A 115,343-nucleotide genomic window follows, 5' to 3' on the forward strand; every position below is an offset into this window, starting at 1 on the left:
AATATCGAAATGATGGCGGAAGCAAAGCAGTACAGCGTAAAGCCGTTCCCGGCCGTCGTGCTGAATGAGGAAGACGCCGCGGAGATTGCGCGGATCCAGAAGGAACTGGGAAGGTACGCGGAAAAGACTATGGCCTGCTTTGTGACCGGCGACATTCCGCTGGATGATGAAAACTGGAAGGCGTTCTGCGACCGCGTGCATGAACTGGGGCTGGATGACGCGAAAGCCATCTGGCAGAAGTATGTGACAAAGGGGAATGAATGAGCATGAGCCAGGCGGAAGAAATGATCCGGAAACTGGAATCGCCGGAGGCGGCGGAACAACTGCGGAAACTATACGGATCCGGTGAGGAGACGATCCGGTTCCAGCGGGAACGGTATGCCCGGCTGATCCGTTCCTATGAGGAACAGTTCGGCGCAAAGGACGGCATCCGGCTGATCAGTGCGCCCGGGCGGACCGAGATCGGCGGAAACCATACCGACCACAACCGCGGACGGGTCCTGGCCGCAGCCGTCAGCCTGGATACGCTGTGCGCCGTGACTCCCCAGGATGACCTGAAGGTGTGCTTCCGCAGCGAAGGATATCCGGCAATCGAGATGGACCTTACCGACCTGGCGGTCCATCCGGACGAGGCGGGAACCACTGCGGCCCTGATCCGCGGTGTTGCCGCCGGGATGAAAGAGGCTGGGTACCGTATCGGCGGATTTGACGCGGCGGTGACATCCACTGTGGCCGGCGGGAGCGGCCTGAGCAGCTCCGCCGCGCTGGAGGTGATGCTGACCGGCGTGCTGGACGCACTGTACAACCGGTTTGATATGCCGTACGCGCTGCGCGCGCGGATCAGCCAGAAGGCGGAGAACGCCTACTTCGGCAAGCCGAGCGGACTGCTGGACCAGATGGCCAGCGCAGCCGGCGGACTGGTGACAGTTGATTTCCGGGATACGGACAAGCCGGAAGCCCGGGCGCTCCAGTATGATTTCGCGAAGAAAGGGTATTCCCTGGTGGTGGTCGCGACCGGCGGTTCCCATGCGGACCTGACGGACTGCTATGCTGCGATTCCCGCGGAGATGAAGGCTGTGGCCGCATATTACGGCAAACCTTACCTGCGGGGGCTGACCGCGGAACAACTGATCGCCGACATGGACGGCCTGCGGAAGCAGGTATCCGACCGGGCGCTGATCCGGGCGTTCCACTTTATCGCGGAAGACGCCCGCGTTCCGGAACAGGTGAAGGCCCTTGAGGAAGACCGGATGGAAGATTTCCTGCGGCTGATTATCGACAGCGGCCGTTCCAGCTTTATGTACCTGCAGAATATCTACGCCCGCGAGACGGAACAGAGCCTGAGCCTGGCCCTGTGCATGGCGGAGCAGATGCTGCGCGGCCGCGGCGCGTGGCGGATCCACGGAGGCGGATTCGCGGGAACAACGCTGAACTTCGTGCCGGAGGACCTGCTCACATCCTTTAAGGCCGCCATGGACCGTACCTTCGGACGGGGCGCGGCAATCGCGCTGGGCATCCGGCCGGTGGGCGCGGCGGAACTGAAACTGTGATTACGAAGAGCGCGGCGGAAACCCGGGCACTGGGGGAGAAGCTCGCCGGACGGCTGCGGCCGGGCGACGTGCTGCTGCTGGAAGGCGACCTGGGCGCGGGGAAAAGTGAGCTGACCCGCGGAATCGCCAAAGGGCTTGGAGTTGCCGAAACGGTGACCAGCCCCAGCTTCACCATCCTGAATGTATATGAAAGCGGACGCTGCCCACTGTACCACTTTGACTGGTACCGGCTGGAAAGCTCCGAAGAACTGTATGAGCTGGGAATGGACGAATACCTGGGCGGCGACGGGATTGCCGTTGTGGAATGGCCTGGCCGGTGCCCGGACGCGGTGCCGGAAAGCGCGGTCCGGATCCGGATGACGGCAGCCGGCGAAAACGAACGACTGATTGAAAGCGACGAATGGAACCTGGAAGATGAAACTGCTTGTGATTGATACATCCGGACCGGTGTGCGGAACAGCGGTGATGGATGAAGAAAAGGTATACAGCGAGTTTACTGCCCAGAACCGGCATACCCACTCTGCAAGCCTGATGCCGATGATTGAGCGGGCGCTTGAAGCTGCGGGCATGACCCTGGGCGATATGGATGCGGTTGCCGCCGTAACCGGACCCGGCAGCTTTACCGGCGTGCGCATCGGCGTCGCCACGGCCAAGGGAATTGCACACGGGGCCGGGCTTCCGTGCATTGCAGTGGACGCGCTGGAAGCGCTGAGTGAAAGCGCGGGAGATTTTGACGGGATCGTATGCCCGATCCAGGACGCCCGGGCCGGACAGGTGTACGGCGCGGCGTTCCGGAACGGGGAACGGCTGATTCCCGACGCACCGATGAAACTGGAAGAATACCTGGATACCGTTTCCGGGCTGGGAAGCCGGTTCCTGTTTACCGGGGACGGAGCACCGGTATTCCGGGAACGGATCGCGGAGATCCTCGGGGAACGCGCGGCGTTTGCCCCGGCATACCGGGGATACCTTCGGCCGTCCGCTGCAGGAAGCATTGCGATCCGGCGCGGGGAGACCACCGATTACCTGCACCTGGAGGCGTCCTACCTGCGCCCGCCGAACGCGCAGAAGAACAAAAAGTTGCTGGAAGCGATGAGGAAGAACGAGGAAGCATGAGCGAGCACGGGAGCACGCCGGATATTGAAATCCGGCGGATGACCATCGATGACCTGGATGCCGTGACAGCGATTGAGGAAGCCACCTTCGCCATTCCGTGGAGCCGCGAAAGCTTCCGGCAGGAGCTGGAGCGGAACGTGGCGGCACGCTACCTGGTGGCGGTGAAGGACGGCCGGGTGGTCGGCTATGCCGGGGCGTGGATCATCCTGGATGAAAGCCATATCACAAATATCGCGATTGAAGAAGGCGAGCGCGGGCAGGGCATCGGGCGGAAACTGACAGAAGCGCTGATGCAGTACATTTCCAACCTCGGCGCCGCATACGCGACGCTGGAAGTGCGCGTGAGCAATGAACGGGCCCAGCGGCTGTACAAAAGCCTGGGGTTTGTGAGCGTGGGCAAGCGGAAGCGGTATTATGAGGATAACGGAGAGGATGCCTTCCTGATGGTATGCGAACACATGCCGGATGTGGAGGAAGATTTTGAGGAGGCGTAAGGAATGCGGAAATGGCTGATCCCGGGCGCGGCGGTCCTGCTGTGCGCGCTGGTCCTTGCGCTGTGCGGAGCCGCGTCCGCGGATGAGGCGGAAAACATTACCGGAAGCTGCACGGTGAAGCTGTGCAGCAAGAATTTCAAGGCCGCGAAGATTACAGACGGGCTGTACACCAGCTACTGGGAAAGCGACAAGACGACCCATCCGTGGATTACGGTGAGCTCAAAGGATCCGATTTACGGGCTGTACCTGTGCTTCCAGAAAATGCCGGAGCATTACCAGGTGCAGCGGGAAAAGAGCGGCGGGGAATGGGAAACCCTGTATGAAGGGGATACCCGGTTCCATCATATGTATTACCCGATTGACGGGTATAAGCACCTGCGCGTGTATGTGCCGGACAAAGGCAAAACCACGATGGGCTTCAACGAGATTTTTGCTTTCGGCGAGGGAGAGATTCCGGACTGGGTGCAGCAGTGGAAACCGGTGCCGGAAAAAACGGAAATGCTGTTCCTTGCGACGCACCCGGATGATGATATCCTTTTCCTGGGAAGCGTGATCGCCTGGTACGGCATTGAAAAGCAGCGGAATATCACTGTGGCGTACCTGACCAAATCCAACACAACCCGCCGGAGCGAGGCACTGAACGGGCTGTGGGAGCTGGGTATCCGGACTTATCCGGTATTCGGGGAATTCCGGGATGTGTATGCCAACCCCAACCGGATCTCCCAGGCGTACAAGGAGACCGGGGGAAAGGACAAGGTACAGGGCTGGGTGACGGAACTGTACCGGCGACTGAAGCCGGAGGTGGTTGTGACCCAGGACCTGGAAGGCGAATACGGCCATCCGCAGCACAAGATGGTGGCGGACGCGGCATGCACCGCGTTTGAACTGGCTGCAGACGCCGGAAAATACCCGGACAGCCTGGCACTTTACGGCACATGGGAAGTGAAAAAGCTGTATATCCACCTGTACGGCACCCCCCGGGAACAGGTTGAGTTTGACTGGACCGTGCCGCTGGACTCGCTGGGCGGAGAGACGCCAAACGAGCGGGCGGCGGACGCCTACGCCATGCATAAGACGCAGGTCGGCCAGGGACGGAAAAGCAACGGCGTGTTTACACCGTTCTCCGTGGAGGAATTCGGCGTGAAACGGTACCCGAACAATATATTCGGCCTGTACGCAACCCGTGTGGGACCGGATATCGGACATGACGACATGCTGGAAAACATTGAGGGAATTGAGGAATGAGCATGAAAAGAACTATAGCGGCGCTGCTGGCCCTGATGCTTCTGTTTTCCGCAGGAGCAGCCTTCGCGGCGGACGCGCCGGCAGAAGCAGCCGCGGCGCCGGAATGGGCGGACGTGAAGCTGAACAGCCGCGGCTTTATCGACGAGGGCGAATACGTTTTTGAAGACGATGAAAACGGGCACTGGATATACGTGAGCCCAAGCCTGCGGATTGAGATTGTCCGGACCCTGGAGACACCGGAGAAGAAAAAGAAATCCGACAAAATGCAGCAGTTCTACTGCTATACGGCGGATATCCGGTGCGACACGGAAAACGGGGAGCTTCCGAAGACCATCTGGAGCGATCCGGACAACCCCCGGGGCCGGAATACCGAAAAGTTTTCCAAAGATATCGCGGAAATCAACCGTGCCGTCTTCGCAACCAGCACGGATTATTACACCTACCGGGTGGACAAGAAGAAAAAAGACGGCGGGAATGTTGGAATCGTGATCCGGGACGGGGAAGTCCTGTATAACCACCCGGTCAAAAACCGCGAGAAGAGCATGCCGAATTATGAAACCCTGGCCATATTCGCCGACGGCCATGTGGAAAGCTGGCCGAATACGGAAAAGAAAGCCGATGAATATATCCGGGAAGGCGCCCTGCAGGTTTATACCTTCGGCCCCTGCCTGGTACGGGACGGGGAACTGACCGAATATATCCACAAGCATGCCAACCGGAGCCTGAATCCCCGGCACGCATTCGGAATGGTGGAGCCCGGGCATTATATTGACGTCATCTGCGAAGGCCGCCTGTGGACAAAGCAGAAAATCCTGGGTGAGGTCATCGAAAAACGTTCCACCGGGGTGATGATGGAGACCCTGGCGGAGATCATGCAGGCCAGGGGATGCAGGATCGCCGTGAACCTGGACGGCGGACAAACCGCTGTGATGACCTTTATGGGAAAACAGCTGAACTATGTGATCAAAAGCGACCCGTATGGACGGAAAACCTTTGAAATGCTGGGGTTCGGCACCTGGGGAAACGAAACCGCGGCTGCTGAAACAGAGTGAAAAACAATATAAATACAATTTAAATACAAGCCCGCCGGGATAAAGGCGGGCTTTTGTGCGTCTATTACTATGGGGACTGCAAAAACAAAAACGCAAAGATTTGCGTTTTTGAACCGAAACCGGTGAAAAACCACCGGCGGACGGAAAGAACCACAGGGAGACCTGCACGGGACCCGCATCCCCGGAACCATTGGAGGAGAGGGAACGCAGGCGGTCCATCGCGCAAGGTGGAAAAGGCGGCAGATCTGTGGTATAATAACCTGTTCGGAGCTGCCTGATTGGTACGGACAAATCCGAACGAAAAGAGATCGGGAGATACGAAATGAGACACATATACCGGAATATCATCCTGCTGATGACGGTGCTCTGCCTGCTGGCGGGCACGGCAGCCGCGGAGGAAGCCCCGGCCACACCGACGGACCTGGAACCGACCCCGCAGGGCCTCATCGAAGCAGAGATCCAGAAAGCTGACAAAACAGTCCGGCTGGAAAACGAGGCGCGGATCTTCGGGACGCTGAAGGCGGAAGAGGGCGGATACGTCTACCGGATTGCTGTGGAAGCCAAAAAAGGGAGCCGGATCTGCGTGCTGGCCGAAACCGACCGACAGGTGGAAGTACACGCTGCACCGGCGGACGGAAGCGCAGAGAAGAACCTGAAGGAAACCCGGACGGAAGGGGAACCGGCCGGATATATCTATGAAATCATTTCCTATGAAACGCGGACGGACGTTACCCTGATCCGCATCTGCGGAAAGAGCCCGGCTCCGTTTACCGTGCTGATCCAGACTGAAGCGGCGTGGCGGGCGGCCCAGCCGACAACCCCGCCGACCACTCCGCCGACCGATGCCCCGACAGAGGCACCGACGGACGCACCGGATGTGACGCCGACCCCCACACCGGACGTGACACCGACCCCCACGCCCACGCCGGAACCGACACCGACACCGGAGCCTGAACCGGAACACAAACCGGATCCGTCCACACCGACGCCGGAACCCGAACCGGAGCCGGAACCGGAACCCGAACCGATCCACTGGGGCGGCGGAGGCGGGGGCGGAAGCCGCCCGCAGCCGCACGCGAAAAATACCGCGAAACCGAAGGCGGATTATGACCTGGTGCTGCTGAACGGGCTGGACAAGGCCGGGGAAACCCGGATGAGCCGGCTGGCGCTGGGCGGCGAAGAGCTTGAACTGGAACTGCGCCAGACTGGCGCTGAAAATGAAGGATTTACCATCTCCGCATTCCGATGGGAACAGGCGGAAGGGGAAGAGAACGGCGCAGGCGCGCCGGACACCCTGGTGCTGGCTGCGGAAAACGCAGCGCAGAACACCTGGGAAATCAACGGAACCGTACTGCGCCGGATGAACAAGAGCGGAATTGCCCACCTGGCGCTGCAAAACGGGGAACGGCTGGTCGTCCTGTCCACCGAAGGGATCCTGGAAGGGTGGATGTATGACGAACTGAAAAGCCGGGGAACAGGGAGCCGTCGTTTTACGTTTACTATAGAGACCGGCGGTGACAATCCCGCTGTGTGGCAGCTGGCTGTTGACGAAAAGACGTACCTGCTGACGGAGGACACACAGGCGGACATCCACCTGACGGGCGTGTATGACGGACCGGCGGAAGCGCTGGACCGGCCGTTCGGATCGTGGGAGGACAATACAAAGGAAAGTGAGGATGGATCCAGATGAAGAAGGGGTTTGCTTTACTGCTGGTACTGGTCCTGTGCGCTGCCATCGGAGGCGCTGCGCTGGGAGAGGCTGAACTGTCCTACGACGGCGAGGTGGTTGCCGGGGAATCCATTCCCGTAACCGCACCCTACGGCGGCCTGATCAGTGTGATGATCCCGCGCGGGAACAGCTGGGTGAAGGCCGGCGACGAGATCTGCGAGATCGAGGGCAAGCTGAACTATGCCCCGATCGAAGGCACGGTGACAGGCCTGTATGCCGTGGAAGGCGACGGAGCGGAATCCATCGGGGAACGGTACGGCGCGGTGCTCTTTATTGAGCCCACGCACAAGTATGTGATCCAGGGATCCAGCGAAAAGGCCTACAACAAGAGCGAAAACTATTTCGTTCATCTGGGCGAGCGCGTGTACATGAGCTGCATCAAGGACGGCACCCACCAGGGAACCGGCGTGGTATCCGCACTGACCGAAAGCGGCTATACGGTTGAGGTAACCGGCGGCGAATTCTACCTGAACGAAAAGGTGGATATCTACCGCACCAGCGAAAAGACCAAGGACAGCTGCATCGGCCGCGGCACGGTGAACCGGGCCAAGCCGGTGGAGGTGAAGGGCACCGGCAGCATCCTGAAGCTGCTGGTGAAGAATGGCGATTTCGTGGAACGCGGGGAAGCACTGTTTGAGACCGTGGACGGCGTGCTGGACGGCCTGTACGCACCGGACCGGAAGGTGCTGAGCCCTGTGACCGGTGTGGTCGAATCCGTGGAGAAGCACAAAGGCGAGAATGCCGCCAAGGGGGACGCCCTGATCAAGGTGAGCCCGGCGGATTCATTCCAGGTGGAATTCTCCGTGCCGGAATCGGACCTGTTCAGCCTGACGGAGGGACAGCCGGTAAAACTGGAGCTTTACTGGGACAACGAGGACGGCGGCACCTATGATGGCAAAATCGCCGCGATTTCCTACAAGAACGAAACCGCGGCCGCATCCGCCACAACCACAACCTCCGACCGGAAGAGCTACAAGGTATGGGCTTCCTTTACACCGGATGAACGCATTCGGCTGGGAATGACCATGGTGGTCTATCCCGTAACGGCACCGGAAGAGGAGCCGGAAAATACGACCGAAGAGGAGTAACCGAACGATGAAAAAGATTTTTGCTTTGATCCTGGCGGCAATGATGCTGCTGATGAGCGTTCCGGCGATGGCCGGCACGGGCGACCAGACAATTGTGCATACGGATAACACCGCCTGGTACAGAAACGTATTTATTTCGAATGTGATGGCCGCAGCGGACAACCAGCTGTATGTGTTCATGCAGGACGGCAATAAAGAGATCCTGCGGGTATATTCCCTGGACAGCGGAGAACATGCAGACTATACCCTGCGGGATTACGATGCCGGGATGGATTCTTCCATGCTGGATTACTATGAGATCACGGATGAAGGCATCAGCTTCAAGGAGGATGCGGTCCGTGAATACAGCGAGGAGGAAAACTACAATACAGCGGCATGGTTCGCATGGAACGGCAGTATCTATGCCATCCAGTACAAATATGTATACGACCAGGAAAACGGGAACAGCAGTACCATCGAGGGCGGCTTCGTGAAGAAACTGAAGCTGGCAGACGGAAAAGCCGAACTGGAAGACACAACGGATATCCCGCGGCTGGACTGGACCGAAATGGTCATGGAATACGGCGAAGGATGGACGGACAGCAAACAGCTGGACGGCGCGACCGTATGCGGCAATACCCTGATCGGCCGGAGCTGGGACAATAACGGGAATTCCACGCTTGAATCGTTTGACCTGACCACCGGCTTCCACGGGACAATGGAGATGGATGAAAACGCGACTGTCTACGTCAGCAGCAGTTCCATCCTTGCCTGCGAAGAAGAATATGAAGAGAATTCCATTTCCTACAACATCCAGCTGGTGAATCCCGCGGACGGCAGCCAGGAAGAACTGCTTTCCTATACCCAGGAAGGCGACGGGAATTATATGTACAATATGATTTTCGACGCGGAAAAGAACACCCTGTACTACTACATGAACGGTGAAATCTGGTCGATGCCGGGAGTGCAGCCGGAAGCCGCCACAGCGGTATGCGACTGCCCGACCACCGGAAATATGTCCATTATTCCGGACGGGCGGATGCTGATCTGGGACAGCAGCAATATCCTCATCCGCAATATCGATCCGGCCTCCCGCGGCACCGAGACCCGGATGATCGTAAATGATTTCGCGTACGGCAACGGCCTGGAAGAAGCTGTATTTGACTTCGCCAACGTACACGGAGAAGTGACGGTTGTGGTGAAGCACGGCGGAGACCGGCAGATGATCCTGCAGGACATGATGAACCGCGAAAGCGAAACGGACATCTATACCATGGATTATGAATCAAGCGAGTTTTCCGCACTCCTGAACCGCGGATTCCTGACGGACATGAGCGGGAACGCAAAGATTGCGGCGGATAACGCGGCGCTCTATCCCTTTGTGCGGGAAGCTGTGGTGAAGGACGGACAGATTGTGGCTGTGCCGGTCGGTATCAACGGCCAGGTGATCAGCATCAACCGGAAAGTCTGGAAGGAAATCGGCGGAACCGAGGAAGAACTGCCGAAGACCTGGAGCCAGTTTATGGACTGGCTGGAAACACTGCCGGAAAAGGTGAAGGACCAGAACTGCCGGATCTTTGAATCCTATGTAAGCGACAACGAATTCAGATGGCAGGTGATGCGGCAGATCCTGAATGAGTATGAAGCCCGGCTTGAAAATGCCGGCGGGGAATTCGCGTTCAACACACCGGAACTGCGGGAACTGCTGGAACGGGTGCAGAAAGTGGATCCTGACCTGCTGGGCCTCAAGAGCCAGGCAGACCTGGAAGAGGGATATTACGAAGATTACGGCGACGGCGAATACAAGGAGCCGCTGCTGGAGATCTATGCCGAATCCACCATGCGGACCTGGGGCAACGCGACTCCGCTGATGCTGAGCTTTGATGAGAGCGAGCAGCCCATCCTTCCCATCAGCCTGACCGTGGCGTTTATCAATCCCTATTCCACGAAGGCAGACCTTGCGGCGGAATACCTGGGACTTGCCGCCCGGAAACAGTGGCAGGATTCCCTTTACAGCCTGTACAGCGACATGACGGAACCGGTGGTCTATCCCTACTACGAAGAAAACCATGCCCGGTCGTTGAAAAACCTGGAAGACGCGAAAACCCTCCTGAACGCAGCAAAGACTGAGCAGGAGATCCACGACTGGACCGAAACGGTTGAATCGTATGAGCAGATGCTGAAGGACGAAGAGGAAAACAAATGGGCTGTCAGCCCGGATAATATCGCCGATTACCAGGCACGGACGTCCTACCTGCGGGTTTCCGCCTACAGCTTCATCAGCGATATGCTGGCGGACAACAAGAGCGCGGAAGCCTTCTGGTCCAAGATGGACGGCTTCGTAAACGGGGACGTACCCGCCGCTGAGCTGCTGGACAGCATTGACAGCAAGGTACAGATGATGAGACTGGAAGGGAACTGATTCCTTTTGTACAAAAAATTCAGGCAGGCCCTGCCATTCCTGCTGCCGGGAATGGCAGGTCTCCTGCTGTTCTACGGGATCCCTTTTATCGGGGGAATCTGGTACAGTGTGACAGACGGCAGCGTTAAGAATGAATTTGTCGGACTGAACAACTTTATATCGGTGTGGCAGAACCCGATGTTCCAGCTGGGACTGAGGAACGCGCTGGAGCTTTCGCTGATCTGCGCGCCGCTGCTTTTCCTGCTGAGCTTCCTGCTGGCGGCGGGACTCCACCGGATGCGGCCGGCCGGGGCGTTTTTCCGCTCCAGCGTGCTGATGCCGTACCTGATGCCTTCTTCCGCCGTGCTGATTATCTGGCTGCTGTGGTTTGACTACGGCGGGCCGGTAAACCGGATCCTGACCGCGCTGGGCGGGCAGCGTATCGACTGGCTGCTGGGAGCGGAACTGCGGATCCCGGTTGTCCTGCTTTTCCTGTGGAAAAACCTGGGCTTCTGTGTGATTGTGTTCCTGTCGGCCCTGCAGTCCATCCCGGAATCCCTGTACGAATACGCAACGCTGGAAGGCGCGTCCTTCCGGAAACAGACATTTTCCATTACGCTGCCGCTGGTGGTTCCGTCCGCTTTCCTGGTGGCGATCCTGTCGTTTGTTTCCGCGTTCCGGATATTCAAGGAGATTTACTTTATCGGCGGGGCATATCCGAAGGACCCGCTGTATACGCTGCAGAACTACATGAGCAACATGTACAACAAACTGAATTACCAGAACGTGACCGCGGCGGCCTATATGTTCGCCCTGATTGTGTTCCTGCTGTTCGGCCTGCTGTTCCTGAGCCAGCGGACGGCGCTGAAACGGCTGAACGGGGAGGGCTGAGCATGAATCCGAACAAAGATATCCGCGTATGGCTTGCGCGTATATTCCTGACGGTGATGGCCATTGTGATGCTGCTGCCGATGGTGCAGACGTTCCTGTATTCCTTTTCCTCCATCCCGGAAATGAAAGCATATATGAAAACGCGGGGGAGCCGGGAAGAGACGGAGTGGATGGATCCGCACCTGTCGCCGAACATGATTTCCCTGGGACAGTATGAGCAGATCCTGATCAAGGACAACACGGTGCTGCAGTATTTCATCAACTCCGTGGTGTACGCGGCGGCAATCCTGGCCGGACAGGCGCTGGTGCTGCCGGCACTGGCCTACGGACTGAGCAAATTCCGCTTCCGCGGGCGGGAAGGAATTTTCTTCCTGATCGTGATGCTGATGCTGCTGCCGTTCCAGGTGACCATGGTGCCGAACGTGCTGACGCTGCGGTTTATGGGGCTGCTGAATACCCAGTGGGCCGTAATCCTGCCGATGTGGTTTGCACCGTTCTACGTATTCCTGCTGCGACAGTATATGATTACCCTGCCGGATGAGCTGCTGGAGGCTTCCTCCATGGACGGCGCCGGACCTTTCCGGAGCTTCCTGTGGATTGTGATTCCGGTATGCCAGCCGGTTATCGGCGCGGCTGCGGCGCTTTCCTTCGCGGAGAACTGGAACCTGGTGGAGCAGCCGCTGACTTACCTTTCCCGGAAGCCTGAGCTGATGCCGCTTTCCACGGTGTTCAACCAGCTGGCGGGCGAGAATACGGGATTTGAGTTTGCGGGAGCCGCACTGTATATCCTGCCGGCGATGCTGGTATACTTCTTCTTCCAGAAGGATATCCTGAGCGGGATCCAGCTGACCGAGATGAAGTAAACCATTCGGTAAGACATTCGGATGACTGCAGATACCTGTATGTCCATCAGAACGAAAGAGGAATGAGACGGAAATGAACCTGAAGAAATTTGCCCTGCGGGGAATGATCATCCTGGCCGTGGTGATCGCACTGTGCATCCTGTTTTCCGGGACTATCCGGACGCTGACCACGCCGAAGGTCCGCTTCGCGAAGGCGAAGATGGGCAAGCTGGAAACCGTGACCGAGCTGAAAGGCCAGGTGGCTTTCCCGGACAGCGAGAAGATCACCGTAAACGTGCCGGAAGGGCAGAGCCTGACCATCACGGCCCTGCTGGTGTCTCCCGGGGAGCATGTATACGCGGGCGCCCGGCTGGTGACGATGAAAGTGACCGGCGGGGAGAAAACGCTGGAAGAACTGCAGGCAACCTATGAGAAGGCGCGGAAAAACCTGGACGACTGGGAACGGAAGAACGGCAATATCCGCCTAAGCCGCAACGAAGAGCTGTGGATGGCGGCATACGAGAAGGCCTCCGCAGCGGAGCGGGCAGAACAGAATGCCCGGCTGGAGCTGCTGATCGCCCTGGAGCCGCTGGAAATCAAAGAAGTTCCGGAACAGCTGCCTGAAAACGCGGATGAATATATGCGCAGCTGCTTCGCAGCCTGGGAAGAAACAGAAAAGGTGCGCACTGAAGCCCGGAAGGAGCTGCAGGCCCTGGACCGGTATGCAATCGCCGACGACGTGTGGACGCTGCTGGAACAGAAAAAGGGATATGAAAAGGAACTTGCGGACAGCGAGAGCAAGATGATGGAAATCCAGATGCTGATGCGGAAGGTTTCCGTGATCACCGCGCCGCATGAAGGATACATCGCGACGGTTTCCGTGGAACGGAACGGCACGGTGAACAGCGGGACGGAGACAATCCTGACAATTACACCGGAAGGCAAAAGCCCCGTGATCCGGGCGGATACTTCCGAAATCAAGCAGAATATCCAGAAGGGCGCTTCGGTCCGGGTGGATACCGATTCCTGGGGCCGGCCGGAGACCCGGATCATCAATACCGGCATGGACGATACCGGCCACCCGTACGCGGACGCTGAGATTACCCAGGATATCATCTACGCGCTGGGCTCCGTTTCCACCATGATGCAGGACAAGATTACCCTGCGCCTGACAACCAAAGCCCAGCAGTCCACGTGCCTGATTCCGGCATCCGCGGTACGCGGCCAGGGAGAAGAGGGCCGGTATGTCTATTACGCGGAACAGGAAGAATCCGCTTTTGCCGGAAAAAAGATCACCGTCAGGAAAATGCCGGTGAAGGTGCTTTCGGAAAACGCATCGACCGTATCGATCGAGGATGATATCAGCTACTTCAAGATCATCTATATGGAAGACCGGCATATCAACGAAGGCGATACTGTAATGCAGTATGAGGAGTAAGAAGGAATGAAACGCGGCATACGAATCTCCCTGGTCCTGGTGATCGGGATGATCCTGGCGGCGGCCGGGGTAATCGGCCTGCTGCAGGGACCGGGCCTGGTTCAGTACACCTTCCTGCCCGGAGAGGAAACCGTTTCCACCCTGCTGGAAGAACTGGGAACCATGCAGGAGGCGCTGAAGGATTCCTTCCCCGTGATTACCCTGCACGCACAGAAAAGCGGACGGTCGCTGACATACGGCGAGGGCACAAGCCAGAATGATGTGGTTGTATACGCTGTGGGACCGAACTGGTATGAGGCCTATCCGATGCAGATGGCAGCCGGACGGCCGGTGACCGCACCGGATTCCCGGCAGAACGCAAAAGTAATTGTGCTGGACCGGGAAACCGCGTTCCTGTTTTTCGGGGAAGGCGATCCGATCGGGAAAACCGTGAGCCTGGACGGAACGGCCCTGGAAGTGATCGGCGTGGCAGAACACAGCCGCCGGATCGGCGAAACGGATATCCACGCGGCCTGGGTCCCGCTGGGAACGGTAAAAGGCAGCCTGATGGTGGTTTCCGCACCGCTTGCAAAAGCCAGCAGCCTGATGAAGGTTTTTGAATCAGCCGCTGCCGAGAATTTCGATAAAAACCAGGACAAGAACGGCACCCTGATCAGCACGGCCCGGGAAACCGTCGGCCAGACTATGATGCTGCGGATCATCGCGGTGATCTTCGCAGTCTGGCTGCTGAAAAAATGGACCAAAGTACTCAGCGGCACATGGCGCACAGCCATGGAGCGGATCCGCGGAAAATCAAAGCAGTGGTATCCGCTGCGGATGATTCCTTACGGAGCAGCGCAGATGCTGCTGCCGATCCTGCTGACGGCGGTGACCATCGGCGCGGCCTACCTGATCGCGGTATTTGCCGTAAACCCGGCATATGTTTACCCCGAATGGATTCCGGAATCCCTGGGCGATTTCTCGAAATGGACTGCCCGGTTCTGGAACCTGACCGGCGATGCGGCAAAGACCGTACAGATGCAGACGCCCGAGCTCGCGGAAGCGCGGTTCTGGGGCGGCCTTACGCAATGGGGGACTGTGCTGATGCTGGCAGGAGTGATCCTGACGATGCTGAAAAGCGCGAAAAAAGGAAAAAATCCTTGACACATAAGGGATGAAGTGATAAATTATTCCGGTAAGCCGCTCGGGAGAGGTCTGTTCAAATGCGCTTGCGCAACCTCGGATTCCCGGCGAGTATGTAATCAGGAGGTGCTGTCCCATGTATGCGATTATCGCGGCGGGCGGCCGGCAATACCGTGTATCCCAGGGTGATGTAATCTACATCGACAAAGTCAACCAGGAAGCTGATTCCGCGATCTCCTTCGACGTGCTGATGATCGGCAGCGACGGAGATGTGAAAGTCGGTAACCCCGTTCTGGCGGGCGCGAAGGTCGAAGGCAAGGTGCTGGGCCAGGTAAAGGGTGAGAAGATCACCGTTTACAAGTACAAGAGCAAGAAGGGTTCCAGCCGGAAGCTCGGCCATCGTCAGCCGTACACCAAGGTGGAAATCACCGCCATCAACGCGTAATGATTTCCGCGGTACTGTATCAGGGGAGAGACGGGCTTGACGCGTGCCGGATTACCGGGCACAGCGGACAGGCGGAAAGCGGGCGCGACATTGTATGCGCTGCCGTATCCATCCTCGGATGCACCTGCGTGAACGCGATGGAAACCGTATGCGGCATCATTCCGGAAATTACGGAAAACGATGACGGCGTACTGGCGTTCCAGCTGCCGGAGATGAATACGGCGGATAACGCGAAAGCGCAGATTCTGATGGGCGCCCTGAAACAGGGACTGTCCGATCTGGCGGATGCATATCCGCAGTATGTAAGGCTCAGTGTGAAGAACACAACCCAGAATTGAACGGAGGAAACGACCATGATGAAGCTTAATCTGCAGCAGTTCGCTCATAAAAAGGGAATGGGTTCCACCCGGAACGGCCGCGACAGCGAGTCCAAGCGCCTTGGACCGAAGCGTGCCGACGGGCAGATGGCCCTGGCGGGCAACATTCTGGTTCGCCAGCGCGGCACCCACATCCATCCCGGCCTGAACGTGGGCATCGGCAAGGACGATACCCTGTTCGCCAAGGCTACCGGGATTGTCCGGTTCGAGCGTCTGGGCAAAGACCGCAAGCAGGTCTCCGTATATCCGGTTGAGACCGCGGCCGAAGCGCAGTAACAGAGAACTGACTGACAACGGGCTGTTGCGCCGCAACAGCCCGTTTTATTTTCACAACGCAATTAACCCGAACGGGTTAAAAATACGGAAACAGGAGGAAGGTACCATGGAATCCAAGCGCGGAACATTCTATATTACCACACCGATTTATTATCCATCCGGGAACATGACCATCGGCCATACTTATACGACAGTGGCGGCCGATACGATGACGCGCTTCAAGAAGATGACAGGTTATGACACCTACTTCCTGACCGGTACCGACGAGCATGGCCAGAAGATTGAGAAGAAGGCCGCAGAAGCCGGTGTGACCCCGATCCAATACGTGGACAAGATCGTGGCGGAGACCCAGGACCTGTGGAAGCTGATGAACATCCAGTATGATGATTTCATCCGCACCACAGAGGAACGCCATATCAAGGTTGTGCAGAAGATTTTCCGGCAATTCTGGGAGCAGGGGGATATCTACAAGGCGGAGTACGAAGGCATGTACTGTACGCCCTGTGAAAGCTTCTGGACGCCCACCCAGCTGGTGGAAAAGGACGGCGTGAAGGTTTGCCCGGACTGCGGGCGTCCCTGCCAGCCGATGCAGGAAGAAAGCTATTTCTTCAAGATGAGCAAGTACCAGGACTGGCTGATCGACTATATCGAGACGCATCCGGACTTTATCCAGCCGGCGAAACGGGCCAACGAGATGCTGACCAACTTCCTGCGGCCGGGCCTTCAGGACCTGTGCGTGAGCCGGACGAGCGTGAAGTGGGGCGTACCGGTGGACTTCGACGAGAAGCACACCGTGTATGTATGGATCGACGCGCTGAGCAACTACATCACCGCGCTGGGTTACGGCACGGAGCATGATGAACTGTACAAAAAGTACTGGCCGGCGGACGTGCACCTGGTCGGCAAGGAAATCGTACGTTTCCACACGATCTACTGGCCGATCATGCTGCATGCGCTGGGACTACCCCTGCCGAAGCAGGTGTTCGGCCACGGCTGGCTGCTGTTCGGCGCGGACCGGATGAGCAAATCCAAGGGCAATGTGGTCTATCCCGGCCCCATCGTGGCCCGCTACGGCGTGGATCCCCTGCGCTACTACCTGATGAGGGAAATGCCCTTCGGCGCGGACGGAAACTACACCAATGAATCCTTCCTGACCCGTATGAACGCGGACCTGGCCAACGACCTGGGCAACCTGGTGAGCCGGACTGTGGCGATGATCGAGAAGTACTTCGGCGGAGAAGTGCCGGCTGAGACGGCCGCGGTGGACCCGGAAACCGACCTGCCGCTGAAAGAGCACTGCGCCGCGCTGCCCGCCCTGGTGGAGGAGCAGATGGACAAGCTGCAGTTCTCCCAGGCGCTGGCGGAAATCTGGAAGGTCATCGGCGAGTGCAACAAGTATATTGATGTGACACAGCCCTGGGTGCTGGGCAAGGATCCGGAGAAGAAGGACCGCCTGGCCAATGTGATGCGGAACCTTGCGGAGTGCGTGCGGTTTGCCGCCGTGCTGATCGGGCCGTTCATGCCCTCAACGCCGGAACGCATCTTCGAGCAGCTGGGTGTGGAAAACCCGGAACTGAAGACGTGGGATTCCCTGAATGCATTCGGCGGCATTACGGCCGGCACGAAGGTCCACAAGGGTGAAGCGCTGTTCCCCCGCATTGACGTGAACAAGGAACTGGAAGCGCTCGCAGGACCGGCACCGGAAGAAAAGAAAGAAGAAAAACCTGCCGAAAAGCCGGAGAAGAAGGAAAAGAAGGAAGCCAAGCATGATGAGCCGGAATACCCGGCTGAGATTGCGATCGACGATTTCTTCAAGTGCAAAATCCAGGTGGCGCGCGTGCTGGCCTGTGAGAAGGTGGAAAAGAGCAGCAAGCTGCTGAAGTTCCGCCTGGGCCTGGGCAAGGACGGGGAACGCACCGTGGTGAGCGGCATCCAGAAGTGGTATGATCCCGAAACGCTGGTGGGCACCCAGGTGGCGGTGATTACCAACCTGAAGCCCGCAAAGCTGGCCGGCATCGAGAGCCAGGGCATGATCCTGAGCGCGCTGGATGACAACGGCAGCCTGCGGCTGGTGACCGTCGGCGAAGGCGTCGAGGATGGCGCACTGATCGGATGATGGAATGGTTTGACAGCCACTGCCATGTGGACGAAGAACAATTTGACGAAGACCGGGAAGCCGTGCTTGCGCGTATGCGGGAGCACGGCATTACCCGTTACGCGGTAATCGGCAGCGACATGGCCACCTCCCGCCGGGCAATTGAGTTTGCCCGGACGCATGAGGGGGCTGTGGCTGTGGGCGGCATCCACCCGCATGAGGCGAAGTTCTTCCGGGAGGAAGACACCGAAGAAATCCGGACATGGTACCGGGAAGGAAAGATCCGCGCGATCGGCGAAATCGGGCTGGATTACTACTATGACCACAGCCCGCGGGATGTGCAGCGCGAGGTCTGCATCCGCCAGATGGAACTGGCCTGGGAAATCGGCGCGCCGGTGGCGTACCATATCCGGGACGCGCATGGCGAAATGATCGAGATTATGCGCGGGATGAAGGACCGCCTGACCGGCGGTATCATCCACTGCTTTTCCGGCAGCGCGGAAACCGCGAAGGAATACCTGCGGCTGGGATATTACATCTCCTTTGCCGGGCCGCTGACCTTCAAAAAGGCGCCGAAGCTGACGGAAGCCGCGAAGATTGTTCCGAAGGACCGGCTGCTGATTGAGACGGACAGCCCGTACATGGCGCCGGAACCCGTATGCGGCCGGCGGAATGAACCGACGAACGTCCGTTACGTCGGCCTGAAGCTCGCGGAGCTGCGCGGGGAGGACCCGGAAGAAACCGCCGCCTATACAACGGAAAACGCCATGAAGGTATACGGAATCAGATAACAGGAAAACCGCTGCGAATGCAGCGGTTTTCATTTTCAGGCTGGGTTTCAGCCCTTTTTCTTTTCACAGGAGGCGGCAGCCGGACACCCGCCGCAGCCGCAGGAGCAGCCGTTCCGGCGGCTTTTCCGCGCGGAACGGAAAGCCAGCAGGGCTGCGGCGGCAACCACCGCGAGAATTGCGATATCCCAGAATCCCATGACGGCACCTCCTTACGACAGGCCGAACAGGCGGCCGATGAGCTGCACCAGCGCCGCGAGAATCCAGGCCAGGCCGCACTGCCAGACGACCACAATGAGCGCCCATTTACGACCCATTTCCCGGCGAATGGAGGCAACGGCCGCCACACAGGGCGTGTAAAGCAGGCTGAAAACCAGCATGGATACTGCGGTGAGCGTGCTGATCATGGCGGTGATACCCTCCGGAGAATCGAACAGCATCTGCATGACGGATACAACACTTTCCTTGGCCATAAAGCCACTGATCAGCGATGTGACGATGCGCCAATCGCCAAGGCCCGCCGGACTCATCAGCGGGGCAATCAGGCCCGCGATTGCGGCCAGAATGCTGTCGTGTGAGTCTTCGACAATATTGAGGCGGAAATCAAAGGTCTGCAGGAACCAGATTACCAGCGTAGCGATCAGGATTACAGTGAACGCGCGGTGCAGGAAGTCGCGGGATTTTTCCCAAAGCAGCTGGAGCACATTGCGCGGGCTGGGAAGGCGGTAATTCGGGAGTTCCATGACGAAGGGTACAGCCTCGCCCTTAAACAGTGTGTTCTTGAACAAAAACGCCACAAGGATTCCGACGATAATCCCGAGCAGGTATAAGCCGGTAATAATCAGCCAGGAGGCCTTCGGGAAGAACGCGGTGACAAAGAAACCGTAGATTGGCAGTTTGGCGGTACAGGACATGAACGGCGTGAGCAGGATGGTCATGCGGCGGTCCCGGTCGCTGGGCAGGGTGCGGGTGGACATGACAGCCGGGACAGTACAGCCGAAACCGATCAGCATCGGTACAATACTGCGGCCGGAGAGGCCGATTTTCCGCAGCAGCTTGTCCATGAAGAATGCGACGCGGGCTACGTACCCACTGTCCTCCAGGATGGACAGGAAGAAGAACAGTGTGACGATGATCGGCAGGAAGCTGACCACGGTTCCGACACTCTCGAATATTCCGTGGAGCACCAGGTTCTGGATGGTATCATTTACACCGGCAGCCTGCATCGCGGTTTCTGTGAGGCCGGCCAGGGCATCGATTCCGGACTGCAGGAGATCCTGCAGGAAGGGACCGATGAGGAAGAATGTCAGGAAGAAAATGAGCGCCATGATGGCCACGAAGGCGGGAATGGCGGTGAATCGGCCGGTGAGGAAACTGTCAATCTTCCGGCTGCGGATATGCTCCCTGCTTTCCTTCGGCTTGATGACACAGGATTCGCAGACCCTGCGGATATAGGCAAAGCGCATATCGGCGATGGCGGCGCTGTGATCGAGCCCGCGCTCGGACTCCATCTGCAGCACAATATGCTCCAGCATTTCACGCTCATTGCCGTCCAGCTCCAGGGATTCAGTCACAGCGGGATCTCCCTCGAGCAGCTTGGAGGCGGCGAAGCGAAGCGGCAGGCCGGCCCGATTCGCATGGTCCTCGATCAGATGCTCCACCGCATGCAGCGCCCGGTGAACGGCACCGCCGTTGTCATCGGAGGAACAGAAATCCTGTTCCACCGGCTTTTCCTGGTATTTTGCGATATGGACCGCATGGCGGACCAGTTCGTCCACGCCGGAATTCTTTGCGGCAGAGATCGGAACGACCGGGACACCGAGCATGGCTTCCATCGTATTGATATCGACGGTGCCGCCGTTGCCGGTGAGCTCGTCCATCATATTGAGGGCGACCACCATGGGCACGTTCATCTCGAGTAGCTGCATCGTGAGGTACAGGTTGCGCTCCATGTTCGTGGCATCCACGATGTTGATGATTGCCTTTGGCTTCTGCTGCAGGACAAAATTCCTGGAGACCAGTTCCTCGGCGGAATACGGGGACATGGAGTAGATGCCCGGCAGGTCGGTGATCCGGGTGTTTTCCTGGCCGCGCATCATGCCGTCCTTCCGGTCGACGGTAACGCCGGGGAAATTGCCGACATGCTGGCTGGAACCGGTCAGCTGGTTGAACAGCGTGGTTTTGCCGCTGTTCTGGTTACCGACCAGCGCAAATGTGAGCATGGTTCCTTCCGGCAGGGGATCGCCGCTGCCCTTGGGGTGGAATTTTCCCTCTTCACCAAGGCCCGGATGATCCGTTTTTTTTCGCTCCGGTTCCGTAACACGGGATTCCTCCCTTTTCTCCAGCAGGGTGACCGAAATCTTTTCCGCGTCCGCCAGGCGAAGCGTCAGTTCGTATTCATGAATCCGCAGCTCCAGCGGATCGCCCATGGGAGCAAACTGCACCAGGGTAACATCTGTACCGGGGATAACGCCCATATCCAGGAAATGCTGGCGCAGCGCGCCCTCTCCGCCGACAATATCAATCCGGGCGGACTGGCCGGGTTTCAGTTCGTTCAGGTTCATCAGTGTGCCAGCTCCTTACTCCGTGCAATGTCAATATCCGACAAGTATGATACCACAAACCTGCCCGGATGCAATGGAAAAAAACGTTAAAAAATGATACACTGTCGGTAACATAGTTTGATCAAACAAAGTGCGCAGAACCGGAACGGAAAGGAGGGAGAAACATGCGGCGCGGAAATCCGCTGTTTACGCGTGAGGAACGGGAAGTATATGCCCTGATTTCCCGGAACGACGGGCTGAAGGCCCGGGAGATCGCACGGGAGACCGGGATGGAGAAGACGGATATCAGCCGCCTGCTGTTCTCTTCCGCCCTGATGCGGGAAATGTGCTACCAGGACCGGGAATACCGCTGGCATGCCCTGATCCGCCAGGCACCGGTACATGAAGGCCTGTACGAGTTTTCCGGATGGTACGGAACGGTGAAGGAATTTATGGAAGCCCCGGAGGAAGAGTGGCTGGCCGGGCTGGAGGAAGGCTGCCGGCGGATCGGGCGCAACCTGAACGATACCCGCGGCCTGATCCATTCCTTCCGGGACTGCGGGGAGACGATGCGGAATCTCTTCCGGGACCTGCGGGAAATGACAGACGGCGGATTTGAGGACTGGGAAATTGTGTTTGAATTCCGCCTGAACCGGGCCCGGATGATCCGGATCTATGCCGACGTACTGGTGATTACCCGGGAACGGGTGTTCTCCCTGGAATTCAAGATGAAGAGCAGCATCGACCCGGATGAAGTGGCCCAGGCGGCCAAATACAGCCCTTACCTGGAGGTCGTTTTCGGGGACGGGTATGACATTATTCCGGCGCTGGTACTGACCGGCGCGGCCGACCTGTTTACGTTTACCCCGGTCGGCGGAACGGACGCGGAGATTCCGGTATGCTCCGGCGATATGCTATTCAACGTCCTGAATGAATATATCGGATTCCTGGAATAGGAAAGGAACACAATGATCCGAAAACCGGGGAAACTGAATGACCGGATTCATCATGGCAGATACGGACAAATCAACCGCCTTATTTATGGGCGGCTGCTCAAAAAAATCTTTCCACAACCGGCAAGATATGATATACTGACAGGTGGAAATATACTCCCCGTACGACCGGAACGAAAAGGAGCGTACAGCGTATGAGCATGAGGAAAATCGGCATACTGACGAGCGGCGGCGACAGCCCCGGAATGAATGCCGCGGTTATGTCTGTGGCGCGCAGCGCCGCCCTGTACGGCATTCCCCTGATTGGAATCAAGCGGGGATACAACGGCCTGCTGCGGAAGCGGCTGGATATCCGGGAGGACCTGCAGGAACTTCACCTCGAGACAGTCCTGGATATTGCGGACGAACCCGGTACCTTCCTGCGGACGGCCCGGTGCGATGAATTCCGGGATCCCAAGTACCAGGAGATTGCGGTTCAGACCCTGCGGGCCATGGAAATCGACGGCCTGGTGGTTGTCGGCGGCGACGGAAGCTTCCGGGGCGCGAAAGCCCTGTGCGATCTCGGCGTTCCGACGATCGGGATTCCCGGTACAATCGACAATGACCTGGGATACACCGAAATGACGCTGGGCTACGATACCGCCGTGAACGTCTGCGTGGACGCGATCCGCAAGATCCGGGCCACTTCCCGCAGCCACGACCGGCCGGCAGTGGTGGAAGTGATGGGCCGCCACTGCGGCGATATTGCCCTGACGGCAGCGGTTTCCACCGGCAGTGAGATCGTGGTTGTTCCGGAAGTGCCGTGGAAGGTGGAAGAGGTGGCGCGGCAGCTGCGGCGCCAGCTGGAAAAAGGCAACACCCGGGCCACAATCATTATGGCGGAAGGCTGCTACGAAGCCATGGCGCCGTTTGACCTGTACGGATATCTGACCACCCACGGAAAGCCCTGCTATGAGGGCGAACCCATGAGCGCCGTGCGTTTTGCCTCCGTAATGAAGCGGATGTGCGGCATGGTGGAAGCCCGTGCAACGGTGATCGGCTACGTACAGCGCGGTGCGGAACCCACCGCCCGCGACAGTTCCTTTGCCTTTGAAGCCGGCAACCTGGCAGTCCGCCTCCTGCGGGACGGCATCAGCAACCAGGTGATCGGCATGCAGAAGGGCAGCGTCATGTACATGCCCATTGACGAAGCCCTGCGGCATAAGAAGAGATTCAACAGGCCGCTGTATGACCTGGTGAACTCCCTGTAAGCGAAAGATCAGCATATAACACATCCGCCGGCCCAAAGCCGGCGGATGATTCTTTATGAAATGCTCACACAAAACGGCCGGACCGGCAGATTCCCTGCGGGTCCTTCTTCAGGAAATCCGGCGTCGTTATTCGGCAGACTGTGTTGCGGCCTTTGCCGCGGCGGTTTCCCGTTTGGTGACGCGGCGCTTGTGGATGGAATCGAAGATGGAATCAAAGATCAGGAGAAAAAGCAGGCCAAAAGCCAGGATCTGCAGGATGTTGACGATCAGATCCAGGATCGCGTTCATATTGGAAAAGAGCCCCTCAAACATGGATATTCCTCCCATTCCGGATAGTTGTCATTATCTTTATTATTTCGCTGCAGAAGCGAGTTTTCCTGCCGGCTGGGTGACATGCCGGAAAAAGAAACGGGAGACGGGGATTCTCCCGCCTCCCTGCCGGCTCAGACCGGCATCAGCAGAGTGGACATTGCTTTCTTCTGCGATTCCTCCGGCAGTTTCAGCCTGCCGCTGTCCAGAAGGTTCCGGAGACAGCTGTGAATAAAACGCCCGTCCGAATACATGATATACTGCGCTTCGAATTCACTGGCTTTCCGCATATGCGGAGGGAAGCTGTCCACCATGGCTTTGATATACGGATCCCGCAGCTGGCGGAATTTGTCGGCATTCTTTTCCCGGATGCGGCGGCCGACAGCCAGAAGGTCATCCCGGAGCTGTTCGTTTTCCAGGATTACAATCTGCCATTCGGCACGGCCTTTATCCGTGATCCGGACCAGTCCCCGTTCTGCCAGCCAGGCGTATTCGTCCACGGAGAGTTTCTCCTTCTGTTCCCGGGCATACAGGGCGAGGATTTTTGAAGCGTCATCCTGGATGCTCATCGCCCGGTCCTGCAGGTTTTCGGACCATTCACTGCCGACCTGCCAGAGCATATGCTTTCCATTTCCGTTCCAGCAGGGACCGAACCACTGATTCATGGTGTCATAGTCTTCGGGCATTTCTCCCTTGATATACGCATGGAAAATATTGATTCCTCCGTCTTTCCGGACGGTTGCCGCTTCCTCAAAGGAAACGCTCTTTTCCATCATGGAGTCTCCTGAACAGGCAGCGATCCATGGAATCAGTGCCCAAAGCAGGAAGTTCCGGTCGTTTTTCCAGGCGCAAGTGAGGGCGGGTGAGTCCATCAGTCCGCCGGATACCAGTTCATCATACAGCGCACCCGCGAAAAGATCCGCGGCAGCGTTGTACATATCGGTTTCCATCCGCTGGAGTTTGATATCCGGCACACTGATCAGCATATCGGCCAGGTATTTCCCGTTCCGTTCCTTCAGGAAACCATATTCCGCCAGGTAGGCAGCCTCGCCGGACACATAGACCGGGGAAACGCCCATTTCATCGGCGATCTCATTGACCGTTTTCCAGGAGTCCCGCACACAGAAGCAGATATTCTGGACCAGCGGGCTGCGGAACATATCAAAGATATCCTTTTCACCAACGCTTCCGTTAATTCCGTATCCGGCAAATTCCACCGGATTGTATTTCAGATCTCCGGGTTCTCTCATTTTCTCCATTCCTTTCTTCAGCTCTTTCTTCGCTTCGAACAGATGCCATTTTACGGTACCGACAGGGATGCCGAAATCCCGGGCAATCTGTTCCTGTTTCCTGTGATCAATATAATAGGCGATTACGATTTTCCGCTGCATTTCGGACAGGTAGGCGATCTCCTTCTTCAGGCGGTCAACCGTTTCCCGGTTATCCTCCGATTCCTCCGCTGAGAAGGCGGGGACGTCCCCGATCTCCTCCATCGGGATGCCGACCCGGCTGCGGGATGCATCCCGGTAGTAGTTGCAGAGTGTGTTATGCGCCACAGTCCAGACGTAACGGTCCATGTCCTCCACATCGTTACGCAGCAGCAGGGTGCGGTATAACCGGAGGAGAATCTCCTGGGAAAGGTCTTCCGCATCTTCTGCAGTACGGCAGCGTTTGAGCGCAAAGCCGAGCACAGGTTTCAGGTACGGTTCCAGGACTGTTTCCATATCCCTGTTTCCCATGGGAGTCCTCCTTTCCGGCATCCGCCGTTTTTTGAAAGCTTTCACCTATACAGACACAGCGCGAAGAAAAAGGTTGGGAATTGGAAAAAATTTTTTTTACCGGCTGCCGGAAGTCAGCTGCCGCTCAATCGCGTCAATACGCTGGCTCAGGGTCGGATGGGAGTACTCCAGCTTTACCAGCAGGGGCGAGGGGGCCAGGTCCGCAAAATTCCGGCGGGCCAGCTTTTTCAGCCCGCTGATGAGATGCTCTCCGTATCCTTCCTTTACAGCTTGGGCATCCGCCCGGTATTCCGCCTTCCGGGAGACATAATTCATAAGCAGCCCGAAGAGCGGGGCAACCAGCGCAAACTCCACGCTCATAATCAGGATCAGCGCAAAACCATAATTGATATCCGCAAAGCCAAAGGCCCGGAAGATTTCCGGAGTCCGCAGGGTCAGCCAGGCCAGAACGGCCAGGACCAGCATCTGGACGAAACTGAGGACCTGACGCTTCATGGTATCTTTGTGAAGCCCGTGGCCGAGCTCATGGGCAAAGACCGCACAGATCTCATCCGGTGTCATGGATTCCACGAGCGTATCATACAGTACGATGGTTTTCATTTTACCGAAGCCTGCGAAGTAGGCGTTGGTTTTGGTGGTCCGGCGGGAAGCATCCATGACTTTGATATCCCGGACGGTAAAGCCATGCTTTTCCAGCAGGGCAACCAGCTTATCCCGCAGCTCGCCATCCTCCAGGGGCGTGAATTTGTTGAAGATCCGGCTGAAAACCGGATACAGGAAGGCAATGCCGAGCATCAGCAGGGTCATCAGCACGGCAAAGGCCAGGATCAGCCAGTCCCCGAGCCAATGATGGACGCCCATCAGGAGGGCGGCAATGCCGGTGTTGATGAGCAGGTTGATGACAAAATCCTTGATCTGGTCCGCCCAGAAGGTTTTGGGTGTCGCCTTGTTGAAGCCGTATTTTTCCTCAATGACCATGGTGCTGTGCCAGGAAAAGGGAATCATCACCAGGGAAGCAAGAGAGGAAAGCAGCATGACAGCGAACAGCTGCAGGAATTTATCCCCCTGCGGGAAAAGCCCGGCAAATGCGGCATATACGTTGAATGCCAGCAGAACCATTTCCACAATAAAGGATGCTGTGGATGAAATGATGCCCAGACGGGACTTTTCCGCGTGATAGGCCCGCCATTTCCGGTAGGTTTCCGGATCATACACATCCGCGACATTCACCGGAACAGGATTCCGGGCTGACCGCATATGGATGACAGCCAGCGTTATCTGATAAAGATAAATCACAGTAAAAACAATGAGTGCCAATGCTTTGAAGTCCATGATCTTTCCTCCCAAATTTATTGCGGTGCTGTAAACAGTATATTCCGACAATGGCCGGATTAACAGGGTGAAACCTGAAAAATACATATTTGTATTTTTTCCTTGCGACGGATTGAAATAAACCGTTGACATGGAAAGGGGATTATGGTAGAATCCCATTTGTTTGAAGCAGAGGCTTACCCGTCTCTCACCTTGCGCGGCACAGGCCGCCGGGTAACAGGAATTCCCCGAACGGGGATTGATTTGCTGGCAGAGCGACGGGTTGTTACCCGCCGCTTTTACTATTACAGGAGGTGCATGGACATCGCAACCGAACTGATGATCAATGAGGAAATCCGCGACAGAGAGGTTCGCCTGATCGACGAGAACGGCGAGCAGCTCGGAGTCATGCCCACGCAGCAGGCGCTGCAGCTGGCGGAGGAGAGAGGCTATGACCTGGCCAAGATCCAGCCGTCCGCGGTACCGCCGGTATGCAAGCTGCTGGATTATGACAAGTACCGCTATGAGCAATCCAAGCGGGAACGGGAGAACCGCAAGAATCAGCGCGTTGTCGACATCAAGGAAGTGCAGTTGTCTGCCACCATCGAAGAAAACGATGTGAACACCAAGGCAAAGATGGCATTCCGCTTCCTCGAGAACGGCGACAAGGTTAAGGTTTCCATCCGCTTCCGCGGCCGCCAGATCACGCACAGCGAAATCGGCATGAAGGTTATGCTGGACTTTGCTGAGCGCTGCAAGGACGTCAGTATGGTGGAACGCCGCCCGCTGCTGGATGGCCGCAACATGATCATGATCCTGGCTCCCAAAGCCGTGAAGGCATCTTTCGCCGAAAGAAAGGCGAAGAGGGAGAATGCAGCCTCGAAAGAGACGCAGGAATAACCGCACTGGAAGGAGGACATCAACATGCCTAAACAGAAATCCCACCGCGGAGCTGCCAAGCGCTTCTCATTTACCAAGTCCGGTATTGTCAAGCATAAGCAGATGAACGCCAATCATCAGGTTCACCTGAAGACCACCAAACGTACCCGTCACCTGCGGAATACCGGCATTGTGGACAATGCCGCAGAAGCCCGCACGATTCATAAGCTGCTGCCTTATAAGTAAGCCCAAAACCGGCAAGGAGGAGAAAAAGCATGGCACGCATTAAGAGGGCCGTCAGCGCCCATAAGAGCCGCCGTAAGGTCATGAAGCTGGCGAAGGGTTACTGGGGAGCAAAATCCAAGCAGTACCGCGCCGCGAAAGAACAGGTTGCCCGCAGCCTGCGTTACGCATTCGTCGGACGGAAACTCCGCAAGCGTGAGTTCCGCCGTCTGTGGATCACCCGTATCAACGCTGCTGCCCGGCTGAACGGAATGAGCTATTCCACGTTCATCGCCGGACTGAAGAAGCAGAACATCGAAGTCAACCGCAAGATGCTGGCTGACCTGGCCGTCAACGACGCCGCCGGTTTCGCCAAGCTGGTTGAGATCGCGAAGCAGTAAAGAGCGATACGGCATAAAAGACCGGAAGAGCAGGGATGTTTCCCTCGAAGCCGGTCTTTTCTTTTGCCTTTTTTGCGGGGGAAACGGAAAACCTTCTGCCCCTGCAGCCCCGGATATGGTATAATATGCGGCGGAGAATAAAACAGGAGGACAGGAGAACATGAGACGCTGGATATCCCTGCTGCTGGTACTGCTGATGATGGGCGGGCTGGTGACCGCCGCTGCCGAGGAGACGAAAGACATGAAAAACTTTGTATTTGAGGATGAAATCCCCGCGGAACTGACCCGTGCGCCCAAACAGAAAGGCGGCACCGTGACCAAGTTTGCCTATCCTTCAAAGGATTATACCAACGATCAGGCGGAAATAACAAAGTTTGCGGCCCTGTACCTGCCGCCGGACTATTCGGAGGACAACCGGTATGACCTGCTGGTGCTGTGCCACGGAATCGGCGGGACGGAACTGGAATGGGGATTCATGAATGCTTACAGCATCGGCCGGAATGTACTGGACAACCTGATCCTGAAGGGGATCATTCCCCCGATGATCGTCGTGATGCCGAACGGCCGGTCCACCGCCAAAGCCTACAACACCAGCTTTGACAATATGGGAAGTTTCTACGTATTCGGCCAGGAACTGCGGAACGACCTCCTGCCCTATGTGGACGTCCATTACGCGACTTACGGACATGATACCCAGGATGACCTGACCGCATCCCGCAATCACCGCGCGATGGCCGGCCTGAGCATGGGCGGTATGCAGACGATCAACATCGGGCTGTGTGAATGCCTGGACCTGTTTTCCATGTTCGGCGCGTTTTCCGCTGCACCCACCAGCAATCCGGCGGCTACGGTGGCACAGAAGCTGAAGGATTTCCCGGATTACCCGGTCCGCTACTTCTACAGCGTATGCGGCACGGAAGACGGTACCGCGTACGGCGCTGCGTCCGCTGCGGCCAAGGAACTGCCGAAGCATACCGACCGCCTGACAGAAGAAAACTGGCACTGGCAGGAACGTTCCGGCGGACACGACTTCGCCATCTGGAACCTGGGACTGTACAACTTCGCCCGGGTGATGGGAGAACTGCACGAATAAAAAAACCGGTCTGAAGCGGGAACTATTTCCCCGGATGAAACGTCATACTGACAGAGGGGTGAAAAACACCCCCGGAAGGAGGAAATAACCCATGCGTAAACTGACTGCTTTGATTCTGGCCCTGATGGTGCTGGCGGCAAGCGCCGCGGCCCTGGCGGATACGGAGATTACAGTTTCCGGAGAAGGAAACATCCTGGTGTCGGCAGATACCGCTGTGGTGAACATCGGCGTGAATATCCGCGACAAGAACGCGCTGAAAGCGCAGCAGCACGCGAATGAAGTGATTGCCGCGGTGCGGAAAACCCTGACGGAGAACGGGATTGCCGCAGAGGACATCAACACCGGATATGTGGAGCTGTTTACCATCTATGATTATGACTACAGCTCCGGTTCAGACGCGGTGAGCATGTACACGGCAAATTCCATGCTGGCAATCCAGCTGAAGGACATGACCCAGGTGGGCAAGGTGATTGACCTGGCATTCGGCGCAGGCGCGAATTCACTGAATGGCGTTTCTTTCTCCGCTTCCGATACGGACGCGGCCCGGAAGGAAGCACTGAAGGCAGCCGTGGAGCAGGCCCGTGTTAAGGCGGAAGTGCTGGCGGAAGCGGCCGGCCTGAAGATTACCGGGATCGAAGCCATCAACGAAGGCGGGACCTACAGCTTTGACAGCGGCCTGAACAATTTCCGCTCCAAGGGGATGGCGGATGAAGCCGCTGTGGCAGAGACTGTGGTGCAGGCCGCGAAGATCCAGGTCAACTCCACGGTGAACATCACCTTCAAGGCGGAATAAGAACCCAATGGCCATACAAAACAGGAAGCCAAACGGCTTCCTGTTTTTTGCGGCAGTCTGCGATAACCGCGGGATTTCCAGCTTCAGGGAGGAATCAGCCTTCCTGCTCCTTCAGCTCGGAGATGATCTTCATTCCGGCGGAAACACCCAGGCGGGATGCTCCCGCATCCAGCATGGCTTTTGCTTCCGCCCAGCTGCGGATGCCGCCGGATGCCTTGACGCATACATCCGGTCCGCAGTTGGCGTGCATCAGTTCCACATGGGCGGCGGTGGCACCGCCGGTGCCGAAACCCGTGCTCGTTTTGATGAAGTCCGGCTTTACGCGGGAGGCGATCTTTGCCGCCTCGGCGATTTCCTCATCGGCGAGGTAGCAGGTTTCGAAAATCACCTTGACCGCGGTACCGGTTTTCCGGGCAACGGCAGTGAGAGCGGCCATCTCTTCCTCAATATAGGCGTAGTCATGCTCCTTCAGCTTTCCGACATTCAGGACATAGTCAAATTCCTGGCAGCCGTCCGCCACGGCATTCTCCGCTTCGTTCACCTTTTCCGCAATGGTGGTCTGCCCCAGGGGGAAGGAGATCACCGTACAGGTCAGCACCCCGGTGCCGGCCAGCTGTTCCCGGCAAAATTTCACAAACACGGGATTGACACAGACGGACTTGAAGCCGTTGGCAGCGGCTTCCGCGCACAGCTTCCGGATATCTTCCGTAGACGCGAACGCTTTCAGATTGGTATGATCCACCATACCGGCGACCTGCGTGGCAGTATATTTCATAAATCATTCCTCCAGATATGAGATTGTATTCGGGATTCCGGGTCCCTTTATAAAATTATACAGTCAACTGGAGATGAAATGCAAGAGATTTCAGACTGTATCCGGGATGCAGCTGAAAGAAAAACGCTTGACATGGAGCCAGCTTTAACCGTTATACTTGATGCAGGTCCGAAAGGACCGGAAAAACGGACGTCCGGAAGGACAGGGGAGAATCATAATGGATTTCCTGAATGCTTACACATTCGGCTTCTGCGAAAAACGCGGGTTTACAGAACGGGAAGGCTGGAAGGATTCGCTGGAGAAGATGGCCCGGTCCACCGGCTGCAATGCGGTGATCCTGCCCGTTGTTGCCTGGCAGGACCACACCTATTCCACCCGGATTGATACGGATACCCCGGACGTGATTTCCGAAGAGGATGTACGGCGTGTATGCGAACACGCACGCGCCCTGGGCCTGAAAATCATCATCAAGGCCATGGTCAACTGCCGGGACGGATACTGGCGGGCATATATCCATTTCTTTGACCATGAAGTGGAGGGAGAAGCCCGCTGGAGCGACTGGTTCCGGCCATGGACCAAGTTTGTCTGCAAGGCAGCGGATATGGCGCGGGAAAACAATGCCGATATGTTCTGCGCCGGATGTGAGATGGTCGGCACCAACCACCGGGAGGCGGAATGGCGGCAGCTGCTGGCAGAAGTGCGGAAGCACTACAGCGGCCCGGTGACGTACAACTGCGACAAATACCAGGAGGATCCAATCACCTGGTGGGACGCGGTCGACGTCATCTCTTCCTCCGGGTATTATCCGATCGACCGGCTGGACGACAACATGGAGCGGATCCGGAAAGTAGCAGAAAAGTTCGGCAAGCCGTTCATGTTTATGGAGTGCGGATGCCCCGCGCGCAACGGAAGCGAATACCGGCCGAACGACTGGGCATTTGGCGGGGAGACTGATCCGGAAGCCCAGAACAAATGGTACCGGGCGTTCACCGAAGCGCTGAGACGGCATCCGTTTGTCCGCGGCACCGGCTGGTGGGACTGGCCGGGAAGCCGGCTATATCCGGAAGAGGCCGGGAAGAACCATAACGGATACTGTACCTGGGGAAAACCGGCCAATGAAATCCTCAGGGCATTTTCGAAAGTTTGCCGGTAAGGCATAGATGATACAACAAGGGGAAAACAAGGAAGTCCATCCAATGCGCGAAAGCGCATTTTTTCTGTAACGTTTTCTGTTCCAATGCAACTAACTGTGCGAAAGGAGGTGATGAGGGTGCCGGATTCCGAAACAGTATACCTGCAATACAGGGATATGGTATACGGATATCTGTTCAGGCAGTGCCAGAGCCATGACCTTGCGGAAGAGCTCACGCAGGAGACATTTTACCAGGCGCTGAAAAAGTGGAACGCGTTCCGGGGACAAAGCGACATCGGTACATGGCTGTGCTCGATTGCCCGGAACCAGTATTACCAGGTACTCCGGAAGAAAAAGGAGCTGCCTGCGGAGAATCCGGATCGGGAATCCGCACCGGACTTTGCGGAGATGGTGATCAACCGCGGTATCGCAATCGACGCATATAAAGCCCTTCATCACCTGCCGGAGCCCTACCGGGAAGTGTTTTCCCTGCGCACCTTCAGCGATCTCAATTACCGGGAAATATCCGAGGTTTTCGGCAAAACGGAAAGCTGGGCGCGGGTGACCTGCTACAGGGCAAAGCAGATGCTGCAGGAAGAACTGAAAGGAGCGGAAACGCATGAATAAAGACTGTGCGATGGCCCGGGACCTGATGCCGCTGGTGATTGACAACGTAGCCAGCGATGAGAGCCGGGAATTTGTGGAGAACCATATGGCCGGGTGCGATGAATGCTGTGCGGTATATGAAGAGATGAAAAAGGACATTCCCGCAAAAACGGAACAGGAAAAGGGAAGCGAGCAGGAAGTCTTTTCCAGGGCAGCCGGCAAGCTGAAACGAAAAAAAAGACTGCGCATTCTGCGGAACGTCCTGCTGGGGGTGCTGATCGGGTGTATCGCACTTTTTGGCAGCCTGGTGGCTTTTGACAGGATTACCCAGGCCAGGGAACCGATTTATTACGGATTCTACAGCGTCTATCTGTCAGAACTGAAGAGCGGGGACATCGTTTTTACCATGGATTACCACGGAAGCTTCGATGAACTGGGAGCTATGGTGAAATCCGCGGTTGAGAAGGATGAAACAACCGGCGAAGAAAAGAATGTGCTGTATGTGTACTTGGAGAAATACCGGCTGAACCGGAAGACAGAATATGCCAGGCAGAACGGCGGCTTCATGAGAATCTCCGCCAAAGAGCTGCAGGAATGCGATGAAATCCGCCAGGGTGTGCCATCTGAGTACAGGACAATCTGGACAAAGAACGTGAAAATTGACCAAGCTTCCGAACAGATGGAAGAGTATTACTACTGGGAGAATATCGACCGCCAGTTATGGGATCGTGCGTATGAAACACCGGACGGAAAAGGCTTTTTCGCGAGTCACGAAATGCATATATGCGAAGACCTGATAACAGCAAAGCAATTTGCGGTTGAGAGCACTGTTCCGGAATGGCAGCCCAGGACCGAACCATTATTCCATGGGGGTGAAATTGACCAGAGAACAATCAACTGGCTGCTGTCGGAACTGCAGGATTACGGTATTGACATCGGAGATCCAACACCATACGGGATCCCCCAACCCTATGATGAACCGCACAGCGCAGAATAACTCAACTGCGTGAAAAGGAAAGGGCACCGGCAGATCAGCCGGTGCCCGGATTTATATCAGGAAGTATGCTGCCCGTTTACGAAAGATTCCTTTTGCAGTCCATCCAGAGCAAGGTGCTCAGCACGATTTCCCCGATGACGATGAAAGCGGCCACAGCAATGCTGCCCAGAAGGAAATACAGCACAAGCGCGCCGACTGTTTCCACAATGGAGATGACCAGGTAAGCCTTGCTGTCATACGCCCAGCTGAAAGGCAGGAGATGCGCGCCGAAGACCATGGCATAAACCATCACCATATATTCCGGAGCCCGGCTGAAAGCCCACATGACAATAAGAATGTACAGGAACTGGTTCAGAGTGTTGAGGAGCGCCAGTTTGTTGACCGGGTTGGGGGTCTTCCGGAAAATATCCGCCCCGACGACCTTTGAGAACAGGATGGCCAGCGGCATCAGCAGGACGCAGCAGACAAACGTGCACATATTCTTTACGGAAAGATCCAGATCCAGGGACTGTACGACCAGGATCAGCCCCCAAATCACCACCGATGCCAGGACGAACGGAAGGCCCTTTTTCATAGCCTTCTGGGCATCCTTTTTCAGTACATTCAGGCCGGCGATTGCTTCCTTCAGGTTTGTGCTTTCCATTTATGTTTCCTCCATGGACAATTTTATATATTTTATCAATCAAACGAAATTTATTCAATACAGATTTGCCATTTACGGTTTTCATGGTTGCTGGCTGCGATATGGATAAAAAAGCGGCATCCGGGGATGCCGCGAGGAAAAGGGGGAAAAAAAACAGAGAAGGCAGGGGTACCGGTTCAGGCCTGGCCGCGCATATGGTCAAAGCATACGAGCACGGAACGCATATCCTCCGGCAGGATGGACACGCATTTCTCCTTCAGGGCAGCCGGAACGCCGTAGAATGCTTCCGCAATGCTGCCGGCAATGCAGGTGAGGGTATCGCAGTCCCCACCGAGGGAAACGGCGGTACGGATGACATCCTCAAAGCTGTTCCCCTCCAGGAAAGCTGTGATGGCTTCCGGAACGGTTTTCTGGCAGCTTTCCACATGACGGTACGTCGGACGGATTTCATCGCAGGTGCGGGAAAGATCGTAACCAAACTCCCGGGTGATATACTGACGGATATCCTCCTTTGTACTGCCATGACGTGCCAGCCAGATGGCTGCGGCGACCGATTCCGCACCCTTGATTCCTTCCGGATGGTTATGGGTGACTTCCGCAGTGAGGCGGGCCATCGCACGGGTTTCCGGCAGGGAATCAAACAGCCAGCCGGCCGGGGAAACGCGCATGGCGGATCCGTTGCCGAAACTGCCGTAGGGCTCCGGGTTTTCCGCAGTCAGCCACCAGCGGAACATTCCGCCGTATCCGGCATCGGGGTAAGCGGCGCCCCATTCCCGCATGGAATCCACCAGCGCCCGGCGGATTTCCTCCGGCTTCTTTCCGCGGGTATTCATCAGCGCTTCCGCCACGGCGATGGTCATCACAGAATCATCCGTATATGCGGGCCGGCTGCTGAACAGCGGAAAGTTTTTGGATTTGTTTCCCCGGTCGAACTCATACGGTTCCCCGATGATGTCTCCCAGAATCGCTCCGTACATACCAAAGCACCTCCTGTTACCGGCTGACTGCCGTTTGTTGTTCTTCTGCCTCTGCTTCGGGCAATTCTAGGAAACAGAGGACGCCGTTATCCAGCACATAGAGGATGGTGCCTTCGGCCGTATCGCCGATTTTGTCATACAGGCGGCCGGCGCTCCAGCTTTTCCCCAGGACAGTGCGCGGGCTGTTGGACACATAACCGACCTGGCCAAGCCCTTCCATCATGACTTTGATGGCTTCCTGATCGTGCTCATTATCAGGTTCTTTCTCCAGACGGACCGGCATATCCTTTTCCATAAATTCCTGCCCGAACCGGAACTGCGTGCCGGTGATGGTGAAGTAGATCTTCATGTTTTCCCCTCCTTGTTCAGTCAGCTGATTTACGCGGCGCGGACTTCCCAGAAACCGCCCAGGATCTCCCTGGAAAGATCGTATTTTGCCCAGGCGAGGATCGCGGCGTCACTGGGACCGGGAGTAACGGCATTCCGGATCATCCGCCGGCACGCGAGGCTTCCCGCTGTGACATACCTGGGAGTGAATCCGCCGAAAGCGGCTTCCCGGATGGCTTTCATGATTCCCCTGGTCCTCTGTACAGATTTCATATTTTCTTCCTCCGTTCTGTTCCTGTTTCTGTTCCCTGCATACTTATGCTACCAAATTCGATGTTGCATTTTTTGAACATCACAGTTATGATTATTCCAGAAAAAAAAGGGGGATAAACGCACATGCCGACGGAAAGCGGAAAGAAGATTATTATCCTGTATATCCTGCAGATCCTGCGCCGGTATACGGATGCTGACCACACCATGACGCAGCAGCAGATTGCGGAAAAGCTTCGGGACGAATACGGGCTGGAAGTCAATCGCGCCACGGTGAAACGCAATATCGCGGACCTGATTGACGCCGGGTATGATATCCAGTACACAGAGGTCGTGCGGACCCATACAGACCGTAAGACCGGGGAAAAGGAAGAAAACACCGTATATACCAACCTGTACTTTGAGCATGAGTTTACCGAACCGGAGCTTCATATGCTGATTGACGGCCTGCTGTTTTCCCGCTCGGTGCCGTATAAGCAGCGGAAGCAGCTGATTGACAAGCTCGGAAAGCTCTCCAGCGCTTATTTCAACCAGCGGATGAACCATGTGCACTGCATGTCAGCGGATTCCCCGCAGAACCCGGAGCTGTTCCATACCATCGATATCCTGGATGAGGCAATTACAGCCGGGAAACAGGTTGAGATTACCTATAACTACTATGGAACGGACATGAAACTGCATCCCGGAATGAACGCAGACGGCACCGTGAAACGCCAGACGCTGAATCCCTACCAGATGGTGGCCAGTGAGGGGCGGTATTACCTGATCTGCAACAATGACCATCACGATACGGTTTCCAACTACCGCATTGACCGGATTACGGATATTGCCCTGCTGGAGACTCCGGTGAAACCGAAAAGCCAGGTTGAAGGGCTGGAAGACGGGCTGAATCTCCAGGACTATGTGTACCAGAACCTGAACATGTTTTCCGGAAAGGCGGAAAAGGTGGAATTTGTGACTGCGAAAGGTGCGGTCAGCCTGATCATTGACTTTTTCGGACGGCATGTTTCATTCCATGAGCAGGAAGACGGAAAAGTATCCTGCCGCCTGCTGGTGAGCACGGAGGCCATGAAACACTGGGCGGTGGAACACGCGAATATTGTACGGGTTGTATCGCCGGCCAGCCTGGTTGAGGATATCCGGACCGAGCTGAGGAAAGCGGCTGCCCTGTATGAAATGAACGGAAATGACGAATGATCATGTACCCCGGACAGAAGGAGGAAAGATTATGAATCCCGCAATGAACAAACGAAACGAACTGCTGGCCCAGACCGTGATCAGAGGACTGAAATCCCGCAATATGAGCGGGTATTACGCACCGTCTCGCGAGGAAGCACTGCGGATTGCGCTGGAACTGATCCCGGAAGGTTCGTCCGTAACAATGGGAGGCGCGATGAGCGCGCATGAGGTCGGACTGGTGGACGCGCTGAAGAACGGGAATTATCATTTTATTGACCGGGACGCATATGAAGACAAGCGGGCGGCAATGCTGGCCGCATACGACGCGGACGTATTCCTGAGCAGCGCGAATGCCATTACTTCCGACGGAGTGATGGTGAATATTGACGGAAATTCAAACCGGGTATCCGCGATTGCGCAGGGACCGAAAAAGGTGGTTTTCATTGTCGGGATGAACAAGGTGTGTGCTGATATTGACGGGGCGATCAAACGCGCCCGCAATGTAGCCGCACCGATCAATGCCCAACGGTTCGCCCTGAGCACACCGTGCTCCAAAACCGGCGCCTGCATGAACTGCAAGTCGCCGGATACGATCTGCTGCCAGATCCTGATCACGCGCTATTCCCGCCATACGGACCGGATTCATGTGATCCTGGTAAATGACAGCCTTGGTTTCTGACACTGGAGGATCCCTGTTTCAAAACGAACGGGTATATGGTATATTGATTCCGGAAAGAAAAAAAGAATATGAGGTGATACGGTGCAGATCTATGAGGAAGATGGAAAGCTGGTTATCCAGCCTTCCGGTTCAATCCGGTCGGACAATGCGGCAGAGCTGGAAACAGAGATCCGGAAAGCCGCGGCGGAGCACCCCAGGCTGCCGCTGGTGATTGACGCGCGGGGGATTACCTACATCTCCAGCTCCGGGCTTCGCGTGCTGCTGGCCCTGCAGAAGGAACTGCCGAAGGCACCGGTGATCCGCAATGTCACACCGGAGGTATATGATATTTTTGAAGTAACCGGATTCAATACCCTGATGGATATCCGGAAAAAGATGCGGGAAATCTCCGTGGACAACTGCCGGGAGATCGGCCGGGGCGCCATCGGAACGGTATACCGGTATGACGGGGATACCATTGTGAAGGTGTACAAAGGCGGGGAAGAGATGATTCCCGTGATCCGTGCGGAACGGGAACGGGCACGCAAAGCCTTCCTGCTGGGCATTCCCACCGCGATCCCGTTTGATACGGTGAAGGCGGGAGACTGCTATGGGGCCATGTTTGAGATGGTCAACGCCGAGAACCTGAACAAGCAGGTAATCCGGGATCCGGAACAGATTCCGGGCATCATTCACCGGTATGTGGAACTGCTGAAATCCATTCACGCACTGGAAGCAGCCCCCGGGGATCTGCCGGATGCCCGCAGGGTTTTTGTGACGGTTGCAGAACGGATGGCCGGGGATATCGGGAAAAGAAACGCCGGAAGGGTGATCAAAATGCTGGAAGCGATGCCGGAAAACCGGCACATCCTGCACGGAGACGCCCACCTAATGAACGTGATGGATTCCAACGGAACCCTGATGATGATCGATATGGATACGCTGAGCACCGGAGATCCGGTGTTTGAGTTCGGAGCGCTCTATACGAGCTATATTTCATTCTCGGAGGATGATCCGGGCAATACGCTGAAATTCCACGGCCTTTCCGAAGAAACCTGTACCCGGATTTTCTCGGAAACCCTGCGGGAATACCTCGGCAATCCGGATGAAGAAGCAATCAAAAAAGCAAGGCAAAAGATTGCCCTGCTCGGCTGCCTGCGGTTTATTGATGTGCTGGACAAGGAATTCCCGGATGATGCCCTTCGGAAGCTGCGGTACCGCCATACTGCAGAACATATCGCGGAGCTGCTCCCACAGATTGATTCCCTGACACTGTAAGCGGTTTTACCACTTGTTACGGACCTTCTCGGCAAAGCCGGTAAGGTCCTTTATTACGACCTTTTGCCCGTCATCGAGGACGGCTGTTCCGGAAAAGCGGCCGAAGACCTGGTGCTGGTCTGAACAGATCAGCTTCAGGTCTATTTTTGCGCTGCGGTCCATCAGGGGGATGAAGTCCATTTCAAACCGGCCGTCATCGCTGCTGAACTTCCACGGGGACATGAAATCGTCTTTTCCGTCCGCGGATGGGATTTCAAATTTCACCTGGGAAAGCTTATGCGCTTTTCCGTTGTAAAACAGCATGTTTTCGCTGGCGGCGGAGGTGTCGCCGAAACCATAACCGATGTTGAACCCAAACGGCACACCGCCGGCAATGCCTGAGGCAGATCCCCAGTACCAGGTATTGTCATACGTCCAGACTCCGCGGCCCCAGTCCAGGACGCCGAAATCCTCCGAAGGATCAAACTGATATACACTGTCTCCGAATTTTACCGTACCATCCGCCCGCATGCAGTTGATCTTCTGGTTGTAATAGAAAGCCGTGGGCTTTTTCGGGAAGGGCGTCGCGATGACCATGGTTTCTTCCGGCGCATCTGTCAGCGTGACATCAAACGAGATTCCGGTTTCCCCGGAAAAACGGTCCATCTGTCCGTAAAGATGCCGCGATTTCCCGTCATTGTCAAAGTGGATTTCATACCCTTTTCCGCAGACCCGGATATTGCCGGATGCGGAGGAGAAGGGGAGATCCCGTTTCGCGATAAACGGCAGGGACATCCGGGACGTCGTGACCTGACTGTTCTTTTCAAAATCAAGCATGGAGATGCTGTCCATCGTCATGTATCCGTTATCGGCGACGGTAAGCGCCAGGGCAAAACGATCTGTACAGATGCAGTAATAATCCCATTCCTTCAGCCGGAACCTGGAAGCCCTGACACGTGAACGGTCATACTGACGGATCTGAGAGAGCGCGTATCCTTTTTCGATCAGGTGTCCGCTTTCGTCAAGGAGCGGGCCGGGTACAGTGATGCGGTGCTGCATAATGATGCCTCCCGGATATTGATGATGTGTCTGTATCTGGAATTATTATACCTGCGCGGCAGAAGGCGGGCAAGAGGAAGAATAAATTAATGGCCGGGAGAAGCCTTCTCCCGGCCACGCCAAAAAGGAAACGGATATGTCTCCCGATTGGGTCTGAATTACACCAGCTGACGGCGTGCACGTTCCTTTTCCGCAGCCGCGTCGTCGGCAGGATACCACATCGGTTCCACCAGGTGAACACTGCAGGCTTCCCCCTGGGCGAAAGTGACGCGGTGGGGCGTCTGTACCTTCAGCAGCTGGTCTCCGACAGGCACGAGGTATTCGGTCCGATCTGTCAGGAAAATACGTTTTTCCACATGGGTCTGGTAGCCGTCCTGATCGGGGCCGGAAAGCGCGATTTCATTCGGACGAGTTGCAACGACCATTTCTTCAGCAGCATCATCCGGTACGGAAAGGTTGAGCGCCTGGTCCATATGGCCTTTCGGATAGGCTTTGCCATCTTGAATAACCACATTGATAAAGGTACTCTCGCCGAGGAAGTTGTGGACAAAACGATTGCAGGGCTTGTTGTACAGGTTTTCAGGAGTGTCGATCTGCATGATCCTGCCCATATCACAAACCATCATCCGGTCGGAGATTGCCATCGCTTCAGACTGGTCATGGGTCACGAAGATGATGGTGAAATTGAACTTGCGCTGCAGCGCCTTGATCTCAAAGCGCATGGTTTCACGCAGCTTCGGGTCGAGGTTGGACAACGGTTCGTCCAGAAGCATGACCTTGGGATTGGTAACGATGGCACGGGCCAGCGCAATACGCTGCTGCTGACCGCCTGAAAGATCACTCGGCCATGCCTTTTCCAGACCGGTCAGGCTGGTATGGTGGAGGGCTTCATTCACCCGGCGCTCAATATCCGTTTTGTTTACCTTCTGAATGCGCAGGGGGAATGCTACGTTTTCAAAAACGTTCATATGCGGCCAGACCGCGAATGCCTGGAAAACCATGCCCAGGCCGCGCTCTTCGGGCGGCACATACAGATTCTTTTTGCGGGAGGACACTAGCCTGCCGCAGAGTTCGATTTCACCCTCCGTCAGGTCCTCAAATCCGGCAATCATCCGCAGGGTAGTGGATTTTCCACAACCGGAAGGCCCCAGGAAGGAAAAGCATTCTCCCTCGTGCACCCGCAGGTTGAAATCATCCACAGCCACGATATCACCCAGTGTTTTGGTGGTGAACCGCTTGGTAACATGATCCAGAACAATCTGATCTCCCACAGGTTACACCCCCTTCCGGTCCTTTGTGATCTTGGTGACAATGGTGTTGAGGATAATGATGATACCGATGGCGACGGTTGCCAGCGCAGCGGCCTGCGGAATCATGCCCGCATCACGCAGGGAGTAAATCTGGACACCCAGCGTACGGGTATACGGCCCATACAGCAGGATGGATGTCGTTACCTCGCGCATGGCCGGCAGGAAGATGAGGAAGAAGCCGCTGACCATGGCTGGCCGTATCAGGGGCAATGTAATATCCTTGAGGCTTTCGGTATGGCTGGCGCCGCATACGCGGGCAGCTTCCTCCAATGAGGAATGAACCTGCAGCAGAGCGGCGGAGGATGTCTTCATACTGAAGCTCAGATACCGGGCCATATAAGCCACCAGGATAATCCATATGGTGTTGTACAGGTTGATCCCCACAATACGCCCGCTCCATGCCAGGATCACACCGATGGACAGCACCGTGCCGGGAATGGCGTAGGGAAGCATGGAAATAACCTCGAGTGCGCCTTTGCCCTTTGGCCGGATTTTCTGGACCACATAAGCGACCAGCGTACCCAGGAACATACACACAATACCCGCGGTGATTGAGACAAAGAGCGAGTTCCGGATCGCGGCGATGGTACCGTTGGCGGTAAATACCTTTTCATACTGGGCAAAGGTGAAGTTTTTGAATTCGATCGGCAGGCCGTAAGCTTTCAGGAAGGAGACCAGCACGATCATGACCAGGGGCACGATTACAATCAGCACCAGCGTCAGGATTGCCAGCAGGAAAAGCGGGATTTTTGCGCCGCGAAGCTTGATCAGGGTCGGGCGCATGGATTTGCCCTTGATGATATCGTAATTTCCCGCGGACAGTATTTTGTTCTGCAGCACCAGTGCCAGCGCGACGACTACGACCAGCATGACGGAAAGCGCAGCACCCTGGCGGATACCGTCGAATGATCCGCCGGAATTGTAAATAACCGCGTAGATCCGGGTCGGCAGGGTGTATATGCCCTTGGCGTAGCCCAGGATGGACGGTACGCCGAAGTGAGCCAGGGAGGTAGTGAGGATCAGCAGTGCGCCTGCAGAGATAGCGGGTTTGACCAGCGGAAGGGTGATCTTCCAGATCACCTGGCGCTGTTTTGCACCGGCGATACGGGCGGATTCCTCCAGCGTGGGATCCATGCGCTCCAGCGCGGAAACCACCTGCATGAAAACAAAGGGGAAGTAATAGCTGACCTCCACGAATACGATGCCCCAGACTGAATTGATGTTGATGGGCATCTGGGTCAGGCCGAAGAGATCCCGGAGCATCTTGTTGATGTAGCCGGAACGGCCATTGAACATCATATCCCATGCCATGGCACCGAGGAAGGGCGGGAACATGTAAGGGATGTTGAACAGCGCCCGCATCAGGCCTTTTGCGGGAATATCGCTCCGGCCCAGCAGCCAGGCATAGAATACGCCCATGATGGTGCCGAATATGGTGGCAAACAGCGCAATCTTGAGGGTGTTCCACATTGCCTCCAGGTTTTTGCCGTCAGTCACCTGTTCGACAAACATCTGGGTTTCCAGCTTGCCTTCATTGAAGAAAGCATTGAAGATGATCATCACGATGGGTATGACCACAATGATGAGCAGCAGTACAAAGCAGACAACGGTCATCACTTTGTCCATATTCAGCCGTTTCCGTCCGTCCACGGCTGCGAGCTCTGCACTGACACCACCCAAGCGCTTCATGCGGATGCACCTTCTTTCTTTGCGGGATAACAGCGGCTGTTCAGGAACCGGATGCCAACAGTTTCCCCTTCATCAGCCGTACCGAGGGTACGGGCATCCAGCATGGACTGCTGAACACGGATCTGCCTGCTGCCCAGGGAGAGGAAGTAGTTATATTCACTGCCCAGGAAAACCCTGGAATCCACCCTGGCCTGCAAGGGAGATTCGGGATCGAATACGATGTCATTGGGACGCACACCGATCTCGTAACCGCCGTTTGCCGCTTCCTCCGGAACTGCATCCGGAAAGGGGATCTTTTCACCGACATTCAGGCACATGGTGTTTCCGACTTTTTCCAGGGGGATAAAGTTGGAAACGCCAATGAATTCGAAAGTAAAACGGTTGGCGGGATGGAGGATGATTTCCTCATCCGTGCCATACTGGCAGAGGGTGCCGTCCTGCTGCATAATGGCCATTTTGTCACACAGCTGCAAGGCAGACTGCTGATCATGGGTGATATACAGGATGGTTGCATTGAGCCGTTTCTGGATCATCCGGATTTCCAGCAGCATTTCTTCCCGCAGTTTGGCATCCAGGTTTGTGATCGGTTCATCCATTACCAGCAGATCGCTGTCGATCACCAGCGCCCGGGCAATGGCCACACGCTGCTGCTGTCCGCCGGAAAGCTGGTTGGGCAGATGCCTGGCGTATTCCGTCATGTGTACCTGCTCGAGAGCGCGCATAGCCCGTTCACGGATCTCTTCCTTGGGCCGGCGCTGCTTTTTCAGGGGATAGCATACGTTTTCCAGTACGGTCATATGCGGCCATACGGCGTAATCCTGGAATACAATGCCGATATTCCGCTTTTCAGCCGGGACGTTGATGCGCTTTTTCGCGTCAAACAGCACCCGGTCGCCTACAGTGATGGAACCTGTTTCCGGTTTGATCAGCCCCAGCAGGGCACGCACCAGCGTCGTTTTGCCGCAGCCGGACGGGCCGACCAGGCAGACGATTTTCCCACTTTCCACTTCCAGCGAGAAGTTTTCCAGCACTGTATTTGTTCCGTAGCGGAAGGTGATATTGTCAAATCTAACGTTTGCCATCTATCGTTCTCCTTACGCGCTTCGTTTCCGCTTTTTCCCCTCCGTGAAAGGCCGGATAGAAAAAGCGGGCATGCCCGCCAAAGTCCTGCGCGCATGCCCAGGGAAACGGAGAATTACTTGTTGAAAATCTTGTTGAAGTTATCCAGGTAGTTCTGGAGGTTGGCGCCCAGGTCATTATAATCCACGACCATGTTGACGGCTGCAATCGCAGAGGTGTCCACCTGCATCTCAACGTCGTCCCGGACAGAAACCAGGTTGTTCTCCACCAGGACTTCCTGGCCTTCTTTGGAAAGGATGAAGTCCATCAGGATCTTGCCGTTTTCTTCATTGGCGCAGCCTTTGATCATGGCGATCGGGCTGGTCATGGTGATCACGTCATCCGTGGTGTAATGGAACTGGATGGGGGAGCCTTCCGCAATCAGGTTGGCAGATACATAGTCCAGGCAGATACCAACCATATAGGAAGAGTCCGCAACACGATTGTGGGTGGCGGTGGTGCCGCTTTCCAGCTCCACACCGTTGGCCTTCAGCGCTTCAAAATAAGCTTCGCCATACTTTTCGGACTGCATCATGGCGGCCATCCAGTACTTGGTGGTGGATGCCTGGGACGGGTCTGTCATAATGATCTGATTGTTCCACTTGGGATCCAGCAGGTCATTCCAGGTCTTGGGGGCATCCGCTTCATCGACGAGTCCGATGTTCCAGGCGATACCCATGGTGACCAGACGGCCGGCGGTGTAGTAACCTTCGACATCCATATATTCCTTGGCAATATGATCCGTTTCGGGGGAGACATAGGGCAGCAGCCAGCCGTTGGCTTTGAAAGCTTCATAGTCGGACGGGTCGCCCAGCCATACCAGGTCGCACGCGATCTGGCCGTCACCTTCAGCTTCAGTGGTCATCTTGGTGACCAGTTTACCGCCGCCGGCATAATAATACTCCATATCAATGTCCGGATATTTGGCTTCAAATGCTTTTTCAATAGCCTGGAGCTGCGCTTCCTGCATAGAGGAGTACAGCATGACCTTTCCGGCCGCAAAAGCGGAAGAAACAGAAAGAACCATCATCACAGCGAGGAGCAATGCAAGCAATTTTTTCATTGGGAAATGCCTCCTTTTCAATTGTAACGATCTATCCAGATCCATATTTCAATTATGCGAATTCAGAGGGTATTTGTCAATAGAGGAAAGGAAAAAGGTATCCGGGACATGTGAACAGCCAGCTATTGTCATAGAAAAACGGATCAGCTATCCGGCAGAAAAAAACCATCCCCCGGGTATATGGGGATGGCAAAGGAAGAGGTTTTCTTACGCGAAGCGTTTGGTGACCGTCATATCCACATTATCGCCACGGATGCCGATCCGGATGGTTTCCGCGAGACGCTTCAGCGTGGACTGTTCATACTTGTCCCATTCGGGATCCAGGCATTCGATCACATGATTCGGAAGATCGCTGAGCAGGTCATCCGGCAGCGCTTCGTCGCTGTGATCCACATCCGCGGCCATGGCGTACTCGAAAGAATCGCGGATTGCCCCGAGGAAGCTCTTTGCGGCTTCGTTTTTGCCGGAGGTTGCCGCAGCAAGAAGCAGGGCGCGCTTTTCCTTGTCCATGACTGTTTTGGTGGACATATGCAGATCAAAGGCGCGGCCTTCGGTTTCAATCCAGAAGGATGCCTGCATCTCCCCGGTAATTCCCCGGGCCATGCTGAGCATTTCCTCTGCACACAGCTGCAGCTGCAGGGATTCCTTATGGGTCAGGCCTTCATAATCGGCAACTTTGCGGGCTTCTTCAAGGGATTTGTCAAAACCATTGCCCTGATTGTCAATGATAATCACATTGGATTTCATGGCATTAACTCCTTCCTCACAAATTGTTTATTCAATCGTCAGGATATCGGCGAAACCAGTGACATCGAACACTTCCTGAACGATTTCATTCACGCCGGTCACCTTCATGCCGCCTTTGCAGGACATGACCTTATGGGCAGAAAGCAGGACGCGCAGACCGGCTGAAGAGATGTAATCCAGTTTGCTGAAATCGAGAACAAGGCTTTCCGCACCGGGCATATCCTTATTCAGCTCCGCTTCCAGCTCGGGGGCGGTCATGGTATCCAGACGGCCTTCCAGGGCGATTTCCAGCGTAGTTCCGTTCATGGTTTTGGTAATGGTCATAGTCCGGGCCTCCTTGATGAAATTTTTGATTTTTCCTGTGTTTTCGTGATTATAGCACATATTTGGGGCGAAATAAAGCGGTTTTGGGCAAAAAATGCATGGGAAACCTTTTTTATGTATGACTTGAAAAGTACATGATGATTTGTTAATGTTATTGTATATCCAACAGGAAACGGAGAAGAGCATATGGCCGGAGGAAATATCCAGTTTCAGCAGTTTCTTGCAGATGAAGTCCAGAAGGTCGAGGGCATCTATGTGCCGATTCATGCCGGAATCATCCGTCGGCTGCTGGTTCGGAAGACAACACTGAAACGACTGCATCCGAACCCGGACGACGAATTCTGCTTCCCGAAGATTGGACCGAACTATGAAATTGTTTCCAATTATGAAAGAGAATACCGCCGCATCCGGAAAAACAAAAACGATGCGAGGTTTGTATCCCCGGCAGCAAAAGAACCGCTGACCGTGGAGCGAATCCGTCCGGACGGCTACATGATCATGAATGGCCACCATCGGTGGGCAGCCGCTTACCGTACAGGCCTGAAGCAGATTCCGGTGAAAATCGTGAACCTGACCCAGGAAAATGATATCCGGAAGATGCTCGCCGCAGCCAGCCATGACAAGCGTGTGACACTGGATCTGGATGAGGTTGTTTTCCAGAAAGAAAAAAACGGACCGGCAGAGAAACCGCTGCCGTTCCCATTCCGCAATATATACAGGGAAAGACTCCGGCTGGGGATTCCGGCCCTGTTCAGGTATCTGGGGGTACATGGATATGATGTGTGGGTGTTTTCCGCCAACTACTATTCCATGGATTATATCCGCAACCTGTTCAGGATGTATCATGCCCATGTGGCGGGTATTGTAACCGGTACTGCACGGAAAGCCCCGAAGGGAAGCCATACGAAGGAACAGCTTGAAAACCGGATGAAGGAGAAGTATCCGATGACACTCCATATTGACAATGCAGCGATCACGCGGGTGGACAGCCGGACAAAGACTTTTGCAGAATTTCCGCTGAGCGGGAACGATGATACATGGTCGAAGGAGATCATGGACGTAATCGGAGGAATGGAGACACAAAAGTAAGCGGCAGCGGATCGGCCCGGATGAAAAACACACGGAATTCAGCGTGTGTTTTTTTTCATGCGGCGTAAAAAACCGGACCTTCGCATCGTCATAAATGATGAAACCATAAAAAACGGAGGTGCGGACATGAAAACCGTAAAGAGAGCAATTGCCCTGGTTATGATTATGTTTCTTGCTGCCGGAAACGCCATGGCAGCGAATGATGAAAACGAATGGGACCTGGCGTTTGCAGTGCTGGAAAGAGAAACGGGACTGGGTCGGGAGCAGGTTAAGACCGGCCAGATCTTTTATGAAGACGGAATGTGGTCTTTCAGCGTCGTTATGAAAGATCACCCGGAGGATGAGGATGGACTTCTGGTTTTTGAAACAGACGATCAATGGAATCTCATCAGTATGGAAGGACCGGAGAAAATTAACCTGGACCGACAGCTGGAGATTGAGCTGAAGGAATGCTTCCACCGGGATGACTGTGCCTGGCGCATGGCGGAGGTATGCGCCAAGTGGAAGGAAAAGCTGGAGGGAGTCAGCCAGGAACAGAGAAACACAATCTGGCCGAGATACCTGGCGGTTATCGACCGGGGAATCATTGTACCGCCGGAAGGTGCGCTGGATTACAATACCGCATTGGTTACAGCCAGGGACGCCGCATCGGAACGGATGGGGTGGAAAGGTATTGACATGGAGACACTGTTTGTTCCGGGGCTCAGTGCCTGCTATGTGCTGGATGGGACACCGGTATGGTTTATTTACCTGGAAGATCATTCCTACTTTGAGGAGGAATACTCCACTGACCGTGCAATGAAGAAATACCAGGAACGCCTGAAAGAAGCTTTTGCCGGGGTTGGCCAGATTCCGCCCTGCAAGATCGGGATTGTGATTGACGCCTTTACAGGAGAACTGAAGGAAAAGCCGATGCTGGATTATATTCCGGTGGAGTTCCATTACCTGGATTTCCTGATCCGGACGGATGAAGCGGTTGCAAGCATTGCCGGAGAATAATTCCAGTTCTGCTTCTACATAAAATGCTCCTCACATCGCCGGAGAAAGCTCTGTTCTCCGGCTCTGTTTTTTGCAGAACAAAAAAAGGTCTGTTTATCTGAGTTCAAATGTTCGTAAGAATATAGTATAATCATCCGGTAAAAAGTATTGCCATCTGACGTTTCGGAGCACAGAAACCAAACAAAACAAAGGAGACGAAGAAGATGAAGAAAATCCTGGGTATCCTGCTGGCTGTGGTGATGATCTTTCTGGCGGCCTTTGCGGCAGCGGATGAGGTTCCGCAGCCGGAAGGCGGAAAGAAATTTGAGACAGACTGGGCGGTTGAAGGCGGCATCGCAGAAATATTCTACGAAGAGGAAGGCTACCGCGTATATATGAAAATTGAACGGGCAGCGGAAGCGGCCGGTTCTGAATATGAGTATGCCTGCTATTACCATGAAGATACGGATTCCCTGGTTTCCCTTTCATCCCTTCGCTCGGATTATACGATCAATCCGGATACAGGAGAAGAGATTTATGGTGACACCTATGCATATGAGGGAATCGACGAAGAAGGGAAGGAAACGGAATTCGTCATTGACGGGGACGGTTTCCTGATCTGGAAGGACGGCTATGATGATGCCGGCGCAGGCCTGAAATTTGTGAACATCGGACCGTTCGAGGGTGTCTGGCGGAATGAGGAAAAAGAAACGGAAGCCGAATTCATGTTCAACGGCGGCGAAGAAGGTGTTTTCGACTATACCGTCTATATTCAACGCGGTAAGGAAAACGCAGATACATATACGCTGTACCTGATGACCGGCAGTTTTGACGCGGCATCCGGAAAACTGACAGCGAGCGGAACCGGTACCGTGTTTACAAAAAACGCAGCCGGTGAATATGACACTGCTGACAGTGATGAATCCATCGAGGCTGTTTTCTCCATGACGGAAAACGGCACGATTCTGTACGAGTCGGAAGGGATCGAGCTGAAGTTTGACCTGCTGGGCAACTGGGGATAATCCCATCCCAGGGATTGTACCGATTTCCGGAAGCATGATATAATGCTGTATACCCGGAGCATGAGGGGGAACCTTCCGGCTCCGGGTTGTTTTTACATTGTGGAGGAAGACGGCAATGATCAGGACACTGCTGTGGGATGTGGACGGCACTCTCCTTGATTTTAAAGCAGCGGAACGCGCGGCTGTCCGGTGCCTTTTCAGCGAGTTTTCACTTGGCGAATGCACGGATGAAATGATCCGGCGTTATTCCGAGATCAACGAGGGATTCTGGCAAAGGCTGGAACGGAACGAGATTACCAAGCAGCAGGTCCTGATCGGACGGTATGAGCAGTTTTTCGGGGAAATCGGCGTGCCGGTATCGCTGGCGGAGGAGTTCAACCGGCTGTACCAGATACGGCTGGGCGATACAATTGTTTTTCGGGATGACAGCTTCATCATTGTGAAAAGCCTGCGAGGGCGGGTGCGGCAGTATGTGGTATCCAACGGGACAATTACTGCGCAGACCCGGAAGCTGGAAGCTTCCGGGCTTGGGAAAATAATGGACGGGATATTTCTTTCAGAAGCACTGGGAGTGGAAAAACCGAACAAAGCATTCTTTGATGCGGTTATGGACCGAATCCGCCCGGAAACCCCGGACGAGGTGATGATTGTCGGAGATTCCCTGACCAGCGATATCCGGGGCGGAAACAATGCTGGGATCAAAACCTGCTGGTATAATCCGGAACGGAAAACAGCGCCGGACGGGTACCGAATTGATTATATGATTGCAGACCTGCATGAGATTATTCCAATTCTGAAATAAAAAGAAGCTCCGGTATTATACGGAGCTTCTCTAGCATGTTCTGTGTCAGACGGTTGCCAGGCCGGCTTCCTTCGGGGCGGGCTCTGCTTCCACTGCGTTCAGCCGGTCAAAATAGACCTGATGCGTCTGGTTCAACACGGATTTATATTCAGCGCTGCCGTTTTCATCCAGAGTTTCCAGGAAAAGGTGTTCCCGGGAAGCCAGTTCCGGATGAATCCGGACCAGCGTGGCCATGCCGGTGTTGGAGCAGGTGCCGGCGACACGCTTGTATTCCGCCATCAGGTTGGAAAATACCGCGTCCGCCAGGAGGGAACACTGCCCCGCACTCATCCGGCTGAAATGATTCTGCGTCATCTGGTTGATCAGATCATTGACGACGTGGACCTTCGGCTCGATCATGGACGCGGTTTTTTCATCCTTATCTGAGAAAGCCTTCTCCGCATTGTCCAGGATATCCTGAATGAGATCCTGCAGGACGGCAATTTCTTTTTTGCATGTTTCTGAAAACCCGGAGAAATTGGCGTTGAGGCGGGATGCGATATCTGAGATATTGACTGCCTGGTCTCCGAGCCGCTCAAATTCCGTGGAAACTTTGTAATACTGGTTCAGGATCGAGATATGGTTCTCACTCTGCAGGTGCGGGAGCAGTTCCACGAGGTAACGGCTCAGGTTATCGGTGAGCCGGTCGACCTGCAGTTCATCGGTGTCGATTTCCATCTGACGGGCTTCTGTGTAATCATCCAGCTGCACCTGAGCGCGGGAAAGGTTCTCCCGGGAAAGCCGGAACATGGTAATCAGCACATCATAGCAGCTGCGGAACGCAAGGGCGGGAGTGGCGAAGAAGACGGGATTAAGCGCTTTCAGCAGCTCGTCATGCGGATCCTCATCTTCCTTCTTCTTTCTGAGAATGCGGTCGCTCAGGCGTTCCAGCACCTGCAGCGTGGGCAGGAGACAGATGGCGCATACCAGGTTGAAAACTGTGTTGGTATTGGCAATCATACCGGAATTGACGGTGGCATTCCACAGTCCATCCAGAAGGCCCAGATGATGGATTACGGTGATCACAATCAGCACCATGGCGGATTTGCCCAGGTTATACATAATGTTGATGATGCCGACGCGGCGGGCTTCCCGGTTGGCACCGATATAAATAACAATCGCAGTGGTGACACAGTCGCCCAGATAGATACCGACGATCACTGAATAGATGGCTTTGAAGGTCAGGAAACCGCTGGAAGAGAAAGCCTGCAGAATACCCACAGCAGCGGATGAACTCTGAAGCGTGAAGGCAACGGCTGCACCGGTGAGGTATCCCAGGAAAGGATTGTCTCCGAGGCCGGAAAACAGCTGCTCCACGATACCGGACTTTTGCAGGGCATTGACCGCACTGGTCATGTTCAGCAAACCGGAGAAAAGGATTCCGAACCCGATGGCAATGTTGCCGATGGAACGGGAATTCTTGAGAACTCCGGTCATGATCAGGATGATGCCGATAATCAGCGCAAGGGGCGCCAGGGTTGAGGGTTGGAAAAATCGGAGGATGGAAGTATCTCCGGAAGCATTGAGATCCAGTAATCGGATGATCTGGCCGGTGACTGTTGTACCGACGTTTGCACCGACAATAATGCCCAGGGACTGACGAACAGACAGAATTCCCGCACCAACCAGGCCGGCTGTAATGACAATTGTCGCAGTGGAGGACTGAATCAGGGCGGTGACCGCAATGCCCAGGACAAACGCTTTGAACGCGTTGTCGGTTACTTTTTCCATGACGGTTTTCAGCGTTCCGGAAGAGTTCTCCTTCAGGGAATCGCCCATCAGGCGCATGCCGTACAGAAACATAGCCAAACCACCGAGAAGAGACAAAATATCAAAAAAACTCATAGAACCTCCGCAGTTCCAGGATCAAAATAACCAAAATCCACCAATTAACAATTATACCATGGCTTTGATGTCCGGAAAAGGGCCGGGAAGAAAAAACAGGCTGTTTTCGTTGATTCAGTGTACGGGGATGCGGACTGTGGGAAATACAAAGAATTCCTTGATTCCATCCTGCAAACCATGTATGATATATGCAGAGAACCGTACTATCAGAATGCAATATATAAAAGCACCGAATCAATGACGAAGGAGGATCACCATGCAGCGAAGACTCCGCAAGACAATCTGTACTGTCCTGCCGCTTCTGCTGGTGCTGTGCATCACCGGGGCGGCAGCTGAAACCTGGCTGTGTCCGCACTGCGGCTTTGCGGACAATATCGGCATTTTCTGCTCCATGTGCGGAAAGCCCCATTACGGGAGTACGGAAACCACTGCGCTTCCGACTGCAGCACCGGTTTATACCGATCCGACCCTGGAACAGATTCCCGGGCAGGATGACTGCGTGAAAATCCGCCTTACCGGGATTGATGCTACCAGCTGGATTTCCGACAAGTGGCTGCCTGAATTTGCCATAGACAATGATGAGACCACCTGCTGGCAGTTCTCCGCCAAAAAGGGCGGGCTGGACGGGAAGACGAAGCTGACCCTTTATACCGGCTATGTCCAGGCGGTCGACCAGATCTGGATCAAAAACGGATTCTGGGGATGGACGGATGCCGGAACGGATGAGTACTACATCAATGCCCGACTGAAGAAAATTCGGGTTGATTTCCTCTATAACGGGGAAACAAAATACCGGGATATGCTGGAATTCACCCTGCGGGACGAGGTGTTTACAGACTGGCAGAAGCTTTCCACCGGACATCGGGAGAACGTCGTTGCGGTCAGGATATCCGCAATGACCTCCTACAAAGGCAGCCGGTTCCCGAATGACGTATGCCTGTCGGAGATCATGCTGGTGAAAAACGCGCCGGCATACAGTGCCATGCCGGCCGCAGCAACGCCTGTACCTACGATATACAAAAGCAAACCGGATGTAACCGGCGTGCGGCTTAAGGATAAGCTGGCCACGCGATCCGGTCCCGGACAGAAGTATGACGAACCCGGTACATTCCTCCCGGACACCTGGCAGAACGTGACGGTCCGCGTACTCGGAAAGGAATATGTCGGAACCACCTGGTGGGTCCTGGTGGACTTTGACAATGCCGGCAAGGGAAGGTACCGCGTCTGGACCGGGCTGAAGCGTGTGGCTGTGGACCTGGACCAGGTGAAGGAATACTATCCCACCGGGCAGGGTACCGTCAACGCAACATCGGATACCTATCGCGGCCCTGGAACCAACTATGCCAAGGCGAAGGTGACCATCAACGGATGGAAGGATGTCGTTGCCTACGGGCATGAGAACGGATATGTGGAGGTTGAGTTCGAACAGGGAAACAAATGGTACCGCCTGTGGGTGCCGGAAAGCCAGACCTCCATTGATTGGGGAAATGACAATTCCGGAAACGGGTAAAAAACAAAGAAAGGAAACAAACGGAATGAATAGCGCGATTGTGAAAACCCGGGCCGTTCTGGCGGTCATCCTGGCCGCAATACTTTGTATCACAGCTGTCCCTGCTGCGGCAGAGGAAGACATGATCTGTTTTGAAGAGAAAGGGATTTATGTGAAAATACCTGACAGCGTGATGTATGTAACCGGGGAATCCCCGGATACAGCCCCGCTGTTTTCCATACTTGGCAGCAGTGGAATGACGCGACAGCAGTTTCTGCAGTATATGCAGGAAAACCAGATGTATATTTACGGATTAATGCTGACAGACTACAGAAGCGAATTTTCCCTTGTGATTGATGACCTTGCAAGTCCTGTCAACCTGAATGATTCACCCGATGTGCTCATGAATGTATACCTGACCCAGGCCAAAAAACAGCTGGAAAGCCTCGGCGCCAAAGTGGTTGATTACAGTGTTTATAACGGAGAACTGTACAAGGGCTTCCGGTTCCTTTATACGTTTGAGAATGAAGATACTGTCCAGCATGTGATCCAGTATTCCATCATTGATGGACTACGAACGGTCAACATCCGTGTTTACGGCTTTGACGGGGAATTTTCCGAAGAAAATGAGAGCATTATCCGGCAGGTATATGACACAATTATGATTACCCGGCCGGAAAGCGATACGTAATTCAAGGGCAAACCGGAAAACAAATAACCAACCGGATCAAACGGCAAGCAAACAAGAAAGGAATGATCAGTCCATGAAGAAAATGACCCGAATCATCTCCGCACTGCTCGCACTCCTGCTGGTGGTTTCCATTCCCACCGCCGGAGCAGAGACATTTACCGCCGAGAAACTGAAAAATTATGAAAAATTTGAAGACGTTGCGATTTACGCGAAAATTCCCGACAGCATTATGTATGTGACGATGTATTCCGATAAAGACGCTCCGCTGTACAGCTTACTGTCCCAGGTCGGATTTACATATGATTCATTCCGGGAATTTATGAGCAGCAATAAGATTATTGCTTACGGCCTGTTCCTGACTGATTACGAGACTGAATTCCAGATTGCGGCAGACCGGATCAACATGGAGCTGGATCTTGCAAAAGCAACAGAAGCAGAGCTGCAAGTTTTCCTTGCCATGGCGGAAGACGGTCTGAAGGGCATGAATGCCATGATTGAGGAAAGCGGCATATATAAGGGAGAAAATTATACAGGCTTCTGGTTCCATTACCAGATTGAGGCAAACGGTTCAATGCAGGGTGTGGTCCAGTATTCCATCCTCCACAGCGACCGTGCAGTCAACATCCGCGGTTACAATCTGAACGGTGAGTATCCTGAAGAGATTGAAGAGATCATCAAGGGAGTATTTGACAGCGTTATTGTAAACTGAACCGCGGTATACAGGCCGGAACAAGACTGAAAAAAACAAACCGCCGGGAGAAGTATCCCGGCGGTTTGTGACATATCCGGCTGTTACGCATCTGCAATTCTTTTAAACAAACGTGCATTCCAGAACTCCATATCCAGTTCTTCCAGGTAAAAGTGGAGGATTGCACGCCAGTTTTTGGTGGCGGTGCTCAGCACCATGTAATCCGCAGTGTCCCGGACTGCTTTTTCGGCAAAGGAAAACAACGCTTTGCCGATCCCCTCCGACCTATGGTGCGGAACCACATACAGTTCCTCCACCTCAAAGCAACGGGTTCCTTCCGGCATGACGGCCTTCATGTTTTTGGATTCAAAAGGCGCCCCGAACAGGTATCCGATGACTTCTCCGTTTTCTCCTTCCGCCAGGAAGATCCGGTTGCCCTCAATATCATTCCGCTCATTGGCACGATAGCCGAATGTGCTCATTTCCGCTTCCCATTCCACCGACATGGCAATGAGCGTTTCCAGCACCCGGTCTGTCAGTTCTGTTTCATAAATCCTCATTCTCCAGGCATTCCTTTCTCCGCAAAATCATCAGCATTCACAACCCGGAAACCGGCATCAACCGCCAGGGCGGCGAATATCCCGTTTCCGGGAATCAGCTTTCCGCTGAAAGTTCCATCGTATATCATTCCCACACCGCAGGAGGGACTCCTCGGCTGCAGCACGATGAGATCCACGTTCTCAAGCCTTGCAGCATCCAGCGCTGCCGCAGCTCCCCGGCGGAATTCCGCGTCCACAGACAGTCCTTCCCGGTTTGTGACGATCCCGTCCACAATCTCCGCCGGAACCCGCGGAACCGGCAGTCCGCCCAGCACTTCCGGACAAACAGGGATGACCTCATGGCCGGCCAGCATGGAAAGCAGTTTTTTGCTGCGGTTATTCCCGCCGCTGTACTTGCAGTTTTCACCCAGCAGGCAGGCACTGACCATTACTTTCATTTGCAGGACTCCCTATCCATTTTCATGAGGACGGCAAAGACATCCGCCACATCTTCCCGGATGACCAGCTCAGCCTGTGTATCAGCAGGCATTGGATCCAGGTTGATTACCACCAGATGCTTTCCCCGGAAATCCGAGACAAAGGACGCGGCCGGTTCCACAGACAGGGAAGTACCGCCAACAATCAGCGTATCCGCATTGGTGATTTCACGGCGGGCGCCAATCACCACATATTTTTCCAGCGGTTCCCCATAAAGGACTACATTGGGTTTGATCACCCCGCCGCAGTCACAACGGGGAATTCCCTCTGAATGAAAAACAACCTCCATCGGGAAGGAGGCGCCGCATTCCAGGCAGGTGTTTTCCTTCACAGATCCATGCAGTTCATATACCCGAATATTTCCGGCATCCTTATGCAGCCCGTCAATATTCTGGGTGACGATTCCCCGCAGGACATCCCGCTTTTCCAGCTCTGCCAGGTAATGATGCGCGGCATTCGGACGTGCGGACGGGAACAGCATATTCTTCCGGTAGAAATCAAAAAACAGTTCCGGATGCAGGTAAAAGAATGTACTGCTCAGCACCGTTTCCGGACTGAATCCTTCGAATGCCTGTGAATACAGTCCGCCTGCGGAGCGGAAATCCGGAATGCCGCTGGCGGTGGATATACCGGCCCCGCCAAAGAAAACAATCCGCTTCGATCCGGCAATGATTTCGCGCAGGCGCCGGATTTCTTCCTTTCCCATAAACGTTCCTCATCCATTCTGCAGATATCCGGAAACTATTATAGAAAACCCCGGCAGTTTTTTCAACCGCCGGGAAACCGGTTATCCTGAAGCATAATCTACGATTTTATTCCGGGTTATTTTCTGTAGGGACTATCGAACTCTGACTCTGTCTTTCGCACAGCCTCTTCCAGCGTCATTCCGGTGAAATTCTGCGCACCGAGGTAACGCCCGGATTTTTTGTCATCCACAAACACACCGACCACAATACCGGGGATTGCACTTTCCGGGGCGTTCGGAGCCTGCGGACCGCCCAGGTCCGTGCGGCACCAGCCCGGATCAGTCAGATTGATCAGCACATCGGTGCCTTCCACTTTTGATCCGAGGTCAATAGTAATCTTGTCCAGCGCCGCTTTGCTGGCGGAATACCCGGCTTGGCACACATCCAGTGCGATACCGCTGGTGGTATTCAGGATCCGTCCGGTACCCCGGGCGATCATCTTTGGCAGGAAGTGATAGCAGATCATGGCAGGGGAGATCGTGTTTACCCGGAAGCTGATTTCATAGACGCTGACCGGTGTGGTACAGTAATCCGTACGATAGGCAACCTGGAGGCCGGCGTTGTTGAGCACGATATCCACATCGATCCCCATGGCATCAATTTCCGCGAGCATCCTTTCCACCGAACACAGGTCGTTGAGGTCCGCTGCCACCGCCGCGGCTTCAACTCCCAGCGCCCGAACCTCCGAAAGCACCTTTTCCGTATGCGCCAGGTCCCGGCTGTGCAGGATCAGGTTGCATCCATGCGAAGCCATAAACTGAGCGGCCAGGTATCCGATGCCCCGGGCTGCCCCGGTAATCAGGGCCCATTTTCCCTTAACCTGATACATTTTGTTTCCTCCTGATCATGACCGGGGAACCCCGGCGTGTTCATGTTCTGACGTCATGGTAATCCTTCAAGCTCACTCGAAGTCAAGAGGCTTTTTCGCTCCCGGAGATTTTCCTTCCCTGGTGCAGAAGCAATGGAGTTTCCGTGACAACAGGGTCTGGCTATGATAAAATCAGATAATGATTATCACACGGAGGAAGACATATGAGTTCCTGTGAATGGGGATTTGCATTTGAAGCCATGAAGAAATATCACGATACGGAATGGGGCATCCCTGTCCATGATGACCGCGTGATGTTTGAGCACCTGATGATGGAAGCCATGCAGTGCGGCCTCAGCTGGTCCCTGATGATCAAAAAGCGGGAAATCTTCCGTCAGTGCTTTGCCGGCTTTGATTATGACAAAATCGCGGAATTCACGGAAACAGATATCGACCGCATCATGAACACCGGGGGAATGATCCGGTCCCGGCGGAAAATAGAGGCAGTGATCAACAATGCCCGGTGTTTCCGGAAGATGCGGGAGGAATTCGGTTCCTTCTGCAAATGGATCTGGTCATATTCCGGAAACAAAACCATTCTGTACACCGGACATGGGGATGGAAAGATTCCGGTCAGCAACGGCCTTTCCGACACAATCGCAAAGGAACTGAAAAAACGCGGTTTCAAATATCTCGGCACGGTGACGGTTTATTCCCATCTCCAGGCCTGCGGAATCATCAACGACCACGGGAGCGACTGTCCTTGCTATGCCCGAATCAATGCCGCAAATCCCACGGTTTGCAAGCGCCCGGACAACGAAAAACCCTAACAGCAGACCGACCAAAGCATGTTGGGTTTTACACAGAAGGCTTTGCTTTGATCGAATTCTGCAAAGATACAGACGGAGGAGACACGAAATGTATATTCTCAGTGAAAAGCTGCAGGAGCGGATTCGGGAAATATCCCGGGAAGCTGCCCGGCAATCCGGCGGCGCTATCGACTTTGAGGAATACGTGGCGGTTCCGCATTACGGGCAGATCGTCCTGCGGTATATGCTGAACCTCGAATCATTTACCCTGGAAGACCTGGACCGGTATGAAAACCTGCTGAATGAAACTTCCGGCGGGGATTTCCTGTGCGACTTTATGGGAAGTGTGTACCAAAAAGCAGGCATTGATTATTCCGGGATCTGGAAGCGCCTGGCTGAAATGAATGACCGCTTTGCCAACGAAGAGATCATTCCCTCCATTCATGCGGACGGAATCCGGGAAGATGCTGTATTCCTGCTGAAGACAGCCGGCCTGAACCCAGAGTCCCCGGTATGGGAAATCCAGTCGGAAGGAGACGAATTTACCCTGATCCTGCTGGGTAAAGAAAACCGGCAGATCCGTTCTGTTACCGAACCCGTTCGTTTAACGGTGGAAGAAACGGACAGCCGGGTTTGCTCCGGACTGATGAAAGGTACATTCCACTGCCGTCGGAACCATATTTCCCTGGCCAGGATCCTGGGCGCGGTATAACGGGAAATAAGAATTAGCAAGAATCTGCGAATCCAGCTGTGCTTTATGGGATGCGAGGTGAAGAAGATGGAATGGACCCGGGAACGTATCCATGGAACGGTTGAGCAGCAGCGGGAGTATTTCCGATCCGGCAAAACCCTGCCGGTTTCCCAGCGGATTGAGATGTTGAAAAAACTGCGGAATGCTGTGGAAGAGCACAGGACGGAACTGGAAGATGCCCTGCGGGAGGATCTCGGCCGGCACAGTACGGAAGCCTTTTTCTGTGATATCGGTTCCACGATCATGGAAATCAACGAGATCATCCGCGGACTGAAAAAATGGGCAAAACCCGAAAGGCATTTCAGCGGTTTGCACTGCTTTCCGAGCCTGGTTACACGGGTATACAAGATGCCTTACGGCGTGACGCTGATCATCAGCCCGTTCAATTTCCCGATCCTGCTTTCGCTGGGTGTCCTGGCAGCCAGTATTTCCGGCGGAAATACCGCTGTGCTCAAGGTTTCCTCCAAATCGAAGGCATGCTCCGGGGCACTTCAGAGGCTGATCGCCGATACCTTCCCGGAAGAATATGTGACGGTTGTCGACGGCGGACATGAAATTGCAGACCTGTGCCTGGAAGAACGATTTGACAAAATCTTCTACACAGGATCTCCCCGGGTTGCTGTCCATGTGCTGGAGATGGCGGCAAAGCACCTGACCCCGGTGGCGCTGGAACTGGGCGGGGAGACCGGCAACTGGTGCGTGATCCGGAAGGATGCGGACCTGAAGGACGCCGCCCGGAAAATCGCCTTTTTCAAAATGCTGAACAGCGGTCAGATCTGCATCAATATCAACCAGGTGGCTGTGGCGGAAGAGGTGGCAGATGCGTTTATCCGTGAGCTGAAAGCCGCTTTTGCCGGACAGATTGGAGAAGATGCAGTAAAGAATCCGGAATACCCAAAGCTGATTTCAGAAAAAGCTTATAAAACATGCGCCATAGAGGCGGAACAGTACCAGGACCGGATTGTGTTTGGCGGATACGGAAACCTTGAAACCAGGAGGTATGCCCCGACAATTATCTATCCTGTGCGGGCCGATGAGCCCATTGTCCGGCATGAGCTTTTCAATCCGCTTCTTCCGGTTGTGCCATTCCCGGACGCGGAGGCGGATGAACTGATGAAACTGATTGCAGAGCGGGAACACGGGCTGGCCTTATACCTGTTCACCCGGGACAAAAAATGGGCACAGCGCGTCATGTCCTCCCAGCAGTATGGCGGTGGCTGCATCAACGAAGTATGCCTCCATATGATGGTTCGCGGGGTTCCGTTCAACGGGACCGGCCACTCCGGTATGGGAGCTTATCACGGGAAATGGGGTTTCCGGGAATTTACCCACCCATCGACTGCGCTGACCGGTTCCACCCGCCTCAATCTTCCACTGCGGGAACACCCTTATACGAAGCATGGAAGCATAAAGCGCCGCATGCTGCAAGCATTTGAGAAATGAAAAATGCAGGGCACCCCGGGGAGGTGCCCTGCACAGAATTACCGTTACAGCTTACCGGAAGAAGACTGAATGATCTGCGGCTGATATTCATCGGCCGGCGTTTCGGCAGCATCTTCCCGGGCATTCATTTCCAGGTCCCGGACCGTATCTTCCAGTTTTTCACCCGGGTTTCCGGAAGATGCCTTTCTCCGGTTCCACCAGCGGCGGAACGCATAGTAAATGGACATGCCGATCGCGACACCGGCGATGATTCCCATCGTATACGGTACGTAATTGGGTTTCGCTTCCTGAACCACAATGACGGGTTCGGGTTCTGCCACTGTTTCCACCGTCTCGACTGTATCGACAGCCTGGACCCGATCGGATACCAGCGGGGCCGTCATCAGGTCTTCTTCTGTAAAACCAAGGTCGGTGATGGGATGACCGCTGAAAAGACCGGTGGCGGGGTCATAATTGTAAATCCTGTTATTATCGCTGTAATGGACAATGTAGGCATGGGAAATATATCCTTTTTGGTTGTGATCAATGATCAGATCCGCATTGAGGTTCTCATTGAAGATCCGGACCAGTACTGACTGCACATCAAACTGTCCGTTGATATAGTTTACGGTTTTCGAAACGCCGCCGTCACCCATGGCGTTATATGCCTGGGCATGAGTCTGCTCCGTGAAGGAAACATACTGGTTTTCCTTTGTGGAGTAAACCAGAGTCCAGTCTGCTTCCTCACTGAAATTGGATGTGTTGACGTATATGAATTCCCCCTGGGTCAAACTTCCGTCCGCAATGCCTTTTCCCACGTCTTCCAGGGAAGGATCTTCGATTATATCGGGGTAATAGGCGCCCACCGTTGTCGTACCTTTTCTGGCGCTGTAATCCAGTGCAACGGCATCGTCATTTCCACGCCGGTATTCAACGTGCATTTCGGTGGCGCCGGTTTCATCAAACGGATAGTTGGTTACGATGCGCGGAACACCCATATCCAGGTCCACCCGGACATCAAAATCCCGGGCCTGGGGAATGCCGTCCACACTGGAGAAATCACCATCTGCCAGGGCAGCGCATACCGGCATCAGGCAAAGCATTCCTGCGGCGGTTAACAGGATCAAGGATAAACGAAGAACACCCGTACCCAGGAAACGCACACCCTTTTTCATCATCTTTCCTCCAATTCCGGATGAAAATATGTTCATTCCATCCAAAGCGATCATACCTTATACTTCACAAGGAATAAAGCACAACAGGTGCAAGATAGCCATGGATATTTTTCATGAACATACAAAGTCCGTGCCGGACGTATTATAACATATAACAGTATAAATAGAATACATTTTTATATGATCCTGCAGAAACAGGGAAGAAAAAGGAAACTGCTGCCGTTATATTGGCAGAACATCAAAAGGAGGTAAAAAAGATGTTCAGGAAACCCAATGGAAGAAAGCCTTTTATTCGCCTGCTGCTGTGGATGATGGCGGCGGTTATGCTGATAATCGGGGCTGCGTTTGCTGCCGGAACCGTTCCGGAAAACGGTGAAAAACTGTTTGCACGGTTTGAAGGAATGGAATGGACATTCAGCAGCGGTGCAGGCGGCTGGTCCACTGACCTGCAGATTCAGCCGGACGGCACATTTACCGGCGTGTTCCACGACAGCGAGATGGGGGAAACAGCGGACGAATATCCGGACGGTACCGTCTATTACTGCGAATTCAGCGGGAAGTTTTCCGCGGCAGCCCAGGAAGACGGAAGCACCTGGAAACTGCATGTGGACGAGCTGAAACAAAAGGATGAAACGGACAAGGAAACCATCGAGGATGGGATCCGCTTTGTGGCCACTTCCTCCTACGGGATTGAGCTGGGGGATGAGCTGATGCTGTATCAGCCGGGGACCGCGCTGGAAGCCCTTACCGAGTCGATGCGTTTCTGGGCCCACACCTTTGGGACAGAGGCACAGAATACAACTGTGCTGCAGAAATGGTTTATGTACAGCGAAAAGCTGGATGCCGGGTTTGTCGGTGACCTGACAGACCCCGCTGTATCCATTGCGAGCCCATGGGAAACCATCTCTGCGGATCAGCTGAAAGCACTTACCGCCCTGCCGCTGAGCCTGCCGGAAGGGGCGGAACAGGAAGCCTGCCGGTGGTACCGGATGGATGAAATTGCAGAGATGCAGTTTACCTGGAAGGACGGGGATTTCTGCTTCCGTGCCCAGAACGCGGCACCGCAGGAGGATTCTGTGAAGGATATTTCCGGCCTGTATTTCACCTGGGAATATGAGGAACCTGTTGAAATCAACGGGAACAAGGGGTTTATCGGCCTGGTGCAGAGCGGAACCGGAGATATGGTGGAACGCTGCATCTGGTATGACGATGCCCGGCAGACGGCTTATTCCCTTTCTGTGACTGCTCCGGACGTAGACGGACTGGACCTGACCGCTGTTGCCGAGAACATTGTGACCGATGTTCGTTAAGGTGATTGAGCCGATATTGAATCCAACAGAAAAAGCACTTCGGATGAAGTGCTTTTTCTATATGGTACAGCAGCCATTATTCTGCTTTTACACGGTTCAGGATCAGGAGCGCGCCAACCAGCAGAACTGCACAGGCTCCCAGCGCAATCCACGGGGTATTTGTAAAACCGGCAATCAGGTATCCGACTGCGCACACGACCGCCACAAGTGTGGCATACGGAAGCTGTGTTTCCACATGCCGGATATGTTCGCAGGATGCCCCGGTGGAAGCCAGGATTGTTGTATCAGAGATGGGAGAGCAGTGATCGCCGTACACTGAGCCGGCCAGGGTGGCCCCCAGGGCAGGAACCAGCAGCGAACCGGCGCCGTCTGCCGCACAGATCATGGTGACAATTGGGATCAGCATTCCGAAAGTTCCCCAGGAGGTGCCCATGGAAAAACTCATGGCGGCGGCGATGACAAAAACCAGGAAGGGCAGGAAGCCCAAAGGCAGGTTGGCTGTGCTGACAAAACCGGAGATGAATTCACCGGTCCCGATCATCTGACGGCAGACACCGCCCAGGCTCCAGGAAAGAATCAGGATGAGCATCGGGGGAATGATGCTGGATATACCGCTGACGATGTTGTTCATGAATTCCTTTGGCGTCATAATCCGGCGGGGAATGTACAGGACAAAGGCAGTAACCAGCCCGGCAAACGCCCCCATCGCCAGACCGGCGGTGGGATTTTCACCGATTGCTTCGGAAAAGCTGACGCCCCGGAAGAAGCCTCCGACATACGCCATTCCCAGGATGGCGCATATGATCAGCACCAGGATCGGGAGCACCAGGTCGATCACACGGCCTTTGGGTTTCACTTCTTCTGCTCCAGCATCGGATTCTGTTCTGCTGCCTGCTTCCGGGACCGCTGCGCCGGCAGCGGTTTCTGCCTTTTTCATGGGACCGAAATCGCGTCCGGTCCAGCAGATGAACAGGACCATCAGGATGGTCAGAAGCGCATACAGGTTATACGGAATGGTGGAAAGGAAAACGCTGAAACCGTCCGTACGGCTGACCTCGCTGGCTACCGCTACAGCCCAGCTGGATACCGGCGCAATGATGCAGACCGGCGCGGCAGTCGCATCGATAATATATGCCAGCTTCTCCCGTGAAATCTTCAGTCTGTCCGTGATGGGACGCATCACTGTACCCACCGTAAGGCAGTTGAACCCGTCATCAATGAAGATCAGCACACCGAGCAGGGAAGTGGAGAAGGACGCGGAACGCCTGGTGCGGAGCCGTTTCCCGGCCCACCGGCCGTAAGCTTCACTTCCGCCCGACTTTGCAACCAGGACCACCACCGCCCACAGCAATGCCAGGAAGACAATCATATAGGCATTATCAGCAATTTTGGATGACATCATGTCGAATGTCGTATGAACGGCAGAGATTACGGTTCCCCCGCCGGCAAAGCTGTAGATGAGCATACCGGAAAAAAGCCCGATGAACAGGGAAAAGTAGACCTCTTTGGTCAGCAGTGCCAGCGTGATAGCAATCAACGGCGGCAGCAGGGATACCCAACCTGTCTGGATCATCGTAAACTCCATATAATCCCTTCCGTTTCTTTTTCCATTATTCAAATCATTTGATCAAACATAACCATATTATTCGCCGGGAACTGTCCCGATTCCTGTCCGAAAAGAAAAACCGCTTTTTCAGCCGGTGTTTACTGTACAGCCAATATTTAAAAAGACCTGAGAGTGTGATATGATGATGACCGTACCGGAAAGTGAACAGGAGTGGTTCCATGTATTACCTGATCAAAGAGTCACTGACCCCATGCCTCGCCGGAGAAATGGAAAATGCCGCGGGAGAAACCCAGTATGTGGCAGTGCTGACCACTGGGGAATGGCAGCAGCGCCAGGAATGTTTCGATATGCTCATTGATATGGGTATGGAGATGAACCCGCCGCATGAGACCAAGGCGGTGGTAAACCAGGACTCCCTCACAGGCTCTTTTTCCATACCGGACCGCTCAGATATCAGCGGAACACGTCATTCCTTCTCTTTTGCCCTGGATGAAAAAGGCATTGTGCTGGTGGATGACAGCGGATATGCAGAAAAGCTGGTACAGGCAATTGCCTGCACGAAAAAGTGGCGCCTGCCCAGTCTTGAAAGATTCCTGTACGACCTTCTGGAAATGATGATCGGCCAGGATCTCGCCCTGCTGGAAAAAACGGAAAACCGGCTGAACCAGCTGGAAGAGGATATCCTGAAAGGCGAAATCGAGAGCTATCCCGCAGAGATGAATGATATCCGGGGAAGCCTGCTGGATCTTCGGATTCATTATGAGCAGCTGATTGACCTTGGACAGGAACTGGAAGAAAACGAAAACGGTTTTTTCCGGGATGAAAATCTTCGCTATTTTCATATGTTTACAGAACGGGTGATCCGCCTGCAGGATACGGTGACCGGACAGCGGGAATATGTGACCCAGCTGCGGGACCTGATCCAGTCTCACCTGGACGTGAAGCAGAACCGGATTATGACCGTTCTCACGGTGATCACCTCCATCTTCCTTCCCCTGACCCTCATTGCAGGGTGGTACGGGATGAATTTCCGCTATATGCCCGAACTGGAATGGCGGTTCAGCTATCCGGCCGTCATTGCCATATCAATCCTGATTGTCATCCTCTGCCTGTTCTGGTTTAAAAAGAAAAAGTGGATGTAACACTCAGAGGCAGAGCGGGAAGAAGAAAACGACGGCAAAAGCGGAAATGAATGGAAACTGCTGAATAATAGAATAACGCAGCATAGAAAAACCAGCCTGCGGGAAGCCGGCTGGTTTTTATCCCGTTATATAACCGGATATCAGATGAGATGAAAATGACGCAGGGCTTTTTCAATCCCGTCTTCCTCCGGACGGGAGGTCACATAAGCGCACAGATCCCTGACGTCCTGCGGGGAATTCCCCATGGCAATACTGTTCGGAACATGGGTAAGCATCGCCAGGTCATTGCGGCTGTCCCCGAATGCAAAGCAATCCGTATTCGGAATTCCCAGGTAATCGCAGAGATAATCCATGCCGGTGGCCTTGGTGATACCAGACGGAATGATTTCCCAAATGTCATTTTCCCGGTCTATTGCCGTATACGGAAGACCGATTGACCCGGTACGGCTGACCAATTCATCAATCGCAGCCTTTTCCGTGTGGCAGAGCATTTTCACCGCGCGAAATTCCGGATCAGATTCTGAGATTTCCCGGTATATCCCATGGTTCCTTGCCCAGGCGGTGAGGCTGCTGAGGAAGGGTGTTTCCGGTGCGACGGGATCGAAATACATGGCCGTATCACACTCATATACCGTGGGGACCGCCATGGAACGAAAAACGGAGAGGAGGCGCAGGGAATCGGAAAGATCATATTCCATGGAGGTAAGGGTCCGGCCATGCCAGATGACCCGGGTGCCACAGCCCATAATGAACCCGTCAATCGGCAGGCCGTCCAGTCTGTGGTCCATGTTGCAGAGGGTCCGGCCGGTGTTGATGACCAGCAGGTGGCCGTTGCGGCTGGCTGCTTCCAGGGCGGGAGGAACAGAAGCGGGCAGACGGTGGGAGTTGTCGATCAGGGTACCGTCAATATCAAAAAACAACAGCATGTTCGGGGTATGACTCCTTATTGACTGCACAATCAGAAGATGGATTTGAAGACTTTATCCATCAGGAGGTTAAAGACGCTTGCCGGAAGGGAAAGGACGAGTTTCAGCGCTTCGGACATAATGGTCCAGTACATTCCGCTGAAGAGGCGGCTGAATTCCTCATCCGACATGTCTCCGACCTGATGAACGACCTGCCGGTCCGCAGGATCGCGGATGTCCTGTCCGGGGCCTTTTTCCATCGCAATGGTGATCAGGTCCTGCTCCAGACCGGTCAGACGCACCCGGGTGATACTGGAAGTGATATCCGGCGAAAGGGCACTGCGGTCAATATCAATCAGCAGGCCGGTGACACGGCTGAAATCCGGATCTTCCACGAGCGCGGAAATATCCGGAATCCGGATATCCATCCGGACTGCCTTTCCGTCCGCGCCTTCCCAGATGGTCAGGACGGTTTCGCCGTGAAGGGAAGCAAAAAGATCCCGGAAGAAATCTGCGGAGATGCGCTGGCGGCCGATCCGCAGGCTGCCGCTCTGCAGATAGCTTCCGATGACCGGAACCGCGAGTGCACGGGAGAGCAGGGTATCCAACAGGGCGTTCATATCCGCTTCGCTGAGGAGATAGGCGGTTTTCCGGACTGCGCCGGGACATTCCGGACTGCCGGGCGGAAGGACGGTTTCCTCCGAGGAGGTGGCTAATGCCCTCAGCGAATCCACATAGGGCTGCAGGTCGATAACGGTATCCGAGCCGGATTCATCCATATTCAGGACAACGTTATCGATGAGCCCGGCCAGTGCATTTGCGGCCGAACGGACAATCTCAAGGTTTTCATTTTTCAGGATTCCGGAATTTCCCAGATACTGGACCAGACTGAGCAGGACACTGCCCAGCTGATCCCGGCGGAAAGCCAGGGTGTTATTGCGCAGAAGGGAACAGGCAAACGCGCATTCACCGGCAGAGTCCCGGACACGGACGGAAAGGATATCTTTTCCTTTTGTAAGGAAAACCGCGCTGCCGAGCAGCGTGTTTCCATCCTTCTGTGAAGTAAGGTCCAGCTGTACGGCGTTCAGAACATCCAGCACAACCTGAAGGCCATCACCGGAGAGGGCTCCCCCGGGAGTAACTTTATAGCGCCAGCAGACCGGTGAATCCGCAAAAGCCGCGGAAACGGGGAGCAGGGCCAGCACCAGGAGCAGGCAGAGCAGTTTACGCATTATCAGGCCATCCTTCTTCACATTCCGGAGTACAGGGAATGAGACAACAGGGATATCATAGCGGCTTTGGCCGGAATCGTCAAATCAATGAAGGAACGGAGGTGTGCAGCAGAAGGAATGTGGTATAATGGGAACAGTGAAAAAAAGTCAACAGGAGATGCGACATGAAAGGAAAGAAATGGATAGCTGTGCTGCTGGTTCTGGCTTCAATGCTGGCTATGAACGCTGCGCCTGCGGACGAATGGGCAGAGCAGCTGGCCGGGATGATGGATCCGTACGACAGCGCGCCGATTACGGTAGACTGGAAGGACCTGAACGTGTCCAGGGATACGAAGCTGCCCGTGTACAGCGCCCCGTTTGATGATGCCTGGCGCGGGGCAAAGGGCAAGGCTTCCGTGAGCGTGAACGAAAAATTCACATTGCTGGGCACCCTGCAGGACGGGGCCTGGGGGCTTGCTGACTACAAAGTGGATGACAAGAGCCGCCGAATTGGCTGGATCCGGATGCCGGAAGGCGCCGTACGGCCTTCCGAATACGGAGACATGTACTTCAACCGGATGCTCCTGAAGGTGACGAAGACCGTGACACTGACAGATGATCCGCAGAACGGGAGCCGGAAGATCCGGAGCGTGAAGGCCGGGGAACAGGTTATCGGGATGTTCCTGTACCAGAACAAAAAACGGGTGTATGTCGAAACCCAGCATGAAGGTAAAACCGTGTGGGGATTTATTCCGGCTGATGCGGTGCAGAATATCTCAGGTGCCTTGCTGAATATCGAGGGGGACACCTGCACTGTGGCTGAGGGTGTAACCGCAATCGGTGAGATGTATGATTATGCCAGCAACGGAGTTGCCGATGAGAACGGATATGAAGGATACCGGACTGTTATGTATATACAGCCGCGGGAAATCCAGCTGAGGTCGCTGGATCTGTATTCCCCGGACACCCGAAACATAAAATACCTGAAACTGCCGGAAAGCCTTCGGAGGATCGGAATGGAGGGAATCTGCTTCGGATCCCTGGAGGAAATCCGTTTTGGAGGGAATATCCGGGAAGCTGCTGAAGCATTCTACAGCCTGCGTATTCACCGGATTATCCTGAATAAGGATTATACCGGGAATATTCCCGGCGGTGAGTACCTGCGGGTGGAAAACTGGTCTGTGGAGGAAGGCAATCCTCTGTACAGGGATATTGACGGAGTACTGTTTTCCGCGGACGGGAAGACACTGCTGAAGTATCCCTGCGGCCGGAAGAATGAACATTATGACGTGCCGGCCGGCACGGAAGAAATAGCTGCACGTGCTTTTACTGACAATGGGATGGAGATCTGCCTGAAATCCATTTCTCTGCCGATCGGGCTGAAAAAGATCGGGGAATACGCTTTTGCCGACTGCGGAAACCTGCTGAGCATGACGGTACCGCTGACGGTAAAGGAGCTGGCTCCCAATGCATTTGCCCACTGTGTCAGCCTGGAGCGGCTGAGCCTGCCGAACGGGCTTTCAGCCCAACTGGATGACTGGGTAAAGCATGAGGATTTTACAGACGCATTTCATGGAGACAACTGGGCTACCTATCCGAAACCGAAGGAAAAGGAAGAGTGGGAGCTGGAATTCGGTGAAACGTTCCGCAGCTATCAGGTCCGACTGGATAACGAGGATGGCAGAGGAAATGTGACGGTTTACGCGGCTTCCACCGGCAATGAAACGAAGGATCAGGAGCGGGTCGGCGGACCGGCGGAGTATGTGTATGAGATCAAGGACGGCCGGGGAACACTGGGCGAAGACCGCTGGTTTGACCTGAAAAACTTCCGGAACGACGCGGGTGATATATTCTTCAGTATCGTGGAAGCGGTACCGAAGGATCCGGCAAAATGGACTGACAACGGAAAAAGGAATATCACCTATTATATGATCTGGAACCGGAAGGCTGTATTCTCCCTGATGGAAAATGGCACATACCTGGAAGATATCAGCCTGGATATGGATGAGGTCAACCTCTTCCGGGAGAAAAAAGGGGATGGGCATAAGTATGGCATCATCGTGCCGGAAGAAGATTCCGCAGCGCTGATGGACGCGCCGGGCGGAATGAAGATCAACCACCTGTATATTGAAACCCAGGCCAAGGTTCTGGAGGAAAACGGAAACTGGATGAAGGTTGAAACCGCGTACGGAACCGGATGGGTGATCCGGGACGAACTGAAGATTGTGGAGGAAGAGCCGTAAATACGGCCTGGAGAAAGCAGAAAAGAGGACTCAGAAAATGAAGAAAATGAAAAAGCTGATTTGCGTGATCACTGCATTGGCACTGCTGATTCCGGCAGCGGCGACGGCACAGGGATCCTGGGGACAGATCAACCAGAGCCTGGAACGGGGAGAAAACTGGAAGCGTATCGTACAGAACCCTGAGGAGTTCCAGCTGGGCGAACCGAAGCCGATGGAAGGCCAGGAAGGCCTGTATATCGGAGACTGGGGAACCTATCCGTCCATGGACGGCAGCACGGTCTGCGTGCCGCTGGCGATGGAAGTGGCCCGGCAGTGGCTGGACCTGGCGGAGGAGGACCTGAATGGGTTTGTGAACTTTTCCACGACACCGAACGCCTACGACCGGCTGACGGAAGGAAAGGCCAATCCCACCGTGACGATTGCTTCCAGGGGGATCATGATGGATGACACGCACCCGATTGACATCGTGATCGGCACCGGTCCGAACGCCGATGAACGCAAAGCAGCCGATGATGCAGGCAAGGAACTGGTGATGGTTCCGGTGTGCTATGACGCATTTGTATTCCTGGTCAACAGTGAAAATCCGGTGGATGAACTAACTGCAGACCAGATCCGGCAGATCTATTCCGGTACGATCCGGCTGTGGGATGAAGTGGGCGGCGAGGAGGCACTTCCGATCGCCGCATACCAGCGGCCTCACGGATCCGGAAGCCAGACTGCCATGGAAGAGCTGGTGATGCAGGGATGGAACCTGACCGCGGCAGAAGTCAGTTTGATATCTGACGGGATGTCGGATCTGATTGCCCAGGTCGGCAGTTATGACAATGCCCGGGAGGCGATCGGATACAGCTATCTGTATTATGTCAACGGCCTGTACAAAAGCGGCGACGTAAAGGTGCTGACAGTAGACGGAGCTGCTCCGACGGACGAGAACCTGCAGAACGGCACCTATCCGTTCACCGTGTATTATTACGCGGTATATGAGAAGGGAAACGAAAACGCGGAGAAGTTCGTGAACTGGATGATCAGCGATGACGGCCAGGCCTGTATCCGGCAGGCCGGATATGTGCCGCTGAGATAATAAGACAGAAACATACGGGCCCCGGGATCAAACCCGGGGCCCGTTTATCATGCAGAAAAATCAGCCGTTGGAGATGCAGGAGAAATACTGGATGAGGAAATCAGCAGTCTCGTTCAGCACAAAGAGAACAGTTTCCTCGCTGCCGTCCTTGGCAATGCCCTCATACTGGACATAAGACCTGCCGTCATACCGGACGCGCCATGCCAGGTTGAAGGAGGCAAAATTCTTCTCCATGCCGGGGTTGGCATAAGCCAGGAAATCAAGCAGCTTCTGCGTGGTCTTTTCATCCGCGGTGACCGGTTTTTCGTCAAACCATTCGATCTGGGAACCATCAACATACATGCTCAGCCAAGGAGCCGCGGTATCCTGAAGCTCAAGAAGGGTGCCGTCCTCTGCAAAAGTGCAGGTACAAAGCCCATCATTGTACTGGATTACTTTTTCTCCATCATAACCGGCTTTGTCCCAGAGGGAGATTTCCCAGGCTTCAATATCTTCCGGGAAATCCCGGTCATCGTGGGCCGGAACCACAGAGCCTTCCGGAATGGACAGGACATTGGCGGGCTGGGTGAAATCGACATAGTTTTCACGCAGTTTTACCCCGTAATCAGATGCCTTGAAGCGGTTGACAACGGTTTTGTCAATATCGGAAATCCTGAAATCAAATGAGAACTCCAGCAGGCGGATTCCATCGTGGGCGGTATTCAGGTTTACCGCGACATTACCGGAAACAGAAGAAAGGAAGGTTCCGGGGCCACGCTTTACGGCAATATCCGCACTTTTCAGGGAATAGGAACGGGTGGCATTCAGAATTGCCTGGGTCGTTGTATAATAATACTCCATATTGCCCATATAGCGGGGATTCTGCTGATCATAATCCATGCTGAAATAACGGTCCGCCGCGTAACGGGCAGCCAGGTTCAGGACTGTATCCACGATTGCAGGCTTGTTTTCATCAAGCACGATCCGGACACCGGTGATATTATCACTTTCCTTTTCAACGGTAACGGCATCTTTGCCGAGAACCAGGTCTGCGTAATCCGCCAGGCTGCGTACGATATCCGCAACAACATTCAGGCTGACAGACGGACGAAGGATGGAATTCTGGCTGCCACCGGTTCCCGTAATGTAGGTGCCGGGATAGATGACTTCGATGACATGACGTTTCTCTTCATCCGCAAGGATGGTCCAGCCGGAAGCTTTCTTTTCGCCGTCGGGCAGGGGACTGAGAAGATCCAGTTTCCAGGAGGAGCGGTAACCGCACTGCTTATAGACCGTATCCACCGATTTGAACCATTCGCCGTCCAGGGAAAATTCCGCAGTGCCGGAGACGGTTACGTTATCCATATCCAGCAGGACTTCCGCAAGATTATCAACAACCAGGCGAAGGGCGGATTCTTCTGCCATGGCGGTTGTCAGCGCTGCAAAAACAAGCAGCAGGGAGAGAAGAAGAACAAAAAGCTTTTTCATGATGATTCCGGACTGTGAGTCCGGCTCCTTTCCAAGAATCCGGGAGTATATGCGATGGGGGACGCATATGCTCCCAAGGCTGGATCCGGGTATCATCCAATACCCGATCAATCAATAAAACGAACAGAGACAGTGATTCCTTCCCGGAAAACGAGCAAAAAGCGGGCAGGGATCCTGCCGGGGAAGATCCACCCGGACAGAAACAAAAAACAGAGCCGATGACGGCTCTGCCAAGTCTGGGTGAGAGGATTCGAACCTCCGGCCTCTTGAACCCCATTCAAGCACGCTACCAAACTGCGCCACACCCAGGCACCGCGGGTGAATCCCCGCAACAGATGATATTTTATCAGATTCACACGTGAGTGTCAATGGTTTTTTGCGCCCGATTCCACAGTTATTCCGCAGAAGAAGACGGTGAAAGGACGGCAAGCTGTTCCTCCAGGACATTGATTTCCTCCCGGAGGGAATCAATGTCTTTCTGCCGTTTTTCAGCAGAAGCGATATCGTCCTCCGCATCGGCAATCTGATTGGTGAGGGATTTCAGTTCGGTTTTCAGGACCTGTTTGTCAGCATCGATCTGCTTCCAGTGGTCCGTCACTTCATTGAACTGTTTTGTCAGGGATCGCAATTCCACAGAATCCCGATGATACCGGATCAGGAAGGAAGCGGACAGGATGATCGCAAAAAGAAGGGCAGCGATCAGGACAATGGCCGGAACAGGATGCTTTTTCGGCGTATGGGTCATTTTGATCCCTCCTCTTCTGCGGTTTCCTCCGGAAGCAGAGCGGCGAGCAGTTTCAGGAGCTCCTCTTTCCGTGCTTTCAGTTCCTTTCGTTCAGCCACCTGGGCGTCCCGGGCGGCCTGCACTTCCTCATGCTGCGGTGTAATCGCTTCCAGCTGTTCCTTTGCAGCCTGGATATCCTGCACCGCCCGGTCATATTCGGCCTGCTGCTTGCGTTCACGGCCCTGGGCTGTTTCCAGGCTGAGCTGCGCCTCTGAAAGCCTGAAAGCCATGGAGGAAGATGCAGGGACCTGCCAGATGAAGATCAGCGTGCAGACGCCCATCAGGGCAGCAAAAATGCAGAGAAACCAACGGGACTGTTTCATCATTCATCACCCTTTCAGATTGGTGCGGAAGAATTCAAGCACCTGGTGCCACCAGGGGAAGAAAACATCGTTGACGGACCGGAATATCTCATGGCGGGAATCCCTGACAAAGATCTGTTTCCCATGCGGCACACGGTCAATAAAGGATTTCTGCGGTTCCGGCATGACACTGAAATCCTTGTCCGCTGAGGACAGGAGGACCGGACAGGTGATCTTTTCCGGAGCGCCGGGCGCCAGAATCCTGTCTGTAACACCGAGGGATTCCAGCGTCCAGTTGTACGTCGGAACACTGTTCCGGAATTCCTCCCGGGAGGTTTTGATTTCATCGTACCAGGCAAAGCGGGCAGGATCTGTGGCACAGGAGGTGCTGAAATCCTCCGGGCCGGACCAGGGCTTCATAAAGAACGGATGGTGTTTGCCGCGCCCGGCAAGCTTTGCGGCCCGGCAAATGGCCCTTGCGACCGGAACCGGAATCCCGCCGGTGTTCGGGGCGATCATCGGGGCGCAGAGGAGTGCCGCGCGGAAAACGTCCGGGTATTTTTCCAGGAAAAGCGCAGCGACGGCCCCGCCCATCGAATGGGCAAAAATCATATGGGGCTCCGGCAGCGGAGCCAGAAGCCTGTCCACGACCATTTTCAGGTCTGAAACGTAGTCGTCAAAATGCTCCACATGGGTGACAGAAGAATCGGAAATTCCGGAAGTGCGGCCGGACCGGCCGTGTCCCCGCTGATCGTAGGCAGCAACCGAAAAACCGCTGCGCAGCAGGGAATAAATCAATTCCGAATACTTGTATGCATTTTCCGTGAAACCGTGAAGAACCAATACCGTACCAGCCGGATGATCCGCATTGTATGTGACGCAGTAAAGGGGTGTGCCGTCCGGGGCGGTGAGGGAGACCTGGTTTTCCCGATCCCGGAGGAAAGGCAGGACGACGGACGACATGGTGTCGGCGTAATCCGGGGACATGACGAGATAATCGGGGCTGATGCGTTCCATAGTGATGCTCCCTTAATATGCCTTGGTCTTAAAAGTTCTGCTGATGCCGTAAGGGTTGTGCATGGTCTGGGGTGTGTTGACCGGGATTGAGATCGAGCGGTTCCGCGTGACATTCAGCACCAGGCCGACACCGCCCATGTTGGTCATCATATTGGATCCGCCATAGGACAGGAAGGGAAGCGGAATACCGGTAATCGGCATCAACCCCAGGGTCATGGCGATGTTTTCCAGCACATGGAAGAGAAGCATGCCCATTACACCGATAATGATGAGACGCCCGAACTTGTCGCGCGTATACCAGGCCAGGTACAGCATACGCAGCAGGATCAGGACATATGCGACCAGGACGGCGATGCACCCGGCAAATCCCCAGGTTTCGCCGATCGTCGCGTAGATAAAGTCTGTCCAGTCAGCCGGTACATAGTTCAGCTGGGAAATTGCCCCCTGGACGAACATACCATTGCCGGTGATTCCTCCCGATCCGATGGTCATCTTGGACATGGTCTGCTGATAAGCATCGGATGATGAGTACTGTTCCGGATCGATCCAGCTGAGGATCCGGGCCAGGCGGTAATTGTCCTCTCCGGAACTGGTCAGCATCATGAGTCCGGCAAGCGCGAGGATACCGAGAACAGCGATACCGGCCAGGATGCCGAGTGTTTTCAGAGAGACGTTCGCAAAATACAGCATTACAGCGAACATGAAGATAATCACCAGAAGGGAGCCCGTTTCGCCTTCCATCAGGATGACGATGCTGGGCAGACCGACCAGCGCAAAGATGCGGATAAATGACCGGCTGTCGGAAAGCGGCCGGTCCTGGCGGGCCAGGTACTTCGCCAGCAGGAGGATCAGCGCCAGCTTGGTAAACTCAGCCGGCTGGATGGTGTAGCCCCAGATAATGTCCAGCCAGGCTTTCACGCCCTGGGCCCGGTTGAAGACCGTGGTGAAGGCGAGCAGGAAAAACGCAATCCAGTAGAACAATTCTGCCCGCCGGCGGAGCAGATCATGGGGAAAAACCGTGATAACACCGACTACCAGCGGGGCCAGCATCAGGAACAGGCACTGCTTCATTGCAGAGTCTGAATTTACCACATGGTTCAGGAAAGAAGTATCGGGATCGGAATCCGGAGAGAATGTCGCCACACATACCGCGACCACGCCGAAGACGGCCATGCCGAATACAAGGGCAAGCAGGATGCCGTCCACATGGGCCCTTGTCCGGCGGGAATCATCAATGGCTGCCAAGCGGAAGTACCTCCTTCAGATCGGATGGGAACAGGCGGCGGAAGAGGGAGGGCTTCTTCGAACCGTAAGTCGGAAAAGGCGGTTCCTCCCCGCAGAGACGGGCTGAAATGCGCATGACCGCACGGCGCGCCTCGCAGTCATAATCACAGAAGAGCGCATGCCGCAGCATCGCACGGTAAACGGCCGGATCCTCCGGAATCTCACCGAGCAGTTCCAGATCGAGCGTATCGGCAACGGTACGGGCGGAATACATTTCCCCTTTCCGGATGAGATCGTTATCCAGCCGGTTGACGATCAGGCGGGGACGGGCTGAATGCTTTGCCTCCATGATCTGTGCGGCCCGCTCCGCGTCGCGGATTGAGATGTCATCGGGCGTAGTCACAAGGATCGCCTGGTCCACACCGGCATTCAGCACATTGCGGAATCCGCGTTCAATACCCGCCGGGCAGTCAACCAGCACGAAATCGCTGGATCGAAGCAGTTCCTTCAGGATTTTGCGGAGACGTTCCGGTTCCAGAGAACGCACACGGGCGAACTGGGAGGCCGGAAGCAGGCTGAGACCCGGAATGGACGGATGGGCAAGGAGCGCCTGGTCGAGCCGGCAGTCCTTTGAAGCCACATCCACCAGGTCATAAACCACCTGGTTTTCCAGGGAAAGAAGCGCATCCTGTGAGCGAAGGCCGATATCCGTATCAATAATCACGACAGAATGGCCCCGACGGGCAAGGCACGCACCGAGATTGGCCGTGACGGTGGATTTGCCGGCACCGCCCTTACCGGACGCGACACAGATGGAAACGGACATGACAGAACCTCCTGCAGAGTCAATCAGAAACCGGGAGAACAATCAGGGCGCGAGGGAGTTGCCAAGGGGGAGTACAATCTCCGTATTGCGCAGTTCCTTTTGCTTCATATACCACTCAATAAAATCGCGGGGAGCCTGGGAAGCGTATCCGCCGGAAGCACCGCTCGGGATAAAGCAGACCACGGCAATTTCCGGATTTTCAAGCGGGGCAAAGCAGACAAACCAGGCGTTATCCTCCACGTCGATACGGGTAACCTGGGCGGTTCCGGTTTTTGCGGCGATCTGATCCTTGTAGGGCCAGTTCCTGAAATATTTCGCCGCGGTACCGGTATCGTCCGTAACGCCCTTCATCCCCTTGTGAATATAGGGCATCAGTTCCTCTCCCTTTTCCAGCGTCCACTGCAGGGAGGGTTCGCGTTCGGCAAGGATTTCGCCGGTGGGGGAAGTAATCGAGTCGATCAGCGAAACGTTGTAGACTTTTCCCTTGTTGGCCACAGCAGTGACATAGCGGGCAACGGAAATGGGCGTCAGCACGGTAACGGACTGTCCGATACCGGTCAGGATTGTCTGGCCGCCGCCCCACTTGATATCGTTGAGAAGACGGTAGGTATCGCCGATGACCACCTGCTGGTAGACCATTTCCCGGGACATATTCAGCTCTTCCATCAGGATGATACGGATGTCGTTGAGCCATCCCTCACCCTTTTCACCCTGGTTTTTCTGTTCAGCCATATCCATCAGCCGTTTGGCGCAGACGGAAAGGCGCTCGTCTTCATACTGGATGTGGCGGGCGCTGCCCTGGTTGGCCAGGTGCGTTTTCAGCTGGTTGAAAACGATGATGGGAAGGGAAGTATCCTGGTTGGCTTCGTTTACCGGCTTGCTGGGATCATAAAGGGAACGCTGGCAGCCAACCACAGGACGTACCTCACCGGGAAGGTCGATGCCGGTTGTGGACGTGAGGCCGAAAAGCGTGGAATAGTAATAAAGCCTTTCTTCCCCCAGACGATCCGCCACGGTGTAGAAGAAATAGTTGCAGGAATTCTCAATTCCTTCCTTGATGGTCTGGTCCTGATGCAGGTATCGCTGGTTTTTGGAAATCCAGCATTTCGGGGCGGTCTTCTCATCCTTGTTGTATGCGGTGTAATACCCTTCGTCAGAGATCCGCTCAGTAGGGGACAGCTCTCCGGATGCCAGGCCGCCAAAACCGGTTACCATTTTGAAAATCGACCCCGGAGTGGCCCGGGAATGGATCGCGTAATTCAGCAGGACATTTCGCTTGTCGCCCAGGATTACGGCGGCATCGGTGCCGCCCTTGACCAGGGCGTTGAGGTCATAGGTGGGATAATTGGCCATTGCCAGCACGCGGCATTCCATATCCAGAACAATCAGGCAGCCGTGCTGCGCCAGCTCCAGCGGGAACTGGTCCCATTTCCGGGCATGGATTTCCGCCTTATATTTTTCCAGCCATTTGCCCTCGTGGATTTTGTCCTCCTCGAGGGAACGGACCGTGGCCACGTTATCCCGGATGACCCGTTCCGCTACTTCCTGGTAGGCGGCGTTCAGCGTCAGCCGGACGTTGTTGCCGTCAGTTGCCGGCTCCCCGGGATCCACCACGCGGGTGATCCGGGACATCTGATCGCGTTCCACCACCTTATATCCCTTGCGCAGGGAAGAATTCGGCGTAAGGTAATCCTCCATGGAATACTCAATGCCGTCACGGCCGACGATGTCATTGTAGGCATATCCCTTGGCGGCAAGCTGGAGATATGTTTCCCGGCTCGGAATCGCACCGGTATATCCGATAATCTGGGAAGCCAGGGTATGGCGGGGATAAATCCGCTTGGTGCCGTTTTCAATGCTCATGCCCACCAGCATACTCGACCGGGTTTCGATTTCTGTCACGGTATCAATGGATACATCCTTCGCGATGACAATGGGCATGGAGTTGAAAATATTCATCTGCATTTCGGAATAGATCGCCATGATCTGGAGCATGCGGTATTCAGAGATCTTGGTCCGGTCGATCTGGTAGCGGGCGCTGAGCAGGTCAATGCACTGCTCCGCTGTCTTGTAGCGGGAAGAAGTGGCATAGTTGTTGGAACGCCACTGCCGCTCGCGCGTATCCAGGACAGAGTCCGAAACACCGCTTCCGAAATTGAATTCCCATTCACCCTGCTGGCTCCGGCGGATCACGTAACTGACACACATGGTTCCGCCGTTTTTTTCGATGATATCAATGGTATCATTGATGGATTTGGTATACAGCGCATAGAGCGCCTTGGTATTGGCGGAAGCATCCTTCTGGAATGTAACGTTGTAAACCAGCTGGTCCTCCGCCAGGATTACCGAGTCGGAAGAAATGATCGACCCGCGTTTGCCGCGCAGGTAAACCGTTTTGGTTTTGGTGCTTTCCGCTTTTTCCTTATGAATATCCGCCTGGTCGAGCTGGAGCCTGACCAGACCGGACGTCAGCCAGATGAAAATGAGAAACAACACAACCAGGAACGCGGCATAACGCCAGAATTCCGCGGTTTTTTTCTTCTTCTTTTCGTCCTGCAGCAAAGTATCAGCTCCTTTCTGCCGGTTTCCCGGAGCAATCAGAGATTCTGTCCAATCGGATGGATCATGCACGTTTGAAGACAACAGGCGCTGTTTTCATCACAGGTGCGTTCAGCCTGCGGCCGAAGATCAGGCGCCGCACCGGAAAGGCCAGCAGCAATGTCAGCACACCGGTCAGCAGCACATCCAGAAAGCCCCGGAAGATGTGGGCGCCGGTCAGGCTGATACCGGAGATGTAGACATACGTCAGGTTAACCGTTTCATATACGAAGGTGTTGAGCATCGCGCAGAGCACGGTGCGCAGCCAGGCGGGAAGTTCAGTCCGGGTCCGGTTGATAGCCCGGTCATATTCCAGGGACTTCAGCGGCTTGTCCGCAAAGGGAAAGGAGCAGAAGAGCGTGGAAACGGTATAAATTCCAAGGTTGAGGTAACTGACAGACGGAACCATGATCTGCATCAGCAGGCCGTAAAGGGCACCGACCCAGAAGACCCTCAGCTTCCCATAGGCCACCGTCACGATTCCGATCACCACAAAGAGCAGGTTCGGGGATACACCGCCGATTTTGACATGCGGCATCACACAAACCTGGAAAAGATAACCAAAGACCGTCAGGAAGGCAAGGACCAGATAGCGGCGGAGAAACCCGGACTGATACCGGGCGGCGGATGCGGTTGTCATTTATTCATCCTCCTCCCAGTCCATCATATCCGGATCCGGCGTATAGTACGGTGTGGGTGTCGGCGCAGGGGTCGGCGACGGTGTGGGCGTCGGTTCTTCGTTCCGGCGTTTGCCGATGTGATAGGGAATCTGTGAAACATACGGCGTTGCCTTTGGGGTGGGAGTCGGCTCAGGCGTCGGCGTCAGTGTCGGTGTGGGAGTCGGTTCCTCGGTGGGTGTGGCTGTCGGCACCCAGTATTCCGGAATTTCGGTCGGCGCCGGGGTGTCCGTCGGTTCCGGGGAGGGAGTGTCAAAGAGGGAGGCGGCCACCACGGGGACCTCCGGCGGTACATAGGACGGTTCCAGGGTGTACAGTTCCCAGTCGGGACGGGAGGCGGCCTGGCTGATTACCGGATTCCGGGACGGCACGAAACGAAGGACAATCACATATTCCAGATGGGGGAAATCCACATTGGGCCTTACCAGTATATATTCCTTGTTTTCGATCGAACCGCGGGAGCTTTCGGCAATCTCCCCGACCGGGATGCCTTCCTGGAAATCCATTCCGACACCGGAAGTCAGCACCGGATCCAGCAGACGGGGAAGGCTGCTTTCCGGAATATAGTAGACGCGGCACATCGGCGGGCCGGAGACGTCGTCCAGCCCGAGCGTTCCGCGCAGGGTTCCCTGATCATCATTGATTGACTGGATGACCACACCGATGGAAGCAGTGGAATCGATGATGGTACGGACGACGGATTCATGCTCCTGGACGGTTTCGGTATAGCCGACCAGGGAATAGTCGTAGGTAACGGGCATATATGGTTTAATCCCGTCTGCCGATCCCTTGTTGATCGTAAAGGTTGAATAATAGGTAGGGGATGATTTGTCCGTTATCCGGGCGATGAGCGGCCGGAGCAGGGGATTGGCATCCGCTTCTTCCTTCAGGTCGGCGTACATCCGGGATTTGACCTGAAGTTCCTCAGTCAGCATTGTTTCATAGGTGAGTACTTCATTTTCCGCTGTGACGCGGTCCAGTTCAGCCTGCAGGTTTTCACGAAGTTTCCATTCGCGGAAAAAGCCGCCGAATGAATCAGCAATCCCGGCGAAAACCGACTGGACAGGCGAGATGAGCCGGCTGACCAGGGAGTCTTCACTGCCGAAGAGGGGCGCACCTGATGTGCGCTGGAAAATGAATGCACCGAGGCCCAGAATCAGGATTACTGCGGCTGTTGCAAGCGCGGCGGTACGAAGACGCCGATGCTTCCGGCGGGAACGCCGCTCTGCTGTCTCCACAGGCTGGAGATTTTCATCCAGCATGATCCCGGAAGAGAAAACCCGGGAGGAAGCGGTTTCTTTTTCATCCTTTTCTTTTGCTTCGGATGATTCAGGCGGCTCTTTTGCTGAACGGCCGCGGAGCTTGCGGATCGCTTCATCGGGCGTATCGGAAGAAACTGAATCTGCCGGACCGGAATCTTCCGGATCGTTATAAATATAATCATCCACAACAATGGGGCGGATTTCTTTCGGCGTTTTACCACGCTTCTTCATAATCTTCATCGGCGTCACCTCCTTCCGGACCGGCTTCATCAGACGGCTCGTCATCGGTGATTTCCACAAACGTCACATCATCCATGCCATCTGCATTTCCAGTATCTCCGCCGCTGGTTTCCGCTTCGGGATTATCCGAATAATCGTTGTAATCCATCATCTCGATGTCATCAGATCCAAAGTCATATGACAGGTCATATTCGTCCGTCGGTTCATTTTCGGAACCGGATTCATCATCGGAAGTTTCCCCGCTGTCTTCCGGAGCGGAGACATCTTCCGGTACAAGCGGATTGCTTATGCTTTCAGCTGTTTTATAGCGAAGCACGACCACATGGTCCAGTGCAGCAAAATCCACATTGGGTTTTACGACAATATAATCCCGGTTGTCCTTTGATCCGCGTGTGCTTTCGGTAATAACACCGATCGGGATTCCATCCAGGAAATCCATGCCGACACCGGAGGTGACGACCTGGTCCCCGGGACGGGGAAGCTCACTTTTCTCCACCAGATGGACACGGCACATGGGAGCTCCGTCAATACCGACCGTACCGTTGAGCGTGCCCTGGTCCCGGCTGTTGGACTGGATGACAACCCCAATGGAAACGTTGGAATCGATCACTGTGCGGACGACGGAACGGTACCGATCCACGCTGTCGATATACCCCACAAGGGATAATCCATATGTAACGGGCATTTCCCGAAGGATTCCGTCCGCAGAGCCCTTATCAATTGTGAATGTGGAGAAGTAATTTGTGTCCGACCTGCCGGTGATTTTGCAGGTAATCGGGCGCAGGTTTTCAATATTCCGGACTTCGTCCGAAAGCACCGTATACTGCCCCAGTTCACCTTTCAGCTCATCAGAGAGCATTTTCTTATAGGTCAGCTGCTCATTCAGCGCAATGGCATCCGCGTATTTGTCCGCCAGTTCGTCCCCGGTCTGCCAGCTGCGTATATAACCAACTGCCGTATCGGTTACGCGGGAAAAGAAGGACTGGACAGGCGAAACCAGCCGGCTGATCAGAATCTCCGGTTTATCCAGAAACGGTATATTTTCATCGATCCGGTGGAAAATGTAGGCGGCAATAAACAGAATCAGCACAACGGTGACAACTGTAAGCGCAAAAGCCCGCAGCCCGCGGTGCTCCTTCCGGGGACGGTGTCCCCGGGTATCAACCGGCTGGCGTTTCTTTCCATCCAGAATTACACCGGAGGAAGACACCCACGGCTGGGCAGAGGCATCCTTCCGCCCCAGGTATTCTTCGGCCGCAGATTCAGCAGAATCCGTAATGCCGGCAGAAACGGAGGACGCATCATTCCGGCTGTCCTGCAGTTTCCGGACGGCTTCGTCCGGCGTATCGGAAGAAACGTAATCCACGGGAACGTTTTCTTCCGGATCATTATAGATAAAATCATCCACCACGATCGGGCGGCTGTCTTTCTTTTCTTTGCCGCGTCTCTTCAGTTCCGGCACGGGGATCACCTCCTTCCTGACAAGGATCGGCAGGATTCAGCAGCTTTTCCCGCAGATCAGCGGGTGCCGCCCTTTCCGCCCGGGGAAACCAGCTGGATATTTTCAGTAAGATATCCGATTCCCAGAATGCAGCAGTCTCCCGGGTCGCGCGCAAGCAGGACGGGAATTCCCAGGCTTTCGGAGATAAAACGGTCCAGCGCAAACAGGCGGGAAGCATCACCGGTAAGATGAATGCCGCCCCGCATGATATCGGCGGCAAGTTCCGGCGGCGTGCGCTCCAGTACCCAGCGGATGGCTTTGATAATGGCGCCGCAGGGCCCCTTGACCGCATTATATGCCTGATCAGATGTAAAATTGACGGTTCCGGCGGAAGTGCTCAGCTGGTTGATTCCGCGGACGAGGACGGTACGCGGCTCCTCAAGCGGAAGCGCTGTGGCCAGGTCCTTTTTAATATTTTCCGCGGTCTGACGGCTGACCAGGAGACTGCATTCCTTCCGGAGATAATCCACAATCGCTTCATCCATTTTGTTGCCCCCGACCTGGATGCTCTGGGAAACGACCAGGCCGCCGAGAGAAATGACAGCAACATCCGTGGTGCCGGCACCGATATCCACCACCAGGTTTCCAATCGGATCATACACCGGGAGACCGGTGCCGATCGCTGCCGCAAAAGGCTTTTCAATCAGGAAAACATGCCGGGATCCCGCAGCAAAACGAACCGCTTCCGAGAGCGCTTTCCGGTTGACATCATCCAGATTGCAGGGAACGGAAACGATCACCCGGGGTTTGCCGACATAGGAAACACCGATCGCCTTCCGAACAAAGTAACGGAGCATCAGTTCAGCTACGTCAAAATCCGCCACCTGCCCGTTGCGGATCGGCCAGACAGGACTCAGCCGGTCCGGTGAACGGCCAAGCAGGAAAGCAGCTTCATCACCGACCGCACGGACTGTATGCCGGCTTTCCCGGTCAAGCACGACCAGGGATGGCTCGGAAATGACGATTCCGCGGCCGCGAACGTACAGATGAACCTGATCTGTACCCAGATCAATACCAATGTCAGGAGCCCAGAACGGCATAGACGAAAATCTCCTTAATCATCAAATCATACAGGATTCAGCAAAAACCGGGAAAACCCGCACGGATCAGCAGGGACCGAACCAGGTAAAGCGGAAGGCCGATCACGGATGAATAACTGCCTTCCATATGGCTGATCCAGAGTGAAGCACGGCCCTGGATTGCATAAGCGCCGGCTTTGTCAAGCGGTTCACCGGAAGCAACATAGGCTTCTATTTCCGGTTCGGGAATAACGTCAAAGGTGACGGAGGAAGTATCCCCGTCCGTATAGATGACACCGGCCGGATTTACCACGGTTACCCCTGTATGCACCCGATGGGTGTTTCCGGAAAGGCGGCGAAGCATCGCAGATGCCTCTTCCGGGCCGGCAGGTTTGCCGAGGGTTACGCCATCCAGCTCCACCAGGGTATCGGCGGCGAGGATATACCGGCCGGCAATCTTGCCGCTGACAGCCAGGGCTTTACGGGCCGAGAGGATCCGAACCGCGGATGCTGCCGGTTCGGCACATTGCTCATCCACACGGGCAGTGCATATTTCAAACGGAATTCCGGCGAGCGAGAGCAGCTCGCTGCGGCGCGGAGACGCAGAAGCCAGGATTACTGTTTCCACAATCGAAACCTCCTGAAGGAAACAAAATAACCCATTAATAATAACATAAAACAGAATGAAAAGAAAGTTTTAATGAGAGGTCCCGATGCCGCGGATAATCCAGGACACGGCAGCCAGAGAGGAATAGAACCCGTTATTTTTCTCTTTCCGGCATTTTCAATCAATGCCTGTATATATATAATGGTTATGTACCGGAAGACGGCTGATGCAAAGAAAGAACAAAAAGGGGATGCATGGAAATCATGAAGAGAATAAAGAGGACCATCATACTGGCGCTTTGCCTGGTTCTGTGCGGGACTGTAATTCCGGCTTTGGGGGAGAATGCAGGAGAAAAAAGCCGGATCAGTTCACCGGAAGAAGCGGAGTTCTTTGTCCGGACCCTCCTGGGCGAAACACCGGATTTGCTGGACGGACAGTATCTTTTGAGTGAAATGATGGATCAGGCTGTTGCCGGAAGCGGCGGGTTCAGCGGAATTGCGAAACAGCTAGCCGGACTGGGGGAATTAAACGAAATCAGTCCGGCATATGCCGAAAAAACAGCCGGAATGACAGTATACCGGGTTCCGTGCAGGTTTTCGACGGCAGAGCTGGATATTGTATTGCCCCTGGACAGCGAGGGAGCAATCGCCGGACTTGTGACTGACCGGTATACCGGCCCGGCGAAACCGGAAAACACGGAAGACAGGCATTATTCAGAAACAGAATTATTTCTTCCTGTTCCGGAACTGAACGGGGAACTTCCCGGCACACTGACCATGCCGGAAGGCGAAAGACCGTTCCCCGCAGTGGTGCTGATCCATGGAAGCGGACCCAATGACCGGGATGAAAGCATCGGTACACTGAAGCCTTTCCGGGATATTGCGGAATCCCTTGCGAATCAGGGAATTGCAGTATACCGGTTTGATAAACGGACTCTGGTATACGGAAAGGAAATGTCCGGCGACAGGACAATCACTCTGAGGGAGGAATCCGTGCTGGATGCCGCCCGGGCTGTGCAGCTGCTCGCCGGACAGAAACAGATCGACCCGGAACGGATTTTTGTGCTGGGGCACAGCCTCGGCGGGACGGCCATTCCGGCAATTGATCTTGAACTGAAAAACAGTCCTGTGCGCGCACGGGGATATATCCTGATGGCACCCGGCGCACGCCGGCTGGACGTCATGATCCGGGAACAGTACGATTTCCTGGCCGGACTGATGCCGGAGGTTGAATCCGAACGGAAAGCCGTGCTTGCGGAGCTTGAAAAGCTGGAAAAGCCTGAAACGCTGCAGGAAGGAGACTTCATTGCCGGCGCATATGCAGCGTACTGGAAATGGCTTATTGAATATGATGCGGTCGGTATGGCTGCGGATATCACTGCTCCTTGCCTGCTTCTGCAGGGCGAAGAGGATTACCAGGTGAGCATGGAGGACTTCCGCCTGTTTCGGGATGCGCTGGAGGAGAAACACAACTGGACATTCCGCACCTATCCGGAGCTGGTCCATACGTTTACAGAGGGGAAAAAGTCGGAAGGTCCGGCTGCGTATACCCAAAACGGGCGGGTCAGCGAAAAAGTGACTGCGGATATCGCTGAATTTATCCTGGCTCAATAAAAATGAATTCCAGGCTGAGAAGGAGACCGGCGGATACTGGCCGGTCTCCTGTTTTTTTGACTGAGACCGTCTTTATACCCGGGACGCATCCGGATGGCTCCTGTGATGAAAAAAACCATCGGTGCAGAACTGCCTGTTAAATTGACAAAGAGCGAGGCAAAGCAATATAATATACTGAATATTTATGTGTGCCGGAGGAGCAACGAAATGACCAAAGCACTGATCTCCGTAACCGGGCTGGATACGACCGGTATTATTGCCAGCGTCGCCACCCGCCTGAGCGAAATGAACATCAACATCCTGGATATAACCCAGACGATCCTGGACGGATATTTCACCATGATGATGATCGTGGACCTGGACGGAGCCAACCTGGATTTTGAGGAAATCAACCGCCGCCTGCAGCCGGTGCGGGATGAGAAGAAAATGACGATCCACATGCAGCGAATGGACATATTCGACGCAATGCACAGGATCTGACGGGAGGCGGAACACATGATTGAGACCGGAGAGATTCTCCAGACGATGCGGATGATCCAGGAGGAGAACTTTGACATCCGCACGATTACACTGGGAATCAACCTGCTGGACTGTTCCGACCCGGACCCGGCAAAATGCGCGGACCGCGTATACGACAAAATCTGCAAAACCGCCGAAAACCTGGTACGCACCGGTGAGGATATCGAAACGGAATTCGGTATTCCGATTGTCAACAAACGGATCAGCGTTACCCCAGTGAGCATGATCTGCCAGGGCGACCCGAAACCGATTGCATTTGCGCTTGACCGCGCAGCGGCTGAAGTCGGAGTCAATTTCCTGGGCGGATATTCCGCCCTGATGCACAAGGGCGCCACCAGGGCGGATGAGCGGCTGCTTGCTTCCATCCCGGAAGTGCTCAGCGAGACAAAACTCCTGTGCTCCAGCGTCAATGTAGCCTCCACCCGGAGCGGGATCAACATGAATGCCGTGAGGGAAATGGGCGAAATCATCAAGAAAACCGCAGAGATGACCGCGGACAGCGACGGCCTCGGATGCGCGAAGCTGGTCGTATTCGCCAATGCGGTGGAAGACAATCCTTTTATGGCAGGCGCGTTCTGCGGCCCGGGAGAACCGGAATGCGCGATCAATGTCGGTGTTTCCGGCCCCGGCGTTGTGAAGGTAGCCCTGGAAAGCGTCAAGGGACAGCCGTTTGATGTGATTGCTGAAACCATCAAACGCACAGCCTTCAAGATTACGCGCGTCGGACAGCTGGTTGCCCGTGAAGCCAGCCAGAGGCTTGGAATTCCCTTTGGAATTGTGGACCTGAGCCTGGCGCCGACCCCGGCACGGGGAGACTCCGTGGCGCATATCCTGATGGAGATGGGTCTGGAAATGGCCGGCGCGCCCGGTACAACCGCTGCACTTGCACTGCTGAACGACGCGGTGAAAAAGGGCGGTGTGATGGCCAGCAACCATGTAGGCGGCCTGAGCGGTGCCTTTATCCCCGTCAGCGAAGATATCGGGATGATTGAAGCTGCCGCCGCCGGTGCGCTGACCCTGGAAAAGCTGGAAGCGATGACCTGTGTATGTTCTGTGGGACTGGATATGATCGCCATTCCCGGAGACACTTCCGCAGCTGCCATCAGCGGAATTATCGCGGATGAGGCGGCAATCGGCATGGTGAACAACAAGACGACAGCTGTGCGCGTTATTCCTGCTGTCGGCAAGAAAGCCGGAGACCGTGTGGAATTCGGCGGACTGCTGGGATTTGCACCGGTTATGCCGGTGAATCCGATGCGGAATGATGAATTCATTGCCCGCGGCGGCCGGATTCCCGCACCGCTGCACTCTCTGAGAAACTGATGAGGAAAGTATGAGCAATTTCGTTGATCAGGTAAAAATTACGGCGAAAGCCGGAAACGGCGGAAACGGATCCGCGTCCTTCCACCGGGAAAAGTATGTCATGAACGGCGGGCCAGACGGAGGAGACGGCGGCAACGGCGGCGATGTGCAGTTCTATGCCGATGAAAACATGCATACCCTGCTGGATTTCCGGTTCAAGAGCAAGTATACAGCGGAAAACGGCGGGGACGGCAGCGCCAACCGATGCACCGGAAAACGGGGAGAAAACCTGGTGATCAAAGTGCCGGTCGGCACAGTCATCCGGGATGACGAAACCGGAAGGGTTATGGCCGATATGGATACGCCCGGGGAAACCCGGACCCTGCTGAAGGGCGGTAAAGGCGGCTGGGGGAACCAGCATTTTGCCACAGCAACCCGGCAGGCACCGAATTTTGCAAAACCCGGCATCAAGACCGAAATCCGGACACTGCGGATGGAACTGAAGACCATTGCAGATGTCGGACTCGTCGGATATCCGAATGTCGGGAAAAGCTCCATCCTGAGCACAGTCACCAGCGCAAAACCCAAGGTGGGAAATTACCATTTTACCACCCTGACACCGAACCTGGGCATTGTACGCAGATATGGAAAGGATATTGTGCTTGCGGATATTCCCGGACTGATTGAAGGCGCGGCGGACGGTGCCGGCCTCGGCCATGATTTCCTGCGGCATGTGGAGCGGACACGCCTGCTGCTGCATGTTGTGGACATATCCGGCAGCGAGGGACGCGATCCGGTGGACGATCTGGACCAGATCAATACAGAACTGGACCATTACGGGAACCTTGGAGAACTTCCGCAGATTATTGTATGCAACAAAATGGACCTGCCGGGCGCGGAAGAGAACCTGAAACGGATGAAGGTGCTTGCAGAGGGCATGGGGTGCCCCGTGTTCCCGGTGAGCGCGGCGACACGCGAGGGATTTGAACCCCTGCTGGACGAAACCGCGAAGATGCTGGAAACACTTCCTCCGATCCTGCATTATGCCGAAGAGGAAGAGGAAGAGCCGGAACAGAAGCTGAACAACGACTTCGCGATTGAACGCGACGGCGAAGATTATGTAGTGACGGGCGCCGGTATCGAACGGCTGATGGAAAGCGTCAACTTTGACGACCTGGAGAGCCTGAACTGGTTCCACCGGACCCTGCGCCGGATTGGTGTCATCGATGCACTGCGGGAACAGGGGGCCGGGGAAGGGTCCACAGTACGGATCGGCGAGATGGAATTTGATTTTGTTGAGTGACCGGAAGAACGGAGGAAACTGAATGACCGGAAAACAACGGGCAATGCTGCGCGGAATGGCCAACACCATTGAGACCATTCTGTATATCGGCAAGGATGGAATTACGGACAATACCATCAAGGAAGCATATGACGCCCTGGAGGCGCGTGAGCTGATCAAGGGATGCGTCCAGCAGGGAGCTCCCCTGACCGCCAGAGAAGCGCTGACTGAGCTGTGTGAAAGAACCGGCGCAGAACCGATCCAGCAGATCGGCCGGCGGTTTGTCATGTACCGTCCCAGCCGGGAAAATCCCCGGATTGTGATCGAATAAAATACCCCAATTATGGAAGTGAATGCAATGAATACACCGCACATCAGGGATTTTAAAGGCAAACGGATCCATATGATCGGTATCGGCGGCAGCAGCATGAGCGGGCTGGCAGAAATGCTGATTGAACAGGGGTACCAGGTGACCGGCAGCGACCGGGACGAGGGATACCTGATCCACCATGTACGGGAAGCGGGCGGTGAGGTCATGATCGGCCAGCGCCCGGAAAACGTACACGGAGCGGACCTGGTGGTGTATTCCGCCGCAATCGCGAAGGATAATCCGGAACGGGCGGAAGCGGACCGGCTGGGTATTCCCTCCCTGGAACGGGCATACCTGCTGGGCCAGCTGATGGAAGGATATCCGAAGGCTGTCGGAATCTGCGGAGCCCACGGGAAGACCACCGTTACGAGCATGCTGAGCCAGATCCTCCTGGAAAACGGAAAGGATCCGAGCATCCATATCGGCGGACGGCTGGATGCCATCGGCGGAAGCGTGCACATCGGCCACAGCGATATTTTTGTGGCAGAAGCATGTGAGTTCAACCGAAGCTTCCTGCAGATCAGCCCGACTGTGGCGGTTGTGCTGAATATTGACGCGGACCACCTGGACTGCTACCGGGACATTGATGAGATTGAAGAAACGTTCGGTCGGTTCCTCAGCGCTCTGCCGGAGAACGGCATTGCGGTCGGCAACGGGGACGACCCCCGCGTGCGCCGGCAGATTGAAAAACTCAGCTGCCGGAAGATCTTCTTCGGATTCGGCGGGAACAACGAATGGCATCCGGAAAAGATCGAGGAAGATGAACGCGGATATGCGACGTTCAGCCTCATGCACGGCAGCCTGGAAACCGTACGGATGAAAATGGGCGTTCCGGGAGATTTCAACCTGATGAACGCGATGGCTGCCATGGCGGCAGCCGAAGCGCTGGGAGTGGAACCGGAAAATGCAGCGGCCAGCCTGGAACATTTTACCGGCGCACACAGGCGGTTTGAACTGACCGACGTGATCGATGGGGTGGAGGTATTCCATGATTACGGCCACAATCCGACCGAAATGCGCAACGCGCTGAGCATCGCCCGTAAGCGGTGCAGGGGACGGCTGTGGGCTGTCATGCAGCCCCACACATTCAGCCGGGTACGCAGCCTGTTCAATGATTACCTGTCATGTACGGAAGAAGCTGATATCACACTGGTGACTGATATCTGCGCGGCCCGGGAAAAAGATCCGGGAGACCTGAACAGCGGTATGCTTGTGGCCGGAATGAAGCAGAACGGAATTGAAGCCGTCTGGACCCCCAGCTTCGATGATACAGAGAAATACCTGCGGGAGAACTGGCGCGCCGGAGATCTTGTGCTGACGATGGGATGCGGGGATATCAACCTGCTGAATGCCCAGATTCACCGCCATGAAACGGAAAAGGGGGAGAAAAGATGATTCCCCGGAACAGAAGAGAAATCCGTACGGATATCCTGCAGGAAAATATGGAAAAAATCCGCGGGCAGGTGCCAGCCGGCGTAAAAGTCCTGGCCGTTGTCAAGGCAGACGGATACGGCCACGGCGCAGCTGAGACAAGCCGGGCAGCGCTGGCCGGCGGGGCCGATATGCTGGCGGTAGCCGCAGTCGGTGAGGGCATCGTCCTGCGGCAGGCCGGAATCACCGCTCCCATCCTGGTGCTTGGAGCCGTGCTGGATTGTGACGCAGCCGATGGCGTTGCACACGGACTGACACAGACAGTATGTACGACGGAAATGGTGCGCATCTGTGAAACTGCTGCCGCGGCGCAGGGTAAAACGGCCGAAGTTCATCTGAAGATTGATACCGGAATGGGGCGTATCGGAGTACGGGACGCGGAAGAAAGGGATGCCGTGCTCGGTGAAATCGCAAAGTGCCCGCATGTGAAACTGACAGGGGTGTTTACCCACCTGAGCGACGCGGACGGGGACGAGGACGGGATGGCCTATACTGAGGAACAGTTCCGGAAATTCCGGCGGCTGACCGGCGGAATGCCGAAGGATGTGATCCGCCACTGCGCCAATTCCGCAGCGATTCACCGCCGGCCGGACATGGCCCTGGATATGGTCCGCGCGGGAATCAGCCTTTACGGATATCCGCCGGTGGAAGACAATATCGGCCTGCAGCCCGCGATGCGCTGGACGGCGAAAATCAGCTACATCAAGGAGCTCCCGGCCGGGGAGTACATCAGTTACGGACGGACTTTCCGAACTGACCGGACCACACGGGTGGCCACTGTGACATGCGGATATGCAGACGGATATCACCGGGCTGCAAGCGGAAAAGCCGAGGTGCTGATTCACGGGAGACGGGCTCCGGTTCTCGGACGGATCTGCATGGACCAGATGATGGCTGATATTACCGGGATCGATGACGTAAAAGCAGAAGATGAAGCCGTGCTGATGGGTACAGACGGAGATGAATGTATTACTGCCGAGGATCTCGCCAGATGGAGCGGGACCATCAGCTACGAAATCCTGGTGGATGCTGCCAACCGCGTGGAACGCGTATTCCGCAACGGTACAGAAGACTGAAAGGACTGAAACACGATGACGGTAAAGAAAAACCAACCGGTAAAACCAGTGACGAAGCCTTACCTGACCGGAGCGGTGACAGATGAGAATACGCTTAAAAAAGTACTGAAGTTTTTCGGAAGCATGATGCTGATCATCATCATGTGCTTTATTGTCTGCACGATGATGAATTTCGACAGCGATATACTCCGGATCGGAGCAAACGCAGCTGTCGTGCTTCTGGTTCTGTTTATCCTGTACAATCAGGGACAGGTTCACGGAGCTGAGGCTGTAGCAAGGGGAGAAATCCTGTACCAGCGCCAGGAAAAAGGCCTGGAAATTACGGCTAATGAGCGGCGGCTGAGTTATCATCCGCTGAAGGGATATGTAACCGCACTGATCGGAATGATTCCGTTTGTTATCCTGGGAATTATTCTTGCATTCAGCGCGGAAAGGCAGATGACGTCTGCCGGAACCCTGCCCGGGTGGACGAGTTCACTGCTGCGGCGGAGCGATATCGGCGGCGCACTGGTTTCCTATACGGAAGGTGAACCTGTCAGCAGCGTGGATATCATCCGGATGATTGTTCGGGTAACGATTATGCCGTTTGTGAGCATGACCGGATCCGCCAATAAGGACCTGATGCTGACTGTTGAGAGAATCAGTCCGATTCTCCTGCTTCTCCCGGTCATTTCTTACGGCACCGGATTCCTGTTCGGGAAAAACGTACGAACAAGGATCCATACCCAGATTGAAGAGAACAGGAAGATCCGGAAAAAGCGGGAGATCAAAGCACGGCGGGCACGGCGCAGAGCATCGTCCGCACCGGAGCAGCTGAACTGACGGGAGCAGCAGATGCGCATTATCGCAGGTACCGCCCGGGGGCGGAAAATTGAAGCACCGGAAGGGAAAAACACCCGTCCGACGCTTGACAGGGTACGCGAAAACCTGTTTAATATTCTGCAGATGAAAATCCGGGGCAGCCGGGTGCTGGATCTTTTTGCGGGAAGCGGCGCCCTGAGCATTGAAGCGCTCAGCCGCGGAGCAGAAAGCGCCACCTTGGTGGATTCAGACCGGAATGCTAACCGGATACAGAAGAAAAACCTGGAATCGCTTGGGTTTGCCGGACAGGCAGAAGTCATGCTGCGGGACTGGAAACAGGCAGCGGCCGAACTGATCCGTGACGGACGGCAATATGACCTTGTTTTCCTGGATCCCCCGTACCGTATGACCGATCTGCGGGAGGTTTTCGCCACACTGGAAAAGCTGATTGCGGATGACGGGCTTGTTGTCCTTGAGCATGAGGCAAAAGCAGAAGTCACTGCCGGTGAATCTTTTGAAGAAACAGACCGAAGACAGTGGGGCTACTGCGGTGTTACATTTTACCGAATGATGAAGGAACGCAGAAACAACACGGGAGGAGAGGACAAATGAAGGGCATTTTTCCGGGATCTTTTGACCCACCGACCCGGGGACACCTCGATCTGATCCGCCGTGCCGCATCCATGATGGACCATCTGACCATCTGCGTTATGGTGAACATTTCAAAGGCCGGAACGATTCCCACGGAAGAGCGGGTACGGATGCTTGAAAAAGCGTGCCGCGATATTCCGAATGTTTCGGTGGACCGGTGGGACGGACTGCTGGCGGATTACATGCGCAGGCAGGAGCCAGGAACCGCTGTGATCCGGGGTGTTCGCAGCTCTGCCGAGTTTGAACAGGAACGGAATGCCGCAGCTGTGAACCGCGCCTTGTATCCCGGCCTGGAAACCGTCCTGCTGTTTGCCGGGGACGGGATGGACAGCGTGTCTTCCTCTACCGTGCGGGAAATTGCAGCTTTCGGCGGGGATTACCGTTTCCTGATTCCGGATCAGATTGCAAAGGATATTGACAGGTACCTGAAGAAAGAATAAACGGCCGGTTGCGGCGGACGAGGAGGAGAAAAACATGGCGGGAGACATCAACAGCGCGGAACTCTGCCTGAAGGCAGTCAGCGTCCTGCAGGAGGAACTGAGGAACGCCCGGAAAACCCTGATCAACAGTGAAACATGCGTGGTGAACCGGAGCACAATGACAGCCCAGCTGGAATACCTTCGGGACAACATTCCGGATACGGTGGACAAAGCAGCGGAAATTGTCAGAAACGAAGAGCAGATCCGCATGGAGGCGGAACGGATCCGGAAGGATACGCTGAACAACGCGCAGGCTCAGGCACAGGGAATGGTGGATGAAGCCAGCGCGAAAGCAGCATCCATGATTGACCAGGCTGTCCAGGAAGCAAACGCACGGGTGGAACATGCCGTGAATGAAGCAAACGCCACTGTTGAAAATGCCAAAGCGGAAGCCGCCCGGATCATCGCCGATGCCCAGAAGAAAGCCGATGAGCTGGTCGAAGAAGAAAGCATTGTCCGCCGTGCGCGTGTGGAAAGCGAAGAACTGCGTGAAAGCGCCCGCCAGGAAGCCGCCAACCTGCATAAGAATACGCTGAACTATATTGATTCGCTGCTGGCGGAGACAGACCGGAAGATGAGTGAACTGATCAACAATATCCGGCTGGAACGGAATGAAATCCAGAACCGCAGGTAAGGACGGTTTTGTACAAAATGACCAAAGGGAAAGAGGAATGCTTGTGGAAACGGGCAGTTCCTTTTTCTTTTGCCTTTCCGTATAATATGGGCATAGATGGAGGCAAAGGTCTCCGAAAAAGCATAGGAGGATTCAGCAATGGCAAGTGTATCCCTTCAGCACATCTACAAGGTATATACCGGAAACGTGACCGCTGTCAGCGATTTCACCCTGGACATTGAAGACAAGGAATTTATCGTTCTGGTCGGACCTTCCGGCTGCGGTAAGTCCACCACCCTGCGCATGGTTGCCGGCCTGGAAGAAATTTCCGACGGTGAACTGTACATCGGCGACAAGCTGGTAAATGACGTAGCTCCCAAGGACCGCGACATCGCGATGGTGTTCCAGAACTACGCCCTGTATCCGCACATGACCGTTTATGACAACATGGCATTCGGCCTGAAGCTCCGCAAGACCCCCAAGGATGAGATCAAGCGCCGCGTGGAAGAAGCCGCCAAGATCCTGGATATCGCCCACCTGCTGAACCGGAAACCGAAGGCCCTGTCCGGCGGCCAGCGGCAGCGTGTTGCTCTGGGACGTGCAATCGTCCGCGAGCCCAAGGTCTTCCTGTTTGACGAACCTCTGTCCAACCTGGACGCCAAGCTGCGTGTTGCGATGCGTACCGAAATCACCAAGCTGCATCAGCGCCTGCAGACCACCTTCATCTATGTTACCCATGACCAGACTGAAGCTATGACGATGGCCAGCCGTATCGTGGTTATGAAGGACGGCGTTATCCAGCAGGTGGATACCCCCCAGAACCTGTACGATTTCCCGGCGAACGAATTTGTGGCCGGCTTCATCGGCAGCCCCCAGATGAACTTCTTCAACGTCCGCCTCGAACGTGAGGGACAGGATGTTGTGGCGCTGTTCGGCGAGAACAAGATCGTGGTTCCCGAGAAGAAGATCGCGAAGTTCACTGATGAAAGCTACATCGGCAAGGAAGTTGTGATGGGCATTCGTCCTGAGAACATTTCCGATGATGAAGCGAAACTGGCTGAGTTCGCTTCCGCCACGATCGACGTGGACGTGGAAGTGACCGAACTGATGGGTTCCGAAACCTACCTGTACCTGAGCACCACCGGTAAGGACGGCAACATCATCGCCCGCGTGGATCCCCGGACCTCCAGCAAGGCCGGCAACAAGATCCGCATCGCGTTCGATACGAACCACCTGCACTTCTTCGACAAGGAAACGGAGAAGACCATCCTGAACAGCGGATACGTCGGATAATCATCCATACCGAAAAACAAGTCCCGGGCTGTAAAGCCCGGGACTCTTTTTTGCAATCGATCTCAATCTGTACTGAGCGGCGAACGGCAGATCTTGAGGGAGGGGATCTGCGCAATTATTTCCGGTGAAGTTTCATTCAGATGGTTTCCGTCTGAAAAGCCTTTTCCAACGGATATGAGATTGTAATTCAGACTTGAGATCTGAAGGAAAAGGATCTCTTCTCCATTGACGGCGTAAACAACCGCACTGTGCTGAAAACTCATTTTATTGGCACGGTATTCCACACGCACGATGTCACCGACGCGAAGACCGCCGGCAGCTTCCATGGAGTAGTAGCATTTCCAGTTTTTGTGGGGATTCGGTTCACCGGAGAGCAGATAACCGATGAACTGGGCAAAACCGAAACATTCACCCCATCCGCCCGTATTCGGCGAGTAGGAAGCGACCTGGTCAATGCCCCACCGGCAGCCGTACCAGTCTTTGCGGAAGCCGGACCGATTATGACGGTTAACGGCAGTATCCGTCCAGCCCGGGCATTCAGGGATTCCATGGTATGTCTGAGCTGTATTGGCCGGGGTGGTCCAGTACCAGCCGTCATAAAGCTCATATTCTTCAATGATGGCATTCAGGTTTTCCGTGGTAAAGACGCCGGCAAACCGGTCATCCGTGAAATTATATGCAGCCAGGGCTGTGGAAGCGAAGGGCAGGGCCAGGAGCATCACCAGGAAGAAACAGCAAAAACGCTTCATGGTCCCGCCTCCTTTTTCAAACAGATTCCTCTCTTGGATTATTATACGGCTTTCCGGAGTCCGGCGCAACCGGAACAGCGGGAAAACGGGTCTTTCAATAAATGCCCGTTTGTGATAAAATCAATCAGATCAACGCAGAAGGGGGAAAACTGCATGAAGCCGCAGCCTGTTCATATCGGCCTGCTGAACGCGGAAGAAATACCGGATGAAATCCGGGTAAGCCTGAATGCCGGCTGTGGTACTGCACGCGGAAATGGGATGATATTTATCCGTGCAGGCGGTCAATACCTTTGCTGTGAGGACAGTGAAGCCGGGGAAGACCTGATCCGGGCTGTAACAGGGAACCGGGATACCGGTACCCGGCCTGCAGATCCGTGGCAAAAAGCATTACGGGGCGATGTCTCCGATGGAATTATCCGCGACAACGTTTCCCGATGCGTGATTGTGTTCCGGGCTTCGTCCGGGCAGGATAAGCTTCCGGGACGCGCATTGTTTGAAGAACTGATTCCGATGGAAACGGGCGATGCCATTACGGAAACAAACGGTGAAATTGTTCTGATCAAGCAGGCGGATGGACTGAGTGAGGAAGAAATCACCGAGTTTACGGCGGCTGTAACGGATACTGCGGAAACCGAAGCCGGAATACGCCTGCAGGCCGGTATCGGAAGGCTGACCCGGAATGCGTCGGAACTGAAGGACAGCTTCAATAAAGCGGAAACGGCAATCAGCCTCGGGAAACGTTTCCTTGCCGGAGAATCTGTATATGCATACGGACACCTTGCCGCAGAACGGCTTCTAGATGCCGTTTCCCCCGGAGAACGCGCCCGGCTGCGAAAAGAACTGTTTACTCCGGAAACCAGGAAGCTCCTGTCCGGCGAGATGATGGAGACGATTGATGCCTTTTTCCGGAATGACCTGAACCTGTCCACCACGGCGAGGGAAATGTTCATTCACCGGAATACCCTGATATACCGGCTGGACAAGATCCGGAAAGTGACCGGATACGATCTGCGCCATTTTCAGGATGCGGTGGCATTCCGCCTGCTGAGCAGGCTGCCTGAAAACGAGGAATAAGCGCGGGACAGCGCCCGCAAACGGAGGACTCTGAATGAAGAAAAGACTGCTGATGCTTGTTGTACTGGCAATATGCATGTGCCTGCTGACCGGATGCGTGGGATCGGAAATATTCGGCCTGAGATCCCCCTGGCTCGAAAGCATTTTCGGGGAGGACACAGAAGAAGAGAATGAAACCCGGCCGGCGGACAACCAGAGCGATACAGTTACGATCAGCCGGGAAGAATATGAACAATACCAGCAGTTCAATGAACTGATTGACCTGATCGATTTTGCCGAGAATGCGTTCTATAAGGATACCGACCGTGAAAAAATGCTGCAGTACGCAGCCAAAGGGCTGATGGCCGGGCTGGATGATCCCTATTCCTTTTATTATACCCCGGATGAATGGTCAACCATGTGGGAAGATGATGAGGGTGAGTATGAGGGCATCGGCGTACTGATCAACGCCAATTACAAAACCGGAATCTGCACAATCATCCGCGTATTCAAGGGCAGCCCTGCAGAAGAAGCCGGTGTGCAGCGCGGAGATATCCTGTATAGAGTCGGTGAAGATCTGTATGTTACCGCCGAAACCCTTCAGGATGCCGTGGATATCATGAAAGGACAGGCCGGATCCTCTGTGGATGTAACCTTTATCCGCAACGAGGAGGAAATCACCTACAACATCATGCGGCGGAAGGTTAACGTGAACCAGGTGGAAAGCACGATGCTGGACAAAGACATCGGATACATCGCGCTGTACCAGTTTGCCGGAAACGCTGAAAAGGAATTCGAAACAGCCATGCGCAAGCTGATCACCGGCGGCGCAAAGGGACTGATTATCGACCTGCGCGACAACCCGGGAGGATGGGTGGAACAGGCGCGGTATATTGCGGACCTGTTTATGGACAAAGGCGAGCTTTGCTATCTTGTCTACAAAGATGGATACGAGGATCACACGGAATACCTGACCCGGGACGGCAAGGTGAATGTAAAGCTGGTTGTACTGATGAATGAAAACAGCGCCAGCAGTTCTGAAATACTGGCCGGAGCACTGCGGGACTGCGCAGACGCGACCCTGGTAGGAACCGTCAGTTTCGGCAAAGGAATCGTACAGGCTGTTACCGAGGTCGGCAAGAAAGGGGCCGGATTCCAGATGACGGTTGCTTCCTACCGAACCCCCAAAGGAACCGAGGTTCATGAAGTCGGCATCATCCCCGACGTGGAGGTGAAACTGCCGGAGGGAGACAACGGCATGTATGACTTTGCCGACCTGGAACATGATGTTCAGCTGCAAGAGGCGCTGGAGGCCATGAAGGAAAAACTGAAATGACCGAAGCCGGGGTAGTCCCCCGGCTTTCCAGCATCCGGCAGCCGGATATACCAAACTATTTTACTGTCAGAGGAGAGGATACCCATGAAACGACTGATTGCCCTGATGATCTGCCTGATGATGGCGACGGCTTTCGCATATGCCGAAGAAAATGCGTTCACATTAACCGCACCTAGCGGGGCACCGGCAATTGCCGCAGCCAAGCTGGCAGAAGACGATCCGGAACATTTCCGGTTTATCGCTGCTGATACGATCGCAGCGGAATTCAGCAAAAACGAGGCAGATTTTATCATTGCACCGATCAATGCCGGAGCGAAGCTTTTCAAAGCCGGTAAATCCAGCTACATCCTCGGCGCTGTCATCACGCAGGGAAACCTGGTATTTGCTTCCCAGCGCGAAGGATTCACGATAGACGATATCAACGGCGCCAAAGTCACGCTGTTCGGCGAAAACACCATCAATGCATCTGTTGCCCTGTTTGTGCTTGAACAAAAGGGAATCGTACCGCTCGAAGTGGAATACCTGGCCGGCGCCGCGGAGACGCAGACGCTGCTGATGAATGATGCGGAATCGATTGTGATGACAGCAGAGCCCGCCGTTACCGCCGCAAAAATCAGGAATGAGAAGATCACCAGCATTCCGCTGACAGAGGAGCTGAATCTCCTGACGGGGAATAATGGGTATGCCCAGGCCGGCCTGTTTATCAGGGCGGATACCCTGGATAATAATCCGGAAGGTGTCCGGGAATTTCTTGCATCGGTGAAAACAAGCGCAGACGCGGTTACAACCGACCTTGACAGCGTCGTAAAGGCTGCCGTGGCACTGGAAATTCTGCCCAATGAGAAGGTGGCCGCCGCTGCGATTCCCAACTGCGGAATTCAGTATACCGCCGCTGCAGACGCAAAAGAGCTGGTTGAGTTTACGGCCAATATTGACCTGAGCCAGTTCGGCGGTGCAGTTCCCGCGGATGATTTCTATTATGCAGAAAAGTAAAAAAGTCCGGGAAGGCGTGGCTTTCCTGCTTGGAATCGCACTGATCCTGATCCTGATTGAAGCGGGAAGTGCTCTGAAGGGCGACCGGCTGGTTTTCCCCACTGCAGGGGGAATCAGCCGGGCTTTCATACGCCTGATTTCAAGCGGCACTACATGGAACAGGATCGGAACCACCCTTCTGCACATCATCGAGGCGCTGGTGATTTCTGTGCTGATCGGCACAGGACTCGGGATTGCGGAAGGACTGGCTCCGTTTCTGCATGCGATACTGCGCCCGCTGATGGCTTTGCTGAGATCCCTGCCGATGATCCTGCTGGTAATCATCATCATGGTGATTGCACCCTACTCCATGGTGCCGGTACTTACAGCCGGGATGGTGCTGATTCCGATGATCAGCGAGGCAGGATACGAAGGCGTCGTCCGGATGGATCCGGAACTGATTGATGTTTACCGGATGAACAGCGGCCTGAACCTGACAATCATAGTCCGGGTCTACCTGCCGATGATAAGCGGATATATGAAACAGGCGTTTATCAACGCAGCCGGAATGGGACTGAAGGTGATTGTGACATCCGAGTACCTGGTGCAGACCCGGGATTCCCTCGGCAAGACAATCTATACCGCAAGCTACTTCAATGAATACCCTGAAATTTATGCGTACGCGCTGATTATGATCGGTCTCGTGCTTCTGCTGACCGGTCTGCCGAAGCTTATCATCCGTGCGGCGGAAAGAAGCAGGAAACCGGTTACCAGCGCGCAATCTCCTGCTCAATGAGGTCTGCAGCTGCAAGGACACCATGCTCCCGGCCCAGCGATTCGCTGATGTGCCGGGCATTTTCATAATATGAGGAGTTGCTTTTCAGATCCAGCAGGGCTTTCGTCAGGCGGTGTACTGTCAGGGAAGCGCGCGGAACAGGCTTCGGGCCGCAGCCGACCCTGTAAACCCGGGTGCCCCAGAATGTCTGGTCTCCGGCAAACGGGATGACAAGGGCAGGCTTTCCATAGCGAAGTCCCGCGGCAGTTGTTCCGGCCCCTCCATGATGAACGACAGCGCTGACGCGCGGAAAAAGCCAGTCATGAGGAACATCATCCACAAAGATTACGGAACGGCCGGATTTTAATTTCCGGCCATGCCAGCCGGCAGAAATAACCGCACGGATTCCGGCGGCGTGAACAGCACGCAGGACCATGGAAAGCAACCGGTTCATATCACCGGAATTCATGGAACCAAATCCAATATATACGGGCTTCTCGCCGGCAGACAGGAATCCTGTCAGTTCCCGGGGAGGATCATATACGACCGGCGATTCATCAAAGCAGAAGCCGCTCATATGGACATGTTCTCCCCAGTCCTCCGGACGCGGGAAAAGGCACGGACTGATGGGATATATCACCGGTACCACATGGGAACCGATCCGGTAATCGGGACGGATGGCAGGCCGTCGGTCTGTAAGGCCGCTGCTGCGGCGCCATTGACCGAGAACATGCTTTTCGATCGTGCCGATCAGATAATATCCGGCCTTGTATGTGGATTTGTTGAGAAATGATCCAAGCCGCTGATTCCGAACCGCAGAAATCGGAACATCCCCGGTGGGATCCATCGGGAACAGATTGACCTGAATACAGGGAATACCGTATTTCTCCGCAATGGAGTAATATACGGAGCCAAAAAAATTGCAGACCATGGCATCCGCCCCGCGGCAGCTGTCGAGCATATCCTGCAGCATTTCAGGGGCGGTATCCTTTACACCTTTCCAGAGACGGGGAAGATAGGTTACCCCGCTTGTGTCCGGCTCCATGATGGATTCCATCATTTTCTCCACGCTGCCGCTCAGAGCATGGAAATTCAGCCCGGCTGCCGTGACGGTTTCCGCGAAACGGGAAAAAGCGGTGATTGTTACGGCGTGTCCGCGGGATTTCAGTGCACGGCCGATCAGGATAAACGGGCGGACATCCCCGGTGGAACCGACCGAAAGAAGGGTGATTTTCATGAAAAACCCACCTCGGAAACATAATTGAACGTACATAACACCGTGTCTATAACAGCATCAAAAAGTATTATATCACAGGCACGCGCAGATGTCAGCCAAGCCGTAAAAACCGTTCAAAATGGCCGAAAAACCGCATAAAACAGGCATCTCAGGGGAAAAAACGTTTGCATTAACCGCGTCTACGCTGTATAATATGCTCTGCGAAAAGATGCAATTTTCGCTGATGGGGGTAGTGAATGTATAAATTACTGCTGATTTCAGATCAGGAGGACGTACTGCGCGCCTTTGAAGAGGTGGGAAACTGGGAAAGAACCGGTTTCAAACAACCGCACATCCGCCATGATTTTGAAGGAGCGAAAGACAGCCTCGCAAAGCACCATGCGGACGGTATCGCAATTGCAGTCGATCCGGAAGAAGAGGAGCGGATCCTGGCTTACCTGCAGGAGTATTTTCCGACAGTCAGCATTTTTCAGGCAGGGCGGACACGGGAAGAGGTACTGATGTATCTCAATGAACTGAATACCCTCCTGAACCGGCTGCATGCAGACTTCTCAAATGACCGGTTCCTGGAAACCGATATGCTTGCGGAATGCCGTCATGAGTTTTTCCGGAAAGTCATGACCGGAAAAGTGAAAAACTATGCAGATCTGACACGCAATATGCGGCTGCTTCGCAGCCGGATGGATGCGGATCAGCCATGCCTGCTGATGGAACTGACCCGGAATGATTCCGGGGATGACGAAGATATTGAAGGCCAGTGGGAATACAGCAAGGAACGCCTGGAAATGACCCTGAGAAAGATGCTTGGCGGAGATATCCGGGGGTTCCATGTCCTGCCGACGGTACATCCGAACGGGGAAATCATGGTTCTGTGCTGTCCGCTGCACGGCGCCAGCGTTCTGACCGGAGAAAGCATGAGTACACTCCTGATCAACCATGTGGAGGAAGGAATTGACCACCTGAAGGAGTACTTCGGGCTGGATCTCACCCTCCAGAAAACACGGATCCTGCCTGCACTGAGTGCCCTGTGCACGGATGCGGGTGAAAATAAGCAATAATCAAACCACAAGGGAGGAAACAAGATGGGCATTCTGGACAAAATCAAAGGACAACTGATTGACGTTATCGAGTGGTCTGACAGTTCTGCCAACACCATGGTCCACAAGTATGACATGAACGGCAAGGAAATCATGAACGGTGCTCAGCTGACCGTGCGTGAAAGCCAGGTCGCCATCTTTGTGAGCGAAGGACAGCTGGCCGACATTTTCGAGCCCGGCCGTTATGAGCTGACCACGAGCAACCTGCCGATCCTGACTGCGCTTAAGAGCTGGAAATATGGATTCAACAGCCCTTTCAAATCCGATGTTTACTTCGTGAATACGAAGCAGTTCCTGGATAAAAAATGGGGAACCAGCAATCCTGTCATGATGCGGGATGCCGAGTTCGGAATGATCCGGCTGCGGGCTTTCGGCATCTACAGCTTCAAAGTCAATGATGCCGAGAAATTCCTGAAGGAAGTTTTCGGTACGAGTGCACTCTTCACCGTGGACGGTGTGGAAGGCCAGATCAAGCGGACGCTGGTCAGCGGCCTGAGCGATGCGATTGCTGAGAGCAAGATTCCCGCACTGGATCTTGCGGCGAATTATGAAGAGCTTTCCGATTATGCGCTCAAAGCCATCAATCCCAAACTGGCGGAACTCGGCCTGACCCTTTGCAGCTTCGTGATTGAAAACATCAGCCTTCCCGAAGATGTCGAAAAGGCGATGGACAAGCGGACCAGCATGGGTGTGCTGGGCAATATGGACCAGTATGCAAAATACCAGGCTGCTGAAGCCATGCGGGAAGCCGCCAACAACGAAAACGGCGGCGGAATGGCCGGCATGGGTGTCGGAATGGGTGCCGGCGCTGCGATGGGCCAGATGTTTGCACAGAGCCTGAATCCTTCTGCGGCTCCTGCGGCTCCCGCTGCACCGGCAGCCGGAACTGTGTGCGGGTCCTGCGGTGCTGCTGTTCCCGCTGGCGCGAAGTTCTGCCCGGAATGCGGTGCAAAGCAGAACGCAGGTGCTTTCTGCGTGAGCTGCGGAGCGGCGATTGCAGCCGGCGCGAAATTCTGCCCGGAGTGCGGTGCAAAGCAATAAATCAAACCTGAAAAAACGGGACTGCCGGATGGCAGTCCCATTTTTTTCAACAGCCGCAAGCTGAAACAGTTCAGGAAAAAATCACACCTCTGAAAACAGCATATCATGTTCCATGGCATATTGCTTTGCCGGAGAATCAGGCCAGACGAAGAGCATGAGATGGCGGCATTCGTCAAAAGCATCGTCTGCAATCACGGAAACGGACTCAGGAAGCTGCAGTGTGAGCAGATTGCTGCAGTTGACAAATGCTTCGGAACCGATCTCCACCAGGCCTTCCGGAATGGTGACCTGGTTGAGGCTCCGGCAGCGGGAAAAGACACGCGGGGCGATCACCTTCAGGCGGCTTCCGAGTGAAATCGCCTGCAGCATATCACAGGAGCCAAAGGCATGGGCTCCGAGTGTTTCAAGAGAATCGGGAAGAACAGCATTGTCCAGCGACCGGCAGCCCTCAAAGGCAGAATCCCCGATATCAAGCAGTCCTTCCGGGAAATTGATGGTGGTGAGGTTCCCGCAGCCGCTGAACGCACAGGATGAAATAACACGAAGGGAGGCGGGAAGACGAACCGTTACCAGCGTGGAGCATGCATAAAAGACAGAATATTCCAGTGTAGTCAGACTATCGGGCAGTGTGATTTCGATCAGTGAAGTACAGCCATGGAATGCATAGCTTCCCAGACGAGTAAGCGATGCGGGAAGACGGACAGAACGAAGTCCGCGGCATCCGTAGAAGGCTTTTTCCTCAATCACGGTGACACTGTCGGGAATAATGATTTCCGTAAGATGCACACGGTTGGCAAAGGCTTCTTCTGAAATAATGCTGACACCCTCCGGAATCTGATAGGAATAGGCACCGGATGTAAACGGATGAAAGATCAGCCGCTGTTCTTTCCGGTTGATCAGGACGCCGTTTTCAACTCGAAAAACCGGATGCTTCTCTGAAACAATCAATTCAGCAAGAGCGGTACAGCCCGAGAAGACATTGACGCCCAACGAAGTCAGCTTATCCGGAAGATTGACCGACTGAAGAGCATCACATGAACTGAATGCGTTATCCCCCAGGGAAGTGATACCATCCGGCAGCCTGACGGATGCCAGGGAATGACATTCCGAGAAGGCTTCCGGACCGATTGAACGGAGTCCGTCTGGAAAAACAACGGAAACCAGGGAAGAGCATGACTGAAAAGTTGAATAGTTGATTTTCCGGACGAGCGGGGGAATCGTGACTGACCGAAGTGCGGAACATCCGATAAAACACCACTCACCGATTGTTTTGACGGAATCGGGGATGTCCACAGAAACAAGAGATTCACACCATGAAAACGCGGCTTCTCCCAGAACTGTCACTGAATCCGGAATGACAACGGAACGTACAGTACCATGCCAGGAAAACGCGTTGTCTGCGATTGCGGTGACCGGATGTCCTTCATGAGCGGAAGGGATTATCACATCAGGGCCGGTGCCTGTAAACTCATCCAGCTGTGCGGAACCGTCCCGCCGAATGCTGAAGATGAAATCAGACATCAAGTCCACACTCCTTTCTGTGGAACAGTGGGGATGGAAAGAAGGGAAGAAGCCGGTATCTATCCGTCAGGAAAGCATTGCCGCGCCGATCACACCGGCACGGGAGCCGAGAACAGCCAGTTTGATCTCGGGCATGGGCTGATCATTGAAAATGATGTATTTCGGATATTCTTTCCGGAGCGGGTCCATCAGGAAATCACCGGCCTTGCTGACACCGCCGCCGATCACCACGACTTCCGGATCCAGCAGATTGACGACGCTGGCAACCGCCTGGGCAAGGCAGGAAATGTATTCGCCGTATACGCGCATCGCAACCGGATCCCCCTCGCGGGCCGCATCAATCACCGTACGGGCTTCAATTCCGGACGGGTCTCCGCCAACAGACGACAGGATGAGAGAATCCGGATTGTCCCGGACTGCTTCCCGTCCCATCCGGATCAGCGCAGTGGCTGAACAGTAACGCTCGAGGCATCCGCGGTTTCCACAGGTGCAGGGGACTCCATCCAGATCCAGAATTACATGGCCCAGTTCTCCGCCGATTCCGTGAAAACCGTTCCATATCCTTCCGTTGATGATGATTCCGCTTCCGATTCCCGTACCGATGGTAATGAACACACTGGAGGAAGTACCGGCACTGACACCGGCTACACTTTCTGCCAGGGCGGCGACATTGGCGTCGTTATCAATGAAGACCGGCACATCCAGGTATTTCCGGAAAACTTCACGGAAAGGCATATGGAACCAGCCCATATTGGTACATTTGATCACTTCGCCGTCTGCATTGGCAATTCCGGGGATACCGACACCGACGCTGGCGATATCTTCTTTCCGACGGAAACCGGCGGCCGCAGCAGTTTCGATAACGCAGCGGGCAATTGCTTCAACCTGTTCTTCAAACGGGATATCAGTGCGGGTCGGAATCGTACCTTCGCCGATAAGCTGCAGATTTTCATCCACGAGGCCGACCTTGATACCGGTTCCGCCAATGTCAATTCCTACACGAATCATATGAATCCCTCCGTAAAATATTGTCAGGCTTCGGGAAAAGCCATGCTGGTGAGCTCCTGGATCGCGCTGTGTCCTGAGCGTTTCAGACTCAGGTTTCGCGCAGCGGCTTCAACAATGATGGCCAGATTACGGCCGGGTTTGATCGGGATTGTCTGGCATGGAACCGGTACACCGAGGATATCAACCGTTTCTTCCTCCAGACCAATCCGGTCATATTCCTTTTTGTCATCCCAAACCTCAAGCTCAAGGATCAGGTCGATGGTTTTGCTGACAGCGACCGCACCGATGCCGAACATCGCCCGGATATCGATTACGCCGATACCGCGGATTTCCATCAGGTGGCGTACTTTTTCCGGACATGAACCAATCAGACGGTCATCTGAAATACGGCAAATATCCACAACATCATCCGCAACAAGCATATGACCGCGCTTGACAAGCTCCAGGGCAGCTTCACTCTTGCCGACCCCGCTTTTCCCGGAAAGCATGACACCGACTCCATACACATCCAGCAGTACACCATGACGTGTAATATGCGGAGCCAGGCACCGGTTGAGGTAGTGAATGGCGGAAACCGTAAATTTCGTAGTGACCTGTTTTGTGGCAAAGAGGAAAACCTGCTTCCGCTCAGCAGCTTCCAGCAGCTCCGGCGGGGGAGTCATTCCACGGCAGATGATCACACAGGGAATCCGGTAGGAGAAAAAACGGTCGAGCAGTTCACGGCGTTCCTCCGGAGTCCGTTTATCCAGGTAGGCCATTTCCACCTTGCCGATAACCTGGGGACGTTCAAATGCAAAGAATTCATAAAAGCCGCAGAACTGCATGCCGGGGCGGTTCAGCTCCGGCGAAAGGATATCCCAGGTATCATATAATGAGGACACAAGGCACTCGAGGCCAAGCGCCTGCTGGAAATCACGGGCCTTAATCACGGTATTACCTCCCCGGAAAGAAAGTGTTCCGAAAGATAACGGGCGACTCCATCGTCATTGTTGCTGCCGCAGATTTCATCACAGAGGGGCTGTACATCCTTCCGGGCATTTGCGACCGCAACGGAACGGCCCGCGGCTTCAAACATTGCGACATCATTGAGACTGTCACCGAAGGCAATGATATCCTTAACGGATATGCCCAGATAATCGGCAGCGAACCCGAGGGCGATTCCCTTGGTCGCACGCACCGGGTTGAATTCCAGAAACCATGGTTTGGAGCAGGTGATGGAGACCCGGCCTTCAAAACGCCTGCGGGCTTCGGCAAGCATAGCGGAAACCTGAGCAGGTTCCGCCATCATCAGGATTTTATTGCGCGGCTCCCGAATAAATTTCCGCAGGTCACCGACGTAGATCCCGGACAGGCTGGAAGTCCGCGCATACCGTTCGGAGTATTCGGAATACTGATTGAAGTAAAAGTGGGCGCCGTCATATGCCTGTGTGTATGCGTTGTATTCCGCACCAAAGTCCACGATTTCATGCGCCGTTTCCATGCTGAAGTTTTCAGCGTGAAGAAGCTCATGGGTTCTTCCGTCGTATATTTCCGCGCCGTTGCAGGCAATATACAGGGAAACACACCCGATCTTTTCCACGTGGGGCTTCATACTCAGCCTGGTCCGCCCGCTGTCCGCGATGAAAAAGAAACCACGGTCCGCAAGGCGGTGAAAAACATCCAGCGTGTAGGGGGAAATGGACAGATCATCCCGCAGCAGGGTATCATCCAGGTCAAAAGCAGCTGCCTTCAAAATACCACCTGCCGAAATCAGATTTTCAGGCCTTCCACCGCTGCTTTCTGGGCGGGAATGCAGGCAAGGAATTTATCCATATAGGTATCAAAACCCGCTTCATCGACCGGGTCCGGACTGACTGTGAGCTGCTTCATGCCGGCAAACACGCGGTGGTCCAGATAATCTTCAAGGGATTCACCCTTTTCACGACGGACCGCGTAGGCTGCCAGCAGGGCAATACCCCAGGCGCCTCCTTCTCCGGCGGTTTCCATCACGGTTACCGGAGCATGAATGGCAGCAGCAAGCAGGTTCTGTGCGACGCCTTCGGTTTTGAAAAGGCCGCCGTGACCGTAAACGCGGTCGATTGCCACCTTTTCCCGGTTCATGATTTCCATGCCGGCTTTGAGCGTTTCCATGCTCGCATAGATCTGGGCCCGCATGAAGTTGGCAATGGACATTTTTGCGTCCGGCGTACGGATGAGCATGGGGCGGCCTTCAGAAAGCCCCGTAACGGGTTCGCCGGCAAAATAGTTGAAGCTTACGATGCCGCCGCAGTCCGGAGCGCCTTCCATGGCTTTCCGGAAAAGGCGGGTATACACATCGCCGGCATCGGTTTTAAATCCCATCAGGTCTGCAAATTCACGGAACAAAGATACCCAGGCATTGATATCTGAGGTGCAGGAATTGCAATGAACCATACCGACCTGTTTACCGGTGGGAGTGGTTACAACGTCAATTTCAGGATAAACTGCCGAAAGCGGTTTTTCCAGAACGATCATGGAAAAAATGGAAGTGCCGGCGCTGACATTGCCGGTTTTCGCACGGATGCTGTTGGTTGCCGCCATACCGGTGCCGGCATCACCTTCGGGAGGACAGAGCGGGCAACCCGGCTGCAGGTCACCTTCCGCATCCAGCAGCAGAGCGCCGGAGGCAGTCAGTGTTCCTGCATCTTCGCCCGCCGGGATGCAGCGGGGTAGAATATCCTCCAGTTTCCAGGGGAAACCGCGGTCTGCAATCAGGTCATCAAAAATCCGGATCATATTCCGGTCAAAATCACATGTGCTGCTGTCAATGGGCATCATACCGCTGGCATCACCGACACCCAGAACCTTGCGGCCTGTGAGCAGGTAATGCACCCATCCGGCCAGCGTTGTGAAAAAGCGGACGGAAGGCACATGGGGCTCATTGTTCAGGATTGCCTGATAGAGATGGGACAGGCTCCAGCGCTGAGGCATGTTGAAGGAAAAAGCCTCCGTCAGCTTTTCGGCAGCTTCGCCTGTGATCGTGTTGCGCCAGGTGCGGAACGGAACGAGCAGGTTCATATCAGCATCGAAAGGAAGATAGCCATGCATCATCGCGCTGATGCCAACAGCGGAAAGCCTGGAAGGGACAATGCCGTATTTTTCCCTGGCATCCTTTTTCAGATCGGCATAACTGGCGCGCAGTCCTTTCAGGACAGCATCCTCACTGTATGTCCATATCCCGCTGACAAAATCGTTTTCCCATTCGTGGCTGCCGGAGGCAATCACGGAGTGATCCGGACCGATGAGAACCGACTTGATCCGGGTGGAACCGAATTCAATACCAAGAACCGCAGAACCGTTTTCGATTATTTGCCTGCTCATAATAACCCTCCAAATATCGGATTTTAACGATGCCGGATGATATGAGAACCATTATATGTCGAACATTATAGATTATATCATACAAAATAAAGGATTTCTACCGGAAAGTATGATGAAAACCATACAAAAAGGATAAAAAATAAGCCCATCGGGCTTATTTGACATAACGGCCTGCCGGTTTCGGGATCCGCATCCGGTTGGCACGGCGCCTGCGGCGGATCAGGACAATGATTCCGGCCAGGACCAGGAGCAGCAGTACCGGGGAAACAAAGAAAAGGAACAGCGTAAATGAGAACCTGGGCAGCGGATTCGGATCGTTATAGGTTTCAAGGATAATCTCCTCAAGTGATTTGGGAGCATTGTCGCGCCGGTCAATTGTGCGCTCAGCAAGCAGCGAATAGACAACGGGATCGCCGTATTCCGGATAATAGGTCATCGTACCGATTTCCTCACCGGCCTGAATCGGGCAGATCAGGTCACGTGTAATCTGAATATCGAATGCCTCACGGATATTGGATGACATCTGTTCCGCTTTCTTTTTTGTGGTAGTGATCCGCGTTGAATCTGACATGTTCAGCGGGACGCAGGAAAGACGCAGTTTACCGCGGGCACTGTCCCGGGTGGAATAGTTGCTGGTTTCAAGAACAAGGGGATTCATCTCATAAATCTGCCGGGGTGACAGGCTGACATACTGACTGAAGCCATAATTCATCAGCTTGATCGTATCTGCCCAGCGGGCCCTGTTTCCGGTAAACAGGACAACGGAAATAAGGCGGACGCCCTCTTTTTCAGCAGCTCCGGCGAAACACCAGCCGGACATGGAGTGGGAACCGGTTTTGATGCCGGTCGCATACGGGAAATAGTATTTGTTCGGGTTTTCGGCAGACCCCTCCAGCATATAGGAGGATTTGGTGGTGATTGTCCGGGCACGCTGCTTGTTTGTCCGGGCGATATTATAGGATGTGGCGGATGCGATCTGGCGGAAAGTATCGTTCTGCATGGCAAAACGTGCGATGACAGCCAGGTCGCGGGCAGTGGAATAATGATCCGGATCGTGATATCCATGCGGATTGGCGAAATGCGTACCGGTGCATCCATATGCGTCCGCCCACTGGTTCATCAGGACAACAAAATCCTCGATGGAACCGGAAACTGTTTCTGCGATCACATTTGCACCGTCGTTTCCGGAAACAAGCATTGTACCGTACAGAACGTCGATAAATGGTATTTCCTCGCCGGCCTGCAGATGCATCGTGGAAGAGTCCGGCGGAACATTGACCGCCCGTTCGGAAACAATAACCTTCTGATTCAGATCCTCCACGTACGTGATACCCAGGAGAACAGTAAGGATTTTGGTAACAGAAGCCGGATAACGCCTTTCATCCGGATCTTTCTCAAAAATGACTTCACCGGTGTCTTCCGCCATCAGGATGGCTGAAAGGGCATAAAGCTGGTTCTGGACAAGCTGCTCCGGATGGTCTTCATCATATTTTTCAGCTTCCGGGGAAAGCGTGGGCTCCGGAATGACATCGGTGCTCTCAGACAGGGCCGGCCGGAGGAAACAGGAAAACAGCAGAAGGAGCGACATCAGAAGGCATATACGTTTTTTCACGGGCTCACTCCTTTCGCTGAAAATAACCGGGTTTGAGAATTACGCGAGAAGCGTACGCAGGAGACCCACCGCATCCTCCACTTCAGCAGGAGCTGCAGCGGGAAGAGCAAAGGCGGGAACCAGCGGTGAAGCGGCCAGCTGAAGCAGCAGCCATGCAATACCCAGCACCGCAACATACAGCGCAAACCAGCTGAGCGGCACCTTGCTGATCATTTTCAGCATAAACCGAAGGGCTGCAAAACCGGTAACTGCGGCAACTGCAATTCCGACAATCGAGGGGAAAAGATCAATATCCCGGATATATCCTTCCTCGACCGCTTCCTTTCCCTCCATCAGGAGCGAACCGAGAATCGCCGGCGCACTCATCATGAACGAAAAGCGAGCTGCTTTATCCTTGCCCAGGCCGGAAACAACACCCCCGAAAATGGTGGAACCGCTACGTGAAACGCCCGGGAGCAGGCCGGCCCCCTGGAAAACGCCCATGATGACAGCCTGGAAGAAGGAAACCTCCTTTTCAGGAACAGCCGTTTTCCGCGAAGAGGCAACGCGGTCACAAAGCAGCAGGAAGACGGCGGTAATGAGGAATGAAACTCCCAGGAACCATCCGCTGTCAAATACCGAAAAGCCTCGGATGTCATCCGACACAACCAGGATCTTTTTGGCGATATAGTAAATCACCAATGTAGGCAGAGAAGCAACGATCAGCTTGAGAAGGGTTTTGTTGCGGACCGGATGGGCGATCATGTCGATCCATTCCCGCCAGAAAACCAGCAGAACTGGAATCAGCGTTCCGACGTGAAGAAGGATATCGAGCATTTTCATTGCCGCATCGGATCCGGTGAGACCGAACAGTTTCTGCGCCAGCAGCAGATGTCCGCTGGAAGAAATGGGGAGGAATTCCCCCAGACCCTGAATCAGCCCGAGAAGAGCGCCCTGGATTACATTCATTCGACCATGCCTCCCGAAAACAATATCTCATCTATTTTACCACAGGCAGATGGATTTGGAAAGCTTGACGGAGGGTAAATGCATCATTATAATTACTTGCTGGTATGGCCGCCGCGGGCGGCTGTTTCCGGAAAGACGGAAGGAGCGCTTGAAAACAAAATGAAGCTTGGAGTTGTTGGACTGCCAAACGTCGGAAAAAGCACCCTGTTCAATGCAATTACGAATGCGGGAGCCCAGGCCGAGAATTATCCATTCTGCACGATTGAGCCCAATACCGGTGTTGTGATGGTTCCGGACAACCGGCTGAATGTACTGGCGGAGATGTACCATCCGAAGAAGGTCACGCCCACAACGATTGAGTTTGTGGATATCGCCGGCCTGGTGAAAGGCGCCAGCCGGGGTGAAGGACTCGGGAACAAGTTCCTCAGCCATATCCGGGAAGTGGATGCAATCGTACATGTGGTCCGCTGCTTCGAGGATGACAATATTATCCATGTGGACGGATCCGTGAATCCGGCCCGCGATATTGAGACCATCAACCTGGAACTGATTTTTGCCGATATGGATACCGTACAGCGCAGGAAGGAAAAGGCGCTGAAGAGCTTCCGCGGGGGAGACAAGAGCAGCGGAGCCGAAGCCGATCTTGCCGAAAAACTGTATGCCCACCTGGAGAGCGGAAAGCCGGCGCGTACCTATAACGCGGACAAGGAAGAACGCGAAATCATGTCCGGATGGTTCCTGCTGACCACAAAACCGGTGATCTATGCGGCCAATATTTCTGAGGATGATATCGGCAAGGACGAAAGCAAAATCCCGTTCCTGAACGAAGTCAGGAAAATTGCAGATGATGAAGGCGCCGGGATGATCGTGATTTCCGCTGCGATCGAGCAGGACATCGCGCAGATGGCGCCGGATGAAAAGGCGGAATTCCTGGCTGACCTCGGAATCGGACAGAGCGGACTGGACCGTCTGATTACCGCGTGTTACCGGCTGCTCGGGCTGATCAGCTTCCTTACGGTCGGCGAGGATGAATGCCGTGCATGGACCATTACAGAGGGAACAAAAGCGCCGCAGGCTGCCGGAAAGATCCATACGGATTTTGAAAAGGGCTTTATCCGGGCTGAAGTTGTTCCGTATGATACGCTGATTGAAAACGGCAGCATGGCCGCATGCAAGGAAAAGGGTCTGGTTCGCAGTGAAGGCAAGGATTATGTGATGAAGGACGGGGATATTACCCTGTTCCGGTTCAACGTATAAAAGCGACAGAGGGGAAAAGAACGATGTCACGGCTGCAGTTTTTCTGGCACAGGCTGGTGCGCATGGACTGGAAGGCCATGTGGAAGACAACGGGACTGTTGAAGAAGCGGAGCGGGAAGAGCCGGATCTGGCTCCTGGCCGATATGCTGAAATGCGCGGTGAAGTACAATGCCGGATACATGGACTACAAAATTGCGCAGATGTACAAACTGAATGATGAACAGCGGAAAACCGTGATTACCCGCGGAATATCCAATGAAATCGTCCGGAGGATGAATCCGAAGGAGTACTGGCATTTCTTCGATGACAAAGCCCAGTTCAATGAGCTGTTCCGGGAATTCATTCCGCGAAAATGGATCCTTACAAATGAGGACACCGATACCGAAGAACTGTATGCCCTGTGCCGGAACAGCACGCAGCTGATCTGGAAGCCCCTGGAAGGTTCCAGCGGCCAGGGCATCAAAAAGTATACGCCCGATGACTGGAAGGACGGGCCGGAAGCTTTCCTCGCCAAAATGAACGCGGACGGGAAGGGTATTCTTGAAGAGATGGTGATCCAGCATCCGAAGATGGCCAGCCTTTGCCCGACTTCGGTGAATACATGCCGGATCGCAACGCTGCTTGGCGACAAACAGCAGGGAATTGTATACGCGTTCCTGCGGATCGGCAACGGCAAGGTGATGGATAACGTAGACTGCGGCGGTATGGCTGCCCGGATTGACCTGGATACCGGACGGCTCCTGACCGTGGGCGCGGACAAGCAGGGCAATACATTTATCAAGCATCCGATCACCAATACGAGCATTATCGGATTTACTATCCCATACTGGGAAGAAGCCAAAGCCATGTGCCTGAAAGCCGCTGAAAAAGTACCGGAGATGCGGTTTATCGCCTGGGACGTTGCCATTACTGAGAACGGGCCGACCTTTATTGAAGGCAACAGCTTCCCGAGCCATGCGGTGCCTCAGTTTGCCGCCCATTATCCGGACGGGATCGGCATTTTGCCTGAATTCCGTAAATTTATTGACATCTGACGGTTGA

At 54.7% G+C, this 115,343-nt stretch carries 113 protein-coding genes and 1 tRNA gene (1 of these 114 only partly in view); 66 read left to right on the forward strand and 48 right to left on the reverse strand.

Annotated elements, in window-relative coordinates; all coding sequences use genetic code 11:
- The 19 genes from JNO48_13655 to JNO48_13745 form a co-directional block, all read left to right on the forward strand.
- Positions 1-264, forward strand: partial view of an extracellular solute-binding protein gene (locus JNO48_13655; GenBank protein ID QTE68214.1) — the final stretch only. It extends 1,242 nt beyond the left edge of the window; the window shows 264 of its 1,506 coding nt (coding positions 1,243-1,506); its start codon lies off the left edge, out of view; it ends in the stop codon at positions 262-264.
- A 20-nt stretch (positions 265-284) separates the two neighbouring features.
- Positions 285-1,550: a galactokinase gene (locus JNO48_13660; protein ID QTE69772.1), complete on the forward strand. Its 1,266-nt coding sequence runs from the start codon at positions 285-287 to the stop codon at positions 1,548-1,550.
- On the forward strand, positions 1,547-1,984 hold the full coding sequence (gene tsaE, locus JNO48_13665) for a tRNA (adenosine(37)-N6)-threonylcarbamoyltransferase complex ATPase subunit type 1 TsaE (protein QTE68215.1): 438 nt from the start codon (positions 1,547-1,549) through the stop codon (positions 1,982-1,984). Before JNO48_13660 ends, tsaE begins: the two co-directional genes overlap by 4 nt.
- Positions 1,965-2,666, forward strand: a complete 702-nt coding sequence (tsaB, locus tag JNO48_13670; GenBank protein ID QTE68216.1) for a tRNA (adenosine(37)-N6)-threonylcarbamoyltransferase complex dimerization subunit type 1 TsaB — start codon at positions 1,965-1,967, stop codon at positions 2,664-2,666. Before tsaE ends, tsaB begins: the two co-directional genes overlap by 20 nt.
- Positions 2,667-2,704: 38 nt before the next feature.
- The gene (gene rimI, locus JNO48_13675) at positions 2,705-3,160 is read left to right on the forward strand and encodes a ribosomal protein S18-alanine N-acetyltransferase (protein ID QTE69773.1); all 456 of its coding nucleotides are present in this window, start codon (positions 2,705-2,707) and stop codon (positions 3,158-3,160) included.
- Between the two features lie 3 nt (positions 3,161-3,163).
- On the forward strand, positions 3,164-4,405 hold the full coding sequence (locus JNO48_13680; protein ID QTE68217.1) for a PIG-L family deacetylase: 1,242 nt from the start codon (positions 3,164-3,166) through the stop codon (positions 4,403-4,405).
- 2 nt (positions 4,406-4,407) lie between these two features.
- Positions 4,408-5,457, forward strand: a complete 1,050-nt coding sequence (locus tag JNO48_13685) for a phosphodiester glycosidase family protein (protein ID QTE68218.1) — start codon at positions 4,408-4,410, stop codon at positions 5,455-5,457.
- Positions 5,458-5,779: 322 nt separating this feature from the next.
- Positions 5,780-7,147, forward strand: a complete 1,368-nt coding sequence (locus JNO48_13690) for a hypothetical protein (GenBank protein QTE68219.1) — start codon at positions 5,780-5,782, stop codon at positions 7,145-7,147.
- Positions 7,144-8,274 carry an HlyD family efflux transporter periplasmic adaptor subunit gene (locus tag JNO48_13695; GenBank protein ID QTE68220.1) on the forward strand — a complete coding sequence of 377 codons (1,131 nt, stop codon included), beginning with the start codon at positions 7,144-7,146 and terminating at the stop codon, positions 8,272-8,274. Before JNO48_13690 ends, JNO48_13695 begins: the two co-directional genes overlap by 4 nt.
- Before the next feature lie 7 nt (positions 8,275-8,281).
- A complete protein-coding gene (locus JNO48_13700; GenBank protein ID QTE68221.1) occupies positions 8,282-10,675 on the forward strand; it encodes a carbohydrate ABC transporter substrate-binding protein in 2,394 nt (797 codons plus the stop codon).
- Positions 10,676-10,681: 6 nt separating this feature from the next.
- On the forward strand, positions 10,682-11,545 hold the full coding sequence (locus tag JNO48_13705) for a sugar ABC transporter permease (protein ID QTE68222.1): 864 nt from the start codon (positions 10,682-10,684) through the stop codon (positions 11,543-11,545).
- A gap of 2 nt (positions 11,546-11,547) precedes the next feature.
- Positions 11,548-12,408, forward strand: coding sequence for a carbohydrate ABC transporter permease (locus JNO48_13710; GenBank protein ID QTE68223.1), 861 nt, complete (start codon positions 11,548-11,550; stop codon positions 12,406-12,408).
- A 73-nt stretch (positions 12,409-12,481) separates the two neighbouring features.
- Positions 12,482-13,825, forward strand: coding sequence for a hypothetical protein (locus JNO48_13715; GenBank protein QTE68224.1), 1,344 nt, complete (start codon positions 12,482-12,484; stop codon positions 13,823-13,825).
- A 6-nt stretch (positions 13,826-13,831) separates the two neighbouring features.
- On the forward strand, positions 13,832-14,968 hold the full coding sequence (locus JNO48_13720) for an ABC transporter permease (GenBank protein ID QTE68225.1): 1,137 nt from the start codon (positions 13,832-13,834) through the stop codon (positions 14,966-14,968).
- 115 nt (positions 14,969-15,083) lie between these two features.
- On the forward strand, positions 15,084-15,392 hold the full coding sequence (gene rplU / locus JNO48_13725; GenBank protein ID QTE68226.1) for a 50S ribosomal protein L21: 309 nt from the start codon (positions 15,084-15,086) through the stop codon (positions 15,390-15,392).
- Positions 15,392-15,730: a ribosomal-processing cysteine protease Prp gene (locus JNO48_13730; protein ID QTE68227.1), complete on the forward strand. Its 339-nt coding sequence runs from the start codon at positions 15,392-15,394 to the stop codon at positions 15,728-15,730. The genes rplU and JNO48_13730 overlap by 1 nt, the downstream gene beginning before the upstream one ends.
- A gap of 15 nt (positions 15,731-15,745) precedes the next feature.
- The gene (gene rpmA, locus JNO48_13735; protein ID QTE68228.1) at positions 15,746-16,045 is read left to right on the forward strand and encodes a 50S ribosomal protein L27; all 300 of its coding nucleotides are present in this window, start codon (positions 15,746-15,748) and stop codon (positions 16,043-16,045) included.
- Positions 16,046-16,151: 106 nt separating this feature from the next.
- On the forward strand, positions 16,152-18,161 hold the full coding sequence (gene metG, locus JNO48_13740) for a methionine--tRNA ligase (protein ID QTE68229.1): 2,010 nt from the start codon (positions 16,152-16,154) through the stop codon (positions 18,159-18,161).
- On the forward strand, positions 18,158-18,931 hold the full coding sequence (locus JNO48_13745; protein ID QTE68230.1) for a TatD family hydrolase: 774 nt from the start codon (positions 18,158-18,160) through the stop codon (positions 18,929-18,931). Before metG ends, JNO48_13745 begins: the two co-directional genes overlap by 4 nt.
- Positions 18,932-18,978: 47 nt before the next feature.
- Here the strand turns inward: JNO48_13745 and JNO48_13750 are convergent, their stop codons facing one another.
- Positions 18,979-19,128 carry a FeoB-associated Cys-rich membrane protein gene (locus JNO48_13750; protein ID QTE68231.1) on the reverse strand — a complete coding sequence of 50 codons (150 nt, stop codon included), beginning with the start codon at positions 19,126-19,128 and terminating at the stop codon, positions 18,979-18,981.
- A 12-nt stretch (positions 19,129-19,140) separates the two neighbouring features.
- The gene (feoB, locus tag JNO48_13755) at positions 19,141-21,492 is read right to left on the reverse strand and encodes a ferrous iron transport protein B (protein ID QTE68232.1); all 2,352 of its coding nucleotides are present in this window, start codon (positions 21,490-21,492) and stop codon (positions 19,141-19,143) included.
- A gap of 164 nt (positions 21,493-21,656) precedes the next feature.
- Here feoB and JNO48_13760 point away from each other — a divergent pair, with 164 nt between their 5' ends.
- The gene (locus JNO48_13760) at positions 21,657-22,427 is read left to right on the forward strand and encodes a MarR family transcriptional regulator (protein ID QTE68233.1); all 771 of its coding nucleotides are present in this window, start codon (positions 21,657-21,659) and stop codon (positions 22,425-22,427) included.
- Positions 22,428-22,624: 197 nt separating this feature from the next.
- On the forward strand, positions 22,625-23,674 hold the full coding sequence (locus JNO48_13765) for an ATP-dependent 6-phosphofructokinase (GenBank protein ID QTE69774.1): 1,050 nt from the start codon (positions 22,625-22,627) through the stop codon (positions 23,672-23,674).
- A 126-nt stretch (positions 23,675-23,800) separates the two neighbouring features.
- On the opposite strand, the gene JNO48_13770 is transcribed toward JNO48_13765, so the two are convergent.
- The 3 genes from JNO48_13770 to JNO48_13780 form a co-directional block, all read right to left on the reverse strand.
- Positions 23,801-23,986, reverse strand: coding sequence for a hypothetical protein (locus JNO48_13770; GenBank protein ID QTE68234.1), 186 nt, complete (start codon positions 23,984-23,986; stop codon positions 23,801-23,803).
- 131 nt (positions 23,987-24,117) lie between these two features.
- Positions 24,118-25,722, reverse strand: coding sequence for an RNA polymerase sigma factor (locus JNO48_13775; protein ID QTE68235.1), 1,605 nt, complete (start codon positions 25,720-25,722; stop codon positions 24,118-24,120).
- 96 nt (positions 25,723-25,818) lie between these two features.
- The gene (locus JNO48_13780) at positions 25,819-27,054 is read right to left on the reverse strand and encodes a M48 family metallopeptidase (GenBank protein ID QTE68236.1); all 1,236 of its coding nucleotides are present in this window, start codon (positions 27,052-27,054) and stop codon (positions 25,819-25,821) included.
- A gap of 318 nt (positions 27,055-27,372) precedes the next feature.
- Here JNO48_13780 and infC point away from each other — a divergent pair, with 318 nt between their 5' ends.
- From infC to JNO48_13805, 5 genes are all read left to right on the forward strand, one after another.
- Positions 27,373-27,933 carry a translation initiation factor IF-3 gene (gene infC, locus JNO48_13785; protein ID QTE69775.1) on the forward strand — a complete coding sequence of 187 codons (561 nt, stop codon included), beginning with the start codon at positions 27,373-27,375 and terminating at the stop codon, positions 27,931-27,933.
- 24 nt (positions 27,934-27,957) lie between these two features.
- Positions 27,958-28,158 carry a 50S ribosomal protein L35 gene (rpmI, locus tag JNO48_13790; GenBank protein QTE68237.1) on the forward strand — a complete coding sequence of 67 codons (201 nt, stop codon included), beginning with the start codon at positions 27,958-27,960 and terminating at the stop codon, positions 28,156-28,158.
- Positions 28,159-28,187: 29 nt separating this feature from the next.
- Positions 28,188-28,535 carry a 50S ribosomal protein L20 gene (gene rplT, locus JNO48_13795; GenBank protein QTE68238.1) on the forward strand — a complete coding sequence of 116 codons (348 nt, stop codon included), beginning with the start codon at positions 28,188-28,190 and terminating at the stop codon, positions 28,533-28,535.
- Between the two features lie 160 nt (positions 28,536-28,695).
- A complete protein-coding gene (locus JNO48_13800; GenBank protein QTE68239.1) occupies positions 28,696-29,628 on the forward strand; it encodes a hypothetical protein in 933 nt (310 codons plus the stop codon).
- 91 nt (positions 29,629-29,719) lie between these two features.
- Entirely contained in the window at positions 29,720-30,421 is a 702-nt protein-coding gene (locus tag JNO48_13805; protein QTE68240.1) for an SIMPL domain-containing protein, read from the forward strand.
- Between the two features lie 94 nt (positions 30,422-30,515).
- Here the strand turns inward: JNO48_13805 and deoC are convergent, their stop codons facing one another.
- Positions 30,516-31,196 carry a deoxyribose-phosphate aldolase gene (gene deoC, locus JNO48_13810; protein QTE68241.1) on the reverse strand — a complete coding sequence of 227 codons (681 nt, stop codon included), beginning with the start codon at positions 31,194-31,196 and terminating at the stop codon, positions 30,516-30,518.
- 217 nt (positions 31,197-31,413) lie between these two features.
- On the opposite strand from deoC, the gene JNO48_13815 reads away from it, so the two are divergent.
- The 3 genes from JNO48_13815 to JNO48_13825 all read left to right on the forward strand — a co-directional run bounded on the left by JNO48_13815 (position 31,414) and on the right by JNO48_13825 (position 33,931).
- Positions 31,414-32,349, forward strand: coding sequence for a 1,4-beta-xylanase (locus JNO48_13815; protein QTE68242.1), 936 nt, complete (start codon positions 31,414-31,416; stop codon positions 32,347-32,349).
- 117 nt (positions 32,350-32,466) lie between these two features.
- The gene (locus JNO48_13820; GenBank protein ID QTE68243.1) at positions 32,467-32,955 is read left to right on the forward strand and encodes a sigma-70 family RNA polymerase sigma factor; all 489 of its coding nucleotides are present in this window, start codon (positions 32,467-32,469) and stop codon (positions 32,953-32,955) included.
- On the forward strand, positions 32,948-33,931 hold the full coding sequence (locus tag JNO48_13825; protein QTE68244.1) for a zf-HC2 domain-containing protein: 984 nt from the start codon (positions 32,948-32,950) through the stop codon (positions 33,929-33,931). The genes JNO48_13820 and JNO48_13825 overlap by 8 nt, the downstream gene beginning before the upstream one ends.
- Before the next feature lie 76 nt (positions 33,932-34,007).
- On the opposite strand, the gene JNO48_13830 is transcribed toward JNO48_13825, so the two are convergent.
- The 4 genes from JNO48_13830 to JNO48_13845 all read right to left on the reverse strand — a co-directional run bounded on the left by JNO48_13830 (position 34,008) and on the right by JNO48_13845 (position 36,151).
- Complete coding sequence (locus JNO48_13830; GenBank protein QTE68245.1) at positions 34,008-34,574, reverse strand: hypothetical protein; 567 nt, start codon at positions 34,572-34,574, stop codon at positions 34,008-34,010.
- Positions 34,575-34,750: 176 nt separating this feature from the next.
- Positions 34,751-35,551 (reverse strand): ADP-ribosylglycohydrolase family protein, encoded by an 801-nt coding sequence (locus JNO48_13835; protein ID QTE68246.1) that lies wholly within the window; start codon positions 35,549-35,551, stop codon positions 34,751-34,753.
- A gap of 16 nt (positions 35,552-35,567) precedes the next feature.
- Complete coding sequence (locus tag JNO48_13840) at positions 35,568-35,900, reverse strand: HIRAN domain-containing protein (protein QTE68247.1); 333 nt, start codon at positions 35,898-35,900, stop codon at positions 35,568-35,570.
- Between the two features lie 29 nt (positions 35,901-35,929).
- Positions 35,930-36,151, reverse strand: a complete 222-nt coding sequence (locus JNO48_13845; GenBank protein ID QTE68248.1) for a hypothetical protein — start codon at positions 36,149-36,151, stop codon at positions 35,930-35,932.
- 123 nt (positions 36,152-36,274) lie between these two features.
- Here JNO48_13845 and JNO48_13850 point away from each other — a divergent pair, with 123 nt between their 5' ends.
- The 3 genes from JNO48_13850 (at position 36,275) to JNO48_13860 (ending at position 39,263) form a co-directional block, all read left to right on the forward strand.
- Positions 36,275-37,345, forward strand: a complete 1,071-nt coding sequence (locus tag JNO48_13850) for a WYL domain-containing transcriptional regulator (protein QTE68249.1) — start codon at positions 36,275-36,277, stop codon at positions 37,343-37,345.
- 31 nt (positions 37,346-37,376) lie between these two features.
- Positions 37,377-38,006 carry a lactate utilization protein gene (locus JNO48_13855; GenBank protein ID QTE68250.1) on the forward strand — a complete coding sequence of 210 codons (630 nt, stop codon included), beginning with the start codon at positions 37,377-37,379 and terminating at the stop codon, positions 38,004-38,006.
- 81 nt (positions 38,007-38,087) lie between these two features.
- Entirely contained in the window at positions 38,088-39,263 is a 1,176-nt protein-coding gene (locus JNO48_13860) for a phosphotransferase (protein QTE68251.1), read from the forward strand.
- Positions 39,264-39,269: 6 nt separating this feature from the next.
- Here the strand turns inward: JNO48_13860 and JNO48_13865 are convergent, their stop codons facing one another.
- From JNO48_13865 to JNO48_13895, 7 genes are all read right to left on the reverse strand, one after another.
- A complete protein-coding gene (locus JNO48_13865) occupies positions 39,270-40,301 on the reverse strand; it encodes a DUF2804 domain-containing protein (protein ID QTE68252.1) in 1,032 nt (343 codons plus the stop codon).
- A gap of 158 nt (positions 40,302-40,459) precedes the next feature.
- On the reverse strand, positions 40,460-41,518 hold the full coding sequence (locus tag JNO48_13870) for an ABC transporter ATP-binding protein (protein QTE69776.1): 1,059 nt from the start codon (positions 41,516-41,518) through the stop codon (positions 40,460-40,462).
- A 57-nt stretch (positions 41,519-41,575) separates the two neighbouring features.
- Positions 41,576-43,300, reverse strand: coding sequence for an iron ABC transporter permease (locus tag JNO48_13875; GenBank protein QTE68253.1), 1,725 nt, complete (start codon positions 43,298-43,300; stop codon positions 41,576-41,578).
- Positions 43,297-44,382, reverse strand: coding sequence for an ABC transporter ATP-binding protein (locus JNO48_13880; protein ID QTE68254.1), 1,086 nt, complete (start codon positions 44,380-44,382; stop codon positions 43,297-43,299). Before JNO48_13880 ends, JNO48_13875 begins: the two co-directional genes overlap by 4 nt.
- A gap of 113 nt (positions 44,383-44,495) precedes the next feature.
- A complete protein-coding gene (locus JNO48_13885; GenBank protein ID QTE68255.1) occupies positions 44,496-45,527 on the reverse strand; it encodes an ABC transporter substrate-binding protein in 1,032 nt (343 codons plus the stop codon).
- 162 nt (positions 45,528-45,689) lie between these two features.
- Positions 45,690-46,229, reverse strand: coding sequence for a hypothetical protein (locus JNO48_13890; protein QTE68256.1), 540 nt, complete (start codon positions 46,227-46,229; stop codon positions 45,690-45,692).
- Between the two features lie 27 nt (positions 46,230-46,256).
- Positions 46,257-46,553: an STAS domain-containing protein gene (locus tag JNO48_13895; protein ID QTE68257.1), complete on the reverse strand. Its 297-nt coding sequence runs from the start codon at positions 46,551-46,553 to the stop codon at positions 46,257-46,259.
- Positions 46,554-46,739: 186 nt separating this feature from the next.
- On the opposite strand from JNO48_13895, the gene JNO48_13900 reads away from it, so the two are divergent.
- From JNO48_13900 to JNO48_13915, 4 genes are all read left to right on the forward strand, one after another.
- On the forward strand, positions 46,740-47,642 hold the full coding sequence (locus tag JNO48_13900; GenBank protein ID QTE68258.1) for a ParB-like nuclease domain-containing protein: 903 nt from the start codon (positions 46,740-46,742) through the stop codon (positions 47,640-47,642).
- Between the two features lie 126 nt (positions 47,643-47,768).
- A complete protein-coding gene (locus JNO48_13905; protein ID QTE68259.1) occupies positions 47,769-48,641 on the forward strand; it encodes a hypothetical protein in 873 nt (290 codons plus the stop codon).
- Between the two features lie 203 nt (positions 48,642-48,844).
- Entirely contained in the window at positions 48,845-49,642 is a 798-nt protein-coding gene (locus JNO48_13910; protein QTE68260.1) for a hypothetical protein, read from the forward strand.
- Positions 49,643-49,757: 115 nt separating this feature from the next.
- Positions 49,758-50,444 carry a YjjG family noncanonical pyrimidine nucleotidase gene (locus tag JNO48_13915; protein ID QTE68261.1) on the forward strand — a complete coding sequence of 229 codons (687 nt, stop codon included), beginning with the start codon at positions 49,758-49,760 and terminating at the stop codon, positions 50,442-50,444.
- A 45-nt stretch (positions 50,445-50,489) separates the two neighbouring features.
- On the opposite strand, the gene JNO48_13920 is transcribed toward JNO48_13915, so the two are convergent.
- Positions 50,490-52,286: a Na/Pi cotransporter family protein gene (locus tag JNO48_13920; protein QTE68262.1), complete on the reverse strand. Its 1,797-nt coding sequence runs from the start codon at positions 52,284-52,286 to the stop codon at positions 50,490-50,492.
- Between the two features lie 298 nt (positions 52,287-52,584).
- Here JNO48_13920 and JNO48_13925 point away from each other — a divergent pair, with 298 nt between their 5' ends.
- The 3 genes from JNO48_13925 (at position 52,585) to JNO48_13935 (ending at position 55,217) form a co-directional block, all read left to right on the forward strand.
- On the forward strand, positions 52,585-53,838 hold the full coding sequence (locus JNO48_13925; GenBank protein QTE68263.1) for a hypothetical protein: 1,254 nt from the start codon (positions 52,585-52,587) through the stop codon (positions 53,836-53,838).
- Positions 53,839-53,863: 25 nt separating this feature from the next.
- The gene (locus JNO48_13930) at positions 53,864-54,508 is read left to right on the forward strand and encodes a hypothetical protein (protein QTE68264.1); all 645 of its coding nucleotides are present in this window, start codon (positions 53,864-53,866) and stop codon (positions 54,506-54,508) included.
- A gap of 73 nt (positions 54,509-54,581) precedes the next feature.
- A complete protein-coding gene (locus tag JNO48_13935) occupies positions 54,582-55,217 on the forward strand; it encodes a hypothetical protein (GenBank protein QTE68265.1) in 636 nt (211 codons plus the stop codon).
- Positions 55,218-55,300: 83 nt separating this feature from the next.
- On the opposite strand, the gene JNO48_13940 is transcribed toward JNO48_13935, so the two are convergent.
- From JNO48_13940 to JNO48_13955, 4 genes are all read right to left on the reverse strand, one after another.
- Positions 55,301-55,756, reverse strand: coding sequence for a GNAT family N-acetyltransferase (locus JNO48_13940; GenBank protein ID QTE68266.1), 456 nt, complete (start codon positions 55,754-55,756; stop codon positions 55,301-55,303).
- Positions 55,753-56,193 carry a DUF523 domain-containing protein gene (locus tag JNO48_13945; protein QTE68267.1) on the reverse strand — a complete coding sequence of 147 codons (441 nt, stop codon included), beginning with the start codon at positions 56,191-56,193 and terminating at the stop codon, positions 55,753-55,755. Before JNO48_13945 ends, JNO48_13940 begins: the two co-directional genes overlap by 4 nt.
- A complete protein-coding gene (locus JNO48_13950; protein ID QTE68268.1) occupies positions 56,190-56,939 on the reverse strand; it encodes an NAD-dependent protein deacylase in 750 nt (249 codons plus the stop codon). Before JNO48_13950 ends, JNO48_13945 begins: the two co-directional genes overlap by 4 nt.
- A gap of 116 nt (positions 56,940-57,055) precedes the next feature.
- The gene (locus JNO48_13955) at positions 57,056-57,808 is read right to left on the reverse strand and encodes an SDR family NAD(P)-dependent oxidoreductase (GenBank protein ID QTE68269.1); all 753 of its coding nucleotides are present in this window, start codon (positions 57,806-57,808) and stop codon (positions 57,056-57,058) included.
- A gap of 239 nt (positions 57,809-58,047) precedes the next feature.
- Here JNO48_13955 and JNO48_13960 point away from each other — a divergent pair, with 239 nt between their 5' ends.
- The 3 genes from JNO48_13960 to JNO48_13970 all read left to right on the forward strand — a co-directional run bounded on the left by JNO48_13960 (position 58,048) and on the right by JNO48_13970 (position 60,790).
- Positions 58,048-58,617 carry a DNA-3-methyladenine glycosylase I gene (locus tag JNO48_13960; protein ID QTE69777.1) on the forward strand — a complete coding sequence of 190 codons (570 nt, stop codon included), beginning with the start codon at positions 58,048-58,050 and terminating at the stop codon, positions 58,615-58,617.
- 88 nt (positions 58,618-58,705) lie between these two features.
- A complete protein-coding gene (locus JNO48_13965) occupies positions 58,706-59,308 on the forward strand; it encodes a hypothetical protein (protein ID QTE68270.1) in 603 nt (200 codons plus the stop codon).
- Between the two features lie 66 nt (positions 59,309-59,374).
- Positions 59,375-60,790 (forward strand): aldehyde dehydrogenase family protein, encoded by a 1,416-nt coding sequence (locus JNO48_13970; protein ID QTE69778.1) that lies wholly within the window; start codon positions 59,375-59,377, stop codon positions 60,788-60,790.
- A 44-nt stretch (positions 60,791-60,834) separates the two neighbouring features.
- Here the strand turns inward: JNO48_13970 and JNO48_13975 are convergent, their stop codons facing one another.
- Entirely contained in the window at positions 60,835-61,944 is a 1,110-nt protein-coding gene (locus tag JNO48_13975) for a hypothetical protein (GenBank protein ID QTE68271.1), read from the reverse strand.
- A 257-nt stretch (positions 61,945-62,201) separates the two neighbouring features.
- On the opposite strand from JNO48_13975, the gene JNO48_13980 reads away from it, so the two are divergent.
- Entirely contained in the window at positions 62,202-63,254 is a 1,053-nt protein-coding gene (locus JNO48_13980) for a hypothetical protein (GenBank protein QTE68272.1), read from the forward strand.
- Positions 63,255-63,330: 76 nt separating this feature from the next.
- On the opposite strand, the gene JNO48_13985 is transcribed toward JNO48_13980, so the two are convergent.
- The gene (locus JNO48_13985) at positions 63,331-64,827 is read right to left on the reverse strand and encodes a Na+/H+ antiporter NhaC family protein (GenBank protein ID QTE69779.1); all 1,497 of its coding nucleotides are present in this window, start codon (positions 64,825-64,827) and stop codon (positions 63,331-63,333) included.
- A gap of 212 nt (positions 64,828-65,039) precedes the next feature.
- On the opposite strand from JNO48_13985, the gene JNO48_13990 reads away from it, so the two are divergent.
- The gene (locus JNO48_13990) at positions 65,040-65,963 is read left to right on the forward strand and encodes a magnesium transporter CorA (GenBank protein QTE68273.1); all 924 of its coding nucleotides are present in this window, start codon (positions 65,040-65,042) and stop codon (positions 65,961-65,963) included.
- Positions 65,964-66,103: 140 nt separating this feature from the next.
- Here JNO48_13990 and JNO48_13995 read toward each other — a convergent pair whose 3' ends face one another.
- Both JNO48_13995 and JNO48_14000 read right to left on the reverse strand, forming a co-directional pair.
- Entirely contained in the window at positions 66,104-66,889 is a 786-nt protein-coding gene (locus tag JNO48_13995; protein QTE68274.1) for an HAD family phosphatase, read from the reverse strand.
- A gap of 32 nt (positions 66,890-66,921) precedes the next feature.
- On the reverse strand, positions 66,922-68,100 hold the full coding sequence (locus JNO48_14000; GenBank protein ID QTE68275.1) for a hypothetical protein: 1,179 nt from the start codon (positions 68,098-68,100) through the stop codon (positions 66,922-66,924).
- Positions 68,101-68,264: 164 nt separating this feature from the next.
- Between JNO48_14000 and JNO48_14005 the strand changes: the two genes are divergently transcribed.
- Together JNO48_14005 and JNO48_14010 are read left to right on the forward strand one after the other, a co-directional pair.
- Positions 68,265-70,322, forward strand: a complete 2,058-nt coding sequence (locus JNO48_14005; protein ID QTE68276.1) for a leucine-rich repeat domain-containing protein — start codon at positions 68,265-68,267, stop codon at positions 70,320-70,322.
- Positions 70,323-70,359: 37 nt separating this feature from the next.
- Positions 70,360-71,403, forward strand: a complete 1,044-nt coding sequence (locus tag JNO48_14010) for a substrate-binding domain-containing protein (protein ID QTE68277.1) — start codon at positions 70,360-70,362, stop codon at positions 71,401-71,403.
- A 60-nt stretch (positions 71,404-71,463) separates the two neighbouring features.
- Here the strand turns inward: JNO48_14010 and JNO48_14015 are convergent, their stop codons facing one another.
- From JNO48_14015 to maf, 13 genes are all read right to left on the reverse strand, one after another.
- Positions 71,464-72,870 (reverse strand): hypothetical protein, encoded by a 1,407-nt coding sequence (locus JNO48_14015; GenBank protein QTE68278.1) that lies wholly within the window; start codon positions 72,868-72,870, stop codon positions 71,464-71,466.
- A gap of 235 nt (positions 72,871-73,105) precedes the next feature.
- Positions 73,106-73,179 (reverse strand) — tRNA-Pro (locus tag JNO48_14020).
- A gap of 85 nt (positions 73,180-73,264) precedes the next feature.
- Positions 73,265-73,615 carry a hypothetical protein gene (locus tag JNO48_14025; GenBank protein QTE68279.1) on the reverse strand — a complete coding sequence of 117 codons (351 nt, stop codon included), beginning with the start codon at positions 73,613-73,615 and terminating at the stop codon, positions 73,265-73,267.
- A complete protein-coding gene (locus tag JNO48_14030) occupies positions 73,612-73,977 on the reverse strand; it encodes a hypothetical protein (protein ID QTE68280.1) in 366 nt (121 codons plus the stop codon). Before JNO48_14030 ends, JNO48_14025 begins: the two co-directional genes overlap by 4 nt.
- Before the next feature lie 6 nt (positions 73,978-73,983).
- A complete protein-coding gene (locus JNO48_14035; GenBank protein ID QTE68281.1) occupies positions 73,984-74,973 on the reverse strand; it encodes an alpha/beta fold hydrolase in 990 nt (329 codons plus the stop codon).
- 12 nt (positions 74,974-74,985) lie between these two features.
- On the reverse strand, positions 74,986-76,218 hold the full coding sequence (locus JNO48_14040) for an FtsW/RodA/SpoVE family cell cycle protein (protein QTE68282.1): 1,233 nt from the start codon (positions 76,216-76,218) through the stop codon (positions 74,986-74,988).
- Positions 76,205-77,023 carry a septum site-determining protein MinD gene (gene minD / locus JNO48_14045; protein QTE68283.1) on the reverse strand — a complete coding sequence of 273 codons (819 nt, stop codon included), beginning with the start codon at positions 77,021-77,023 and terminating at the stop codon, positions 76,205-76,207. Before minD ends, JNO48_14040 begins: the two co-directional genes overlap by 14 nt.
- Positions 77,024-77,065: 42 nt before the next feature.
- The gene (locus JNO48_14050) at positions 77,066-79,585 is read right to left on the reverse strand and encodes a hypothetical protein (GenBank protein ID QTE68284.1); all 2,520 of its coding nucleotides are present in this window, start codon (positions 79,583-79,585) and stop codon (positions 77,066-77,068) included.
- A 61-nt stretch (positions 79,586-79,646) separates the two neighbouring features.
- Positions 79,647-80,261 carry a hypothetical protein gene (locus tag JNO48_14055; GenBank protein ID QTE68285.1) on the reverse strand — a complete coding sequence of 205 codons (615 nt, stop codon included), beginning with the start codon at positions 80,259-80,261 and terminating at the stop codon, positions 79,647-79,649.
- Positions 80,262-81,800 carry a rod shape-determining protein MreC gene (locus tag JNO48_14060; GenBank protein ID QTE68286.1) on the reverse strand — a complete coding sequence of 513 codons (1,539 nt, stop codon included), beginning with the start codon at positions 81,798-81,800 and terminating at the stop codon, positions 80,262-80,264.
- Positions 81,775-83,262, reverse strand: a complete 1,488-nt coding sequence (locus tag JNO48_14065; GenBank protein ID QTE68287.1) for a hypothetical protein — start codon at positions 83,260-83,262, stop codon at positions 81,775-81,777. The genes JNO48_14060 and JNO48_14065 overlap by 26 nt, the downstream gene beginning before the upstream one ends.
- Positions 83,263-83,318: 56 nt before the next feature.
- Positions 83,319-84,341 carry a rod shape-determining protein gene (locus tag JNO48_14070; GenBank protein ID QTE68288.1) on the reverse strand — a complete coding sequence of 341 codons (1,023 nt, stop codon included), beginning with the start codon at positions 84,339-84,341 and terminating at the stop codon, positions 83,319-83,321.
- Between the two features lie 37 nt (positions 84,342-84,378).
- Positions 84,379-84,948: a septum formation protein Maf gene (maf, locus tag JNO48_14075; protein QTE68289.1), complete on the reverse strand. Its 570-nt coding sequence runs from the start codon at positions 84,946-84,948 to the stop codon at positions 84,379-84,381.
- A 242-nt stretch (positions 84,949-85,190) separates the two neighbouring features.
- Between maf and JNO48_14080 the strand changes: the two genes are divergently transcribed.
- From JNO48_14080 to ugpC, 12 genes are all read left to right on the forward strand, one after another.
- Positions 85,191-86,540 carry an alpha/beta fold hydrolase gene (locus JNO48_14080; GenBank protein ID QTE68290.1) on the forward strand — a complete coding sequence of 450 codons (1,350 nt, stop codon included), beginning with the start codon at positions 85,191-85,193 and terminating at the stop codon, positions 86,538-86,540.
- Positions 86,541-86,747: 207 nt separating this feature from the next.
- Entirely contained in the window at positions 86,748-87,020 is a 273-nt protein-coding gene (locus JNO48_14085; protein ID QTE68291.1) for an ACT domain-containing protein, read from the forward strand.
- Between the two features lie 15 nt (positions 87,021-87,035).
- On the forward strand, positions 87,036-88,382 hold the full coding sequence (locus JNO48_14090) for a PFL family protein (GenBank protein ID QTE68292.1): 1,347 nt from the start codon (positions 87,036-87,038) through the stop codon (positions 88,380-88,382).
- A 10-nt stretch (positions 88,383-88,392) separates the two neighbouring features.
- On the forward strand, positions 88,393-89,664 hold the full coding sequence (gene obgE, locus JNO48_14095) for a GTPase ObgE (protein ID QTE68293.1): 1,272 nt from the start codon (positions 88,393-88,395) through the stop codon (positions 89,662-89,664).
- Between the two features lie 22 nt (positions 89,665-89,686).
- Entirely contained in the window at positions 89,687-89,974 is a 288-nt protein-coding gene (locus JNO48_14100) for a YhbY family RNA-binding protein (protein QTE68294.1), read from the forward strand.
- A gap of 27 nt (positions 89,975-90,001) precedes the next feature.
- Entirely contained in the window at positions 90,002-91,408 is a 1,407-nt protein-coding gene (gene murC / locus JNO48_14105; GenBank protein ID QTE68295.1) for a UDP-N-acetylmuramate--L-alanine ligase, read from the forward strand.
- Positions 91,405-92,520 carry an alanine racemase gene (gene alr / locus JNO48_14110; GenBank protein ID QTE68296.1) on the forward strand — a complete coding sequence of 372 codons (1,116 nt, stop codon included), beginning with the start codon at positions 91,405-91,407 and terminating at the stop codon, positions 92,518-92,520. The genes murC and alr overlap by 4 nt, the downstream gene beginning before the upstream one ends.
- A gap of 15 nt (positions 92,521-92,535) precedes the next feature.
- Positions 92,536-93,342: a hypothetical protein gene (locus tag JNO48_14115; protein QTE68297.1), complete on the forward strand. Its 807-nt coding sequence runs from the start codon at positions 92,536-92,538 to the stop codon at positions 93,340-93,342.
- Positions 93,343-93,354: 12 nt separating this feature from the next.
- Positions 93,355-93,933: a 16S rRNA (guanine(966)-N(2))-methyltransferase RsmD gene (gene rsmD, locus JNO48_14120; GenBank protein QTE68298.1), complete on the forward strand. Its 579-nt coding sequence runs from the start codon at positions 93,355-93,357 to the stop codon at positions 93,931-93,933.
- On the forward strand, positions 93,930-94,412 hold the full coding sequence (gene coaD, locus JNO48_14125) for a pantetheine-phosphate adenylyltransferase (GenBank protein QTE68299.1): 483 nt from the start codon (positions 93,930-93,932) through the stop codon (positions 94,410-94,412). The genes rsmD and coaD overlap by 4 nt, the downstream gene beginning before the upstream one ends.
- 34 nt (positions 94,413-94,446) lie before the next feature.
- Positions 94,447-95,085, forward strand: coding sequence for a hypothetical protein (locus JNO48_14130; protein QTE68300.1), 639 nt, complete (start codon positions 94,447-94,449; stop codon positions 95,083-95,085).
- Between the two features lie 138 nt (positions 95,086-95,223).
- A complete protein-coding gene (gene ugpC, locus JNO48_14135; GenBank protein QTE68301.1) occupies positions 95,224-96,357 on the forward strand; it encodes a sn-glycerol-3-phosphate ABC transporter ATP-binding protein UgpC in 1,134 nt (377 codons plus the stop codon).
- 62 nt (positions 96,358-96,419) lie between these two features.
- Here ugpC and JNO48_14140 read toward each other — a convergent pair whose 3' ends face one another.
- Entirely contained in the window at positions 96,420-97,106 is a 687-nt protein-coding gene (locus JNO48_14140) for a hypothetical protein (GenBank protein QTE68302.1), read from the reverse strand.
- A 153-nt stretch (positions 97,107-97,259) separates the two neighbouring features.
- Here JNO48_14140 and JNO48_14145 point away from each other — a divergent pair, with 153 nt between their 5' ends.
- From JNO48_14145 to JNO48_14160, 4 genes are all read left to right on the forward strand, one after another.
- Positions 97,260-98,180 carry a helix-turn-helix domain-containing protein gene (locus JNO48_14145; GenBank protein QTE68303.1) on the forward strand — a complete coding sequence of 307 codons (921 nt, stop codon included), beginning with the start codon at positions 97,260-97,262 and terminating at the stop codon, positions 98,178-98,180.
- A 34-nt stretch (positions 98,181-98,214) separates the two neighbouring features.
- The gene (locus tag JNO48_14150) at positions 98,215-99,495 is read left to right on the forward strand and encodes a S41 family peptidase (protein QTE68304.1); all 1,281 of its coding nucleotides are present in this window, start codon (positions 98,215-98,217) and stop codon (positions 99,493-99,495) included.
- 84 nt (positions 99,496-99,579) lie between these two features.
- The gene (locus JNO48_14155; protein QTE68305.1) at positions 99,580-100,488 is read left to right on the forward strand and encodes a hypothetical protein; all 909 of its coding nucleotides are present in this window, start codon (positions 99,580-99,582) and stop codon (positions 100,486-100,488) included.
- A complete protein-coding gene (locus JNO48_14160; GenBank protein QTE68306.1) occupies positions 100,475-101,263 on the forward strand; it encodes an ABC transporter permease subunit in 789 nt (262 codons plus the stop codon). The genes JNO48_14155 and JNO48_14160 overlap by 14 nt, the downstream gene beginning before the upstream one ends.
- Here JNO48_14160 and JNO48_14165 read toward each other — a convergent pair.
- A complete protein-coding gene (locus tag JNO48_14165; protein QTE68307.1) occupies positions 101,235-102,479 on the reverse strand; it encodes a glycosyltransferase family 1 protein in 1,245 nt (414 codons plus the stop codon). The two genes, JNO48_14160 and JNO48_14165, sit on opposite strands and share 29 nt — an antisense overlap.
- Before the next feature lie 236 nt (positions 102,480-102,715).
- Here JNO48_14165 and JNO48_14170 point away from each other — a divergent pair, with 236 nt between their 5' ends.
- On the forward strand, positions 102,716-103,537 hold the full coding sequence (locus tag JNO48_14170; protein ID QTE68308.1) for a hypothetical protein: 822 nt from the start codon (positions 102,716-102,718) through the stop codon (positions 103,535-103,537).
- A 24-nt stretch (positions 103,538-103,561) separates the two neighbouring features.
- Complete coding sequence (locus tag JNO48_14175) at positions 103,562-104,617, forward strand: SPFH domain-containing protein (GenBank protein QTE68309.1); 1,056 nt, start codon at positions 103,562-103,564, stop codon at positions 104,615-104,617.
- A gap of 81 nt (positions 104,618-104,698) precedes the next feature.
- Here JNO48_14175 and JNO48_14180 read toward each other — a convergent pair whose 3' ends face one another.
- The 7 genes from JNO48_14180 to JNO48_14210 all read right to left on the reverse strand — a co-directional run bounded on the left by JNO48_14180 (position 104,699) and on the right by JNO48_14210 (position 113,045).
- Positions 104,699-106,138, reverse strand: coding sequence for a leucine-rich repeat domain-containing protein (locus tag JNO48_14180; protein ID QTE68310.1), 1,440 nt, complete (start codon positions 106,136-106,138; stop codon positions 104,699-104,701).
- Between the two features lie 66 nt (positions 106,139-106,204).
- Entirely contained in the window at positions 106,205-107,146 is a 942-nt protein-coding gene (locus JNO48_14185; protein QTE68311.1) for an ROK family protein, read from the reverse strand.
- Positions 107,147-107,169: 23 nt separating this feature from the next.
- Positions 107,170-108,075, reverse strand: a complete 906-nt coding sequence (hprK, locus tag JNO48_14190) for an HPr(Ser) kinase/phosphatase (protein ID QTE68312.1) — start codon at positions 108,073-108,075, stop codon at positions 107,170-107,172.
- Positions 108,072-108,878 carry an HAD family phosphatase gene (locus JNO48_14195; protein ID QTE68313.1) on the reverse strand — a complete coding sequence of 269 codons (807 nt, stop codon included), beginning with the start codon at positions 108,876-108,878 and terminating at the stop codon, positions 108,072-108,074. The genes hprK and JNO48_14195 overlap by 4 nt, the downstream gene beginning before the upstream one ends.
- Before the next feature lie 17 nt (positions 108,879-108,895).
- Positions 108,896-110,485, reverse strand: coding sequence for an FGGY-family carbohydrate kinase (locus JNO48_14200; protein QTE68314.1), 1,590 nt, complete (start codon positions 110,483-110,485; stop codon positions 108,896-108,898).
- Positions 110,486-110,639: 154 nt separating this feature from the next.
- Positions 110,640-112,097 carry a D-alanyl-D-alanine carboxypeptidase gene (locus JNO48_14205; GenBank protein ID QTE68315.1) on the reverse strand — a complete coding sequence of 486 codons (1,458 nt, stop codon included), beginning with the start codon at positions 112,095-112,097 and terminating at the stop codon, positions 110,640-110,642.
- A gap of 39 nt (positions 112,098-112,136) precedes the next feature.
- Positions 112,137-113,045: an undecaprenyl-diphosphate phosphatase gene (locus JNO48_14210; GenBank protein QTE68316.1), complete on the reverse strand. Its 909-nt coding sequence runs from the start codon at positions 113,043-113,045 to the stop codon at positions 112,137-112,139.
- Between the two features lie 159 nt (positions 113,046-113,204).
- Between JNO48_14210 and ychF the strand changes: the two genes are divergently transcribed.
- Complete coding sequence (ychF, locus tag JNO48_14215; GenBank protein ID QTE68317.1) at positions 113,205-114,302, forward strand: redox-regulated ATPase YchF; 1,098 nt, start codon at positions 113,205-113,207, stop codon at positions 114,300-114,302.
- Positions 114,303-114,325: 23 nt separating this feature from the next.
- The gene (locus JNO48_14220; GenBank protein ID QTE68318.1) at positions 114,326-115,336 is read left to right on the forward strand and encodes a hypothetical protein; all 1,011 of its coding nucleotides are present in this window, start codon (positions 114,326-114,328) and stop codon (positions 115,334-115,336) included.
- Positions 115,337-115,343: the final 7 nt, after the last annotated feature.

The organism is Clostridiales bacterium (assembly GCA_017569285.1).
Taxonomy (GTDB): domain Bacteria; phylum Bacillota; class Clostridia; order Christensenellales; family Aristaeellaceae; genus Aristaeella.

Excerpts from the sequence above, each read along its gene's own strand:
- JNO48_13660 (QTE69772.1), top strand. The coding sequence starts at position 285 with ATGATCCGGAAACTGGAATCGCCGGAGGCGGCGGAACAACTGCGGAAA.
- tsaB (QTE68216.1), top strand. The coding sequence starts at position 1,965 with ATGAAACTGCTTGTGATTGATACATCCGGACCGGTGTGCGGAACAGCG.
- rimI (QTE69773.1), top strand. The coding sequence starts at position 2,705 with ATGACCATCGATGACCTGGATGCCGTGACAGCGATTGAGGAAGCCACC.
- JNO48_13680 (QTE68217.1), top strand. The coding sequence starts at position 3,164 with ATGCGGAAATGGCTGATCCCGGGCGCGGCGGTCCTGCTGTGCGCGCTG.
- JNO48_13685 (QTE68218.1), top strand. The coding sequence starts at position 4,408 with ATGAAAAGAACTATAGCGGCGCTGCTGGCCCTGATGCTTCTGTTTTCC.
- JNO48_13690 (QTE68219.1), top strand. The coding sequence starts at position 5,780 with ATGAGACACATATACCGGAATATCATCCTGCTGATGACGGTGCTCTGC.
- JNO48_13695 (QTE68220.1), top strand. The coding sequence starts at position 7,144 with ATGAAGAAGGGGTTTGCTTTACTGCTGGTACTGGTCCTGTGCGCTGCC.
- JNO48_13700 (QTE68221.1), top strand. The coding sequence starts at position 8,282 with ATGAAAAAGATTTTTGCTTTGATCCTGGCGGCAATGATGCTGCTGATG.
- JNO48_13710 (QTE68223.1), top strand. The coding sequence starts at position 11,548 with ATGAATCCGAACAAAGATATCCGCGTATGGCTTGCGCGTATATTCCTG.
- JNO48_13715 (QTE68224.1), top strand. The coding sequence starts at position 12,482 with ATGAACCTGAAGAAATTTGCCCTGCGGGGAATGATCATCCTGGCCGTG.
- JNO48_13720 (QTE68225.1), top strand. The coding sequence starts at position 13,832 with ATGAAACGCGGCATACGAATCTCCCTGGTCCTGGTGATCGGGATGATC.
- rplU (QTE68226.1), top strand. The coding sequence starts at position 15,084 with ATGTATGCGATTATCGCGGCGGGCGGCCGGCAATACCGTGTATCCCAG.
- JNO48_13730 (QTE68227.1), top strand. The coding sequence starts at position 15,392 with ATGATTTCCGCGGTACTGTATCAGGGGAGAGACGGGCTTGACGCGTGC.
- rpmA (QTE68228.1), top strand. The coding sequence starts at position 15,746 with ATGATGAAGCTTAATCTGCAGCAGTTCGCTCATAAAAAGGGAATGGGT.
- metG (QTE68229.1), top strand. The coding sequence starts at position 16,152 with ATGGAATCCAAGCGCGGAACATTCTATATTACCACACCGATTTATTAT.
- JNO48_13745 (QTE68230.1), top strand. The coding sequence starts at position 18,158 with ATGATGGAATGGTTTGACAGCCACTGCCATGTGGACGAAGAACAATTT.
- JNO48_13750 (QTE68231.1), bottom strand. The coding sequence starts at position 19,128 with ATGGGATTCTGGGATATCGCAATTCTCGCGGTGGTTGCCGCCGCAGCC.
- feoB (QTE68232.1), bottom strand. The coding sequence starts at position 21,492 with ATGAACCTGAACGAACTGAAACCCGGCCAGTCCGCCCGGATTGATATT.
- JNO48_13760 (QTE68233.1), top strand. The coding sequence starts at position 21,657 with ATGCGGCGCGGAAATCCGCTGTTTACGCGTGAGGAACGGGAAGTATAT.
- JNO48_13765 (QTE69774.1), top strand. The coding sequence starts at position 22,625 with ATGAGGAAAATCGGCATACTGACGAGCGGCGGCGACAGCCCCGGAATG.
- JNO48_13770 (QTE68234.1), bottom strand. The coding sequence starts at position 23,986 with ATGTTTGAGGGGCTCTTTTCCAATATGAACGCGATCCTGGATCTGATC.
- JNO48_13775 (QTE68235.1), bottom strand. The coding sequence starts at position 25,722 with ATGGGAAACAGGGATATGGAAACAGTCCTGGAACCGTACCTGAAACCT.
- JNO48_13780 (QTE68236.1), bottom strand. The coding sequence starts at position 27,054 with ATGGACTTCAAAGCATTGGCACTCATTGTTTTTACTGTGATTTATCTT.
- infC (QTE69775.1), top strand. The coding sequence starts at position 27,373 with ATGATCAATGAGGAAATCCGCGACAGAGAGGTTCGCCTGATCGACGAG.
- rpmI (QTE68237.1), top strand. The coding sequence starts at position 27,958 with ATGCCTAAACAGAAATCCCACCGCGGAGCTGCCAAGCGCTTCTCATTT.
- rplT (QTE68238.1), top strand. The coding sequence starts at position 28,188 with ATGGCACGCATTAAGAGGGCCGTCAGCGCCCATAAGAGCCGCCGTAAG.
- JNO48_13800 (QTE68239.1), top strand. The coding sequence starts at position 28,696 with ATGAGACGCTGGATATCCCTGCTGCTGGTACTGCTGATGATGGGCGGG.
- JNO48_13805 (QTE68240.1), top strand. The coding sequence starts at position 29,720 with ATGCGTAAACTGACTGCTTTGATTCTGGCCCTGATGGTGCTGGCGGCA.
- deoC (QTE68241.1), bottom strand. The coding sequence starts at position 31,196 with ATGAAATATACTGCCACGCAGGTCGCCGGTATGGTGGATCATACCAAT.
- JNO48_13815 (QTE68242.1), top strand. The coding sequence starts at position 31,414 with ATGGATTTCCTGAATGCTTACACATTCGGCTTCTGCGAAAAACGCGGG.
- JNO48_13825 (QTE68244.1), top strand. The coding sequence starts at position 32,948 with ATGAATAAAGACTGTGCGATGGCCCGGGACCTGATGCCGCTGGTGATT.
- JNO48_13830 (QTE68245.1), bottom strand. The coding sequence starts at position 34,574 with ATGGAAAGCACAAACCTGAAGGAAGCAATCGCCGGCCTGAATGTACTG.
- JNO48_13835 (QTE68246.1), bottom strand. The coding sequence starts at position 35,551 with ATGTACGGAGCGATTCTGGGAGACATCATCGGGGAACCGTATGAGTTC.
- JNO48_13840 (QTE68247.1), bottom strand. The coding sequence starts at position 35,900 with ATGAAGATCTACTTCACCATCACCGGCACGCAGTTCCGGTTCGGGCAG.
- JNO48_13845 (QTE68248.1), bottom strand. The coding sequence starts at position 36,151 with ATGAAATCTGTACAGAGGACCAGGGGAATCATGAAAGCCATCCGGGAA.
- JNO48_13850 (QTE68249.1), top strand. The coding sequence starts at position 36,275 with ATGCCGACGGAAAGCGGAAAGAAGATTATTATCCTGTATATCCTGCAG.
- JNO48_13855 (QTE68250.1), top strand. The coding sequence starts at position 37,377 with ATGAATCCCGCAATGAACAAACGAAACGAACTGCTGGCCCAGACCGTG.
- JNO48_13865 (QTE68252.1), bottom strand. The coding sequence starts at position 40,301 with ATGCAGCACCGCATCACTGTACCCGGCCCGCTCCTTGACGAAAGCGGA.
- JNO48_13875 (QTE68253.1), bottom strand. The coding sequence starts at position 43,300 with ATGAAGCGCTTGGGTGGTGTCAGTGCAGAGCTCGCAGCCGTGGACGGA.
- JNO48_13880 (QTE68254.1), bottom strand. The coding sequence starts at position 44,382 with ATGGCAAACGTTAGATTTGACAATATCACCTTCCGCTACGGAACAAAT.
- JNO48_13885 (QTE68255.1), bottom strand. The coding sequence starts at position 45,527 with ATGGATCTGGATAGATCGTTACAATTGAAAAGGAGGCATTTCCCAATG.
- JNO48_13890 (QTE68256.1), bottom strand. The coding sequence starts at position 46,229 with ATGAAATCCAATGTGATTATCATTGACAATCAGGGCAATGGTTTTGAC.
- JNO48_13895 (QTE68257.1), bottom strand. The coding sequence starts at position 46,553 with ATGACCATTACCAAAACCATGAACGGAACTACGCTGGAAATCGCCCTG.
- JNO48_13900 (QTE68258.1), top strand. The coding sequence starts at position 46,740 with ATGGCCGGAGGAAATATCCAGTTTCAGCAGTTTCTTGCAGATGAAGTC.
- JNO48_13905 (QTE68259.1), top strand. The coding sequence starts at position 47,769 with ATGAAAACCGTAAAGAGAGCAATTGCCCTGGTTATGATTATGTTTCTT.
- JNO48_13910 (QTE68260.1), top strand. The coding sequence starts at position 48,845 with ATGAAGAAAATCCTGGGTATCCTGCTGGCTGTGGTGATGATCTTTCTG.
- JNO48_13915 (QTE68261.1), top strand. The coding sequence starts at position 49,758 with ATGATCAGGACACTGCTGTGGGATGTGGACGGCACTCTCCTTGATTTT.
- JNO48_13920 (QTE68262.1), bottom strand. The coding sequence starts at position 52,286 with ATGTTTCTGTACGGCATGCGCCTGATGGGCGATTCCCTGAAGGAGAAC.
- JNO48_13925 (QTE68263.1), top strand. The coding sequence starts at position 52,585 with ATGCAGCGAAGACTCCGCAAGACAATCTGTACTGTCCTGCCGCTTCTG.
- JNO48_13930 (QTE68264.1), top strand. The coding sequence starts at position 53,864 with ATGAATAGCGCGATTGTGAAAACCCGGGCCGTTCTGGCGGTCATCCTG.
- JNO48_13935 (QTE68265.1), top strand. The coding sequence starts at position 54,582 with ATGAAGAAAATGACCCGAATCATCTCCGCACTGCTCGCACTCCTGCTG.
- JNO48_13940 (QTE68266.1), bottom strand. The coding sequence starts at position 55,756 with ATGAGGATTTATGAAACAGAACTGACAGACCGGGTGCTGGAAACGCTC.
- JNO48_13945 (QTE68267.1), bottom strand. The coding sequence starts at position 56,193 with ATGAAAGTAATGGTCAGTGCCTGCCTGCTGGGTGAAAACTGCAAGTAC.
- JNO48_13950 (QTE68268.1), bottom strand. The coding sequence starts at position 56,939 with ATGGGAAAGGAAGAAATCCGGCGCCTGCGCGAAATCATTGCCGGATCG.
- JNO48_13955 (QTE68269.1), bottom strand. The coding sequence starts at position 57,808 with ATGTATCAGGTTAAGGGAAAATGGGCCCTGATTACCGGGGCAGCCCGG.
- JNO48_13960 (QTE69777.1), top strand. The coding sequence starts at position 58,048 with ATGAAGAAATATCACGATACGGAATGGGGCATCCCTGTCCATGATGAC.
- JNO48_13965 (QTE68270.1), top strand. The coding sequence starts at position 58,706 with ATGTATATTCTCAGTGAAAAGCTGCAGGAGCGGATTCGGGAAATATCC.
- JNO48_13970 (QTE69778.1), top strand. The coding sequence starts at position 59,375 with ATGGAATGGACCCGGGAACGTATCCATGGAACGGTTGAGCAGCAGCGG.
- JNO48_13975 (QTE68271.1), bottom strand. The coding sequence starts at position 61,944 with ATGAAAAAGGGTGTGCGTTTCCTGGGTACGGGTGTTCTTCGTTTATCC.
- JNO48_13980 (QTE68272.1), top strand. The coding sequence starts at position 62,202 with ATGTTCAGGAAACCCAATGGAAGAAAGCCTTTTATTCGCCTGCTGCTG.
- JNO48_13985 (QTE69779.1), bottom strand. The coding sequence starts at position 64,827 with ATGATCCAGACAGGTTGGGTATCCCTGCTGCCGCCGTTGATTGCTATC.
- JNO48_13990 (QTE68273.1), top strand. The coding sequence starts at position 65,040 with ATGTATTACCTGATCAAAGAGTCACTGACCCCATGCCTCGCCGGAGAA.
- JNO48_13995 (QTE68274.1), bottom strand. The coding sequence starts at position 66,889 with ATGCTGTTGTTTTTTGATATTGACGGTACCCTGATCGACAACTCCCAC.
- JNO48_14000 (QTE68275.1), bottom strand. The coding sequence starts at position 68,100 with ATGCGTAAACTGCTCTGCCTGCTCCTGGTGCTGGCCCTGCTCCCCGTT.
- JNO48_14005 (QTE68276.1), top strand. The coding sequence starts at position 68,265 with ATGAAAGGAAAGAAATGGATAGCTGTGCTGCTGGTTCTGGCTTCAATG.
- JNO48_14010 (QTE68277.1), top strand. The coding sequence starts at position 70,360 with ATGAAGAAAATGAAAAAGCTGATTTGCGTGATCACTGCATTGGCACTG.
- JNO48_14015 (QTE68278.1), bottom strand. The coding sequence starts at position 72,870 with ATGAAAAAGCTTTTTGTTCTTCTTCTCTCCCTGCTGCTTGTTTTTGCA.
- JNO48_14025 (QTE68279.1), bottom strand. The coding sequence starts at position 73,615 with ATGACCCATACGCCGAAAAAGCATCCTGTTCCGGCCATTGTCCTGATC.
- JNO48_14030 (QTE68280.1), bottom strand. The coding sequence starts at position 73,977 with ATGAAACAGTCCCGTTGGTTTCTCTGCATTTTTGCTGCCCTGATGGGC.
- JNO48_14035 (QTE68281.1), bottom strand. The coding sequence starts at position 74,973 with ATGGAACGCATCAGCCCCGATTATCTCGTCATGTCCCCGGATTACGCC.
- minD (QTE68283.1), bottom strand. The coding sequence starts at position 77,023 with ATGTCCGTTTCCATCTGTGTCGCGTCCGGTAAGGGCGGTGCCGGCAAA.
- JNO48_14055 (QTE68285.1), bottom strand. The coding sequence starts at position 80,261 with ATGACAACCGCATCCGCCGCCCGGTATCAGTCCGGGTTTCTCCGCCGC.
- JNO48_14060 (QTE68286.1), bottom strand. The coding sequence starts at position 81,800 with ATGAAGATTATGAAGAAGCGTGGTAAAACGCCGAAAGAAATCCGCCCC.
- JNO48_14070 (QTE68288.1), bottom strand. The coding sequence starts at position 84,341 with ATGCCGTTCTGGGCTCCTGACATTGGTATTGATCTGGGTACAGATCAG.
- JNO48_14080 (QTE68290.1), top strand. The coding sequence starts at position 85,191 with ATGAAGAGAATAAAGAGGACCATCATACTGGCGCTTTGCCTGGTTCTG.
- JNO48_14085 (QTE68291.1), top strand. The coding sequence starts at position 86,748 with ATGACCAAAGCACTGATCTCCGTAACCGGGCTGGATACGACCGGTATT.
- JNO48_14090 (QTE68292.1), top strand. The coding sequence starts at position 87,036 with ATGATTGAGACCGGAGAGATTCTCCAGACGATGCGGATGATCCAGGAG.
- obgE (QTE68293.1), top strand. The coding sequence starts at position 88,393 with ATGAGCAATTTCGTTGATCAGGTAAAAATTACGGCGAAAGCCGGAAAC.
- JNO48_14100 (QTE68294.1), top strand. The coding sequence starts at position 89,687 with ATGACCGGAAAACAACGGGCAATGCTGCGCGGAATGGCCAACACCATT.
- murC (QTE68295.1), top strand. The coding sequence starts at position 90,002 with ATGAATACACCGCACATCAGGGATTTTAAAGGCAAACGGATCCATATG.
- alr (QTE68296.1), top strand. The coding sequence starts at position 91,405 with ATGATTCCCCGGAACAGAAGAGAAATCCGTACGGATATCCTGCAGGAA.
- JNO48_14115 (QTE68297.1), top strand. The coding sequence starts at position 92,536 with ATGACGGTAAAGAAAAACCAACCGGTAAAACCAGTGACGAAGCCTTAC.
- rsmD (QTE68298.1), top strand. The coding sequence starts at position 93,355 with ATGCGCATTATCGCAGGTACCGCCCGGGGGCGGAAAATTGAAGCACCG.
- coaD (QTE68299.1), top strand. The coding sequence starts at position 93,930 with ATGAAGGGCATTTTTCCGGGATCTTTTGACCCACCGACCCGGGGACAC.
- JNO48_14130 (QTE68300.1), top strand. The coding sequence starts at position 94,447 with ATGGCGGGAGACATCAACAGCGCGGAACTCTGCCTGAAGGCAGTCAGC.
- ugpC (QTE68301.1), top strand. The coding sequence starts at position 95,224 with ATGGCAAGTGTATCCCTTCAGCACATCTACAAGGTATATACCGGAAAC.
- JNO48_14140 (QTE68302.1), bottom strand. The coding sequence starts at position 97,106 with ATGAAGCGTTTTTGCTGTTTCTTCCTGGTGATGCTCCTGGCCCTGCCC.
- JNO48_14145 (QTE68303.1), top strand. The coding sequence starts at position 97,260 with ATGAAGCCGCAGCCTGTTCATATCGGCCTGCTGAACGCGGAAGAAATA.
- JNO48_14150 (QTE68304.1), top strand. The coding sequence starts at position 98,215 with ATGAAGAAAAGACTGCTGATGCTTGTTGTACTGGCAATATGCATGTGC.
- JNO48_14155 (QTE68305.1), top strand. The coding sequence starts at position 99,580 with ATGAAACGACTGATTGCCCTGATGATCTGCCTGATGATGGCGACGGCT.
- JNO48_14160 (QTE68306.1), top strand. The coding sequence starts at position 100,475 with ATGCAGAAAAGTAAAAAAGTCCGGGAAGGCGTGGCTTTCCTGCTTGGA.
- JNO48_14165 (QTE68307.1), bottom strand. The coding sequence starts at position 102,479 with ATGAAAATCACCCTTCTTTCGGTCGGTTCCACCGGGGATGTCCGCCCG.
- JNO48_14170 (QTE68308.1), top strand. The coding sequence starts at position 102,716 with ATGTATAAATTACTGCTGATTTCAGATCAGGAGGACGTACTGCGCGCC.
- JNO48_14175 (QTE68309.1), top strand. The coding sequence starts at position 103,562 with ATGGGCATTCTGGACAAAATCAAAGGACAACTGATTGACGTTATCGAG.
- JNO48_14180 (QTE68310.1), bottom strand. The coding sequence starts at position 106,138 with ATGTCTGATTTCATCTTCAGCATTCGGCGGGACGGTTCCGCACAGCTG.
- JNO48_14185 (QTE68311.1), bottom strand. The coding sequence starts at position 107,146 with ATGATTCGTGTAGGAATTGACATTGGCGGAACCGGTATCAAGGTCGGC.
- JNO48_14200 (QTE68314.1), bottom strand. The coding sequence starts at position 110,485 with ATGAGCAGGCAAATAATCGAAAACGGTTCTGCGGTTCTTGGTATTGAA.
- JNO48_14210 (QTE68316.1), bottom strand. The coding sequence starts at position 113,045 with ATGAATGTAATCCAGGGCGCTCTTCTCGGGCTGATTCAGGGTCTGGGG.
- ychF (QTE68317.1), top strand. The coding sequence starts at position 113,205 with ATGAAGCTTGGAGTTGTTGGACTGCCAAACGTCGGAAAAAGCACCCTG.
- JNO48_14220 (QTE68318.1), top strand. The coding sequence starts at position 114,326 with ATGTCACGGCTGCAGTTTTTCTGGCACAGGCTGGTGCGCATGGACTGG.